Below are 92,185 nucleotides of genomic sequence, written 5' to 3' on the forward strand. Positions count from 1 at the left end.
GCAAAAGGAAGCAGGCATGCGAAACAGGTAAGCAGGACACGGAGAGATCTCATTGAAGGCACCTATATGCTTGGGCGAACCGCGATTGCCCGCGTTGTATAGCCGACAATGGTCCTCTCATACCTGATAGTACAATCAGTTCAAAGGAGCGCTGAAATGATTGTGAATTCGACCATGTTCGAAGTCATATTCGAGTAAACCATTTAGCAAAGTGACGTATAATATGGCAAAATGACGGAAAATTATCTCATTTCGTCAAGATACGATCTGCAATCCGAACAAGTCGCCCTTCATAATCAAAAGAAACACAGAATGGAGGCGCGTTTTGAGCTGGAATATTTGCGTAGTCGGGGCGGGGAAGATCGGTCAGATGATCGCGACTTTGCTGAAAACCTCGGCACATTACACGGTGACTGTTGCCGATCACGATCTTGCGGCCCTGTCAGCATTCAAGAAGCGGGGCATTTCTACGCGGCAGATTGATGCCAGCGATAGCGCGGGCTTGGAGAAAGGCCTTAAAGGGTTTGATGCGGTGATCTCTGCCGCGCCGTTCTTTCTGACACCGGCGATTGCGAGCGCGGCCAAAACTGTTGGGGCGCATTACTTTGACCTGACCGAAGATGTCGCCGCCACCAACGCGGTGCGCGAGCTGGCGCAAAAAAGCGAGACAGCATTCATGCCGCAATGCGGGTTGGCCCCCGGGTTTGTCGGGATTGCGGGCGCTGCGCTGGCGGCGGAGTTCGATGAAATCGACAGCCTGCATATGCGGGTCGGGGCGTTACCGCTCTATCCGACCAACGCGTTGAAATATAACCTGACTTGGTCAACCGATGGGCTAATCAACGAATACTGCAACCCCTGCGATGCTATTGTGAATGGCGAGAGGGTCAAGACCGCCCCCCTCGAAGATTATGAGCTGATCGGCCATGACGGTGTCGAGTACGAATGCTTTAATACATCCGGCGGACTGGGCACCTTGCCCGAGACGCTAGACGGTAAGGCGAAGGCGGTATCCTATCGCTCGATCCGCTATCCGGGTCATCGGGACATTCTGCGCTTGTTGCTCAGTGACCTGGGACTGGAGCGTCGCCGCGATCTGCTGAAAGAGATTTTTGAAACGGCCTTGCCGCGTACGGATCAAGACGTCGTGTTGGTCTACTGCACGGCAAAGGGTATCGTTGACGGCACGTTGCGTGAGAAATCCCTGATCAACAAATCCTTTGCGCGCACCATCGATGGACAAGTCTGGAGTGCGATCCAAGTAACCACTGCGGCAGGCGTATTGGGTGTCGTCGATCTGATGCGGACAGGGGTTCTGCCCTCGAAAGGCTTTGTTCGGCAAGAGCAGGTAAAGCTTGCCGATTTCCTGAACACCGAATTTGGCCGGCTTTATCGCGCCGGTGACGTTACCGAACAAAACAAGGCGGCCTGAGATATGAAAGACATTGTAATGACTGCTGAAACCACGCTTGCGAATTTGGACCTGACTGCAGCGGAGCTTAGCGGCGGGTCGCTGCGGGTGACCTCTCCGATAGATGGCAGCCTGTTGGCCGAGGTTCACGAAACTCCGGTTTCCGAGATGGGGGCCATCTTTGCCCGCTCGAAAGCGGCGTTCAAGGAATGGCGCGTTGTGCCGGCTCCGCGCCGGGGTGAGTTGATCCGCCTGCTGGGCGAAGAGCTTCGGGCCGCCAAGGACGACCTTGGCGCGCTTGTCAGTTGGGAGGCGGGCAAGATCACCTCGGAAGGTCTGGGCGAAGTGCAGGAGATGATCGACATCTGCGATTTTGCTGTTGGTCTGTCGCGGCAGCTTTATGGTCTGACCATTGCTTCGGAACGTCCGGGTCACCGGATGATGGAAACGTGGCATCCGGCGGGGCCGGTCGGAGTGATCTCGGCCTTTAATTTCCCCGTGGCGGTATGGTCGTGGAATGCTGCGCTGGCGCTGGTTTGCGGCGATCCGGTGATCTGGAAACCGTCCGAGAAAACGCCTCTGACCGCGTTGGCTTGCCAGAAAATCTTTGAGCGGGCATTGGCCCGGTTTGGTGACGCCCCCGAGGGGCTTTTGCAGACCCTGATAGGTGGTGCCGATCTGGGTGAGGCGCTGGTTGCCAGCGAGGATGTGCCGATCATTTCAGCCACCGGCTCGACCCGGATGGGCCGGGCGGTGGCGCCGATTGTGGCGCAGCGCTTTGGCAAGTGTATTCTGGAACTCGGCGGCAATAACGCGATGATCGTTGGACCGTCGGCGGATCTGGAAATGGCGGTGCGCGCGATTGTATTCTCGGCTGTGGGAACGGCAGGGCAGCGCTGTACGACACTGCGGCGGTTGATTGTACACAACTCGATCCGCGAGGAACTGGTTGGGCGTCTGAAGAAAGCCTATGCAGGTCTGCCCATCGGTAATCCGTTGACCGAGGGTACGTTGATTGGGCCGTTGGTGGATGAAGCTTCGGGCAATGCGATGACCGCAGCGCTTGAATCAGCAAAGGCCGAGGGTGGTGCCGTGTTCGGAGGTCAGCGCGTGACCGAAGGTGTGCCGGGCGGTGTTTATATGCAACCGGCCATCGTTGAGATGCCTGGCCAGACCGCGACTGTGAAGGCCGAGACCTTTGCTCCGATCCTTTACGTCATGGGCTATGACGATTTTGCCGAGGCGATCGAGATCCAGAACGACGTGCCACAGGGTTTGTCGTCCTGCGTTTTTACACTGAACATGCGCGAAGCCGAGCAATTCCTGACAGCGGCCGGGTCGGATTGCGGGATTGCCAATGTGAACATCGGCCCGTCCGGGGCCGAGATCGGTGGCGCATTTGGTGGCGAGAAGGAAACCGGAGGCGGGCGCGAAAGCGGATCAGATGCCTGGAAAGCCTACATGCGCCGTCAGACCAACACGGTAAACTATTCGGCCGAGTTGCCATTGGCGCAAGGTGTCAAATTCGACATCTGAACTCGAATGTCCGGCGGCACCTGATCGTGCCGCCGGATTCAATCAGCGAACAGGTAATCCAGTTGCATGATCGCTTTGGCCTTATCGGCACTGATCCCCAGAAATTCCGCGATAATCACCTCATTCTCCGAACGTTCCGCCGCCTCACGCAAATGGAACAGCCCATCATTCTGGGTACTGCGGATCAATTCGGATTCGTAAGCCAGCGCATTGCGAAGGGTCGGTAGCAGACGTGCAAGAGAATCCTGTGAGCTGTTCTGGCCCGCAAGACCGACGCGATAGGCATGGCCGGTCAGATATTCATCTGAATAAGTACATTCGATTTCCAGAACTCGTGTTTGGGCCTGATCTGCACAGAAATCCTGAATGACGTCCAGATTGGCCGGATCTATGCAGAGTACCAGCCTGTCGCTTTGGAAATAATCGAACAACATACGTGCAACCGCCCGCCGATGGCGCGACCGCTTAATCAGGGTCGTCTCGATTCCACCCAAATCGGGCAATGGCGTATCCTGCTCATCATAGATGTATTCGATGCAGGGAATGGGGGTTTCGGATGTGATCTGGTCAACAAGCCGTTTGGCGACATGCCACTTCTTGCAAACAATCAAAAACGCCTGACGCTCGGGGCCTAACGTATTGCCGACCTCCCAAAAGCGCTGAGCGAAACGTCGTCCTACCCGACCGCGACCGGCAAGGAAGTGATACAGATTACGCCCTTCGTCCGAGATGTGGAACGTGACCCCTTCGCTGGCATAAAGCTGACCCAACCGTTCCTTCAACTCATGGGCCTCGGGGCTGATCTTGCGAGCGAACAGGTAGTTCTGCCCCAACAGCATGTCATAGTGATCATTGTAGAAGGTGACAGGCATGCCATAGTCGGAAAACATCAAAAATGTCAGTGTACGGTTTTCGATTTCCTGCTTCGGGACGAGGTGGCGAACAAGCGTCTGAAAGAACGTCTCGTCCGGAATCCAGGTGGTCGAGAAAAACCGGACCACATCGCGGCGTTGGCGCAGGAAGTCCAGAATCATCTCGACTGTGCGACGGCGCAGGCACCACCACTGGCTACCGATCTTGACCTGCAGGTCTGCAGGTATGCCGCGGGTCAGACCGAAACGCTTTTGCATTTCGTATGCGGCATAGAACAGGCGCGGCTGATTGCGTTCGTTGAAATAGTGACGATAGATCAGCCGGTCTTCTTTCATTCCGGTCTTAATCCAATTGCTTTCGAAGAAGTCATGGCTTTCGATGAAATCCATGTCGCGTTCATCAAGGAAGCTGTGCACATACTCGGCGGTTTTAATTGCCATGCAATCGCCGGACAGCATGTAAAAATGGGTGACCCTCGGGAACTGATCCACCGCCGCCTGTAATGCATGGAGCGTGGCCTGAACCAGTGACCATTCGCCCCATCCGCATTTGATCCGCTTCGTTGCAAATGCGACGTTGCGGTTATCTTTCAGGGCGTCGCGTATCTGCGTATAATCCGTATCGTTGGCGCGAGCGTCAAAATGGATCGCCATACAATCGCCGGCAGCCGTTAGCTGACTGGCCTGCGCAATGATCGCGTCAGGATCTTTGTGGCACAGCAAGATATAGGCAATCTTTGCCATTTGCGTCTCGTAATTCCCCGTTTCTGCCCAATTGCAACCGTGATACTGAGGATGAGCGATTGAATAAACAGAATATTTTTGGTTCTTTGGGTCAAAATGCCGGAGTATCAATGCGATAACTGGCTAAGGAGGCGCAGTAGATGGGTTTTCCAGGAACATGGATGACCGAAAGTCAAAGCATGGTCTACCGTGTTGTGCCGAAATGCGCCTGCTCGACGATCGGGCAAATCATGTATTTCTCGGATCATGGCCGCTTCTTTGATGGAGACATTCACGACGCCAAGGACGGAATGCACAAGTGGGCCTTTGGTGCCAGTCAGGATCCGATTGCCAGAAATGTTCAATCGCACCAGTCCTATACGTTTACCTGCGTGCGTAATCCCTACACACGCATTCTCAGTTCCTTTTTTGACAAGATCTGTGGCATTCAGCGCAACGGCAAACGCTATCGCGGCAATCTGGTGCCAACGCTGATCTACAATTATGGGATCGAGGTTGGCGGTGACGATGGCAAAGGCGAGTTCGATCAGATCGCCAGTTTCCGCCGGTTTCTGTTATTTGCACGTGACACGATCCGTTGGCGGCGTCCGATGGACCCCGACATTCACTGGTCGGCCATGTCTGGCCATGTCTCGACGCTGATCGCTAATGGCGGGCGATATGATCGGATTTTTTGGACCGAGAAGTTCAACGATGGGATGCAGGGGGTGTTGGACAATCTTGAAACTTCGCATCCCGTGACTCTGTCCGAAATCCCGCGCTTCAACGAATCCGAAGGCCATGGGCCAAAACGCGTGCATCCGGTCGAGGATTACTTTGACGATTTGTCGATGCATCTGGTCTACGAGATCTACAAACAGGATTTTGAACTGTTCAAGTATGATTTCGAAAATCCCGCCAACAAAATGCCGACGGGTGAGATCGATCTAGATGAGATTCACGCCAAGCTGGGTGATTAAGACGCTCGAAGTGTGAGGCTCCCGCCCATCGTCAATGTCTCTTGTGAGACATCTCCTCTGGTTGGGCCCGGCGCCGCGCAAAGCGCGGCGCCGGGCCCAAATTCCGAAAGTGGAATCGGCGCAGCCGATTCCATGTATCGGGTGCGGGAGTATTCGCTCACCCGCAGTGCTTAGACCTGACGGACGGCCCCTTTTGCGGCACTGGTCGTCAATTTGGCATAGGCTTTTAGCGCGGTGGACACTTTACGCTTACGTGGTGCAACGGGCTGCCAGCCCTTCTCGTCCTGCTCTTCGCGCCGCGCTGCCAGGTCTTCGTCGGAGACCGCCAGATGGATGCTGCGGTTGGGAATGTCGATTTCGATCGTGTCGCCGGTTTTCACCAAACCGATCTCACCACCTTCCGCTGCTTCGGGCGAGACGTGGCCGATTGATAAGCCCGAGGTGCCACCCGAGAAACGACCGTCAGTCAGCAGCGCGCAGGCTTTGCCCAGCCCCTTGGATTTCAGATACGAAGTCGGATACAGCATTTCTTGCATTCCCGGCCCACCACGCGGGCCTTCGTATCGGATCACCACCACGTCACCTTCCTTGACCTTGCCGGTCAGGATGTCATTGACAGCCTGGTCCTGGCTTTCGCAGACATAAGCTGAGCCCGTGAATTTCAGGATGTTCTCATCCACACCCGCAGTTTTCACGATACAGCCGTCGCGCGCAATGTTGCCGAATAATACCGCCAGACCGCCATCCTGGCTGAATGCATGCTCTTTCGAACGGATCACGCCGCCTTCGCGGTCAGTGTCCAGCTCCTTGTAGCGGTTCGACTGGCTGAAGGCTTGTGTAGTACGCACGCCGCCGGGCGCCGCTTTGAATAGGTCCTGAGCCTTCGGGTTGTTGGCGACTTTGATGTCCCAGTTGGCAATCGCTTCGCCCATGGTTCCGGAATGCACCGTGTGACAATCCTCGTGCAGCAAGCCCGCGCGGCTGAGTTCACCAAGGATCGAGAAAATGCCACCAGCGCGATGGACGTCTTCCATGTGCACGTTTTCGATGTTGGGCGCGACTTTGCACAAACAGGGCACTTGGCGGCTCAGGCGGTCCATGTCGGACATGGTGAAATGCACTTCACCTTCGTGCGCGATGGCCAGCAAATGAAGCACCGTATTGGTCGATCCACCCATTGCGATATCCAAGCTCATGGCATTTTCGAACGCGTCGAACGTGGCGATTTCACGCGGCAGGAAGCCTTTCTCGTCCAGATCATAGTGGCGCTTGGTGATCTCGACGATGCGGCGACCAGCTTCCAAGAACAACTCTTTACGGTCGGCATGTGTGGCCAGGGTCGAGCCATTGCCCGGCAGCGCCAGACCCAGTGCCTCGGCCAGACAATTCATCGAGTTCGCGGTGAACATGCCCGAGCATGAACCACAGGTTGGACAGGCGTTTTCTTCAATGTGTTGCACCTGCTCATCGGTAAATCGATCATCCGCTGCGGCAACCATCGCGTCGACAAGGTCGATCTTCTTGGCGTCCAGATCGGCGATGTCGATCTTGCCCGCCTCCATAGGTCCACCCGAGACAAAGATCGCAGGGATGTTCAGACGCATGGCCGCCATCAACATGCCGGGCGTGATCTTGTCGCAGTTCGAGATACAGACCATAGCGTCCGCGCAGTGGGCGTTAACCATGTATTCAACAGAATCCGCAATCACCTCACGCGAGGGCAGCGAATACAGCATCCCGTCATGGCCCATGGCGATGCCATCATCGACCGCGATGGTGTTGAACTCTTTAGCGACACCGCCAGCGGCCTCAACCTCACGCGCAACCATCTGTCCCAGGTCCTTCAGGTGGACGTGACCGGGTACAAACTGGGTGAACGAGTTGACGATGGCGATGATCGGTTTGCCGAAATCGTCGTCTCCCATACCGGTGGCGCGCCACAGGCCGCGGGCACCGGCCATGTTACGGCCATGGGTGGAGGTTCTGGATCGGTACATTGGCATGATGCTGTATCCCTATTGCCCAAACTGCGATATTGGGTGTGTACGTTATAGCGCACGTATCATATGTACGTTATAACGCACAAGACAAATCGCAGGGCGCGGGTATGGAATCGGACGAACTAACGCTAAAACTAAGGGATGTGCGGGCGGCATCCGGGCTGAGCCTGTCAAAAGTCGCGGAACTCACCGGGGTCAGCAAAGCCATGCTGGGCCAGATCGAGCGTGGCGAATCAAGCCCGACCATCGCGACCCTGTGGAAGATCGCGAAGGGTTTCCAGCTCCCGCTGAGTGCATTGATTGGTACTGCTGCAATGCGTGACACGGCAGATGCTGATGTGTTCAGTACCGTGAGATTTCCGGGAAGTATCGAAGTCAAAATTGTCTTTCCTTTTGATCCCGCATTGGGGGCCGAAACATTTCATGTCGAGTTGTCACCCAATCAAAGCCACGAATCTCCGGCCCATGCAGCAGGCGTAACCGAAGAGGTTTTTGTTCTGAGCGGAGCTTTGGACGTGCTGCGAAATGGAAACTGGGTTCCGCTGCAATCCGGTCAAGGGTTGCGATTTTCTGCGGATGTGCCGCATGGATACCGCGCTGGTGATCAGGGAGCTGCTTTTCTAAATATGCACCACTATTCGCAACCAGCGGAAGTTTCAGAATAGGAAAGCCCCATACAATGACTGCACTACTGGACAGTTTGACCGTCGTCGATGCCATCGGCTCATTCGGGGCTTTGATCGTTGTTGCGGCATATTTTGCGACCCAGATGCGAGTGATGAACTCGGAGGATCTGGCCTTTCCGCTGGTGAATCTTATCGGTTCGGTGCTGATCGTGTTCTCACTGCTGCAGAACTTCAATCTTGCGTCCATGCTGATCGAAGGCTTCTGGATCATCATCAGCGTTATTGGGATCATCCAGTATTATCGCCTGCGTCGTTTGCGATAAATCCAGTGTGGTCGGGACGCTAGCGCTATCCAGCCTTGAACCTGCATCCTGCCAAGTATAGGGAAAACCCAAGCTTGCTTAGGGGAGGCATAGATGCAGGACGATCCAAAAACCCTCGTTTCTACCGAATGGCTTGCCGCACATCTCAAGGATCCGGATCTAAGGATTCTGGATGGGTCGTGGTACCTGCCGCAGCAAGCGCGAGACGCCAAGGCAGAGTATGTCGCTGCCCACATCCCTGGTGCGCGGTTCTTTGATATTGATGAGATATCCGACCATCGTTCCGACCTGCCGCATATGGCACCTCCGGTCGAGAAGTTCATGTCGCGCCTGCGCGCGATGGGCGTTGGCGATGGCCATCAGGTCGTGGTCTATGACGGTGCGGGGCTGATGTCGGCGGCGCGGGTCTGGTGGTTGTTCCGTCTGATGGGACAGGACAATGTAGCCGTTCTGGATGGTGGACTGCCCAAATGGCAGTCCGAAGGGCGCGAGATCGAAGACCTGCCCCCCATTATTCGCGACCGTCATATGACGGTGCGGGTTCAGAACCACCTTGTCCGCGATGTGACGCAAGTTTCATCAGCCGCGAAGCTTGCGGATCACGAGATCATCGATGCCCGCTCGGCGGCCCGTTTCTTCGGGACCGAAGCCGAACCGCGCGAGGGGTTGCGCTCAGGTCATATCCCAGGCTCGCGCAACGTGCCTTTTGGAATGCTGTTGAACAAGAATGGCACGATGAAGTCGCCCGAAGACTGCCGCGCGGTTTTCGAAGATGCCGGCGTCGACTTATCGAAACCCGCGATCACATCCTGTGGCTCTGGTGTGACTGCCGCAATTCTCAGCCTTGCATTGGAACGCATGGGCAAGAAAGACCACGCGCTATATGACGGCTCCTGGGCTGAATGGGGTGCCTTCCCAACCCTGCCCGTCGCAACCGGAGAGAACTGATGTTCGAGAACCTTAAACCGCAGCCAGCAGACAAGATTCTGGCGTTGATGCAGATGTACCGCGACGACCCACGTGATCAGAAGATCGATCTGGGCGTTGGCGTCTACAAGAACGCCGAGGGGGTCACTCCGGTGATGCGCGCGGTGAAAGCAGCTGAAAAGCGTATTCTCGAAGAGCAGGAGAGCAAGGCTTATACCGGTCTGGCTGGTGATCCAGCCTTTGCGGACGCGATGATCGACTTGATCCTCGGAAATTCTGTCCCGCGTGGCAACATTGCAGCCGTAGCCACCCCCGGTGGTACCGGAGCCTGTCGTCAGGCGTTTGAGATGATCCGTATGGCCAACCCCACCGCGCGTGTTTTCGTGTCGAACCCCACATGGCCAAACCATTTGTCGATCCTGAACTATCTAGGGATCGAGACAGCCCAATACCGTTATTTCGACGGAGAATCGCGTGGCGTCGATTTCGACGGTATGATCGAGGACCTGAAAACTGCCAATGCAGGCGACGTGGTTCTTCTGCACGGCTGTTGCCACAACCCAACGGGTGCCAACTTAAATATGGTGCAATGGCAAGAGGTCGTGAACCTGATCAACGCGCGTGGCCTCGTCGCAATGATCGACATCGCCTATCAGGGCTTTGGCGACGGTCTGGAAGAAGATGCGCAGGCAACCCGTCTGGTAGCATCGTCAGTGAAGCGCTGCCTGATCGCGGCGTCTTGTTCGAAGAACTTCGGCGTCTACCGTGAACGCACCGGCCTGCTGATGGCGATCAGTGACGATCCGGCACAGACTGAACTGAACCAGTCTACGCTGGCATTTCTGAACCGCCAGAACTACTCGTTCCCGCCTGATCACGGTGCGCGGGTGGTGACGACGATCCTGAATGACGATGCTCTGCGGGCAGATTGGGCGACCGAATTGGAAGATGTCCGCCTTTCCATGCTGGGCCTGCGTCAGCAACTGGCTGATGAGCTGCAGAGCCTTAGTGGATCGGATCGATTTGGATTTATCGCCCAGCATCGCGGCATGTTCTCGCGACTGGGGGCCGCGCCAGAACTGGTTGAAAAGCTGCGTGCCGATCACGGCATTTACATGGTCGGTGACAGCCGTCTGAACATCGCTGGTTTGAACGCCAATACTGTGCCCATTTTGGCGCAGGCGATTGTCGATGTCGGCGTCTGAGCGATATCTTTGAATGAAGGAAAACCCGGGCGCGAACGCCCGGGTTTTTTTGTTTTTACTTGGTTGGCTATTAGCCTTTGGAGAATTCCGGATACGCTTCCATACCCAGTTCAGCCATGTCGAGGCCGTTGATCTCGTCCTCTTCGCTAACACGGATACCTACGGTGGCCTTCAGGATCGACCAAAGGATAAGAGCAGCACCAAAGGTGAAGACACCATAAGCAATGATTCCGGTCAGCTGAGTGATCAGGCTGGCTTCGCCATAGAAGATCACGGCAATGGTGCCCCAGATACCGGCGAACAGGTGAACCGGGATGGCGCCGACTACGTCGTCGATCTTGAACTTGTCCAGCATCGGAACCGCGAAGACCACAATGATGCCGCCCACAGCACCGATCCACAGAGCGCCGAACAGGGTTGGGGCCAGCGGCTCAGCAGTGATCGACACCAGTCCCGCCAGCGCGCCGTTCAGCACCATGGTCAGGTCGGGCTTTTTGTACAGCAGTTGTGTCATGATAAGGGCGGCAACGGCTCCAGATGCAGCAGCCATGTTAGTGTTGGCAAAGATGCGCGATACGTCCGAGACATCTCCTACAGTGCCCATCGCCAGCTGCGAACCACCGTTGAAGCCGAACCAACCCAGCCACAGGATAAAGGTACCCAGAGTGGCTAGAGCCAGGTTCGAACCAGGCATCGGGTGCACTTTACCGTCCTTGTACTTACCGATGCGCGGCCCAAGGATGAGGGCACCTGCCAGAGCCGCCCAGCCACCGACCGAGTGCACGATGGTCGAACCAGCGAAGTCCGAGAAGCCTGCTTCGGACAGCCAACCACCACCCCACTGCCACGAGCCCGAGATCGGGTACATGATGCCGGTTAGGACAACAACGAAGGCAAGAAAGGGCCACAATTTGATCCGTTCAGCCACCGCACCGGACACGATCGAGGCGGTCGCTGCGACAAAGACCAGTTGGAAGAAGAAATCCGAACCGATTGAGGCGTAGTCAAGCGCCGCAGCATCTGCACCGACACCCACTGGGTCAAGCACGGTGGTCGAGAAGAACGGGCCCAGCCAGCCAGAAATGGTCCAACCATCACCGGGGTACATCAGGTTGAAGCCGATCAGCCAGTACATGATCGCGGCGATCGAAAACAGCGCGATGTTTTTGGTCATCTGCATCGCGACGTTCTTTGAGCGCACCAGCCCGCCTTCGAGCATGGCAAAGCCTGCAGCCATGAAGAACACCAGGAAACCGCCCATCAGGAACAGCAGCGTGGTGAAGATATATTGGGTGTGTTGCGCGGGCTCTCCGGTAGCGGCCTCTTGCGCAAGACCCATCTGCGGCAGTGCGACGATCGCAGCGGCAGGGATGAGAGATTTCATCAGGTTCATTGTTAGTCCTCGAGTGATTATGAGTAAGCGCGCTTAAAGCGCCTCTTCGTTGGTTTCCCCGGTCCGCACGCGCAGGGCTTGCTCGACATCGAGGACGAAAATCTTGCCGTCACCGATCTTGCCGGTCTTGGCGGTTGTGGTGATGGTTTCGACGATCTGGTCGGCCATGGTGGCGGGCACCACGATCTCAAGCTTGATCTTGGGAACGAAATTCACGGCGTATTCGGCACCGCGATAAATCTCGGTGTGACCCGATTGCGAGCCAAACCCTTTGATCTCAGTCACCATCATGCCGCGCACGCCTGCATTGGTCAGTGCTTCGCGCACCTCCTCAAGCTTGAACGGTTTGATTGTCGCAATGATCAGTTTCACGTCTTTCCCCTCTACTACTCCGGGCGGCCCGGCATTTTGCACCTGCAGAAAAATGCGCGACAGAGGTTCAGATGGAACGTTTTCGGAGGGTAAATGAGGGTAAAAAATCAGCAATTATGCACAATTTTTGCACAAAACACGCTATTTGGTGAAAATATAGGCAAACTTGTGAGGGGAAATACGGATATTTCACACCTCTACATGGCCGTTCCGGCGGGGTATGGTGCCTCAAAAGCATAACCGGGCAGAGTTTGAGCATGACTGAGTCCAACCGTCGCAAATCGCGCCTTGTCGCGGATAAAAGGTACCCGACCAAAGGCCGAAAGCCTGCGGCGACCAAGCGGGCTGCAAAACCCGCTGGTAAGAAGTCGACGGCCCGAAAAGCCGCTCCGCGCAAAACGGCGCGGAAGAAAACGCGGCGCAGTTCTGGTGGGAAGGGCGGTGGCATTTTCCGCCGGCTGTTCCGCTGGCTCTGGCGCATAATTTGGGGGATCACTTGGAGGGTCGGCGCAGTGGCGGGGTTGCTGTTGGCGCTGGCGGTGGGTGTTGTTTACACCTCATTGCCGGATGTCGATGCCCTACTTGATGGGCGGGCACGTGGTTCGGTGACCTTGCTGGATCGCGACGGCAAGGTCTTTGCCTGGCGTGGCGATCAGTTTGGCGGCGTGATTACGGCGGATACAGTTTCGCCGCATCTCAAGAACGCCGTGATTGCAACCGAGGATAAACGGTTCTACCGCCATTTCGGCGTCAGCCCGCGCGGTGTCGCCAGCGCGGTACGCATCAACCTGAGCGAAGGACGTGGACCGCTGTCTGGTCACGGTGGTTCAACGATCACCCAGCAAACCGCGAAACTTCTATGCCTGGGTGTGCCTTATGAGCCCAGCGAATGGGAGTCTGAGGCTGCATATGAAGCCGATTGCCGTCAGGGTTCGCTATGGCGCAAGGCGAAAGAGGCAGTTTATGCCATTGCGATGGAGGTCAAATACTCCAAGGATGAAATTCTGACGATCTATCTGAACCGCGCCTTCCTCGGTGCGGGAGCCCGCGGCTTCGAGGCCGCCAGCCAGCGGTATTTCGGTATTTCGGCAGCCGAAGTGTCTCCGGCCGAGGCAGCAATGCTGGCAGGTCTATTGGTGGCCCCGACACGCTATGCGCCAACGAACAACCTGCAACGTTCACAAGATCGGGCACGTTTGGTGGTTGGGCTGATGGAGGCTCAGGGCTATCTGAGCAGCGCGCAGGCCAGCGAGGCCCGCAGCCGTCCGGCGCAGTTGTCCGAGGCCGCTGCCGCGCGTGCTGGTGGTTACTTTGCCGATTGGGTCATGGCCAGCGGGCCTGAGTTTTTCACACGTAACACAACCGAGGACGTGGTGATCCGAACCACACTGGACCAGCGCATTCAAACGTCAGCGGAAGAGGCGCTTAAATTCATCTTCCAGGAGAAAGTGCGCGAAGGCTCCAAAGCACAGGCCGCTATTGTGGTGATGTCAGCGGATGGCGCGGTTCGAGGTATGGTCGGTGGGCGCAAGACCCGTGTTTCGGGGGCGTTCAACCGGGCTACGCAGGCTCTGCGTCAAACGGGTTCGTCGTTCAAACCGTTTGTCTATGCGACGGCCTTGGAGTTGGGATATTCACCGCTGGACACGGTGATGGATGAACCAACTTGCTGGAACATCGCAGGTTCAGGTCAGTGGTGCCCGAAGAACTACACCAATAAGTTCTATGGCCGGGTGACATTAGCAGATGCGTTGAAGAATTCGTTGAATATTCCCGCAGTGAAAGTGGCGGATATCTCGGGGCTGGACAACGTGCGCACGGTTGCCAGTGGTTTCGGCCTTTCAAGTGATCTGGCCGAGGGACTCGCGCTGGCGCTCGGCGCATCGGAAAGCACGCTGATAGAGATGACGGGCGCTTACGCCGGTATCTTGAACGGCGGTTCAGCGGTGGAACCCTATGGTCTGACCGAGTTGAAGCTGCTTGGTGAGACCGATCCAGTTATGATCACGACAACCGGTATTGGTGAACGCGTCATCAACGACAAGGCCGCCAAACAACTGACCTGGATGATGGAGCGTGTGGTCTCTGAAGGTACAGGCGGACGGGCAAAGCTGCCGGGCTGGCAGGTGGCGGGCAAGACCGGCACGACCCAGGCCGCACGCGATGCGTGGTTTATCGGATTTACTGCGGACTACGTTACGGGCGTTTGGATGGGGTATGATGACAATACGCCGTTGTCAGGTGTCACAGGTGGAGGCTTGCCGGCGGAGATATGGAAAGAGACCATGCTGCGCGTAACAGAAGGGATGACGCCCACGCCGTTGCCCATGTTGGTGCCGGACCCACCGGTTAGAACCGCGCAGCCGCAGCAACAGCGCCGTAAGAATCAAACCGGTTTGGACCGTGCGATCAACAACCTGCTGAACAACATCTTCGGAAACTGACCAACAAAAAAAGGCGGTGCGCTGGGCACCGCCTTTGATGTCTGAATGATCGTAAGATCAGACGCTTTCGTCTAGCGCTGCCAGAATTGCATCACCCATTTCGCTGGTCGAAACCGGCTCAACCCCTTCTTCGGCCAGCAGGTCAGCTGTGCGAACGCCGTCGGCCAGAACCTTCTCGATCGCGGTTTCCAGACGATCCGCTTCGTCGCCCTGGTCAAAGCTGTAGCGCAGTGCCATGGCGAAGCTGAGGATACACGCAATTGGGTTGGCCTTGCCTTGACCTGTAATGTCCGGGGCCGAGCCATGAACGGGTTCATACATGGCCTTAGGGCGGCCATTCGCCATCGGTGCGCCCAGCGAGGCAGACGGCAGCATGCCCAAAGATCCGGTCAGCATCGCTGCGCAATCGGATAGTACATCGCCAAAGAGGTTGTCGGTGACGATCACGTCAAACTGTTTGGGCGCGCGCACAAGCTGCATCGCGCCGTTGTCTGCATACATGTGTGACAGCTCGACCTCGGGATATTCCTGGCCGACGCGGGTCACGACTTCGCGCCAAAGAATACCCGATTCCATCACATTGGCTTTTTCCATCGAGCACAGTTTCTTGTTCCGGCGCATCGCCAGCTCGAATGCCGAACGTGCGGCGCGTTCGATCTCGGATTCAGTGTAGCGCTGGGTGTTGATGCCAACGCGTTCATTGCCTTCCTCGAAAATACCGCGCGGCTCACCGAAATAGACGCCCGAAGTCAGCTCGCGCACGATCATGATGTCGAGGCCAGCGACCACATCCTTCTTCAGCGACGAGAAATCCGCCAGCGCGTCGAAGCACTGAGCTGGGCGCAGGTTGGAGTACAGGTCCATTTCCTTGCGCAAACGCAACAGGCCACGTTCGGGCTTCAGGCTGAAGTCCAGATCGTCATACTTAGGGCCGCCAACCGCACCCAGAAGAACCGCATCAACCTCTTGTGCTTTGGCCATGGTTTCGTCCGACAGGGGCTTCCCGTGCGCGTCATAGGCAGCGCCGCCGACCAGATCCTCGCTCACGTCAAATTGAAGACCGCGATTGGCGCCGAACCAATCGATGATTTTGCGCACTTCGGCCATAACTTCCGGGCCAATTCCGTCTCCGGGCAGGATGAGGAGCGAGGGGTTGGACATCGACAGTCTCCTTGCGTTTTGTCGCACAGGCCCTAGCGTTTGCGGCGCATCGGGTCAATGAGACGAACCCATCAAATCACGAGGAAACCACATGCTGACACCCGGAAATCCGGCCCCATCGCTAAAAATCGAAACAGTAAGCCATGGCACCTTTGATCTTGAGCGCGACACTGGTGAAAACGGAACGCTGGTGATTCAGTATCGTGGTCTGCATTGCCCGATCTGCGTTCGCCAAATGGGTGAGGTCGAGGCTGCGCTGGATGAATTCGCCGAGCTGGGGATTGAGGTGATCATGATCACCACGGATACCGACGAACGTGCGGCCGAGACGGTTGAGAAGGCCGGAGTGTCGAAGCTGCGCGTAGGATACGGCCTGTCCATGGCCGACGCGCGGGATGTCTGGGGTCTGAACATCTCGGTGGCTCGTGAAGGTAGCGCCGAGCCAGCGATGTTCGCTGAGCCGGGACATTTCTATATCAAACCTGATCAGACCCTCTATTACGTCTGGCAGCAGACAACGCCTTTTGCGCGACCGCCGATGTCGGACATCGTCGGCGGTTTGAAATTCACCTTGGCCAATAACTATCCTGCGCGCGGCACCTATACCGGCGCGCTGTAGGCGATTTTAAAGCCGGGCCTTCAACCCGTCGGCCAGCAAATCCCAGACTCTGCGAATGCGCGGGGTCTGTCGCATCGCCTGAGGGGCAGCCAGCCAGACCGGCAGCACCGGTATCTCGACATCAATATCTAGCACTTCGACCAGAGGATCGGACTGCGCGATGCTGAGTTGGCTGAAGCCCACCCCACACCCTGCGCGGATCAATTCCCAATAGGCAGTCTGGTTGTCGCATCGCGTGGCAAAGCTGTCCCGGCTGGCAGGCCAGCCCTTGTTCCGCATAGCGGTGATAATGTCTTCATTGGTGTCAAATCCCACAAGGTCGTGCTGCATCAGCTCTGTCGGCGTTGTTGGTCGCCCCGCACGATCCAGATAGCTTTGGGCGGCGCAGAAACACAGCGGAACCTCACCGATATGCTTTGCCACGATGTCGACCTGTTCGGGGCGATACATGCGCACGGCAATATCGGCTTCGCGGAACAGCAAGTTTTCGCTGGCATCCGAGGCGACCAGATCAAGCTGAATCGCCGGTTCTGCCTCACGGATTGCGGCAAGTATCGGCGGCAACAGGTGATGCGATACAAATACCGAAGCGGTGATCCTGACCGACCCTTCCAGCTGTTGCGCCTGACCCGCTGCCGTCAGCCCCAGGGCATTGACTGCGCTGTACATCTGCTGCGCCATTGGCAGCACTTGCTGCCCCACCTCGCTGAGCGTCAGTCCACGCGCGTGACGATCAAACAGCGAGACCCCCAATTCTTCTTCCAGCGCATGCACCTGACGACCAAGCGTCGGCTGGCTGCGACCCAGTTGCTTTGCGGCTGCGGACAGTGAGCCGGTTTCGGCAACCGCCAGAAAGCTTTGAACTAAGGACCAGTCGGATAGTTGGAGTGTTTTAGCCATTCAAAAACGAATACATAATCTGCGATTTTTCGCAATTTCCAAAACATCGTGATTGAATAGATTGATCCGGAACGGAGGGATCAATGCCACAAACGGTACTTATTCTCGGGGCCACCGGTCGATTTGGACGCAACGCTGCAAGAGCTTTTTCGGATGCGGGATGGATTGTGCAAAAGTTTGATCGACGCAGGGAGGAATTGCGCACGGCGGTACATGGAGTAGACGTCATCGTGAACGCCTGGAACCCGCTTTACCCCGACTGGGCGGAGCAGGTGCCAGAGTTGCATCGTCAGGTAATCGCCGCTGCATCAGAGCGTGACTTGACGGTCATTGTCCCGGGGAACGTTTATGTTTTCGGTGCGGATACGCCCGGCCCCTGGTCGACCAGGACACCGCATCTTGCGCGAAATCCGTTGGGACGCATTCGGATCGAGATGGAAGAGGCTTATCGTGCCTCGTCGGTTCGGACCATCATGTTGCGGGCAGGTGATTTCATAGACACCACGGCCTCTGGCAATTGGTTCGATCAGATTCTCATCAAACACTTGCGGCGCGGGCGCTTTGCGTATCCCGGCAATCCGGATATCGAGCATGCTTGGGCCTATCTGCCCGATTTAACTCGCGCTGCTGTGGAGTTGGCAGAAATGCGCAGCCTGCTACCGCGTTTCTGCGATGTCCCCTATGCTGGATACACCTTGACCGGCAATGAAATGGCATTGGCGCTTTCGCAGGTTGCGGGGCGTGAACTCACCCTTAAACAGATGGCATGGTGGCCTTTGCATCTGGCCCGCCCGTTCTGGCGTATGGCGCCTCATTTGCTTGAGATGAGGTATCTATGGAATACTTCTCACCGGCTGGACACACGCCTCTTTGATGCTCTGCTCCCGGAATTCGCGCAGACCGACCTAAATGACGCGTTGAGGAACGCCGTGTCTGAACCTGTGCAATATGAATCCCGCCAGCGATTCGGCACAGTCATACGGTCATGATCGAAGCCTATTCGTCGAATAGATCGACCCAGACAAGCCGGTGACGGCTTGCGGCGACGGCCGCGTCACGGGATGTGGGTTCCGGCCAGTAAATGCCCGCATCGTGCACACGCCAATCCGCCGAAGGTAGGACATAATCCACTCTCATCTCGCCAACGCCCTTCCACAAAACTGTTGAAGTTGACCCCGCAGGGTCAACAGGCATCGGATCCTGCAGTTGCGGATTGGCCAGAAGATCACGGATTGCCGATTTGCGACCCTCGCCTTTGTAAGGATCCTGGTTCGCATCACCTGCGATGACAAAACGCCCCGTAGGTTTCTCACCCAGATCACCGTTCAGCAAAAGCGACCAGAGCCGAATTTCATCCCTGTTGCGCAGTCCGTTCCGATCTTCAGGTCCATCAAAGACAGGCGGGCTGGCGTGAAACGTCATCAGGTCTAGGCGACCACCCGGGGAGTCGACCGGAACGACCCAATGCGATGTAGAAGACAGCCGCTGAACAGCCTGCGCTTGTGGTGATGGGAAGGGCTCTCCATCCTCGGCTGGCAGCTGGGCATTCGGCAAATCGCGCCACCGCAACTGGGTGAATGACCGCACTTGATCGGTAGCGATAGGATAGCGGGACAGCACTGCCAGCCCATTCTGGCCGGTGAACCGCCCCCAGCCTTGTGCATCGCCCGGACCGCCCGTCTCGCCGTCCCCATCCAGATCCAACGCGGTTTCGATCCCGGAATTGGGTTGCTCGGCGTAACTGTATCGATAATCCAAGCCGTTGCTTTTCAGCGCCTCGACCAGCGCAGCAAGGGCAAGCCCGTCTAAATCCCAATCGATGCCTTGCAGCGCGACGATATCGGGACGGGTTGTCATCAGCACCTCGATCACCGCAGCGACCTGAGGGTCGTTCCGCCGAATATCACGCAGCAACAGGCCGGGACCTTCGCGACTGAGTTCTGTATTGAAACTTGCGATGCGCAATGTCTCTGCCTGTGCCGTAAACGGCAACAGCAACAGAACCAGCAGTCGGATCATGCGATCTGAGTTGACTCGGAGGTTGAGTATGCGCGGCGCTTCTCAACGATCAGGCCGGCAATGCGCAGTGTCGCCATGCCTCGCATGATCATGCTGGCAGGCAGGAATGCCCATGCGCAAAGGGTCCAGATCAATGTCTGCGGATTGCTGAGCGCGATCGGCGTGATGAAAGCAGCCATCAGTTTGATCAGGGCGGGAATCAGGAAAGGCAGCAAAGCCCCAATTGCGATGTTGAGCCGCCCGTCACGCTGCAGACGGGTGACCACATCACCACCCTTGGTTGGGTCAAACAGCGGTAGATTGGTCCAGACGTTGAACGCGCCGTTGCCTGTTGGCCATCCCCGAAGCTTCACTGCATAGGCAAAGCTGGCGATGGTAACCAAGGCCGCGACATAAGCGACGCTGGCGGAGATACGCACCAAATCTACGAGGGGCTGGCTGGCGTCGGCGGGCAGCATCAAAACCACAAGACGAACGGGGGAGTAGGGGAAATCCACCACATTCGCGACCATCAGGCCAACTGAATAAAACAGGCCAGTAAGTTCCGAGGGGGCATAGGCGTTTTTGCAGATCAGCGTCAGGAAGGTAACCATCGACATCAAACCGACAAAGCGCAGCCTGTTCACAGGTGGTGCGTCACGAAATTCGATAAAGCTTGGAAAGGCCGAGTTGTATTCCGAGAAAGTCAGGATAAACGCAAGGATCGCCAGAAAGACGACAATCTCAGTCCCATTCGACGTCGATGTAGGCAGGTACAACGCAGGGGTAAGCACCATAAGTGCTACCAATAATCCACGTATCGCCGCCCCCGTTGTGCGTGCAATCACAATCCGAACCCTTTTTCAAACCGGCGTAGTCGATTCTGTGCCGACTTATCGTCCAACTTGTGCTCACCGCTCGTTCGTTGGCGGCTACCTCATGGGTGCCAACTTTGCCGATAAGCGGTATTTCGCTCAAGCCAATGAGCAAATAACACGCAATTTCGGGCAAAATGATGGCGCAACTGGTGCGGGATTGCATCAATTTCGACGCAAATCCGACGTGTATCTCAAATTGATACCTACATGTTGTGGTGCACTGGGTTTTTGCCCCAAGAATGCGAACAGGGCCGCGCTTGCGACCCTGTTAGGTTGAGTATCAACAGATTCGTCCCCAGAATCATACCCAGGGGCGGGCCTGACTCGCATGATCTTCGAACTTGTCGATGTGATGGTCTTTTTCCATCGTCAGGCCAATATCGTCCAGACCGTTCAGCAGACAGTGCTTGCGGTGTGGGTCAATGTCGAACTCGATGACCATACCATCCGAAGTGGTAATCTGCTGATCTTCCAGATGCACGGTCATGCGGGCGTTTTCACCCTTGTGCGCGTCATCCATGAGAATCGCGTGATGCTCTTCTTCGACTACGATTGGCAGGATGCCGTTCTTGAAGCAGTTGTTGAAAAAGATGTCGGCGAAGCTGGTCGAGATCACCACCTTGATACCGAAATCCTTGATCGCCCATGGCGCATGTTCCCGCGACGAGCCGCAACCGAAATTGTCGCCGGCCACCAGAATCTCGGTGTTGCGATAAGCGGGTTTGTTCAGAACGAAATCTTCGTTCTCGCCACCATGATCGTGATAGCGCATCTCATCAAACAGCACGACACCCAGGCCAGAGCGTTTGATGGTTTTCAGGTGCACTTTGGGAATGATCATATCGGTGTCGATATTGATCAGTGGCATTGGGGCGGCCACCCCGTGGACTTTTTCGAACTTTTCCATTTCTACACTCCTGCGGGGTAGGGCCGCGCCCGTGCTCCGCGTTTAAGCTTCTTTCGCTTCTGTTGTTTCGTCCTTGGGTGCGTTCTTGACGAAGAACGCCATGAAGACCAATCCGAACCCGTTGAACAGCATCTCAATGCCCAGGAAGATCCCCAGTATGCTCAGCAGAGCAGCCGGTTCCTTGCCTACATAGGTCCAGATGATGCCGGCGAGGATGATCGACAAGATGCCCGAGATCATCGTGGGCCAGAAAAACTGCGTTCCTTTCATCTGGAACGACAGAATGACCCGCGCGATGCCGCCTGCCATGAACAGGATGAGCATCACAGTTGCCAGCGTCAGCGTGCCCTGCAGCGGGTGATCCAGAAAGGACCAGCCCAGAAACAGCATGACCGCACCCATGATGAGTGACAGGATCTTGTTGCCAGTGCCTTCAACCGTGAAGCCACCAACGATCTGCATTCCGCCCGCAATCAACAGCAACACACCGGTTACTACTGTTACGGCAACGGATGCCACGACCGGCGCGCCCAATACGAACACCCCGAATGCTATGGACAAAAGTCCAAGCAGTAGCCATTTGACCCAATCACTCATGTTAGTCTCTCCATCAAATATCTAGATATGAGAGACTCTTACATCAATTCACGGACGTCTGTCAGCCGTCCTGTGATTGCCGCAGCGGCAGCCATTGCGGGGCTCAGCAGATGGGTACGCCCACCTCGACCCTGACGGCCTTCGAAGTTGCGGTTCGAAGTCGCGGCACAGCGCTCGCCCGGTTGCAGCTGGTCGGGGTTCATCGCCAGACACATTGAACAGCCCGCGAGACGCCACTCGAAACCGGCATCTTTGAAGATCTCGGCCAAACCTTCTTCTTCGGCCTGTGCACGCACCAAACCCGAACCCGGTACGACCATGGCGCGCATGCCGTCCTTGATCTTCTTGCCTTTCAGGATTTCCGCCGCAGCGCGCAGGTCTTCGATCCGACCGTTGGTGCAAGAGCCGATGAAAACGGTGTCGATTTCAACATCGCTCAGCTTTTGACCGGCTTCCAAGCCCATATACTCGATCGAACGGCGGGCCGCGTCGACTTTACCGCCTTCGAAATCTTCGGGATGTGGTACGGATGCGGTGATCGGCAGCACATCTTCGGGACTGGTGCCCCAAGTGACGACTGGCGCGATATCTTCACCACGCAGCGTGATGACTTTATCGAAATGCGCATCTTCGTCGGTGTAAAGCGTCTTCCACCAGTCCATCGCGGCTTCCCACTGCGCGCCTTTGGGGGCATGCGGGCGGCCTTTGACATATTCAAAGGTGGTCTCATCCGGTGCGATCAGGCCAGCGCGGGCACCGCCTTCGATGGCCATGTTACAGACGGTCATGCGCCCTTCCATCGAAAGATCGCGGATCGCTTCGCCGCAATACTCGATGACATAACCTGTGCCGCCAGCAGTACCGGTCTCGCCGATCACAGCCAGAGTGATATCTTTGGCGGTCACACCCGGCTGCAGTTTGCCGGTGATTTCGACCTTCATATTCTTGGACTTCTTCTGGATCAGAGTCTGGGTGGCCAGAACGTGTTCAACCTCGGACGTGCCGATGCCGTGGGCCAGAGCGCCGAATGCACCATGAGTCGCCGTGTGGCTGTCGCCGCAAACAACGGTCATGCCGGGCAGGGTCCAGCCCTGTTCGGGGCCGACGATATGCACAATGCCCTGACGGACGTCGTGCACAGGGTAATAGTGAATGCCGAAATCCTTGGCGTTCTTGTCCAGTGCCTCGACCTGAATGCGTGATTCCGGGTTTTCGATACCATTCACACGGTCCGGCGTGGTCGGAACGTTGTGATCCGGCACGGCGATGGTTTTTTCTGGCGCGCGCACCTTGCGGCCCGCCATGCGCAGGCCTTCGAACGCCTGTGGGCTGGTCACTTCGTGAACCAGATGGCGGTCGATATACAGCAGGCAGGTGCCATCATCGGCCTCGTGGGCGACATGGGCATCCCAGATCTTGTCATAGAGTGTTTTGGGGGACATCGGTCCTCTCCCGTATGAAATGAGAAATAGCTGGCGAGTTGGCTTAGGCCGCCGATAGGCGGGCCAAGACCGTGCGGGCAGCCCCAAAGAACCGTTCACGCAGACGCGCGCGATCTTCCAGATTCTGTTCTTGGGCCACATTGAGTCTCATACGCACCAGATATAACGGGCATTCGTGTCAATCAAGGTTCAATCCCAACCGTCTCACTGCGGGCTTGCATCATCCAGCATCGCTGTCCAAGCTGACCTGCAGGAGAGGTGAATGAACCAGGATTTACTACCGGAGACGCTCTCGGAGCTTTACGCCAACATGACGGCGGCGTTTTCCTCGCAAATTGAAGGTCTGGTCGAGTTGATCGTCACCCCGGGATGGCGGCAGTATCAACTCATCATCATCCTATTCCTCTGGGCAATTTCATTTTTACTGAAACTGCTGACGCAGGGCCGATGGGAAACCTGGGCGAGGGCCCGGGTGGGATGGCCGAAATGGCGCTTGCGGATATTGATACAACTGATGCGCCGTCTGACATTGGTGTATTTTGTGTTGCTGTCTGGTGGGCTTTATCTGGTGATGCAACAGGTCACATGGCCGTCGCGGAGCTATATACTTGGTGTCTTCGCAACACTGGCTGTTGCATGGCTGGCCATCGCGTTGGTTTCGCGATTGGTGAGAAACCGAACGCTGCGACAAATATTTAAATGGTCTATGTGGGTCTATGCTACGCTGATTGCGTTGAACCTGACGGATGATGTAGCCGGTTTCCTAGACGGCGTCGCCATTTCTATCGGTGATCTTCATATCTCGGCGCTGGGCATCATCAAGGCTGTACTGCTGATTGGCGTCCTGCTGACTTTGGCGCGTGTCGGCACACGTGCGGCTGAGCGCGGCCTTACGAACAATCAAGACATAACCCCATCGATGCAGGTTCTTCTGGCCAAGGGTATTCAGGTGCTGCTCTACGGGGCGGTGTTCATGGCGGCGATCCGCACCCTCGGGTTTGATCTGACTGGCATAGCGTTGCTGTCCGGGGCCATTGGCGTCGGGATCGGGTTTGGCCTGCAAAAAGTGGTTTCGAACCTGATCTCGGGCATTATCATCCTGATGGACCGGTCGATCAAACCGGGCGACGTGATTTCACTGGGCGACACATTTGGTTGGATTAACGCGCTGGGCGCGCGCTATGTCTCGGTGGTTACGCGGGATGGTCGGGAATATCTGATTCCAAACGAAGATCTGATTACCAATCAGGTTGTAAACTGGTCGCATTCCGACCGTTTCGTGCGGTTGGATCTTGATTTCGGCACCAGCTACGACGACGACCCGCACAAAGTCCGCGCGACAGCGATCCGTGCCGTCAAGACGGTCGGTCGAGTGCTGAGTGGAGGCAAACATGAACCTGTCTGCCATATCACTGGTTTCGGTGACAGCAGCGTGGACTATGTGTTGCGCTTCTGGATCAGTGATCCGAACAAGGGTCTGACAAACATTCGAGGCAATGTCTTCCTGGCGCTGTGGGATGCGTTCAAGGTCGAAGACATCTCGCTTCCGTTCCCGCAGCGTGAAATCCGCGTATTGGGCGGCCTGGAGGCCGACGCCGAGGTGCAACATCTCGCCAAAGAGTGACTGGATGTGGGGCGCAGCGTCGGCCCTTTCATTGAAATGTTGCAATCCCCTTGTTACCTTATTAGTACCCCGGCGCCGGGGTTTGGCGGCGCGCAGCAAAGGAGGACTATGTCCTGTCTCTACATACACAGGCGGGTTTGCCCGCCGATGATGGGGCCGGTGTAATGGCCCACTCTCAGTCAATCAGCGACAAGCTGCTTGAACGTATCCTTTCCTCACTTTCCGATGACAAGGCCGAAGACGTCGTGCAGATCAACCTGCAAGGTAAGTCTTCTGTTGCGGATCACATGGTGATTGCCTCAGGTCGGTCGACCCGCCAGGTCTCGGCCATGGCGGAAAAGCTGACGGATCGCATCAAGCAGGAATTCGGTTTCACCTCGAAGGTCGAAGGCAAGGATGCCGGCGACTGGGTGCTGATCGATACGGGCGACGTGGTCGTTCATATCTTCCGCCCCGAAGTGCGTGAATTCTATCAGCTGGAAAAGATGTGGCTGCCTCAGGGCGGCAGCGCCTCGGCGAATTGAGGCGCTATCCCGGCCTGTATTGAGGGGTCGGAGGCGAGAGAGACATGCGTATCAGCATCGTTGCGGTCGGGCGATTGCGCGCCGGACCGGAGAAATCCCTGCTTGACGACTACCTGACCCGATTTGACAGGACCGGCCGCGCGCTGGGCCTTGGTCCTGCGAAGGTGATCGAGGTCGAAGACAAGAAAAACGCAGGCATGGGGGCCGAGGCGGCCCTGCTGCGCAAGGCGCTGCCCAAGGGTGTGGTGATCTGTACGCTAGATGAGCGCGGACGGGTGTTGTCCTCGCCTGAATTTGCAAAAAAGCTGGGTGGATGGCGCGACGCGGGCCGACAGGATCTGGCGCTGATCATCGGCGGAGCGGACGGAATAGACCCAAATCTGCGGGCGGAGGCTGATTTTTCCCTATCCTTTGGGTCAATGGTCTGGCCCCATATGTTGGTCCGTGTGATGCTGGCCGAGCAACTTTACCGGGCCGCGACCATCCTTTCAGGCGGCCCTTATCACCGGGTCTGACATGGCGCAGCTATTGATCGTCTACCATTCGCGCACCGGCGGCACCCGGCAAATGGCTGAAGCCGCAGCCGAAGCGGCGCGGGATGAAGCGAACACCATCCTGAAAGCCGCCGATCAGGCCGGGCCGAACGACTTGCTGGCCTCCGATGGCTATATCTTCTGCGCGCCCGAGAACCTGGCCGCGATTTCGGGTCTGATGAAAGAGTTTTTCGACCGCTGTTATTATCCTGTGCTGGGGAGGATCGAAGGTCGACCCTATGCGCAGATGGTCTGCGCCGGATCAGATGGCGAAAATGCCGCGCGCCAGATGGCTCGGATCGCAACGGGGTGGCGGTTGAAAGAGGTGCAACCGCCCCTGATCATCTGCACTCATGCGCAAACACCCAAAGCGATCTTGGCCGAAAAGATCATTCCTGAAGAACAACTTGAAAACTGTCGTGAGGTTGGAGCGGCCTTGGCCGCAGGTCTCAGCCTCGGGGTGTTCTGAGGGTCAGTTCAGATCGACCACGGTCGTGTCTTCGCTCCAACCACCGACATTGTCGCGCGCCTGAATTTGCACCTGCGTGGTCCCGTCCGGAATCACCACCCCGCCAAGTGAACGTGTAAAGGGCTGCTCATCGACATGAGGGTGATGCAGCACACGCATCCCCAGCTCGTTCCCCTGCATATCCAGAACACGCCAGCCATCGGCATAGTCATCCCATCCGGTGTCGGAGTGGCGGATCGTGACGTCGAACCGCCAGGTATCCCCATTTGATTGGGCTGAAACCTGTTCGACCATCGGAGGGTCGGCGAATGCGGGGCTGGCCAGTAAGGCGCTGAGAATCAGATATCGCATGGGGTCAAACTATGCGCTCGCGCATCGCATCGCGATCACGACTCTGTGTTTGGTGGCGCAGTCATGATTACGGTGCGTGAATGCGAGGCGAATTCGCGACGATAGAGCACACCGAATGTGGCGATTGAGCTTAGGATCAGGGCTACCGGTCCAAGTATCCGTGCGATTGAAGCCAACGCAAAATATGTCGCCCGCAACGCGCGATTGAAACTACGAGCCGCCGTGATGCAGATATCAGCAGATTGTGTGGCGCGTGGATAGGCCTGTGGATCATCGGGATCATTTGGAACAGCGGCCATCAGAATTGCGCAATACCCAAACAGGCGATGCGACCAGACAAATTTCAGAAAAGCGTTCGACAGAAAAAGCAGAATAATCAGTATCTTGATTTCCCAAACCATGGCAGGCGCACGGCCGATGGCAAGATCTTCAGCAACCCCAGCAAGGCGTTCGGTATTGCCAAGCAATGCCAAGCCGCCGCCTATTGCAATCATGATTGTCGAAGCGAAGAACGTGCTGCCCTGGCGCATGGCCGAGATCACTTGTGCATCGAACACACGCGGCTGGCGCGTCACCATTTCACGCATCCAGACCTTGCGGAAATCATCCATCATCAATGAAACCGACGGTTTCTGAGAGGACGGATTTTCGATCCTCCATCCAATCCCTAGCCATGTCGCGAACAACAGCAAAACGGCAGCATAGTCCAGCGAGGAAAACAGTAATGTGCGGTCGATCCAGGTCATGCCGCGACACTATTGTTGGATTCGGTAACTTGCCAGTCGATAAAATTGGTAATATAATTTTACCAAATGGAGGATCAGCGATGGAAATGCCCAAGCCAAATCCGGATGTCTTAGCACGCAAGGAGGCATTGGTTGCGCGACTACAGCAAGTGCTGCCGAAGGATGCTGTTATCCATGAAGAGGCCGAGACCAGGGCTTATGAATGTGATGCGCTGACCGCCTATAAATGCCCGCCAATGCTGGCTGTACTGCCTTCGACCACGCAGCAGGTTTCCGATGTCTTGCGCATTTGCCATAAACTGGGTGTGCCGGTTGTACCGCGCGGCGCGGGCACGTCATTGGCGGGTGGTGCCCTGCCGACGGCAGATTGTGTGATTCTAGGCGTTGCACGGATGAACGAAGTTCTGGAAATCGATTACGACAACAGGTTTATCAAAGTGCAATCCGGCCGAACCAACCTGAGTGTAACCGGTGCCGTTGAAGAAGAGGATTTCTTTTACGCCCCCGATCCCTCATCCCAGCTTGCCTGCGCCATTGCCGGGAATATCGCGATGAATTCCGGCGGCGCGCATTGCCTGAAATACGGGGTGACGACCAACAATCTGATGGGTGTGACTATGGTCATGATGGATGGCAGCGTGGTCGAAATTGGAGGTGCCTATCTGGATGCAGGCGGGTTGGACCTGTTGGGTGTTATCTGCGGATCCGAAGGGCAATTGGGTGTCGTAACTGAAGCAACGTTGCGCATCCTGCGCAAACCTGAGGGCGCGCGTCCCGTTCTGATGGGCTTTGACGATAATGAAGTAGCCGGTCAATGCGTCTCTGACATAATCAAATCGGGCATATTGCCTGTCGCGATCGAGTTCATGGACCGCCTTTGTATTCGAGCCTGCGAGAATTTCGCCCAAGCGGGTTATCCTGATTGCGAGGCGTTGCTGATCGTCGAAGTTGAAGGATCAGAGGCAGAGATCGATAGCCAGTTGTCGAAGATTATCGAGATCGCCAAGCGGCATAATCCGGTTGAGCTGCGAGAAAGCCAATCGGCTGATGAAAGCGCCCGTATCTGGCTGGGGCGGAAATCGGCCTTCGGCGCGATGGGGCAAATCAACGATTATATGTGTCTGGATGGGACGATCCCGGTCTCATCGCTACCCTTCGTCCTGCGCCGGATCGGGGAGCTGAGCAAAGATTATGGCCTGCCAGTCGGCAATGTGTTCCATGCCGGTGACGGCAACATGCACCCCTTGATCCTGTTTGACGCCAACAAACCCGGCGATCTTGAGAAATGTGAAGCGTTCGGGGCGGACATCCTGAAGCTTTGCGTTGATGCGGGGGGCTGCCTGACTGGTGAGCATGGGGTCGGCATCGAAAAGCGTGATCTGATGACACACCAATATGAACCACAGGATCTTGAGGCGCAGATGGCGGTGAAAGATGTGTTTGACCCGAATTGGCTGTTGAACCCAGCCAAGGTGTTTCCGCTAAAGGCGTCTGCCACGCGCAGGATGGCCGCGGAATAGATGAGCCTTCCCCATCAATACCCAGAGTATTTGCGAAAAGATGAAGTGCCATGACACCTGAAACCGAGGCTGAACTTGCGGACATCGTTGCCGGCCTGGATGGCCCAGTGCGTATTGCCGGAGGCGGCACGCGCGGCCTTGATGGGCCCGAGCCTGTGCTGAACCTATCGGGACTGCACGGAATTACACAGTATGAGCCGGGCGCATTGACTCTGGTCGCGCATGCCGGGACTCCAGTGACTGAGATCGAAGCGGCTTTGGAGGCCGAGGGCCAGCAACTGGCGTTCGAGCCGATGGATCATCGCGGTTTGCTGGGCACCACGGGGGAACCGACAATCGGCGGTGTTGTCGCGGCCAACATCTCGGGGCCGCGTCGAATTCAGGCTGGCGCGTGCCGGGATTTCCTGTTGGGCGTACGTTATGTCGACGGGTTGGGGCAGGTAATCAAGAATGGCGGGCGGGTGATGAAGAATGTCACCGGTTACGATCTGGTCAAGCTCATGGCAGGTTCCTGGGGCACGCTAGGGGTGCTGTCAGAGGTCTCGCTGAAAGTGCTGCCTAGACCTGAGATCGAGACCACTCTGGCAGTCGGGGCCGCTGATGTAGGAACCGCAGTTGATCTCATGTCCACTGCCCTGAAATCCCCCTTCGAGGTGAGCAGCGCAGCCTATGATCCACTGGATGGGCAGGCGCTGTTGCGGATCGAAGGATTTGCCGACTCTGTTGCCTATAGGGTAGGTCGATTGCGCGAAATCCTTGGGGGCGAATGCACCGAGTTAGAGAATTCGAGGAACCGCTGGGTCGATCTGCGTGATCTGCGTGCATATCAGGATCTGGAAGGTGATGTCTGGCGCTTATCGGTGAAACCCGGCGATGCAGCCAGCCTTGCAGAACGGATCGACGCGGATCGAACCCTATTTGACTGGGGTGGGGGCTTGATCTGGGTATTGGTGCCAAAGGGCACCAATCTGCGTGCACGACTGGGTCACTTTGAAGGACATGCAACGCTGGTACGTGCAGAGGCTGACACCATCGTTGAATTTGGGCGATTCCAACCAGAGAGCACGCAGATTCAGGCTCTAACAAAGGCAATTCGGAAGAGATTTGACCCTCGGAACGTGTTCAATCCGGGTCTGATGGGGTAGGCGATGCAGACGAAATTTACCGAAAAGCAGTTGCAAGACCCAGCGATTCAGCGATCCAACGAGATACTCCGAAATTGTGTTCACTGTGGTTTCTGTACAGCAACCTGCCCGACTTATCAGGTGCTAGGCGATGAGTTGGACAGCCCTCGCGGGCGCATCTATCTGATCAAGGACATGTTGGAGAATGAGCGTGTTCCGGACGAAAAGACTGTCAAGCATATCGATCGCTGCCTATCCTGCCTCGCCTGCATGACCACGTGCCCCTCGGGCGTGCATTACATGCACCTCGTGGACCACGCACGGGAATATATCGAAGACAACTACAAGCGCCCGTTCTCGGATCAGGCTCTGCGCTGGATATTGGCCAGAATTCTGCCCTATCCGACACGCTTTCGCTGGGCTCTGATCGGGGCAAAGCTGGGTCGTCCGTTCCGGTTTCTGATGCCGGATGCCCGGCTGAAGGCGATGCTGGACATGGCGCCGAGATATATTCCGCCAGTTAGTCGCAATGATGACCCTCAGAGCTTTGCAGCAAAAGGCGCTAAGAAAAAGCGCGTCGCCCTGATGACGGGCTGTGCGCAAAAAGCGCTCAACACTGACATCAACGACGCGACGATTCGCCTGCTGACCCGATTGGGCTGCGAGGTCGTTGTCGCCGAAGGTGCCAGCTGTTGTGGCGCATTAACCCATCACATGGGTAAAACCGGTGAAAGCCATGCGTCTGCTGCAGCCAATATCCGGGCCTGGACACGCGAAATGGATGGTGATGGTCTGGATGCGATCGTGATCAACACCTCGGGGTGTGGTACCACGGTCAAAGATTATGGGCACATGTTCCGCAGTGATCCGCTGGCGGTGGATGCGGGGCGTGTATCCGCCATGGCGATGGATATCAGTGAGCTTTTGGTGCAGCTGGAGATGCCGGACAGCGACAAGAAAGAACTGGTTGTTGCCTACCACGCGGCGTGTTCATTGCAACATGGGCAAAAGGTTACCTCATATCCCAAGAACCTGCTGAAATCTGCTGGATTCACAGTGTTAGAGCCTAAAGATAGTCATTTGTGCTGTGGCAGTGCAGGAACCTACAACCTGATGCAGCCTGAGATTTCGGGTCAGTTGAAACAACGAAAAGTGCGCACGCTTGAGGCTAGGAACCCTGATGTTATCGCGGCAGGTAACATCGGATGCATGATGCAGATCGGCTCTGGGACTGACACGCCCGTTGTCCACACAGTCGAGCTGCTGGACTGGGCCACCGGAGGGCCGGAACCGCGCGCATTGCGCGACGGCATGGCTGGGGTACCCCATCTGCGCTGATCGATTGCTGCACCCGCGCATCAGGTCCGGTTGAATTTCATCCAAGGGGCAATTGCCCTATTTTCGCCGCACCAACGGCATACGAATCTTGGTCGGACCTCATGACCGGAGACCCGCGTGCGCAACTGGATCACGGCTATTGTCTTCAGCTTGCTGCCCTTGGCAGGACAGGCGCAGGATACTGGGCTTAGGAGCCTGGAAACCACCGATGCTGGGCGCGAGTGGATGGCAGTTGGTCGGCTGGATATCGACGGCACCGGGTTTTGTACCGGATCGCTGATATCTCCGACTCTGGTACTGACGGCTGCGCATTGTCTGTACGACAAAACCACGAAACAGCGAATTAATCCGGCCCGGATCGAGTTTCTGGCCGGTTGGCGCCTCGGTTCCGCCTCGGCTTATCGCCCGGCGCGTCGAACAGTGGTTCACCCCGACTATGTGTATGAAGGCAATGTTTCTGCAACGCGGGTGCGTCATGATATTGCGCTGATCGAGCTGTGGCAGCCGATCCGCAACACCTCGGTCATTCCTTTCGAAACCGGACGTCGTCCTGCCCGCGGTCAAGAGGTGGGGGTTGTCTCGTACGCGCATGACCGCGCCGAAGCGCCAGCACTGCAGGAAGTCTGTTCCGTCATTGGGCGACAGGCTGGAATTCTGGTTATGTCCTGCAACGTGGATTTTGGGGCATCCGGCGCGCCGATCTTTTCGTTTGACGGCGAGCGGCCACGCATTGTGTCGGTCGTTGCAGCGAAGGCCGAATTGCAGGGTCAACGCGTTGCGCTGGGCACCGCCTTGGATGAATCGCTGGAATTGTTGCGGGCCGAGCTTTCGCAGGGGCGGGGTATGAACGCCACATTGGACAACAACACCAAAAACCTCGGAGCAAAGTTCCTTAAGCCATGATGCGTGTTTTTCTAAGTATCACCTTGCTTGTTTCTATTCTCGTAACTGCCGCGCAGGCCCAGACCAGCAGCAAGCGCCGACTGACGGATCGCGATGATCTGTATGGGTGGGAGGCGGTCGGACGTCTGGATATCGGCGAACAGGGCTTTTGCACCGGTACTTTGATCGCAAAGGACATCGTGCTGACAGCGGCGCATTGCGCTGTGAGCAAGGCCACCGGAAAACCCTATGCCCCCGGTGAATTGACCTTTCGCGCCGGTTTGAGCGACGGTCAGGCGCTTGCGGATCGCGAGGTCATCCAGATTGCGACCCATCCCGATTTTGTTGCCAATGCGCCGGTATCGGCGTCACGTGTTCGAATTGATGTGGCTCTAATGCGGCTGGAAGAGCCGATTCCCTATTCGATTGCTGATCCGTTCGCCCTGCACAGCGGCCGCGTCAGCGACAGCGAAATCAGCGTCGCCTCGTATGGTCGCGGTCGGGCCGAGGCGATCACGCGCCAACGCTCTTGCCGCATCCTGCAACGCGGGCAGGGGCTGATCAGCTTTGATTGCGATATTACATTCGGTTCGTCGGGCTCCGCTATTTTAGCAAAAAAAGGCCCGCGTTGGCAGATCCTGTCAGTTGTTTCGGCGGGCGCATCGGATGGTCAACGCAAGATCGGCTACGGGATGGAGCTGTCGGGGATTGTCTCGGAACTCAAGGCGATATTGCGTCGTGACGCGCCCCGACCCACGGCAACAATCCGCAGATTGCAGCCGGGTTCAGCCAAGTCCAGTTCGGGTGCTAAATTCCTCAGCGCGGGCGGGTCTTGAACCCAGTCCTTTTACTTCCCATCTGAGTTTTACTGGATCGCCAAAGCTGGGGTCCGGCATAAATCACCGCCCGTCCATTTCGGAGGGCAATTTCGTGAATCGCTCAAAGATGAGGATACGACATGCGTACATTTGACTTCGCACCACTTCACCGCGCAACCATCGGTTTCGACCAGATTGCAGACATGATGGACCGGGTTTTGACCAATGACGTGGCTCAGCCCAGCTATCCCCCTTACAACATCGAAAAGACCGATGCTGATACCTACCGCATTTCGGTCGCTGTTGCAGGGTTTTCCGAGGCCGATCTGTCGGTTGAGGTAAAGGAAAATTCTCTGGTGGTTTCCGGCAAGAAAGCTTCGGACGAAAAAGAGCGCAGCTACCTGCACCGTGGCATCGCCACCCGCGCGTTCGAGCGCCGCTTTGCTCTGGCCGACCACGTTCGCGTTACCGGCGCGAGCCATGAGAACGGCATGCTGAACATCGATCTGAAGCGCGAAGTGCCAGAAGCCCTGAAGCCGCGCCGGATCGAAATTTCGTCTGGCAAGGCCATTGAAAAGGACGTGGTTGACGCCAAAGCCGTGAACTGAGGCTGTTGATCACTTAGCGACAGTCCCGCCTCTCTGGATTGTCGCACCACACGCCCCGCGTTCCTCCAGGCGCGGGGCGAAGTTGTATCCATCGCAACACGGACATGGTGGGCAACACGTTTTCACGAAAATCTGGCAATAGTTTAGGTCGTCAGGCTAGTCTCTTCTGGAACACTTCAATGAACTGAATTTTGTTCACTGCCTTCAGAGGGAGACGAAATAGATGCGAATGAAATCCGTTATTGCCGCTATAGTCTGTGCCGTTGTTGCATCGACCACACTGACCGCGACACCAACCCGTGCCAACGATACAGGAGCGCTTATCGCTGGGGTCGCGTTGGGTGTGCTGGGAGCGTCGATCGCCAAACACCATCACAAGCACGGATCAAAATACCAGAAGCACCCGCATGTTTCGCCGGAGGAGAATGCGATCGGGCTCTGTATGCATCGGACCCACACCGCCATGAGCAATCAAGGCTACTATGCCGTCGATTTTGAGCGGACGCTTTCCTATACGACGAATTCTGATGGCATCGATCTGATTGATTTGGAGGTCGCGCGCTCAAAGGACAGCAATGACGCGCGGAGCCACATAAAAGCCCATTGCGCTATTCAAGATGATGCTGTGGTCAATTTCCGGTATTCGAACTACTGAGCTTGCCATCGGCAGCTTCAACTTAAGAAATCCAAGAGCTTCTATTTTCCCTTCTGAAAACCAGCGGGCAATGTGTCTCGGCCTTGTCTCTGCGTCTATCTTTTTAGCGTCGAGTTTGTCACAGTCTTGGTGATTTGGAGACCCAAGGGGATGTAAATTGCCATAACATTCCCTATGTCATTGGATGATAAGAAGAATAGGGATAGCAGATGTCGAACCAGCAATTCGAAGCATTGATTCAAGAGACGCAACAGAAAGTCCGCGAAAGCCAGTCGCAGATTGAAGGCTTGACCTCACGGATCGAAGCGGCGCGTGCCAAGATCGGAACCGCAGAGGCAGATATCGACATTGAAAATGCCACTTTGGAAGATGTGCACGCCCATACCGAGGTGATGAACGCCAACATCGCTGAGCTGATCATGGGGCTCGACGACGTGACCAACGCGTTTTCTAAGGATTTCGACGAAATGCGTTCGAAAACCGGGTGGGAGTCGTTCGTCGGCATCTTCGCCAAGGCCAAATCCGAGTCCATGCGGCAGGAACGCATGCGCACCGCCAATATCGACGACAAGCTACAGGACCTGATCGCTAAATCGGATGTGATCGTCAAACTGCTTGAAGGGCAGTTGGCCGTGCTGGAAGAACAGCGCGTCAAGGTCGAGGACAACCTGACCGTCACGCTGGACGACCGCGAGGCGACCGTGGCCGAACTGGAGGCTTTGCGGGCAGAGATTCAGGGCATGGACCCGGCGATCATCACGCTGGAAAACAAGATCAGCGTCGAACAGGATGCCGCCGCGCGGACTCAGCTGGAAACTGAACTGGCCGAGCTGAACAAGCAATACAACGCCAAGGTTCAGGAAGAGCAGGTCAAGCTGGCCAAGTCTCAGACGTTGGAGCGGTACATCGAAAAGGGTAAAACTTGGGTCGATTCACTCCAGAACCAGGCAGCGACGCAGATGGTGCTGATCAACAAGCTGCAGACAGACACGCAACAACGCGTGGTGCTGTATGACGCCCTGACCAAATCGCTGAAAACTGCACAGCAGCAGGACGTGGCCCACCGCATCAACGAGATCGGTGTGCAGACGGACCAAGAGGCGCAGACCGCCATGGCCGCCATCGGCACCGCGACCAATCAGAAAATGGCCGACATGCTTGAGGCGCATGAGGACCACATGGTCTTTGCCCGCGACGTGCTGGAGAAAAAGGCCAAGGCAGATGAACGCTTTGCCCGCCGGTTCGCGTCGATTGTCGAGAAGCATGATAAGAATTTGTATGGTGGTTAAGTGCGTTTCGCTCACCAACAATTTCTATTACTAGCAGTTAGTCTTGGTCCCTTGGAGGTGCCGAGATTCTTGGAAAAATTTGGTTTCATAGATCAGAAGCCGACTTATCCTGAAGTGCTACAGGTATTGCTTATGGCAGTAATTGCGGCTTGCTTAATGCGACTTCTGTGTTGGTTGAGTTGGGGCAGCGAAAGGGGGCGGCGTTTTCAGCACTCGGTTGGGATCAACCCTCAAGTAGTACTGCATAGTGTCGGTTCGCCTCTCTTTAGATGGTGGTTTCATATCGACAAAAACGGGAAGGACTTGGACGCCCCAAGATGACCGATACCAACCCCACCCAAGACCATGTCGGCCTGACCGACACCTTCGCCTCACGCCGCTATTTCCGCAAATTCGAAGTCATCACCGTCCACCTCCTGCGCGTGGCCGCGACGATGGAGGCGGAGGGCGCAATCAGCAAGCAAGAGGTGCGGATCGTGTCGCGCTACCTCTCGGGGCTGCTCTACACCTTCCGCGCGCTTTCCATGAAGTATCTGCTGGTCGGTCGCGATACGGGACGGTTTTTTGGCAGCCTTGCGATGGACAAGCGTGACAGCGGTTTTCCGGTGGCGGCTGAGCTGCTGACCATGGCCAATGACGCGCAGCAGGCGCAGGTGCATCTGGCGAATATGCCATCCGAGGATGATCTGAAAACCGATATGGTGCGAACGATCATCGGCGATCAGGAAATCCCCACCAAGCTGCAATTCGCATTGTCCCAAAGGCTCTATTACGAGGAGTTGTTGAAGGGAGAGCTGTTCTGGGCCCGCAACGATCCCGAGTGCCACTGGATCGGGAATGAGGGCGATCGGCGGAAGTTCATGATCCACTGGGCGGTCTATGACAGCCAGATCAACCTGCCAGTGATCTACCTGATGCAACTGGAGGACAGCGGCAAAACCGCCCTTCCCAAAGACCAACGCCGCTGGCCCGAAGTGCAGGCGCATCTGATGGCGCAGTCTCTGGGCGGGTTGAAACTGGTGACCATTGCCAATGGCTTCGATCAGGATTTCGACGACCTGCACCCCAAACACCTGCGCCGCATTCATGTGGGGCCAATGTATTCCTCGGCCTATACCGAACAATCCGGCCCCCTGCGGCAGGTGCTGGAGGATGCGCAATCTCCGCAAGGTCAGGATTGGGCGCTGGCCTGGACCACGGAAGAGCTGGAAAGCGAAGATGTGATCGAAGAACGCGCCGGTTGGTTTTCCACCGTCGAACGTGAGGTCTTTGCTCTCGACCCATTCGGCGCGCAAGGGGCCGAAACCGGGGCCACACGCACCCAACGGTCGATCATCTTGCCCCAGCGTCCGTTTCAGGTGCTGGCCGAGCGTAACCCTCCAGGGTTTGCCGATGTGCGCAAGTTCGTGGTCAGCAAGTCAGGGCAGGTGTTGAGGTATTAGTTTCGCCTTCGGCGAGAGTATTTTTGAAAAAGATGAATCAAGGGCGGTTTTTAAGATGAGTTTGACGTCAGATCAGATGGAATTGCGCGAGGCGGATATTCGCAAGCATTACCCGGCAGCGACCGCCTTGCTGAATGGGTTCGAACACGCGCCGCGGATTGCCAAGGCGGTGGAGACGTCGACGGAACGGTCGCCGGGGGTGTCGACCGGACGGAGGTTTCGGTCCACCACGCCGGGTTTGGTGACACGGCGCACAGTGCGCGCAGACGGGGTGCATTTGGTCGAACGGATCGAGGCCTCGGATGATGGCGATGCGCTGGTCTCGCCACCGCAGGCCACAACGCAGCAGGCAATCCGCCGTGCGGTTGCCATCGCTCTGGCGGTGAGCGAGGCCTACGCCGAACAGACACCGTTGGCAGACTTGAAACGCGCGAACCTTGCGGGCGATTTGCCCGCCGCGCGGAAGACCGAATTCTCGGAACTGCTGACTGCCGAGGCTCTGATCACCTCGCACACCTTCGGCAATGCGCTGGCGTACTTGATGTCCTCGCATCTGGGAGAGACCACTGTCGATATCGGTGAGATCGAAGAGGTCCTGACCGACAACGGCCAACTCGCCTTGCACGGCGCGCTGTGGGAGTTGGACCAGACCCTTGCCAAACACGCCCCCGATGATGCCCACCTGATCGCAGCCACCAGCGCCTATGCCGAGCAATTGATGGAAAAGGTCGCTCTACGCGCCCAGTCCGCAGGCCATCTGGCACCGTTCCAGAATGCCGCCTGGCATATCGAAGCGGATGACCTGACAATCCGGGGGTTCGAACCTGCGTCCAAAGCCAAATCCACCACGCTAACCATGACGTTCAAGAAACCGAACGAGGTGGTGGGCAACCATATCGCCAAGTATCAGGCGATGAAACTGGCCAAGATGGTGATGGCCTACGACTTCGACCGACGCCTGAACCCGTTTGCTGAGCTTGGCGGGTTCATCTTTACCTTCATGGGCGACGGCAAACCGGGCACCGGTAAAACCACTCTGATCCAGATGATGGCCGGGCTGATCAACGACTATTGCCAGAACGCGGCTTATCCCTTCCGCTATCAGAACCTGAGCACCGACAATATCGACAGCTATCAGGGCAAGTCGGGCCAGAACGCCAAGGCTTTTATCAACACGATCATTGACCCCTCAGTCATAGGTTTCGGCACCATCGACGATATCGACCAACTGGCGGGCAAACGCGGCGACCGGCAGTCGTCAGCCGGGCAGTTGGAAATCACCGCCGTGCTGATGGAGAGCTTTGCGGGCGCCAACACCGTCGTGCGCGGCAACTGCACCTTTGGCATGTTCTCGAACTACCCCGAGAATGTGGACGACGCCCTGCGCCAACGGGCAGGCGCGCGGTTCCTGGTGGACGGGCCGCAAACGCGCGAGGATTACATCGACATCCTGCACCTGCTGATGGGCCGCAATCACGACATTCCGCTGGGCGAACACGAAGCCTATGCCGCGCAGGAAATCAAAAAGGCCGTCGCGGCCAGCTTCGAAAGCCATTCCCGACCGCATGAGGATGCGCTGCTGCAAGTCTATGATCGGGTCTCCGGCGATATCGGCCAGATGGACACGATTGCCAAACTGGGCACCTACCTCAAGGCGATCCAACAGGCCGATGAGCGCTTTACCGGCCGCGCGATCAAGAACATCACCGACGCGGTCAAGGTGCGTGCGATGGATTTCGAACTGCCCGACGAATGGATGGAAAACCCCGACCTGTTCCTGTTCCGCGACTACGACACCAAGAAGTCGATGATCGAGGACCTGCGCCAGCCGATCACGGTCGAGATGGTGATGCAAGAGATCAACCGCTACGCCGACAGCGAGTTCCGCTATGCCGACAAGAGCGACGAGATCGCCATCGAAAACGCCGTCCGCGAGATGGGCCGGATGGAAGAGGCGAAGCGGCGGTATTTAGAAGGAAAGAACATTGACTAGAAGATTTGTAATTGAAGCGGAAGGCTTTCCGGATTTGCCGGGTATGATGCTGGTTACACTAGAGGCTTTGCGCGCTATGGGTGGTTCTGGAACCATTCAAGAAATGGATGAAAAGGTTGCAGAGCTTGAGGGTGTAACAGAAGAAGAGCAAGCATTTCAGATGTCTGGTGATGATCCTCGTCCCAGATTGAACTACTATCTAGCTTGGTCGCGAACTTATCTAAAGCGTGGTGGAGCAATTGAGAACTCTGCTCGTGGAGTCTGGGCCATAACCGAATCCGGGGCACGAATAACCGAATATAAACAAACAAAAGAAATTAGCGATCAAGTTAATGCGGAAGAGCGCGAAAAAGCGCGGTTAAAACGCCTTGAAAAGAAAGCGAAAGAAGAAAAAGTACAACAAAGCCCTGAATTCATAACCGGCTCAATGGCAGCGGTTGAGGGACCTGACAGTAGCGTTCGGGATTGGCGTAATGAGCTCTTGGACGTTCTAAAATCGATGGACCCATCAGCGTTTGAAAGACTTGCCCAACGACTACTGAGAGAAAGTGGTTTCACTAAGGTGGAGGTCAGAGGAAAGTCGGGCGATGGAGGGATAGACGGGGTCGGTGTTCTCAGAGTCAACCTTGTTTCGTTCCAAGTCTTTTTTCAATGCAAACGGTATAAAGGTAGCGTTGGATCCTCTGATATTCGCGACTTTAGAGGCGCGATGATGGGACGTGCAGACAAAGGTCTGTTCATAACAACCGGAAGTTTTACGGCCCAAGCATCGGATGAAGCGACCCGCGACGGCGCGACAGCGATAGATCTGATTGATGGGGAACGGCTGTGTGATTTGCTAAAAGACAATGAACTTGGTGTCTCAAAAAGGATGATTGAAGAAGTTCATGTTGATGAAAACTGGTTCATGAGCATATGATCCGCCTCATCGAAAAAGGCTTGATGTTCGGCAACCTCGTCCACATCTCCAGCCCGGCTCTGGTCGAGCGGTATAACCGCGCGCTGCAGCATCTGGCGGGCAAGACCACGGCGCTGACCGATTTCCATGTCGATATCTCGGGTTATTCTCCGGAGGTGGGGATTGAGCTGGAGGATGAGCTTTACCTCAATCCCAACGGGGTCAACCGGCAGTTCATCCTGCTGACGACCGAGCAGAAACGCGCGCCTTTGCTGAACGTCAAATTTTCTACCTCGCGCGATATCCTGCGCGAATTCATCGAGATGAACGAGGCGCAGCTTTTTGCTCTGACCGCCACCGATGCGGTGGCCGGAGAGCTGGTGAACTCAGTCATCAAACTCAGCACGCCGCGCGACCTGTTGAACCTGAGCAAGATCGAGATCGAGGCCGACACCGCAGGCGGCACCCTACGCAAGGCCCAGCAGCTAGCGGGCATGGTCGAACGTTTCAAAACCGAAGAGGATGCATGGTTCGACGATGTGCTGATCGCCAAGATGATCGAAACCGCCAAAGAAACTGGCGACGTAACGCGCAATCCGGTGCGCCTGCGCCATACCGCTTTCGAGCAGTGCAACTTCTGGACGGCACACTTTGGCGGGCTCTACCTGTTCCCGGATATGGATCACCCGGCGGCGATTTGCATGGGCGAAAAGCCTGACGATATGCCGATCAAATATATTTTTGACCCGTCGCAGCGGAACCAGATTGCCAAGTTTCTCGACTACAACGATCTGGTTGAACCTATCGTTAAGGCGCGCGGCGTGGATGCCGCAGCGATCTTACAACAGAAGATGGACTTTCTGACCATTGCTGCGGCTGCTGACGCAGATGTTGATCTGAGCGGGCTGGATCGCAGCGATATGCGACGACTGGCCCGCAATCACGCCGATCGCCTACCCGAGGCGTATCACGGCCTCGCACAACTGTTGCGCTGGGCGACGGATGGCGGGCGCTGGCCACGCATCACCTCGGATCATCCCGCTTATTTCTACACATTGCGCGCAGCCGATACGCCGAACCGCGATCTGGTGAATATGCTGTTGACCGAATTGGCTCCGCTGGATCCGCGGCAGATGTTCATCTGCCACAAGGAATTGTTTTATAGTACTTACAGGACCTGGCCCGAGACCAAGAAAGCCTATGTTGCCGACTTCCTTGCCCGCGAGTATCAGGTGGACAAGGCTGGTGCGCGGGCGGCTTTATTTGGTCATGAACCTGATATGTTAGGCAATGACCGGGTCAGCGAAACAGTGATCGCACGGGTCGGCCCTTGGGGCGCGGTCAGGAGAGATTAAGATGTTCGGAGCGTTGCGCCTGTTTCTGATCCTGCTGGTGATCCAGACGATTGCCTATTTCGCGCTGTCCTTTTATTCGCGAGGAGTTAGGCGGCGAAAGTTGGAGACGTGGTGGGACGAAAAGGGCAAAACCGGTAACAAAGAAGCGTTTGTTGCGCGAGGTTTGCACGTCTACGACAACTCATTCCGGCGCAAACTGATTTTGGGTGTCTATATTGTACCTTGGGTGGCGATTGGCGCGCTGATCTACATCGTGAATTACATGTGAGGGTTAAGGCATGGCCTATGTGAAATGGGCGTTCATTATCATCTTCTGGGGCACGATCGCCGTGATCTTGCAGTATTCCCTACCGCAGCACGATGTGGTGCGGATCGTCAACACCTACGAGGAACGTCAGGACCTGACGGACTGGACGCGAATCTTCTGGTCCGAGCCTGAAGATCAATCCACCAGCCTGTCAAACCGCGATGTACAGTTCATTCAGGCCGTACGCGCCAACGGGAAGCCGATTGTCTATCGCAACGAAGACACCGGTTGGGGCTGGCCGCCTTATTTCAAGTTCGACACTGCGAACCTTTACACCGAGGCCAACGATGCCAAGTCGACCAAAGATAACCCCGATTGGGTGGTCGTAACGCACTACGGCTGGCGGAATGAATTCATGTCGATTTTTCCCAACGCAATTTTCATCCGGCATGTCGAGGGGCCGGATGTCCGCATCATCCCGTGGTTCAATATCGTCTTCCTGACTGTGTTTGCTGCGCTGGTTTGGGCCATCTGGGTTCGATGGCGGCGGTTTCGGCAAAAGAAGATCGATCCTGTTTTGGAGAACATGGAAGATGGTCTTTACGCCGCTGGTGATGCAATAGATGAAAAGCGCAAGGGCTTTCGCCGCTGGCTGGACAGTTGGAAATCCAAGTAAAACCGTACACCAAAAGGCGCACGCTGTGGTCTGACTGCTCATCTCACGATGAACTCAGCATGAAGCGCCCCGGCAGCCTTGATGGTTTTCAGGATGTCGATCATATCGCGTGGCGACACGCCCAAGGCGTTCAACCCGGCGACCACTTCGGACAAGGTGGTTGCCTCGGGGATTTCTGCAAGCCCCGTTCCTTCTTCCTCTTCGATCCCAGCGTTGGTGCGCGGAACAACGACTGTTTCGCCTCGCGCAAACGGATTTGGCTGAACAGCAATCGGGGCTTCCTCGACCGTGAGGGTCAAGTTGCCCTGCGATACCGCCACGCGTGAAATCCTGACGTCCCGACCCATGACAATTGTGCCCGATCTTTGATCCACCACGACGCGGGCTTTGCTTTCGGGTTCGACCAGAATGTTTTCAATACGTCCAATGGCGTGCGCGGTTGATACGGCCCGCGTCGCCTCAATGCTCAACTCCACAGTGCCGGAATCGCGCATGAGTGCGACCGCTCGGTTGAATTCCTTATTGATGGCGGCCTCTATGCGGCTTGCAGTCGTGAAATCCGGTTCTCTCAACGCCAGTCTGAATTGAGTCAAATCAGCAAGCTGAAAATCGATCTCGCGCTCCACACGCGCGCCCGAGGGTATGACGCCCGATGTCGGCACCCCGCTTACAACCGACGCTGCTTCGCCTTCAACCGCAGCGCCTCCGGCTAGCACTGTCCCTTGCGCCACGGCATAAATCTGACCATCTGCTGCATTCAGGGGTGTCATGATCAATGTCCCCCCAAGAAGTCCTTTGGAATCTCCGATGGCAGAGACGGTGACGTCAATCTGACCGCCGACGCGCGCGAAGGGTGGTAGGGTGGCGGTGACCAATACGGCGGCGACGTTTTTGGGGCGAAAATCTTCGCCATTCACGTTTACGCCCAGCCGTTCGAGAATGTTGGACATAATCTCTTCGGTGAACGGAGAATTGCGCAAGCCGTCGCCGGTGCCATTCAGGCCAACCACAAGGCCGTAGCCAACCAGATCATTGCCGCGGACACCGTCGAAATCCACCAGATCTTTCAGGCGTATGGCCCCCGCATTGGCAATGCAGGGTAAGGTTATCAAAAGGAATACGAGTATCTTCATCTCAGGAAATTCACCAGTGACAGGTTGGCGTTGCGAACGGTCACGGAATACAGACTCTCCAGTTGGAACTGCACGGTTTGCAACTGTGCCGCAGTCTCATAGGGATCTGCAGCGATCAACGCATTGCGCGCATGCTCAGCGCTGGTCTTTGCGGCGGCGTTGCGCGTTGCGGCTTGCTCCACACGCGCCTCAGCCGCGCCGACCTGGGCGCGCAAATTGACCGTCGCATCCTGTGTATTGGCCAACTCAACACCAAGTTGCGTGAACAATGCGGTTCGTAGATCAGGTGTCCATCCAAGCGCATCATCTGTGGCCAGAGCCGCAACCGCAACATCGCGCAAAGCGTCCTTGAGCGCGGGGTCTGTCGCAGTGATCGGAAGAGTGATCCGCTCGTTCTCGGAAATCTGCATCGGAGCCAAGGTGTCTGTGCCACCTTGATACATCACCGCATCAAATCCGGCGGGGTCGTTGAACCAATCCTCAGCGGCCTGTTGGATATCTGTTAGGGAGGTCAGCCCTGTCAATTCGGCCTGCAGCGCTGTCAATAATGTTTCAGCGGAGGGCAGAGGTGAGACGTCAGTCGACGTTCCGGAATACAGGCTGCGCCCTCCCGCCCGCGTATTCAGGGCTGAGATCATTGTGTCGAGCTCATTTCGTGCCTGAACCGATGCTTGTTCATGTGTCACGGTCTGGTTCGCCGTACCGAATGATAGCAGCGACGCTGACATCTCGGCTACCGAGCCGCTTAGCGTTGTCAGGCTCAATTGCATTGCGTCCGTGAATAGCCGCGCCTCGGCGGTGGCGATGGAAAGCGCGTCCAACCGTTCCAGGCTGCGATCTAGATCCAGTAGGTGCGAGTAATCACCACCCAGACGACCCGAGATATCCTGCACCTTGCCGGTGGACATCTCATACGACAGTGTTTCGATTTGTGATTTGATCTCGGCGCTGCGAGTTCTGAGGGTAAGGCCGCGGGCCAGATCCCCGATCGAATTCAGTGTCATGTTCATAACCTCAACAGGGTATCCATCAGTTCATCCACGACAGCGACGATGCGTGCGTTTGCGGCATAGGCTTGCTCGATCTGCATCAAGCGCTGCAGTTCCGCGTCACTGTCAACACCTTGCTCCGCGACGACTTTTTGCATCTCCAGCTGCGCGTTTGCTGCAAAACTGCTGCGCTGGTCAGCTGTGTGTGCGTTTGCCCCGGCTTTGGAAAGCAACGCCTCGGCGATCTCGGCCGCGCGCATCGTGCCTGTCCCAAACCCCACGCTGGGGGCCGGGCGCGAGTCGGTCAGAACGGCCCCAAAAGCTTGCAACTGGCTGGCATCACCCGGCGCACCGGGGATCAATGCCCCCAGACCCGCGCGTAATCTCCAGCTGTCACCCCCTGCATCCGGGTCGACCACAACATTTAGTGAGATGCGCGACGCAAGACCGGTTTCAGAAACCGGATCAAAGCGGCTGCCGTCATCCGTGAAGACGCCCGGATCGGTCGCGGCAGCGGTCGGGTCCAACCCGGTGGTTTCAAAGCGCTCGATCAGGTCGCGGGCGACGGCGTCCAGATCGGCTTGCGCTTCGACGGTCAGTTCGTCGCGGACCGAGAACTGGGCCATCAATGCGCCGCCTCGGATTTGGGCGAACTCTCCGCTCACGCGAACGGGTCGGCCGTTGATCTCGAGCCCGGACAACAACCCGTTGCCAACGGTCATATGCGGCATGGTATCGCCTGTGGTCGAGAACGAAAACTCGGCCGCGGTTCCTTCCAGCAGGATCAACCCGCCATCGGAATAAAGGGAAATCTGATCATTATCGCGCGCGATCGCGTTGACAGGCACCAACTCGTTGACTTGATCGACCAGAATCTGACGATGATCCAACAGCGCGCCAATATCACCGCCCGAATTGCGGACAGCGGGGATACGAGCATTCAGTTTCTCGATGTCTTTCAGAGTCTGATTCAGCGTATCGACCTGTTTGCCTATCGTGCGATCCGCATCGGATCGCATTTGCCGCACCCCTTCGGACGCTGTATTGAGCGCTGTGCTCAATGTACCGCCTGCACGGGCGGCCTGATCCAGCCGTTGGGCTGAGCCGGGCAGGCTTGCAGCTGTAATCAGGCTGCTTTCGAATTGGGCCAGTCTGGCCGAGATCGAAGTGGCATCGTCGGCTGCCCCCAACAGTTTCTCGTAACTTGAATGAAATTGCGCCACGGTTTTGGCTGCCATCAGGTCTGCATCGGTCGCACGGCGGTTTGCGATCAGTACCGGATCCTGGTGCCGAGTGATACCAACGACACGAACGCCATTACCAGAAACTGCGCTGGTCGCCAGTTCAAGCGATCTGCGAGCATATCCCGGGGTCAAGGCGTTGGCGATGTTTCCTGAAACCACCGCCGCACCACGGCTGGCTGCGCTCAGCCCGCCCAGAGCGTTGTTCAGTGCTGTCGACATATTCATCGGACGCATCCCTTTCGTTGATCAATCATCAGATCAGCGTTTGATATTGGTGGTTTCCTGCAGCATCTCATCCACAGTCTGAATGACCTTGGCGCTTGAGGAATAGGCCCGCTGGGTCTGGATCATTGAGGTCAACTCGGTGGCGACATCGGTGGTCGATTCCTCGCGTGCGAAAGACACGAGATCGCCTGTTGGACCTTCACCCGCGTTCCATAAGAAAAAGGTGCCGCTGTCGCGCGAGGGGGCATAGGTCTGACTGTCCAACGCCGTCAGACCGTTTGGATTCGGCACATCGGCCAGCGGAATCTGGAACATCCGGCGGCTGACCCCAGTATCATAGAAAGCATAGACATAGCCGTTCTCATCAACCTGTACGCTTGTCATCGTGCCAACGGCCGAACCATCGCGTGTGATCGAAACCGGAGCAAAGGTATCGGAAAGCTGTGTAATGCCGTCCGCATCGCCGATCTGGCCGATGTTGATCTCCATCGGTCCGCCGGCGACGTTGACGACAACGCTGCCGTTTGCCGGGTCATAGGCACCGCCGGTCACGGCGGTGACGCTGGCTAGTGTACCACCGGCTGTACGGCTATCGGTGAAGGTCAGGGTATATTCTCCGATGACAGCACCGCCCGAGGCTGAATCGCGCAATGTCATGGTCCATTCATTGCTGCTGCCGGTTGCAGGAACGGTGGGGACCAATTCGATATCGACGCTTTCAGACTTGCCCAAATTGTCAAAATACTCGACCGACAAGGGCTGCGTGTCACCCGGAGCACCGGCGTCGGTCGCTGTTGCAGGCAGGTTCATCCGCAGGTTCATGGATGTTGTGGGGGCGCCCGAAAGTTGATTAACGCTTAGCTGAATGGGTTCCAGAGCGGCGGGCGTATCCCTCGGGACGCTGGGGATCGAGCCATCTGGATTGGCACGCCAGCCAAGAAGTACAAGGCCGGATTGTGTGACCAGATATCCCTCCTCATTGGTGCGGAATGAGCCTGTCGTGGTCAGCAGCATCTCATTTGAACCTGACGCGATCTGCGAACTGGGACGGACAGGCAGCATGCCTCTACCGCGCACGGCCAGATCGGTTGAATTGTTGGTGGTTACCAGCGATCCGCGCTGATCTATCAGGCGTTGGCTGGTGGTTCTGACCCCGCCTGCCGAATAGCTGCCGCCCTGACCAGACGTGACCATGGAGTGAAAGTCGGTCTCGACTCTTTTATAGCCAAATGTCGATGAATTGGCGATGTTGTCAGAGATCGTGGCCAGCCTGTTGGCGTTGGCCTTCAACGCTGCCACACCGGCATTCAGCGAAGAGGATATGGTCATCGGTACGCCCTTTTGTTGCGTCATTCGTTGATGCAACACGTACCGCACTGGCCCTTAACAGCCGGCTAACAGCTAAAATGCTGTCTATCCTTTACCCCTTAAGGGTTGCGTAAAAAGATGATCTCAATCCGATTATTGCGTATCGCCATGGGGTTTTTATCCGAAAGCTCTCGGTCCGCGTGCCCAGTCACGCGGTCCAACCGCTGTGGCTGGATGCCTTTGTTCTGCAGCAGTTGGCGGGTGCTTTGCGCCCGCGCGGTCGACAGATCCCAGACCGGGTTATTCGCCAACACGACGGGCGCAGACCGCACATGCCCTTCGACCGCGATTGCGTTTGTCACCAGATCAGAAGACCGCGCTACCAAAAGTGTCAGCGCGCGCATCATTTGGGTTGGCGTGTCTGTCCCCGATTCGAACAACGGTTGATCCTCAGTGGCGAACAGCTCGACCACCAGCCCTTCGTCGGTGACGCGGGTCACGATGTGCTTGCGCATCTTATCGGACACCAGGCTTTCCCCAGCGCGCCCCAGCAACTGCGCCTCGAGCGACGAGAAATCTTCGAACGCACCCTTACCGCCGCCTTTCGCATCCACGCCGGTTGATCCGCGCGCCTGTTTCGCCTCGGTGGGGTTCCGATTGCTGGCACCTGATCCATCCATAACCATGGTTTTTTCCGAAAACATGTTGTCACCGCCGAAGGCACCATCGCCACCGCCCGAGACCGGATTGACCGGTATCGTGGGCGAAAAATAATCCGCCAGACCCTTGCGTTGCGTCTCGGTCGTTGCATTCAGCAGCCACATCAACATGAAGAACGCCATCATGGCAGTGACAAAGTCCGCATACGCGACCTTCCACGCACCACCGTGGTGAGAATCGCCACCCGATACACGTTTCTTCTTGATGATGATTGGCGCCGCATTGGATTGCGCACCCATCTCCACCACCTTCTATTCACCCGCTTACTGGCCTAGCAGGGCAGGTGTTAAGGTGGGCTTAACACTTAAAACTGTTCTGAATTCTAAGACTGCGACACCGGGTTTACACCAGCGCGCCTTAAAACCAGAGATAATCGATTAAAGCTGTTTTCGATACCATCGGGATCGGCCTTCGCAAAAAAGCTATCTAGCTCTTCGTGGACCCGGACGGCGCGATCCAACAAAGCATCTGTTCCTTCGGCATAGAGACCGGCTTTGATCATCACCTCAGATTGCTCATAACTGCCGACCAGCTTGCGGGTTTCTGTAATCAACTGGTTCTCATCTGCGGTCGCCGCACCTGGTAGGCTGCGTGATACGGATCGGCTGAGGTCAATCGCTGGGAAGCGCCCGCGTTCGGCGATGTCTCGGCTCAGCACGACATGTCCGTCCAAGACGCCGCGCAGAATGTCCGCAATGGGCTCGTCCATGTCAGAACCCGCGACAAGAACACTGAAGACTGCGGTGATGTCACCTTGATCGGCAGTTCCGGGACCCGCCCGTTCGCACAGGTTTGCAATCAGCGGCGTGACCGATGGCGGGTAGCCACGTAGCGATGGGGCCTCACCCATTGCGGCGGCAATCTCGCGATGCGCTTCGGCAAAACGAGTAACTGAATCGGCCAGAAACAGAACGTTTAACCCTTGATCCCGCAGGTATTCCGCCACCGACATGGCCGACCATGCGCACCGTCTGCGTATCAGGGCCGATTGATCCGAGGTTGCGGCCACGACGACGGATCGTTTCAGACCTTCGGCACCCAGGGCGTTCTCGACAAACTCATTCACTTCGCGCCCGCGTTCGCCCACCAATGCAACGACCACAGCATCCGCCTGGACTGAGCGGGCAAGCGTCGCCAGAAGTGTCGATTTGCCAACGCCTGAACCAGCGAACAGGCCGATTCGCTGACCCTGGACAATGGGCAGCATCGTGTTGAGGATGGCCAACCCGGTTTCCATACGACCGCCCAGCGGCTTGCGCGATACCGCAGTTGGCGGGGCCTGCATAAGGTCACGTTTAAGCGTGCCAGGCAGCAGGGGCTTGCCGTCCAGAGGTTTGCCAAACGGATCGATCACCCGCCCAAGCCAATGCATTCCGGGCGCAAAGGCAGGCATCTGGTCGAGAGAGACCTGATCCCCCAGGCTTACGCCATCGGGTGCGGAGGCTGGCAGCATATGGATCGCGCCTGATTCGACATGCAGGACCTCGCCCGGCAGGTCCGGGCCTTTTTGTCGGCGCAGCGTCAGATGATCCCCGATCCGGGCTTGGGCGGTCAGACCATCGATTTCAACCACGCCGCGCGCAACACCGGTCACACGCCCGATATGGTGTACCGCCGACATCCTATCGAATTCGCATTTCAGACGCATCGGATCGAGATCGGCCATCGCAGGTCCTCCAAATAGATTTGTTGAAAACGGTTTCTAAAGGAATCGGGGTTAAGCCTTGATTGAAATTGATCGAGGGAGAAGCCCCGATGTTCAATGACCTGAACGTCTTTAAGACTGCGTACGCAATGGCAACCCATGCCGGACAACGGCAAGCGGTTGTTGCGCGCAACATGGCCAACGCGGATACGCCGGGATACAAGCCCCGCGATATTGAAGCCTTCCAGACAGCGTTTGAAAACACGAGCCGAGAGGTCGCGATGACCGCGACTCGGACGGGTCATCTGAATGGTGATGTGCGCGCTCAGCTTTGGGCTGAATTCACGGTCGCGGCTTCGAGCGATCCGAATGGCAATGGTGTTTCATTGGAAGAAGAGATGCTGAAAGCTGTCGAGGTCAAGCGACAACATGACCGGGCATTAGCGATCTACAAGTCTTCAATCGGTGTGCTGCGCACGAGTCTGGGCCGGGCATAGGGGGTTTCACGATGAGCGATTTTTCCTACTCGTTGGACGCGTCGGCTAGCGCACTGCGTGCGCAAGCAGCGCGGTTGCGTCATGTGTCCGAGAACATCTCGAACGCCGATACGCCCGGATACCGGCGTAAGACAGTCCCGTTTGAGACAGTCGAACGGGACGGAAAAGAGATGGTCCAGGCGGGGCGCGTCAAACTCGATCGTCGCGACCTGAGCCGAATTTATGATCCTGGCCACCCTATGGCTGATGAGACTGGCCATTACAGAGGATCAAACGTCGATCTGATGATCGAAATCGCAGACGCCCGAGAGGCGCAGCGCAGCTATGAAGCCAACCTCAAGATGTTCGACCAGACCCGGCAGATGTCATCGAGTCTGATGGATCTACTCCGTAAATAAAGGAATACCAGAATGGATGTTCGCTCACTTACCGCCGCGCAGAATTATACGGGGGCGCGCCCTGCAACGCAGGCCGCCCCCGAACATCAGGGGACAGCGCAAGGGCTGCGATCCTCGTTTCAGGATTTCGTGGCGACGCTGAAACAAAGCGAGCAAGTCACGCAATCTTCGATGGTTGGGCAGGCCGACCCGCACGCTTTGGTTCAGGCGCTGGCGCAGACAGAGCTGGCAGTGGAAACGGCTGTGATTGTTCGGAACAAAGTCGTTGAAGCCTATCAGGAAATCTTGCGGATGCCGGTCTGAACGATGCTGAGCGAAGGTCTGTTCTACGACATCGTGCGCCAGGCACTTTGGGTTGCAGTCATCACGTCGGTTCCGATCCTGGCGGTGGCGCTGATCTCGGGCCTTACAGTTGGTTTGTTTCAGGCCTTGACCTCGGTTCAGGAGATGACCCTGACCTTCGTGCCTAAGCTGATTGCAATCGTGGTCGTGTTCTGGATGTCGATGGGTTTCATGACCCAGACCCTTGTTACGTTTTTTACCGGGACATTGGTCCCGCTTATTGCCGGAGGTCGCTAATGGACACCGCTTATGTCACCTTGTCCCGTCAATCCGGTCTCATGGATGAGATGCGAATGGTGGCCAACAATATCGCCAATGCCAACACGACCGGGTATCGTCAGCAGGGGCTGGTGTTCTCCGAATTCGTCCGGGATATGCCGGGCAATCCTTCACTATCGCTCAGCCGTGCGCAGGTTCGAAACACTTCTCTGCAACAAGGTGTGCTGACCGAGACAGGCGGGTCCTTCGACTTTGCCATCGAAGGGGACGGGTTCTTTATGATCGAAACGTCCGCTGGGAACCGCCTGACGCGTTCCGGCAGTTTCTCACCCAATGCTGAGGGCGATCTGGTGACGATGGACGGGCACCGGGTTTTGGACAGCAATGGCGCGCCGGTCTTTGTCCCGCCCGACGCCGCAACGATCGATGTTGGCAGCGACGGCACGATGAGCGTCGATGGACAATTTCTGAGCCAGATCGGTGTCTACAACGTCGCTGATCCCGAAAACCTGGTGCGCGAAGGAAGCACACATTTTCGTGCAGGCGGGCAGGTGGAACCGGTGGGCGAGCCGGTCGTGCTGCATCGGTTCCTCGAAGGATCGAATGTCAATGCCATTGGTCAGGTGACCCGGATGATTGAAATTCAGCGGGCCTACGAGCTCGGGCAGAGTTTTCTTGAGGCCGAAGACGAACGGGTTCGCGGGGCGCTTAAGGCATTGATGCGCTGATTACCGGAAGGAGAATACGACATGCGAGCATTGAAGATCGCGGCTACGGGCATGACCGCACAGCAGATGCGGGTTGAGACAATTTCAAACAACCTCGCGAATATGAATACAACCGGCTACAACACCCGCCGGGCCGAGTTTGCCGATCTGCACTATCAACAGATGGCGCGCGCCGGGGCGGTCAATGCCTCGGATGGAACGGTCCTTCCGACAGGTATTCAGCTGGGGTTGGGCGTGCGCCCTGCCGCCGTCACCGTACAGCTGCAACAGGGTGGGCTCTCGGCAACGGGCAGTGATCTGGATATCGCCATCGAAGGGCGAGGTTACCTTGAAGTCACCATGCCGAATGGCCAATCCGCCTTTACCCGAGACGGAAGCCTGAAACGTTCGGCCGAAGGTCTGATCGTAACTTCTGATGGCTTTGCCGTTGCCCCTGAAATTACCATTCCAGACGATGCCAGATCGATCTCGATCAATGCGGCGGGTGAGGTCTATGCCTATTTCGATGATACGGCCGAGGGGCAGTTGCTGGGCGAGTTTACGCTGGCCAGCTTCTCGAACGCCAAGGGTCTTGAGGCCATTGGTAGCAACCTCTTCAAGGAAACCGAAGCCTCGGGTGCACCGGTGGTCGGCACCCCGGGCGAAGATGGGCTGGGAACATTGCGGCAGGGCTATCTTGAGGACAGCTCTGTCGATGCGGTGCGCGAGGTCACGGAACTGATCGAAGCGCAGCGTGGCTATGAAATGAACGCCAAAGTTATTTCCGCCGTCGACCAGATGATGGGCGCGACCACGCAGGTGCGGTGATGCGCCTGTTAACCTTCATACTATGCATGATGCCGATGCCAAGCTTGGCCGAGATCGTTGTGCCGACCCGCACGATCCGCGCCAAAGAGGTCATTGTCTCATCCGACCTCGAAATCAAAACCACTGAGGTCAATGGGGCGGTTCGTAGGCCAGAGGATCTTATCGGTCAGGAGGCACGTGTTGCGCTTTATCCAGGTCGGCCAATCCGCCCTGCCGATGTCGGTCCGCCTGCGATTGTGGACCGAAACGATCTGGTGACGCTGGTGTTCGATCACGTCGCGCTATCGATCACTGCCGAAGGCCGCGCGTTGGGTCGGGGCGCAGCAGGCGAGCGTATCCGTGTCATGAATCTGGCGTCTCGCACGACAGTAACGGGCGTAATCCGTCCCGATGGACAAATTGAGGTTAAATGATGCCGAGCCTTTCGAAACCCTTGCTATTTGTCGTTCTGAGTGTTGCGGCGTGTGGACGATTGGACCACCTTGGCAAGCCGCCCAGCCTGACACCAAACACGGAATCGCCTGAGCATGTAGCGATGCTGTGGCCCGGACTACCTTTGCACAGCCAGCCTCAGCGAACCGTTGATCAGTCATCTTTGTGGAGTGGCGGTCAGCATTCCTTGCTTGGGGATCAGCGCGCGATGAAAAAAGGGGACATTCTAACGGTCGTGATCGAGCTGGATGAAAAGGCCGAAATTTCCAACGATACCAATCGATCGCGCGCGGGGTCGGAAAGCCTTGCAGTGCCGGAACTCTTCGGCCTGCCGCAGCGTGCAGGTGAACGACTACCTGAAGGGGCCTCACTTGATGATGCCGTTTCAATTGACTCCGCTTCGGTCAGCAAAGGGAAGGGATCGGTCAAACGCAAAGAGAAACTGACCTTGCGCGTGGCGGCAACGGTCGTCGACGTGCTGCCTAACGGTGTGCTTTCGATTTCTGGATCGCAAGAACTGCGGGTGAATTTCGAACTTCGGGAACTGCTGGTCTCGGGCTATGTCCGCCCCGAAGATATCTCGCGCCAGAATGAAATCACCTATGACAAGATCGCGTCAGCGCGGGTGTCTTATGGTGGCCGCGGGCAGATCACGGATGTGCAGCAACCACGCTATGGACAACAGATACTTGATACCTTGCTACCGTTCTGAGGGCCGTTCTGATGGGAAAACTACTACCGATCGTTTTTCTGGTTTTCGGCCTGGCTGCCGGTGCGGGCGCCCGGATCCTATTGTCCCCTTCCGGGGAAGCTGAAGATCTTGCGGAGGTTGGGCAAAAACCCAATGAAGACAAGAAAAACAAAACTAAACCCGGCAAAGATGATCAATCAGAAACATATGAGTATCTGAAACTCACCAAACAGTTCGTGGTCCCCGTGGTTTCTGAGGACGAGATATCGGCGCTCGTCACCATGTCCCTCAGCCTTGAGGTGAGGCCGGGGATTGCCGAAGCGTTTTATGAGATCGAGCCAAAATTAAGGGACCGGTTTCTGCAAGTTCTGTTTGATCACGCCAATATCGGCGGGTTTGACGGCGCATTCACGCGGTCAGACAACCTGACGGCTTTGCGCAATGCGTTGCTGGAGGTTGCGAGAAAGGATCTGGGCGAAGATGTCTCGCAAGTTCTGATCATGAGTGTCAGCCGACAGGATACCTGAACGGGTTGGGGTTACGATTCCTGAGCTTTAGATTGTCGCACGCGTCGCTTGTGTTCCTGCAGGCGGCGCGACAGATCGGCAACGGCCAGTTTGCGCCCAAATGCCCCACGCAATTCTTCCATTGCCGCAAGCTTTTGTGATCGCAGGCGCGCCAACTCGGTGTTCAGGTTGCGCCGTGTCAAAGATTCCCAGCCGTGCCACAACAGGTCTGCGCCGGTGACCTGATAGCCATCCGACTGTGAACTCGTCGATTTTACTTCGGCTAATTGAGAATCCAGACGCGTCAATTGCTGAAGCAACTGGGCTTCGCGCTGCAACAAAGGGTGCAATTTTTGGTGTTCCCGTTGATAAACAGCTTCGGCGACGGTCAAAAGGTTGCCCATGCGATCTTGCGTCATCCGACCTGACCCTTCGCTCGTTTGCGCATGGCTTCGGCAAACCGAATAGCAGCTGCAACGGGTCGGTAGTATTCTTCGGTAATTTCCTGTCCGATCCCGACGGTCGCGTGCAATGCGCGTGCTGTTGGTGGATCGGAATGAATAGGAATGCCTGCGTCTCCGGCCGTGGCCCTGATTGTTGCCGCGATTTCATCTACCCCTTTGGCGACGCAAACCGGAGCGCTGCCACTTGCTCGCGACCATTTCAGCGCCACCGCATAATGCGTCGGGTTGACGATCACCACATCGGCCTTGGGCACATCCGCCATCATCTGATTGGTTGCTATGTCCTGCGCGCGTTGGCGACGCTGCTGTTTGACGTGCGGATCACCCTCGGAATCCTTGGTTTCATCCTGAATTTCTTTGCGTGACATTCTGTTTTTGCGAAGGTGTTCGGCATGTTGCCACAGATAGTCGATCACGCCGATCGCCAGCGCGATCATTATGACGATAAACAGAAATTGGCTGAGTAAGTTCATCATCAACAGAATTGAGGATCTCGGGGCGGCTGCACTGGCTGTCAGAATCTCGGGCAGGTGGGCGTGCAAAAATAGGGTCAGGCATGTTCCATAGATCAACAATTTAACAAAGCTCTTGGCGAATTCGAACAACCCGCCCCGGCCAAACTTGTTCTTTGCGTTTGAGACGATCGAGATGCGTGAACCGCGTAGTTTCAGCTTTTCCGGCGCGAAGATCAGTGCGCGCTGGGCGATCAGGCTGAGCAACACCGCGACTGCCGGAACGATAAACAACGCGGCGATTGGTGCCAGAGTTGATCTCAGAATCCCAGCGACGGTAGATGTCGCGGGTCCGACGGTCAGCAAGCTTGCGAATTGATCTGATTGGTCGATCAAGACCACGAACAGAGTCCCCAGATGCTCTGCCGTGAATTGCCCCGTGAGCAAAAGTGCGACGAGCAGTCCCATGTATGCAGCCACCACCGACAGATCATTGGACTTCGCCACCTCGCCTTTTTTGCGGGCTTTTTCTAGCTTTTGCGGGGTCGCCTCAAATGACTTATCACTGTCGTCTGATGCGCTCATCTCAGCCCTCCAAGCGGGTTTTGGAGAAAGGCGAACAAAGCGTCAGACCAGGTTGCCAGGATCAATGGTGCCCCGGCGAAAAGCAGGAAAAGGCCTGCGAAAGTGATTGCTGGGGCACCGACAAAAGCGACCATGAGCTGCGGCATGGCGCGGTTAATTACGCCCAGTGCGAGGTTGTAGATCAGCGATGCGATGACAAAGGGCGTCGCCAGCGCAAAGGCCAGTCCAAAGCTGCGGGCGACTTGCGCAACGCCCCATTGCGACAGATCAGGCGCAGTTGGAAGCGCGCCCATCGGAAACAGCATATAGCTGTGGATCATGAACTGCGCTGCACGGATATGAAGGCCAAGCAATACCGCCAGCGCCAAGCCGGCCAGCGTCAGCAGATACCCCATCGCCGGGACAGGTTCTGCGGCCGCTCCGCCCAGGATCTGAGACAAAGATGTCGCTTGCGCCGCGATTGAACCTGCAGTTTGTAATGCAAGGACAAAAAGGCGCAACCCGATGCCGAGCATAAGACCGATCAAGACTTCGATGGTGATTAATCCAATCATTTTGTGAAAGCCCGGCATAACACCCGATGCGGGTATGGCGGGAATGACAATCATTGTGAAAGCAACTGCCACGCCCAGTTTGACCCGCACAGGGACGCTGCGTTCACCAAAGGCCGGTAGCAGCGAAACCAATGCGGACACACGAAGAAATACGGCGAACAGATGCCACAGGTTTTGCCCCAGATGTGGCAAAAGCTCTGACGGGACTGAGATCACGCGGGCACCGTTCCGACCAAGGCGGGGCGCGCCTCAAGCCCGATCTCTTCAAAAGACAGGACGGGGTTGGCGACGCCGCGCGCGTGCATAATGGTCCTGAGCAATCTGCGTCGGCGGGTCGTGGTTACGACCGCCGGGAACAACCCGTGATCTGCTGATTTTGCGACGCTATCGACAACTCCATCGGCCAGCTTATTGAACAGGTTGGGCGGTAGTGCCACGTCGATACCTGCGTTCGCGGCGTCGATCTGGTAGGTGGCAAATGTGTCCTCCCATTCCGGCGCGAGTTGGATCAGAGGGATCGAGCCGTCCTCGCGCTTCATGTCGGCAACCAGTTGAAAGCCCAGCCGCTGGCGGACCAGTTCGCAGATCCCTTCGGGCTGGGTGGTGGTCAATCGTGCTTCGGCAACGCTTTCAAGGATCAGCGCCATGTTCCGGATCGAGACCCGCTCGTCTAGCAACAGCCGCAGAACAGCATGCAGTGTGTCGATCGGCACCTTGTCTGGGATCAATTCGTCCAGCATTTTGCGGTTGGCTTCAGCTCGGGTCGGATCGCTGAGCCGCGTCATCTCGGACAGCAGGCGGCGAAGGGATTTCAGGGTCAAAAGGCGCGAGAAATTCTGTTTGATGATCTCAAGCAGATGGGTCGCCAGAATTTCAGGAGGGGTGACGATGGTGGCCCCATTCAGTGCGGCGACCTCCTGGTCCTTGGGCAATATCCAGCGCGCCGGGGCACCGTAGACGGGTTCGGTCACATCGGTGCCATCAGGTAGAAAGTCGTGCCCGTCCTGTACCAGTGCGAGCACGAGTTCAGAATTCAGAACACCACGCGCCTGTTCGACCCCTTGTACTTTGATCACATAAGTTCCGGTCGGAAGATCGGCGCGGTCAGTCAATCGAATTTCGGGCAGGATAAGCCCAAAGCTTGAGGCGACATAGGTCCGCATGTTGGCGATCCGCGCGTCAAGGCCGGTACCGGGATTCAGCACCATGCTGACTAGATCGGGGGCGAATTCTAAGTGAACGTCGTCGAGGTCAAGGATATCACCGATGGCCTGTGAAACCGGAGTGTCAGACTCGGCCTCGGGCGTCTGTGCCTCTGCCTCGCTGGCGTTGCGTTTTCTGAGGCCTGAATAAGCCGCATAGCCCAGTACCCCGGCCCCAAGAATGAACGGTAAGAACGGCAATCCAGGCACCAGGGCGAACAGCACCATCAGAACCGCTACGGTGCCCAACGCCGCCGGGTGGCGTCCAAGCTGCGAGAAGATCGCATTGTCGGTTGCACCCTGCGTACCGCCACGCGCCAACAGCAAGGCGGACGCAATCGAGATGATCACTGCTGGTATCTGCGACACCAACCCGTCCCCAACGGTCAGGATTGCATAGGTTTCGAAGGCGGACGATACCGGCATCCCATGCACGATGACCCCCATGACCAATCCCATCACAAGGTTGAGAAGTGTGATCAGCAACCCGGCAATCGCATCGCCTTTGACGAATTTCGACGCGCCGTCGAGCGAACCGAAAAAGGTGGTCTCCTGCTGCTCGCGCTCGCGTCGTTCTTTGGCTTGCTGGTGATCGATGGCTCCAGCCGACATGTCACTGTCGATGGCCAACTGTTTGCCTGGCATCCCGTCCAGCGCGAACCGGGCACCCACTTCGGCCATGCGGGCCGCACCCTTTGTGATGACCATGAAGTTCACGATCAGCAGAACGCCAAACACCACAAGGCCCAGAAAGATGCTGCCGCCCATGACAAACTGGGCGAAACCTTCGATCACGTCACCAGCGGCGTTGGTGCCGGTGTGCCCCTGACCGATGATCAGCTTGGTTGAGGACACGTTCAGCGACAAGCGCAACATCAGTGAGGCCAGCAAGATCGTCGGGAAGGATGAGAAATCCAGTGGCCGTTCGATGAACAGCGTCAATGTGAAGATCAGTATCGCCAGCGCAAAGGATGCCGCCAGCCCCACGTCCAGTACCCAGGCTGGCATGGGCAGGATCATCATCACGATGACCGCCATCAGCGCCAGCGCCAGCAATATGGTCGGAGAGAACAAGGTGCGGGGATCGATACGGGGCACTATCTGCTCCTAATTGAAAGCGATAAAGGCGGTGGCTGTAGAGGTTTCGGGAACCAGTGATCCCAGCGCGTTCTGGCCGACCGGATGAGCGTTCAGCGGGATGAGCGGACTGGCAGATGCTGTGAATGGATCGCGTTCGTGGGCTGTGCCCGAGCCATCCAGCTGCGCCAGGACGGTCTGAAAACGATCAGAATATGAGGCCGCAAGGTGCTGCGTGCGCGAGTGGTAGGCGCCGGCAGCGGCAGGCCATGATCCAAGCTCCGCATAAAGCTGGGCCAGAAACCGCGCCGCATAGGTTGCGTTTTCATCCGGATCGAACATCGCGTCGATCGAGCGAAAAGCCTTGCCGTGCCAGCGATAGTTGATCTGAAAGCAACCGACGTCAAAGCTGCGTACACCGGATTTGAAGATGTCGAACACGTAGGACTTTGCCTCAACCTCGGAGGCAAACCAATATCCCTGTCCTTCACGATTGACGGTCCATGGCCAGGGTTCCAGTGCTCCGTTTTGCGTGCGGCCTGTTTCTACGCGGGCAATTGCCTTTAGAACATCGAGCGGAACGTCTTCGGCCAGCGCAGCCCGTTGCGCTGCGCGGTCACAAAGAGCTGCCGTTGTCGCCGCGTCTGCGGCCTGCGCCAAAAACATAAGCGCCGCAATCAGGAGGTTTTGAATTGGCATTCTGCCGGTCCGGGATTCTGATCAGTCCGGGCCAAGCTATCCAGTTACCTGTTTACAGAGAGTTAGCGTGCCTTAGTTCCGATCAATCTTTCGACCGAAGACCACGCTGGTGTTGGTGCGCGACACGCCAGGGATGCGCGCAAGTTCATCGACCAGAATGTCGAGGTCTTCGATCCGTGGCGCTTCGGCGGAAAGCAGCAGGTCAAATTCGCCATTGATCGACAAACACAGTTTGACCTCGGGATAAGCTTCAAGCCGCTTGATGATACGTGTGGTCTCTTTCTGCTGCACTTCAAGCAGGACGATGATCTGAACGCGTGGCGTATCTTCGGTTTCGCGCAGGACGACCGAGTAACCAGCGATGACGCCCCGCTCTTCCATTCGATTGATGCGTTCATGCACCGTTGTTCGGGCGACGCCAAGCTTAGAGGCGATGAGGGTCGTCGAATCGCGTGCATTGTGTTGCAAAGCGGCGATGATGCGTCGGTCAAGCTGGTCCATTGCGGCTCCGGGTTCAGGCAACTTCGCCTCGGTTTAGGGTAGTTTGGTGTTCGGGCTCAAGGTTGGTGCGGATAACGGGGATGCAGTTCATCAATGATGATCGGATGCGCATGAGGTTTTGGCCCAGACAGGTGGGGGTGATCCTGTGGAAGGTCAGGATGATTATGGACCACCGCATTGTCTTCGCGCCGTGGCCAGGCAATGAGCACAAGAACCAGACCCAGAATCGCGGCAGTTACCATTCCGGCCATGGCCACAGTTACGCCAAAGCGGGTCATCAGCCACCCGGCCAGGGGATAAAGCACCATCCAGCAAGCATGAGACAGAGTGAACTGTGCGGCAAACACAGCGGGTCGATCTTCGGGGTGGGCGGATCGGGTCAGCAGGCGGCCCGAGGGCGTCAACGTGCTGGAGTATCCAAAGCCGACCAATAGCCAGGTCGTTGTCAGTAAGCCCAGCGTCATCGGTAGGGTGGCAGATAGCAGCGCCGCTGCTGCCATGGTGCCCGTCGCCAATGATGCACCACCCAGCATGACGCGACGCTCTGGAATGTGATCCAGAAGGCGTGGCAGTGCAAATGCCGCGAGCATCGAACCGCCACCGAACCCGGCCAGCGCGATGGCAACGGCGCTTTCAGAAAGACCAAGATCGCCGCGCACGATCACGACCGTGTTGACGATGACCATCGAACTGAGCGCGGCCGCGCTCCAACTCAGCGCCAGCAGGCCCCGCAGGCGCGGGGTTTTAAGGTAAATTCGAATGCCGCGCGTTGTGCGGTCATAGATGCCACGCGGCTGGGATGGTTTGGGTGAGGGCAAAGTTGCAGACACCACAAGCAGGGCCGAGGCGACAAAACCGATACAGGTGCCCAGAAACAGGCTGTCGAAACTGACGAACAGCAGCAAGGTGGCGGCCAGCATCGGGCTCAGCAGGCTTTCCAGATCGTAAGCCAGCCGCGACAGGGACAAGGCTTTGGTATAGTCCTGTTCGTTGGTCAGCACATCCGGGATGGTGGCCTGAAACGCGGGTGTAAATCCGGCTGAGGCGGATTGCAGCACAAAGATCAGCACGTAGACCTGCCAGATTTCGGACACGAAAGGCAGGCAGAGCGCAACCACAGCGCGCACCAGATCCAGTGCAACCAGCATCCGGCGACGATCCAGCCGCTCGGCAAAGGCAGCAGCAAGCGGGGCAACGGTGACATAGGCGATCATTTTGATCGTCAGGGCGGTGCCAAGGACCATCCCGGCGGCCTCTCCGGCCAGATCAAAGGCTAACAGCCCCAAGGCAACCGTCGCCAACCCGGTTCCGGTCAGTGCCACGACCTGCGCGGCCAACAGGTGTCTGTAGGTACGGTTTCTCAGGATGCTGAGCATTGTCGGAATTTCTCAATCGCGGTGTCGCCGATCCATAGTTCAAGTGTTGGCCACAAGGTCAAGTGGACGCTTTTCCAAGGACGGCGTTGAGTTTGCGGGCCAAACCGCCTATCTCGGGGCCGAAAGCGCACAAAGGACAATTCCGTGGCGAACCATCTGTATAAAAATGACCTGCCGGACGGGTTGGATTTGGGCCCCATCGTGGCCATCGACTGTGAAACTATGGGGCTGAATCCGCATCGGGATCGCCTGTGCGTAGTCCAGATGTCCGGAGGGGATGGCAACAGCCATATCGTTCAGGTCGAGAATGGGCAGACGCAGGCACCGAACCTTTGCGCGATGCTGGAGAACCCGAATGTTTTGAAGCTGTTCCACTTTGGTCGCTTTGATATCGCTGCGATGTATCACACCTTTGGCGCTTTGGCCGCTCCGGTCTATTGCACCAAGATCGCCAGCCGGTTGGTGCGCACCTATACTGATCGTCATGGTCTTAAGAATCTGTGTCAGGAACTGATTGGCGTCGATATCTCGAAGCAGCAGCAGATGAGCGATTGGGGCGCTGAAACGCTGACGGATGCCCAGTTGGACTATGCGGCATCGGATGTTTTGTACCTGCACCAACTGCGGGATGCACTGGACGGACGTCTGGCCCGCGAAGGCCGCACCGAAATGGCGCAGGCGTGTTTTGACTTCCTGCCAATGCGTGCGAAGCTTGACCTCGCAGGCTGGCCCGAAACCGATATTTTTGCGCACTCATGACTGACACCGAAGCATTCCTCAGAACCGCCCGGCAGGTCGTTACCGACGAAGCCCGCGCATTGGAGGTCCTTGCCGAAAGCTTGGACGAGCATTTCGCCGAAGCCGTGCAACTGATCCTGCAGGCCACTGGCCGCATCATTATCAGTGGTATCGGCAAATCCGGCCATATTGGCCACAAGATCGCGGCGACTCTGGCCAGCACTGGTACACCCGCCTATTTTGTCCATCCCGCCGAAGCCAGCCATGGTGATTTGGGCATGGTCTCGAAAGGCGATGTGGTCCTTGCGATCTCGAACTCAGGTGAAGCGCCGGAACTGGCGAACTTGCTGGCCTTTACGCGTCGCTTTGGAATTCCGCTGATCGGGTTGTCGAGCAAGCCGGAAAGCACCTTGATGAAACAGGCGGATGTGCATCTGCTTATCCCGTCACTGGGAGAGGCCTGTGGTTTTGGGATGGTGCCTTCAATCTCGACGACGCTGACCCTTGCGATGGGCGACGCGCTGGCGATTGCGCTGATGAAGTACCGGGATTTCAAACCCGAAGATTTCCGCGCTTACCACCCCGGTGGAAAGTTGGGGGCGCAACTGTCTACTGTGCGTGATCTGATGCATGAAGATTTGCCCTTGGTGACCGCTGGCACCCCGATGAGCGAGGCGCTGCTGGTCATGAGTCAGAAGAGCTTTGGTGTTGTGGGAGTCACTGATCAGGCAGGTCGTTTGCTGGGTATTGTGACCGATGGCGACCTGCGCAGGAACATGGACGGACTATTGAGCAAAAACACCGAAGAGGTGATGACCGAAAACCCAATGACCATTGCGCCAAGTGCCATGGCGGAGGAGGCGGTTGCAGTCATGAACGATCGCAAGATCACGTCACTCTTTGTGGTTGATCCTGACACAAATGGCCCAGCCTTGGGTCTGCTGCACATACATGACTGTCTGCGTGTAGGATTGGGTTAGGAAGATGGCTGAAGTTGATCGCCATTCCCGATGGGTGCAGTTCCTGAAGGTACTGCTACCGCTTGTGGCGATTTTGTTGCTGTCTTCTGTCTTTCTTCTTTCTCGCAGCGTCGACACCAATGTCTCGGTGCCGTTCAGTGATCAGGATATTGACGACCGGCTGACAGATCAGGTGGTCACGCGACCCGACTACAAAGGTGTCACCCGCAAGGGCGAGGAAATCCGCGTCGAAGCCCGAAGGGCCAGTCAGGGTGGCGATGGCGACACACCGACGGCAGCCGAAGTGCAGGGCCGCTTTGGACTAAGCAATGGGGGCGAGATCACACTCGAATCCAACACAGGCATCATCAGGCCAGACAAGGGTACTGCAACGTTTGCAGGGGATGTGGTCATCACCACCAGAGACGGCATCCAGGTCACCACCGACCTGTTGAATACGTCGCTGGATGAAATACGTGGTGATAGCCCTGGACAGATTGACGGGACCGGTCCGATTGGCGACTTTACTGCCGGAAGAATGGTGTTTGGGACCGAAAAAAAGGACGGTCCGGTTCATATTCTTTTTACAGGCGGCGTGAAGTTGATATATGAGCCGCAAAAAGCAGAAAGATAACTTGTGTTCGATTTACGTGTCGCCTTTTTGTGTCTAGCCGTGGCTGTCGGAGCCACACCTGTTTCTGCACAAGAGGCTCAGGTGGCGTTCGGCTCGGTCAATGCCGACCCGACGCTGCCGGTCGAGGTGACGTCCGAGACATTGAACGTGAATCAGGAAGATGGATCGGCCGAGTTTATCGGCAACGTCATTGTCATCCAGGGTGAGATGCGCCTGACGGCAGACCGGGTTCTTGTCATCTATAACGAAGAACGCTCGGCCATCGAACGGATGGAGGCCACCGAAAACGTGGTTCTGGTCAGTCCGCCCGACGCAGCCGAGGGCGATTGGGCAGAATACACCATCGACTCCGGCGTGATTGAGATGAAGGGCAACGTGTTGCTGACGCAGGGCCCAAGTATCATCAGCGGCGACGAGATGATTGCAAATCTGACGACGGGAACTGCGACGATGTCAGGGCGTGTCAAAACCATTCTGCAACAAGGTGGCAACTGATGAACCGGCCCGAACTCTCCATCGCTGAAGGTTCTTCCGGTCTGAAGATCGAAAAGCTACGAAAGTCTTATCGCAAGAAGACCGTCATTCGCGATGTGTCCATGGAATTGAACCGCTCCGAGGTCGTGGCGTTGCTAGGCCCGAACGGATCGGGCAAGACCACCACTTTTTATTCTGTCGCCGGTCTGGTTTTCCCCGAAGCGGGCACGGTCACGATTGATGGGCAGAGCGTCACGACCCTGCCGATGTATCGTCGTGCACGGATGGGGATCGGATATCTGCCGCAGGAGATGTCGATTTTCCGCGGGATGAGCGTTGAAGACAACATCGCTTCGGTTCTAGATATCACGGTTAAACATGCCCATCGCCGCAAGGAGCGGCTGGAAGAGCTGCTATCGGACTTTTCCATCGAACACCTGCGCCGAGCGCCTGCATTGGCATTGTCCGGCGGGGAACGCCGCCGGGTCGAAATTGCGCGCTGTCTGGCCGCCGATCCGAAATATCTGCTGTTGGACGAACCATTTGCGGGTGTCGACCCGATCAGTGTCGGTGATATCCGGCATCTGGTGGCCGATCTGAAAAAGCGTGGCATCGGAGTGCTGATCACGGATCATAACGTCCGGGAAACGCTGGAGATTGTGGATCGGGCCTATATCTTGCATGACGGCCAGGTTTTGATGTCAGGCACGCCCGATGAAGTTGTCGAAAACGAAAATGTTCGCCGGGTCTATCTGGGTGAAAACTTCCGTATTTCATAAGGTTGTGCGGAGATGCGCCTGATGCATGACGGAAATCACGTATATACACACCTGTTTTGATTGACTCTTCCCTCACCTCTTGGCTCAATTGGCATATGGCATTTCTTCGGTTCCAAACTGGATCTCGATCTCCCTTCGTTGAAGGGCCGGGCCAACGGCAACCGCAGACCATGCCGATACCCCCCACCCGATAAAAACAAGTCAGTCGCGTTACGCGACGTCAGAATGGGTGTGAATTGTGAAGGAGATCACATGCGTTACCAAATCAGCGGAAAACAGATCGACATCGGTGCGGCCCTGCAGACCCATGTGCAGACCGAACTGGGCGAGGTCGTGGGCAAATATGCCCAGCGGCCTACAGACGCCAACGTCGTCTTTTCCCGTTCGGCGCATGAATATGTATGCGAAACCACCGTGCATCTGTCGACCGGCCTGACCGCACAGGCCAAGGCGCACGCGACCGAGATTTACGCGGCATTCGAAGGCTGCTGCGACAAGATGGAGACACAACTGCGACGCTATAAGCGCCGCCTGAAAGACCACCACAAGGATCGGTCCGAGCCGGTTGAACTCTTTGGCGCGTCCTCTTATATCCTCGCCTCTGACGAATCGGAGACGGCAGACGAACCCGAATCGCTGCAGCCTATGATCGTGGCTGAGATGGAAACCAAGATCCCATCGCTCAGTGTTGGTGAAGCCGTCATGCAGATGGAACTCGCTGGTGCTCCGGTACTGGTTTTCCGAAATGAGAACAAGGACGGATTGAATGTCGTTTATCGCCGCGAGGACGGCAATATCGGTTGGATCGATCCGTAACAGGCAAGACTAATCGGCCTGCCCCCGAATAGCCGGGGGCACGGCTTAGGAGCAAAATGATGGAGCTTTCGAGCATTCTAAAGCCAGAAGCGGTGCGTGTACTGTCCGCTGCTTCCAGCAAGAAGCGTTTGTTTCAGGAAATTGGCGATGTCGGCGCCGCGACGCTTGGGCTGGATGCTCAGACGATCGTAGACAGCCTGCTTGAGAGGGAGAGCCTTGGCCCAACTGGTGTTGGACATGGTGTTGCACTTCCGCACGCACGGCTTTCCGAACTAGAATCGGTTTCGGGTGTGTTTGTCATGCTGGAAAAGCCCATCGACTTCGGTTCGGTCGACCGTCAGCCGGTCGATTTGGCGTTTTCCCTGTTTGCGCCAGAAGAGGCGGGGGTTGAACACCTTAAGGCGCTGGCGTTGGTCTCGCGCACGCTGCGCGAGCAATCGGTCTGCGCCAAGCTGCGGGCCAACCCTGACCCGGTAAAGCTGTATGCCATTCTGACTGAAGCGCAATCGATGCAAGCTGCCTGATTGGCCCACTTATCAACAAAAAAAGCCCCCGATTTGTCGGGGGCTTATTTTGTTTCTTTAGCTGGCGTGATCAGCCGCCGGATCCCATTTCCAGCGTCCACCAGATCTTGCCACCGCCTTCTTGGTGCCAGGCGAATCCCATCTGGGTGGCGCGCGGGTCCATGATCACAGCACGAGGACCGGGTTCCTGCATCCATGCGGCCAGCGTTTCGGTCTCGGTCTCAAAGGTTTCCGAGATCGCTTCACCCAGGAATGTACCGAAGTAACCGGCGCGCGCCGCGCGATCCAACGGAGACGAACCGTCCGAACCGAAATGCCATGGCCGATTCTGTCGCGCCATGTCTTTCGCATGAGTGGCGGCAGCTGCATTCAGTTGCGAGTTCAATTGGACCTGTTGCAGGCCAGATGCTTGCCGCAAGGCATTCACCGAATCCAGCATTCTGAACTGCAGCTTTTCAGGGTTGCCACGAATTTTGTACACAGATGGCAGCGGCCTGCCATCGGCGCCAATAGCGGATGTGCCCGAATCGGTACATGCCGCAAGTGCGACAAAACAAATCGCTAGTAGAGAAAGAATACGTGTCATGATCGGCCTAAATATTGTGTCGAGAAGGGAAATAGCCTGCTTGACCGCCCGGAGCAAACCTACAATGCCCCAACCTTGCGTGATTCTGCCGGTTTGATTTGCGACTGAAGCATTCTGGCCATAAAATGCCTTAGATTTTGCATTTGCTGTTAGCAGAGGACCGATCTCCATGGTCAAGAAACATATTCTTACATCGACGCGCCGGGGATTCCTGGCCGGTGCAACCGCTAGCTTGGCCTCGCCTGCGTTGGCTCAGTATATTCCGGGCGACCCGCTACGCCCTGCCCCGGAACCGGAAGCTCCGGTACGCCGCAATGTGTCGGGATTCCGTGCGCTGGACTGGCAGCCCTATTTTTCGAACACAAGAAACGGTGCCATTCTGGTGGATACCGTATCCAGAGCGCTGCATTATTGGTCAGATGATCAATCCGTATACAAACTGTACCCCTCTTCGGTGCCTCTGACCGAGGAATTGACCCGTCGCGGACGCACCAGTGTCATTCGCAAGGTGGAAGGCCCAAGCTGGTCACCGACGCCATCGATGAAGAAGCGCAACCCTGAATGGCCGGATTATATTCCGCCGGGTCCTGATAACCCGCTGGGAACACACGCTTTATATCTGAGCTGGAAGTATTATCGCATCCATGGCACCCACGATACGCGTAAAATTGGACGCCGGTCGTCGAACGGGTGCATTGGCTTGTTCAACGATGACATCGCCGAACTGTTTTCTATGGCCAAGGTCGGCACGCAAGTGTTGCTAATTTGACGACATTTTCGCGCACGAACCCGCTTGCGGGACAAGTTGCAATTGCAATCCGCCTGCATTGCTGATTAGAAAAACTCACGAGGTAAGTCTTAGATGCGTGGTTTCGCTATTGGGAATCGCGCAAATTCTGGAGGTTAATATGAAGAAACTCGTTCTCGCTGCTGCTCTGACTGCTGCTGCTTCGACCGCATATGCTGGCAACCTGGAAGAGCCGGTTGTTGAAGCACCTGTTGTTGTCGAAGAGACCCAAGGTTCGTCGCAGGGCATCATCCTGCCGCTGATCCTGCTGGTTGTTGTTGCCGCAGCTGTTGCAGCAAGCTAAGTCGACGAGACTTTATGCACTTAAAAGGCGGTGGTGCAAACCACCGCCTTTTTTCGTGTCTGGTGAAAGCGCGCGACTAGTCTAACCAACCACGCAGATTGTCTTCGATCACTTTACTCAGCGCGGCGATATGCGAATCATCGTCGTTAAGGCAAGGGATATAGGTGAACGATTCACCACCCGCCTCTTCGAAGCTCTCTTTGATCTCTTCGTTGATCTCTTCCAGCGTCTCAATGCAATCGGCAGAGAAGGCAGGTGCGATGACGGCGATGTTCTTCTTACCCTGACGCGCCAGATCAGCCACGTGATCGACGGTGTAGGGCTTCAGCCATTCTTCAGGTCCAAAGCGCGATTGAAAGGTCGAGATCAGCTGATCATCCGTCCATCCCAGACGCTCTTTCAGTAGCCTTGATGTTTTCACGCATTGGCAGTGGTAGGGGTCCCCTTGCTGCAAATAGCGCTGGGGCATACCGTGATACGAGCAGACCAGGACATCCGGTTTTGTCTCCATATTTGCATAGGCGCGCTCGACAGAGCTCGCCAAGGCATCGATATAGGCAGGTTCGTCGAAATAGGCCGGAACAGTTCGGCTGGCAGGCTGCCATGTCTCTTTCATCAACGCGCGGAAGAACTGATCATTTGCTGTAGCAGTCGTGGCACCGGCATATTGCGGGTAGAGCGGGAAGAACAGGATGCGATCACAGCCTTCTTCTACCATCTCCCGGACCTTCGACGGAGTTGAAGGATTGCCGTAACGCATGCAAAAATCCAGCATCACCCGATCGCCATACCGCTGCTGCATCGCTGCGCGCAGCTTGGCAGTCTGATCTTTGGTGATCGTCATCAACGGGCTTTCGCCCTTATCGTGATTCCAGATTGACTTGTACGCCTCACCCGAACTGAAAGGCCGCTTGGTCAGAATGATGCTTTGCAGAATCGGCTGCCACTTCCACGCCGGGTAGTCGATCACGCGCTTGTCCGACAGGAACTCGTTCAGATACCGCCGCATAGGCCAATAACTGTAGTCATCTGGAGTTCCCAGATTAGCCAGCAGGATGCCGACGCGGCCCATCTTGACCTTGGGATGGTCTGCAGGGGCATGGGTTGGACGAGTGGCATCAAACATTGAAAGCTTCCTGATTTGTGGTGTCTGGCCTGAGATATAGGGAAAAGGCCGGTCGTCAATCGGGCAGTTTGCCCTCATCCGTACCTAGCGCATCAGCCAGCCGCATCTTGGCGGATCCCGGACGCAAAGGTTTGGGTTGGCTGTCATCGGGGGCCCAGCCCGTCAGACAGATCAATTCAAATGTTGCCGCCAGGCGGCCCTGTGGCGATTTGTAATGTCCGGCATAGATGTCTTGCGCTTTGTCAAAAACAGCACGTCGGGTCGCGTGTTTCAGGCGATCGGCCAATGCGTTGGTTTCTCCCATTGCACGCAGGTCACGCATCAGATGCAGCAGATCGCGGTATTCCGCAGACAGTGTCGCCTTGTCGGCGACGGGCAAAGCCAGCCCGGCCCGCTGCAGCAGCCCCCCCAGATCACGAAGCTCGGCCATGGGAGCAATACGGGGGCTGAGACCGCCAGTCACCTCGATCTCGGCTTGACCCAAGGCCGCGCGTAATTCCTGAAGGGTGTCGCCCCCTAAACATACCGCTAACAGCAATCCGTCGGATTTTAGGGCGCGATGGCATTGGATCAGTTGGCCGACCGGGTCGTTTGCCCAATGCAGTGCCATCGCATGTATCAAGAGATCATGCTCTCCTGGAGTTAGGTCGAGAACATCTTCATCCCTGATCACCCGAGCCTCGGGCCACAACCCCTCCCAGATATGGGGGAAGGGGGTCACGACGGCGGGCGCCTTAAAGGTTTTGTTAACCATGGACAGACGATCCTGCACTTCGTCAACGGCGGCACGGTGCAGGAAAAGCGCCTCGTCCCGCACGCGGCTGCGGTGAAGCGCAAGGACGGCGCGGTCAAACAGAGAGGGTGCAGTGTCGGACGGAAGCTTCATAAGCCGCAAGTATCGCATTCGTCAGGGGATTCAAACAGCTGTCGAGATGATCTACCCACCGCGTTGCTTGTCCTGCGGAGCACTGACCGAATCCGATTTTGGCCTCTGCGGTGCATGCTGGCGCGACACGCCGTTCATCGGTGGCACCGTCTGCGAAAGCTGCGGCATGCCACTTCCCGGCGCGCAGGACGGACACCGGATTGAATGTGATGACTGCCTCAGGGCACCGCGCGCGTGGCAGCATGGTCGGGCAGCGTTGCAGTATCAGGGGGGCGCGAAGGCACTTATACTTGCCTTTAAGCACGGGGATCGGCCTGAGCTGGCCCGCCCTGCCGCCCGCTGGATGGCCCAAGCCGGGCAAGAGCTGTTGCACCCGAACATGCTGATCGCACCGGTTCCGCTGCACTGGACCCGGCTGATCAAGCGTCGCTACAATCAATCGGCGCTGCTGGCGGGGCATCTGGGCCGGGAAGCGGAGTTGAGTGTCTGCCCCGATCTTCTGGTACGCACGGTACGCACCCCTGTTCTGGATGGAAAAACTGCAGTTGAGCGATCCCTTGCGTTGTCCAACGCCATATCCCTGCACCGAAAACGTGCTCCCATGATCAGAGGCCGGGATATTCTTCTGGTCGATGATGTTATGACCTCGGGTGCGACGTTGGACGCCTGCGCGCGTGTCTGTCGCGCGTCAGGGGCAAATCATATTTTCGTGTTGGTACTGGCGCGCGTTGCCAAGGATGCCTAATTCGCCCAAGAATGTGCGAAACCCAAAGGGACGGAATATGAAGCCGGTAGAAATCTACACCTCGCCGCTGTGCGGCTTTTGTCATGCGGCCAAGCGGTTGTTGAAACAGAAAGGCGTCGAATTCAAGGAAATCGACGTGCTGATGCATCCGAAACGCAAACCTGAAATGATCCAGCGCGCGTCAGGAAAACGCACTGTGCCGCAGATTTTTGTGGGTACCACCCATGTTGGTGGGTGCGACGATCTTTATGAGCTTGAACGTCAGGGCAAGCTGGATCGCCTGCTGGCGGCTTGATGAAAACCGCTTTGCTGCAGATCACCGCGTCGGATGATCCGACCGAGAATCTGGACATGGTGCGAACCATGATGGCCGATGCGGCTGCGCAAGGTGCGCAGTTCATTCTGACGCCTGAGGTCACGAATTGCGTCTCAACCAGCACCACTCGGCAGCGCGAGGTTTTGCAGCATGAAGAAGACGATATCACTCTGGCGGGCCTTGGCGAACAGGCCGCCAATTTGGGTGTGTGGCTGCTGATCGGGTCACTAGCGATCAAAACGCATGATGCCGATCGCCGCTTTGCCAACCGTAGCTTCATGATCGACCCGCAGGGGCAGATCGTGGCGCGGTATGACAAGATTCACATGTTCGACGTGCAGGTCACGGAATCCGAGACCTTCCGCGAATCGAAGAACTACCGCCCCGGTCAGAAAGCGGTGATTGCCGACACCGATTTCGGTAAAGTCGGCCTGACCATCTGCTATGATATTCGATTTCCCCACCTGTATGCCGCTTTGGCGCAGGCAGGCGCGCGGATTCTCACCGTCCCGGCGGCGTTTTCGCCGGTCACCGGTGCGGCCCATTGGGAAGCACTGCTGCGCGCGCGGGCCATTGAGACAGGCTGCTGGGTGTTGGCCCCGGCCCAGACGGGCGAACATCCGAAGACACGCGGAAAGATCCGTTATACCCACGGCCACAGCATGGTTGTCGCCCCGTGGGGAGAGGTTCTGATCGACGCAGGCACCGATCCGGGCATTCACTTTTTTGATTTGGATGATAGGTCTGTTACAGAGGCGCGACGACGCGTGCCTTCACTAACACATGTCCGCCCCTTTGACGGACCCTGATCCAGAACCGGACCATGACTGACGAAAAAAATGCCCTTGCGGTCACGCTGTTCAGCGAGATCCTGACCGCCGATCAGCTATTGCGCAACCGGCTGAGCCGGGTGCTGCCCAAAGGCATGGAAATCTCGCATTTCTCGGTGCTGAACCATCTGGTGTTTGTCGGCGACGAGCGAACCCCCGCGCAATTGGCCAACACCTTCCACGTGACCCGAGGCGCAATGACCAACACTTTGGCCAAGCTAGAATGGGCCGGTTATATCCACATCCGCCCCGACTGGGACGACGCCCGCCGCAAGATGGTCGCCATCAGCCCCGCAGGCCGACGCGCACGCGATCAGGCGATTTCCTCGATTGCCCCGCTGATCAACCGCGTGGTCGGAGAGCTGGGGCTGGAGCGGGTGCGCAGCACGCTGCCCGTGCTACGGGATTTGCGGTTGCAGTTGGAGGGGGAGTAGGGGCTTTACGCCAACTGCGCCAAAGGATCGTAAAAGATGACGGATGAAATTTGGGTTTCAGACATTACCGTCGGGATGGACCTGCAGAGGCCATTCCGGGCGCTTGTCCCCGATGATTTTCCTGAAGAACCAAGTGAACGCTTCAAGGCCTTCAGGTGGCAACCCGGATCAGGATATCATGCGAATCTGTATCGTTGGCAGCGCCACGGGGAGCCGCTGGAGCAGCAGGATATCTTGCCGGATTTCTTTCAAGAGGTTGCTCCTGAAGATCATGATTTTGAGCCTCACTACGGGGAGTATTCTCCTGTAATCACTTTGTTTGGAATTCTGGCGATCCGATCAGATGTGGCTGATATCCTCAAAAATCTCGAATTAGGGCAAGGGGGGCTTTATCCCGTCAACCTGTTCGAAAGAGACAAGATCACACCGATTGAGCAGGACTACTCGATCCTGTGGATCGCAAACAAATCCGGCACGCTGAACATTGCTGAGTCAAAAAGTCTTCGACGAGCCCGACCCGACCGGGATGACCTTTTTCGACTTCCTGAATGGAAGGATGCCAAGCCCGGGGACGTTGTCTGCAATGCAGATGCGGCGTCCGGGATCGACATTTGGCGCGACCCGGGCGTACCACATCGCGTTTTTCTAAATGGGCGTCTCAAACACTCGTTGGACGAAGCTGGTTTTGCCTCAGCGTTTTACCTTCACCGTTTAGCCGTAAAATAATCAAGCGTAGGATGGGTTTTAACCCATCGCTTAAGATCGAAAACGCTTGCAAGATGGGTTGAAAACCCATCCTACCTAGGCTTCACACTCGCCGTCACGTAATTCACGCTCAAATCCCGGTCCGAGATCGACCAGCTCCACAGGATCGGGTTGAAGACGAACCCCTTGCGGTCCACCGGATCCAGCCCGGCCTGGCGCAGCAGGTCGAACAGCTCATCCGGGGTGATGAACTTGTTCCACTCGTGCGTGCCGCGCGGCAGCCAACGCATGACGACCTCGGCCCCGATGATGGCCATCGCGTAGGATTTTGGGTTGCGATTGATGGTTGAGCAGATCAGTAACCCGCCCGGTTTCAGCAATTGCTGCGATGCGGTCAGGAAACCCAACGGATCAGCGACGTGTTCGACCACTTCCATATTCAGCACCACATCGAACTGTTCGCCTGCGGCGGCCATGTCTTCGGCGGTAGTGTGGCGGTAGTCGATCTGCAGCCCCGATTGCTCGGCATGGATGCGAGCGACAGGCAGGTTGCCTTCGGCGGCGTCGGCGCCCACGACCGTGGCGCCCAAACGCGCCATCGGTTCGCTCAATAACCCGCCGCCGCAGCCGATATCCAGCAGGCGCAAGCCTTCGAAGGGACGCGGAGCTTTCAGATCACGGTCGAACTCGCCTGCGATCTGCTGTGTGATATAATCCAGGCGACACGGATTCAGCATGTGCAGAGGTTTGAATTTCCCATGCGGGTCCCACCATTCCGCAGCCATCGCCTCGAATTTTGCGATCTCGGACGGGTCAACCGTGTTCGGATGCGCTTGCATTCCTGTCTCCGTGTGCTCTTTTACGCTTAAGGACTATATAGGGCCGTAATGGATAAGTACCCGGACCAAAAGCGCGCAGTTCAATATCTTTACCCGCCGATCGATCCGTTCGATCAGCGCGTGGTCGATATGGGCGATGGGCACCGTATTTATGTGGAACAATGCGGTAATCCCAATGGGATACCAGTGGTGATCCTGCATGGCGGGCCGGGCGGCGGCTGCAGTCCGGCGATGCGACGGTATTTCAACCCGGATGCCTATCGGGTGATTCTCTTTGATCAGCGCGGATGTGGCCGGTCGCGGCCAACCGCGTCGGTCGAAAACAACACGACATGGCATCTGGTGGCGGATATCGAGCGTCTGCGCAAATTGTTCGACATCGAAGATTGGATCGTCTTTGGCGGCAGCTGGGGCGCGACACTGGCGTTGATCTATGCCCAAACACATCCAGATCGGGTAAATCGGCTGGTATTGCGCGGCGTGTTTCTGGCCACACAGGCCGAGCTGGACTGGTTTTATGGCGGTGGTGCGGGCAAATTCTGGCCTGAACAATGGGCCAAGTTCACCTCTCTCTTGCCCGAACATGAAGTAAATGACGCAATTTCGGCCTACAACAAGCGCCTGTTTTCGGGCGACCGCGCGACCGAGATCCTCTATGCCCGCGCGTGGTCACATTGGGAAAACGCTTTGGCTTCGATCCACACCAACGGATCGGTCGGGGAAAGCCCCGGCGAATACGCGCGAACTTTTGCGCGGCTTGAGAATCACTATTTCACGAACAAGGCGTTTCTTGAGTATGACGGGCAAATTCTGGATCAGATGGACCGGATTGCCCATATTCCCGGTCATATCGTTCAGGGACGCTATGACATGATCTGCCCACCGCAGGCTGCATGGAACCTGTCCGAGCGCTGGCCCAATGTCGAACTGAAGATGGTGCGGCAGGCCGGTCACGCCCTGTCAGAACCGGGCATCAGCGCGGAACTGGTTCGGATCATGGATCGCGTGTCGGAGGAAACGGTATGACTCGCATCGACCGTCGCGCATTATTTGCCTCGGGCGCCGCCGCCGCTTTGCTGGCGGCGACAGGAGCGTCTCTGGCCGATACGCCGAAACAGGGCGGCACCTTGCGGCTGGCGGTGCCACGCGACAACAGTCTGGAACAGGTGGCTCGGGGCGCAGTCTTTGACAGCCTGACCGAGATCGCGCCTGATGGTACCCTGCGCGGAGAGCTGGCTACAAATTGGCAGACCGATGCTGATGCGCGGGTCTGGAACTTTGATTTGCGCGACGATGCTGTGTTCCACGATGGCACCAAGCTGGACGTGAACGATGTTCTAGCTGTTCTGGAAGATATTGGTCAGGCCGAGGCCATTGCACCTGATCGTGTGCAGCTGCAATTGGCCGAGGGCAACCCGGGACTACCATTCTTGCTGGCTGGGTCACGGTTTGTCATTGCGCGAGGGGGCGTGACGCCACTGGCTCAGGCCAACGGCACAGGATGCTACCGGGTTGAGCGGGCCGAGGATGAACGTCATTTCCGCGCACGGAGGGTGTCCAATCACTACAAAAGCGGAACGGCAGGATGGGTTGATACGCTTGAGATTATCGTGATCCCGGACGCCGGGGTGCGGGCCGAAGCATTGCGCGATGGATATGTAGATATCGCAGCGCTCCCGGCTGGTGAGGAGCTGACCGCGCAACGCGGGCTGCGATATCATCCGTCTGAGGCCGAGATGGCGTTGGCAATGGCCTCTCATGTCGGTATGCCGCGCCAGATCAGCCGGGCTGCGCTGGATGATGGGCGCATCGCCGAACGGTGGTGGCTGGCGTAAATTTGATCACGATTTGCGCCGGGGGTTGCAGACTCAGGAACTCCTGCGTATATGCAGTTGCAACAGCGGCGCGTCGGACTTCTGGTCCGGGGCTCCACCGGAAAATTCGACGGGCCGCGCGCCCGTTTTTTTGTGCCCGATAGCAGGGTAGAGAACCTGAATGACAAACGACCTGATAGCCAAAGCTGCCATCGACCGGCGACTGGCCGAGATCATCACCCCTGTGATCGAGGATCTGGGGTATGAGCTTGTCCGCATTCGGCTGATGAGCGGCAAGACCACCACGATGCAGATTATGGCAGACAAGCCCGATGGCGGCATCGAAGTGGATGACTGCGCCGAGATTTCCAATGCGGTCAGCGCCACGCTGGATGTCGAAGACCCCATTTTGGACGCCTACACGCTTGAAGTTTCCAGCCCTGGAATTGACCGTCCTCTGACCCGTCTCAAAGATTTTGAGACGTTCGAAGGGTATGAGGCCAAGATCGAAACCGCAGAACTGATCGACGGTCGCCGCCGCTTCAAGGGCGAATTGGCCGGGATCGAAGGGGATGAGGTTCTGATCAACATCCCTGAGGGGGATGAGACGATCACTATCGGTTTGCAGTTTGACTGGCTGAGCGATGCCAAGCTGGTCCTGACCGATGACCTGATCAAGGAAATGCTGCGCCAGCGCAAAGATGCTGGTGCCCTGAACGAGAACGCTTTCGACGAGATTGAGACCGAAGGGTCCGAAGAGGAGACGAACTGATGGCAATCACCTCAGCCAACCAGCTGGAGCTGCTGCAGACCGCCGAGGCCGTGGCCCGCGAAAAGATGATCGACCCCGGTCTGGTTGTCGAAGCGATGGAGGAATCGCTCGCCCGTGCCGCCAAAAGCCGCTACGGCGCGGAAATGGACATCCGTGTGTCCATCGATCGCAAAACCGGCAAGGCGACCTTTACCCGTGTCCGTACCGTGGTCGAGGATGAAGAGCTTGAGAACTATCAGGCCGAGTTCACCGTCGAGCAGGCCAAGCAGTACATGGAAAACCCCGAGGTCGGCGATGTCTTCGTGGAAGAAGTGCCGCCGGTTGAAATGGGCCGGATTGCTGCTCAGTCCGCTAAGCAGGTCATCCTGCAGAAGGTTCGCGAAGCTGAACGTGATCGTCAGTACGAAGAATTCAAGGATCGTGCAGGCACCATCATCAACGGTGCGGTCAAGCGTGAAGAGTTCGGCAATGTGATCGTCGATCTGGGCGGTGCCGAGGCCGTTCTGCGCCGCAATGACAAGATCGGTCGCGAAAGCTATCGCCCGAACGACCGTGTGCGCGCCTATATCAAAGAGGTTCGCCGCGAGGTTCGTGGCCACCAGATATTCCTGTCGCGCACTGCGCCGGAATTCATGGCCGAGCTGTTCAAGATGGAAGTGCCGGAAATCTATGACGGCATCATCGAGGTTAAGGCCGTGGCCCGTGACCCCGGCTCGCGCGCCAAGATCGCTGTGATCTCGTATGACGGCTCGATCGATCCCGTCGGGGCCTGCGTAGGTATGCGCGGCAGCCGTGTGCAGGCCGTTGTGAACGAACTGCAGGGTGAGAAAATCGACATCATCCCGTGGAACGAAGATCAGCCGACTTTCCTGGTGAACGCGCTGCAGCCCGCTGAGGTTTCCAAGGTGGTTCTGGACGAAGAAGCCGGCAAGATCGAAGTTGTGGTTCCCGAGGAGCAACTGAGCCTCGCCATTGGCCGTCGTGGTCAGAACGTGCGTCTGGCCAGCCAGCTGACCAATCTGGACATCGACATCATGACCGAAGCCGAAGAATCGGCGCGCCGTCAGAAAGAATTCGAGGCCCGTACCCAGTTGTTCATGGAAACGCTGGATCTGGACGAATTCTTCGCTCAGCTGCTGGTTTCTGAAGGCTTCACCAACCTCGAAGAAGTGGCATACGTTGAAATCGACGAACTGCTGGTCATCGACGGTGTGGATGAAGGCACCGCGCAAGAACTTCAGACACGTGCACGCGAATTCCTGGAAGCTCAGGCCAAGGCGGCGCTGGATGCAGCCCGTGCGCTGGGTGCCGAGGACAGTCTTATTGAATTCGAGGGCCTGACACCCCAGATGGTAGAGGCGCTGGCCAAGGATGATGTGAAGACTCTGGAAGACTTCGCAACCTGCGCCGACTGGGAACTGGCCGGTGGCTGGACCACGGTCGATGGCGAACGCATCAAGGATGATGGTGTACTGGAGCCCTTCGGCGTGACGCTGGAAGAAGCGCAGGATCTGGTCATGACCGCGCGCATCATGCTGGGCTGGGTTGATCCGGCCGAGCTGGAGCAGGCCGAAGAAGACGGCGAAGCAACCGATGAGGAGGTCGAGGCCTGATCTCAGGCCTCGGGTGGCTGACATGGGTCGCGGTGGCGTCCATAAGGATCGGTCGGAAGGCCCTGAACGCAAGTGCATCGCCACGGGCGAGGTTCAGCCCAAATATGGCTTGATCCGCTTTGTGACGGGGCCGGATGGTCAGGTCTTTCCCGATGTCGCGGCGAAATTGCCGGGGCGTGGGGTTTACGTGGCGGCGGATCGTGCGGCGCTGGACAAGGCGGTGAACAAGAAACTGTTCTCGCGCGGGTTTAAGGCACAGGTGAGTGCCGCCAAGGACCTGACCGATGAGGTCGAGAAACAGGTGGCGCGTCGTGTGATCGAGCTGATCAGTCTGGCGCGCAAGTCCGGTGACGCGGTCGCCGGGTATGAAAAGGTCAAGTCGTGGCTGGACCGGGAAGAGGCCCAGGTGCTGATTCAGGCCTCAGATGGATCGGGGCGCGGCAAGTCGAAACTCAGCACGCCGCACTTCGGGAAATACATCGGCTGGCTGACCGCAGACGAGCTTGGGGCGGCATTTGGGCGCCAAACCGTGATTCATGCGGCCTTGGCCTCTGGCGGACTCGCCAAACGTGTTGTAGAGGAAGCGCAGCGCCTGCGTGGCTTGCGCGAAAAGGATGACGGCGGCAAGGGCCGCTCGGAAGGGTAAGAAGCTTTATGAGCGATAGTGACGGCAAAAAGACATTGGGTCTTCGTGGCGGGGCACGCCCCGGAAATGTGAAACAGAGTTTCAGCCACGGACGCACCAAGAATGTCGTGGTGGAGACCAAACGCAAACGCGTGGTCGTACCCAAGCCGGGCGCGACCAAACCAAGTGGTGGTGCGACACCTTCGGGTGATCCTTCGCGTCGCCCAGCGGGTATTTCCGATGCGGAAATGGCGCGTCGTATGAAGGCGTTGCAAGCCGCCAAAGCGCGCGAGGCTGAAGAGGCCGCTGCCCGTGAGGCGCAGGAAAAGGCGCGCGAAGAAGAACGCGCACGCCGCCGGGCCGAACAAGAGGCCAAGGAACGCGAACAGCGTGAAGCTGAAGAGCGTGCCCGTGCCAAGGCCGAAGAGGAAGAACGCAAGCGTAAAGAGGCCGAGGAAGCAGCCCAGCGTGCTGCCGCAGCCCCGGCACCCGCCGAGCCCAAGGCCGCACGCAGCCCATCCAGCAAGCCTGCACCTGCTGCGGCACCGCGCAAGCAGGATCGCGAGCGTGAGCAGCGTGGCCGTGGCAAGGGCCGTGACGACAACCGCCGCTCGGGCAAGCTGACACTGGGTCAGGCCACCGGTGGCGAAGGCAACCGCCAACGCTCGATGGCTGCGATGAAGCGCAAGCAAGAGCGGGCGCGCCAGAAGGCCATGGGCGGCACGGTCGAGCGGGAAAAGGTGATCCGCGACGTTCAGCTGCCCGAGGCGATCATGGTCTCGGAATTGGCCAACCGTATGGCCGAGCGTGTCGCTGACGTTGTCAAATCGCTGATGCAGATGGGCATGATGGTCACGCAGAATCAGACCATCGACGCTGACACCGCTGAACTGATCATCGAAGAATTTGGCCACAAGGTCACGCGTGTCTCTGATTCGGATGTTGAAGACGTCATCAAAGAGGTCGAAGACAGCGATGATGATTTGCAACCGCGTCCGCCGGTTATCACCATCATGGGTCACGTTGACCACGGTAAGACCTCGCTGCTGGATGCGATCCGCGACGCGCGTGTTGTTGCCGGCGAAGCTGGTGGCATCACCCAGCATATCGGCGCCTATCAGGTGAAAACCGATGGTGGCACCACGCTGACCTTCTTGGATACACCGGGCCACGCGGCCTTTACCTCAATGCGCTCGCGCGGGGCTCAGGTCACGGATATCGTGGTTCTGGTTGTCGCCGCTGATGACGCGGTGATGCCGCAGACAATTGAGGCGATCAACCACGCCAAAGCGGCCGAAGTGCCGATGATCGTGGCGATCAACAAGATCGACAAGCCCGACGCGAATCCCGACAAAGTCCGCACTGACTTGCTGCAGCACGAAGTGATCGTCGAGAAGATGTCGGGTGAGGTTCAGGACGTTGAGGTCTCGGCCATGACTGGTCAGGGTCTGGACGAATTGCTGGAAGCCATTGCACTGCAGGCCGAGATTCTGGAACTAAAAGCCAACCCAGATCGCGCCGCCCAAGGTGCCGTGATCGAGGCGCAGCTGGATGTGGGCCGTGGTCCCGTCGCCACCGTTCTGGTTCAGAACGGCACGCTGCGTCAGGGCGATATCTTCGTTGTGGGTGAGCAGTACGGTAAGGTCCGTGCGCTGATCAACGACAAGGGCGACCGCGTCAAAGAAGCTGGCCCCTCAGTTCCGGTCGAGGTTCTGGGTCTCAACGGTACGCCCGAAGCAGGTGACGTTCTGAACGTGACCGAGACCGAAGCGCAGGCCCGTGAGATCGCTGCTTATCGTGAGCAAGCCGCCAAGGACAAACGCGCTGCTGCTGGTGCCGCGACCACCCTTGAACAGCTGATGCAGAAGGCGAAGGAAGACGAAAACGTCACCGAGCTGCCTATTCTGATGAAAGCGGATGTGCAGGGCTCTGCCGAAGCCATCGTTCAGGCGATGGAGAAGATCGGCAACGACGAAGTGCGCGTACGCGTTCTTCACTCGGGTGTTGGTGCGATCACCGAGACGGATGTCGGCCTGGCCGAAGCCTCCGGTGCACCGATCTTTGGCTTCAACGTGCGTGCGAACGCATCGGCGCGGAACACCGCCAACCAGAAAGGCGTCGAGATTCGCTACTATTCGGTGATCTACGATCTGGTGGATGACGTGAAAGCGGCAGCATCTGGCCTGCTGAGCGCCGAGATTCGCGAGAAGTTCATCGGTTACGCCGAGATCAAAGAGGTCTTCAAGGTTACCGGCGTCGGCAAAGTTGCTGGCTGTCTGGTCACCGAAGGTGTTGCCCGCCGCTCGGCTGGCGTACGCCTGCTGCGCGACAACGTGGTGATCCACGAAGGCACGCTGAAGACCCTCAAGCGCTTCAAGGATGAAGTGGCCGAGGTACAGTCGGGTCAGGAATGCGGTATGGCGTTCGAGAACTACGACGATATCCGCGCTGGCGACGTGATCGAAATCTTCGAGCGCGAAGAGGTCACGCGTACGCTGGACTGATCCGGATCTAGAAAAAACTTGAAACAGCGGCCCCACTAGGCCGCTGTTTTCATTTAGGTTAGTCCGTGCGCGACGACAGAAACGTGCCCGAAGGCATGATGATGTCAAAATGATGCTTGCCCTTCTGCAGATCGAAACTGACCGAATGTCCGGCCTTGCGCAGTAGTTCAGCATAGTCACGGCTTTGGCGGATAAACTCGGGCGTATCCCGCTCGGCGACTGTCACCCTGTAACGGGGTCCCGGCGCGGGCAGGTTGAGGCAGGGTGAGAAATCGTGAATCTCGACTTTGGTCAGTTGCAACGGATCATTCACCGAGGTCAGGCAGATCGGAACAAGGTCATAGATCCCGCTAATCAGGATCACATTGCGCACCCGCAGGCCAGCCTGCGCAAATGCCTTCGAAGATGTCGCCATCACCATCGCAACCAGATGGGCACCTGCACTATGACCCGATAGCGTGATGTTTGATGGATCAAAACCCAGTGTTTCGGCCTGTGACGCAAGCCACAACAAGGCGGTACGGCATTCGTCGACCATCTGCCCCAATCTGGCATCGGGTGCGAGCGTATAATTCAGCGTGGCAAAGGCTTGCCCGTTCTCGTGCAATACCGGTGCCATAGGGGCCGACTCACGCTGGCTAAGCGCCTGCCAATAGCCACCATGAATAAAGACATGCAAAGGCGCGTTGGCGCCAGGTGCGGGGAAGAAATCCAGAACTTGCGTCGGGCTGTCGCCATAGGAACGGTTTTCCTGCATCCTAATTTCAGACCGTGCCTGTGCGCTGAGGGCAGAATAGCTGGCTAGATATGGCGTCAGATCACCGCCAATCATTGAGCTAGGGGAATACTCCTGCTCAAGCTCTTCTTGGGTGAATCCGCGATACAGCATGGCCTATTCCCCAGTATACATCAGTTCGGTTCGCACGTCGTAGAGGTCGTGGAAAAACCGCAACTCCAGCGCTTTGCGCAGGAAGGCCACGCCGCTAGATCCACCCGTTCCGGGCTGCATTCCGATCACGCGCTCAACCGCGGTTGCATGATCGAATCGCCACCTCTGGAACAGAGATTCCACATCCATCAGTTTTTCGGCCAGCGCGTAAAGATCCCAGTATTGTTCCGTGTTGCGGAACACTTCGACCCAGATTTTGACGATACGCGGATCGCCGGAATAGGGCTTTGCGTAATCCCGCTCGATCAGCTCCTGCGGCACGTCAAACCCTTGCCGGGCCAGCAACCGCAGCACTTCGTCATAGAGCGAGGGTTTGGTAAGAGCCGCGTTCAGCATCTCCATCACTTCTGGGTCATGCGCATGCACTTTCAGGGTCGCGGGATCTTTGTTGCCCAGAATAAACTCGATTTGGCGATAGCCATAGCTTTGAAAGCCTGACGAACTGCCTAATGCGTCCCGAAACGTCATGTAGTCCGCGGGGGTCATAGTCAGTAGCGTCTCCCACGCGGCGATCAACTGCCGTTGGATCGCCTTGATCCGGTCGAGGTTCTTCATCGCGGGACCGAAATCGTCCTGCTGCAAGAACCGGCGGACTTCGACAAGTTGATGGTGCATCAGTTTCAGCCACAGTTCGCTGACCTGATGAATGATGATGAACAACATCTCATCAGGTTGGGCCGGGTCCTGAAAGGTCTTTTGCAGGTTCAGCAGAGTCTTAAGTTGCAGAAAATCCCCATAGCTTTTGCGGTGAGTTTCTGTGAAATCGGTGACCAGAGACTCTTCGATTCCCCGTTCTGTATACCTGTCTTTGTCGCCCATGTGCTCCTCCAGACGCGCGGGTTTATCCCTGTTTAGGGACAAAACCCGCACGGTTCCAGAGCGTTAGGTCCAGTCCAGAACCACCTTGCCTGATTGACCGGATTTCATGGCCTTGAATCCCTGGGCAAAGTCATCGACCGCGAACTGGTGGGTGATTACGCGGCTGACATCCAGCCCGTTCTGCAACATGGCGATCATCTTGTACCAGGTTTCGAACATCTCGCGCCCATAGACACCCTTGATGGTGATAGCTTTGAACACGATGCGCGACCAGTCCACCGGAGATTTTCCGGGCGGAATCCCCAACAGTGCGATCTTGCCGCCCATAACCAGCGCTTCGACCATCTGGTCCAGCGCGGCTTGCGAGCCCGACATTTCAAGCCCGACATCAAAGCCCTGAGTCATGCCCAGTTCCGCGATGACATCCTGCAGATCCTCTTTGGACACATCAACGGTGCGTACCGTTGGTACCACGTGTTCGGCCAGTTTCAGGCGGTCGGGGTTGATATCGGTGATCACTACATGCCGGGCACCGGCATGACGGGCAACGGCGGCGGCCATGATGCCGATGGGGCCTGCGCCAGTAATCAATACGTCCTCGCCCAGCAGATCGAAGCTGAGTGCAGTGTGCACGGCATTGCCCAGCGGGTCGAGGATCGCCCCGATCTCATCCGGTACGTCGTCAGGCAGGGGCACAACGTTAAAGGCAGGCAGTTTAAGGTATTGCGCAAAGGCTCCCTGTTCATTCACACCGATACCGCGCGTGCCGGGATCAAGGTGGAACTTGCCCGCACGGCTCTGGCGGCTGTCAGGGGTGATCAGATGCCCCTCGCCTGAACAGCGCTGGCCGACCGTCATCCCTGTCACGTTGCGACCCAATTCAACAATTTCACCCGCGAACTCGTGGCCGGTGATCATCGGGATCGGCACGGTGGCCGCAGCCCATTCATCCCAGTTCCAGATATGAATATCCGTGCCGCAAATCCCGGTCTTGTTGATGCGGATCAGAACCTCGTCTGGGCCGATCTCGGGTACCGGGGCCTGCACCATCCACAGGCCTTCCTCGGGCTTGGATTTCTCAAGGGCTTTCATCGTGTTGGGCCGCATCAGATTATCCCCAATTCTTTGCCGACCCTGCCAAATGCCGCGAGCGCCCGGTCTAATTCGTCGCGTGTTAGAGCCGCATTCATCTGCGTTCTGATTCGGGCCTGACCACGCGGCACGACAGGGAAGAAAAAGCCCGAAACATAGACGCCTTCGTCAAACAATCGCGATGCCATATCCTGCGCCAGGGTCGCTTCACCCAGCATGACCGGGATGATCGGGTGTTCGCCCGGAAGTAGGTCGAAGCCGAGATTCTCTAACCCGGCGCGCCAGTACTTGGCATTGCCGAACAATTGGGCGCGCAGCATGTCACCTTCTTCAACCAGACGGATTGCCTCAAGCCCTGCGGCAACGATGGACGGCGGCAGCGAGTTTGAGAACAGATAGGGCCGCGCCCGCTGCCGCAGCAGGTCGATCACTGGCTGCGGCCCGGCGATATAACCGCCGATTGCCCCCCCAAGTGCCTTGCCCAAAGTTCCCGTCAGAATATCCACGTCGACGCCGAAGTGGTCCGGCGTGCCCGCTCCGTTTGGCCCCATAAAGCCGGTGGCGTGGCAGTCATCGACCATCACGATGGCGTCGTATTTGTCGGCCAGCTCGCGAATCTTCGGCAGATTGGCCAGATAGCCATCCATTGAGAACACGCCATCGGTTGCGATCATGATATGCCGCGCCCCGTCCTCGCGCGCTTGTTTCAGCCACGCTTCGAGGTCATTCATGTCGTTGTTCATGTAGCGATAGCGTTTTGCCTTGCACAGCCGTACCCCGTCGATGATCGAGGCATGATTTAGACTGTCAGAGATGATGGCGTCTTCGGGCCCTAACAAAGGCTCAAACAACCCGCCATTGGCGTCGAAGCAGGCAGCGAACAGAATTGAATCGTCCTTGTTCAGGAACTTTGCCAGCTTCTGCTCAAGTTCGCGATGAATGTCCTGCGTACCGCAGATGAACCGGACCGAGGCCATGCCGAACCCCTTGGGCTCCATGACGCCTTTGGCGGCGTTGATCAGCGCGGGGTGATCGGCCAAACCCAGATAGTTGTTGGCGCACAAGTTGATCACCTGCTTGTCGCCCACCGTAATCTCACCGCCCTGAGGCGAGGTGATCATCCGTTCGCGCTTGTACAGACCCTCTGCCTCAATCTGCGCGAGTGTATCCGAAATATGGGACAGGAATGCATCAGCCATGGCGACCTCCGTTAATCTGAGTCGCACGTCTAACATAGCGGATGAAATTCCCAAATAGGAGAATTACAGTATTTGGGAAAAATATCCGTGAAGGCGGAATCTTGCCCGTTCAGGCGTTTTTTACGATCAGGAAAACGCGGGCCGGGTTTTCAGCGCTTATCGAATGCGTAATATCGGCGGCATACCGGGCGGTATCCCCTTGTTTCAGATCGCTGGATGCCGTTCCCGAAGTGACACGGACGGCGCCTTCCAGCACAGTCAGTTGCTCTCGTGCGCCGCGCGCATGAGGCTGGCTGTTCAGGCTCCCATTGGCCTGAAACTGAATATCATAGACCTCGTGTCCTCCGGCCTCTTCGGGGGGAGAGAGGATGCGAATCCGGCATTTCTCGCCCATATTGTCGATACTGGGCACTTCTGCTTGACGCAGCACTTCGATCTGGTCGGTCGTTTTGGCGTCTTCCAAAAGTCCGGCGAAATCCACCTGCAGAGCGCGTGTCAGGTTCCACAGGGTAGAAATTGTGGGGCTGCTTTCGCCACGCTCGATCTGGCTGACCATGGAACGCGAGACGCCGCTGAGGTTGGCGACCGCCTCAAGCGACAGGCCTTTGGCGCGGCGCGCCTCTTTCAATCGGGCGGGCAGGCGCGTCAGAATATCGTCTGTGTTTTCCGTCATGACGGAATCCATGGGTGTTGCGCAACGTAATGTCAATTCCGGCGTGACAGTGAGTCTAATATGAAGATCATGCTGCAGGTGCATAATGGGCGCGAGACTTGGAGGAGAAAACATGACGGACATAGTAATACTGGACGGTGCGCGCACAGCCATCGGGACCTTTGGCGGTGCGTTGGCCTCGACCGCTCCGATCGATCTGGCGACCGTGGCGACCGAGGCGGCAATGGAGCGTTCGGGCGTTGAAGGCGCGCAGATTGATCATGTTGTCTTTGGTCATGTGATCAACACCGAACCGCGCGACATGTATCTATCGCGTGTCGCCGCAATGCAGGCGGGTATTCCGAACGGGACTCCGGCGATGAACGTGAACCGGCTGTGCGGTTCGGGGGCGCAGGCAGTAGTGTCGGCGGTGCAGGCGCTGATGCTAGGCGATGCCGAGTTTGCCGTGGCGGGCGGTGCGGAAAGCATGTCGCGCAGCCCTTATGTCGTACCGCAGGCCCGTTGGGGGGCGAAGATGGGCGATGTCAAATCGCTCGACATGATGCTAGGTGCGCTGAACTGCCCATTCGGCACCGGGCATATGGGGGTGACCGCCGAGAATGTGGCAGATGAACACCAAATCAGCCGCGAACAGATGGACGCGTTTGCGCTGACCAGCCAGACCCGTGCGGCTGCGGCGATTGAGGCCGGGTATTTCGACAGCCAGATCGCGCCGGTGCAGGTCAAGGTCAAGCGCGACATGGTCGACTTCAAGGTCGATGAACATCCCAAGGCCACCACTGCCGAGGCGTTGGCCGGATTGCGCCCGGTATTCCAGAAAGATGGGCGGGTGACGGCGGGCAACGCCTCGGGCATCAATGACGGCGCGGCGGCGATGGTTTTGGCGACAGCAGATGCTGCAGAAAAGGCGGGCTTGAAACCTAAAGCGCGCGTGATTGGCTATGCCCATGCCGGCGTGCGACCCGAGGTGATGGGCATCGGCCCGGTTCCAGCTGTGCAGAACCTGTTCGCAAAGACGGGTCTGTCTTCGGATGATTTCGACGTGATCGAAAGCAACGAGGCGTTTGCGGCGCAAGCTCTGGCCGTCAATCAGGAATTGGGTCTGGACGCTGCAAAGGTGAATCCGAACGGTGGGGCTATTGCGCTGGGCCATCCGGTGGGCGCCACAGGGGCGATTATCACGCTTAAGGCATTGTATGAGTTGGAGCGTATTGGCGGATCGAAAGGTCTGATCACCATGTGCATCGGCGGAGGTCAGGGGATTGCCCTCGCCATCGAGCGGCTCTGAGTTGGACCGGGGCAAGGGGGGGCTGTCTGCCCCCCATCGCGCCGGGGCGCGATTCCCCCCGAAGGTATTTTTGGCCAGATGAAGCGGTCGGGTTGGTTTAGCTGAGTGCGAAGATGACAAGCGTCGCGGCTATGCCTGCGGCCGCGCCGATCGCTGCTGGCAGAAGGTTTGCGATGAAACCAGGGGTCTTTGGGTCGTCTTTTTGGGTCTGGGCAATCAGGGCATTTTCCACCAGACCGGGCAAGCGGGGGCCGAAACGGGCAAGCACCAGGGCGGTTTTACCAAAATCGCGCAGGGCGGCGCGGGGGCCGATGGATTGTTTGATGTAATCCTCGACCACCGGTCGGGCGACTTCCCAGATGTTCATGTGATCATCAAGCGAGCGGGCGACGCCTTCGACCACCACCATGGTGCGTTGCAGCAGGATCAGCTCGGTGCGGGTTTCCATGCCAAAGCGTTCAGTGACTTCGAACAGGTAGCTTAGCAGCCGACCCATCGAGATATGGGTGGCGTCCATGCCGAAGATTGGCTCACCTACCGCGCGCAAGGCGCGGGCGAATTCGTCGACGTCCTGATTGGCAGGCACATAGCCTGCTTCGAAATGGACTTCAGCCACGCGTTTATAGTCGCGGCGGATGAAACCAAAGAGAATCTCGGCATATACCCGGCGAGTATATTCATCGATATGACCCATGATGCCGTAGTCATAGGCGATAATGTCCCCGTTCGCAGCGACCTTGAGGTTGCCTTGGTGCATGTCGGCGTGAAAATAGCCGTCGCGTAGCGCGTGCAATAGGAACAGGCGGAGCACGCGCTCAGCCAGATCGCGGCGATTATGTCCGGCAGCGTCCAGCGCGTTGTTATCTCCCAAGGGAATGCCATCAGCCCAGCTGAGCGTCATGACGCGGCGTGCGGATAGCGACCAGACCACCGGAGGCAGCCAGAATCCGGCATCATCCTTGGTATTGGCAGCGTATTCCGAGGCGGCGGCACTTTCCAGACGCAGGTCCAACTCGCCGCGTACTACGCCGTCGAAATGCTCGATCACTTCCATCGGGCGTAGTCGGCGCGCTCCGGGGGCGCAAAGTTGCACCATACGCGCAGCGAAATAGAACGCGTCTACATCCTTGCGGAAGGCGCGCTCGATACCCGGTCTCAGGACTTTGACAGCAACGTCTTCGCCTGTGCTGGTCAGCTTGGCCTTGTGAACCTGAGCAATCGAGGCAGCGGCGATGGGTTCACTGAACTCACTGAATATCTCTGACGTCGGTTGGCCTAACTCTTTCTCGACCTCTGCCATTGCTTCAGCTTTGGAAAAGGGCGGCAGCTTGTCTTGCAGAACACGCAGTTGCTCGGCCAGTTCATTTCCCACTACGTCGGGGCGGGTCGAAAGCACCTGCCCGAATTTGATGTAAGCCGGACCCAATGCGGTCAGGGCACGGGTGGCGGGCGGCATCTCGGGGTCGCCCTTGTAGCCCAGCCATTGGAACGGTTTGCCCAGCGTATGCGCCAGAATACGTACGGCGCGCGGCGCTTCAAACGCGTCCAGCACCACATTCATGGCACCGGTGCGTTCCAGCGTGGCGCCCGTCCGGACCAGGCGAATGATGTTGTGGGGGCCGCGCATCTAGATCTTCCAGCCAGAATGCAGTGCGGCAATGCCCATGCTCAGGTTGCGGTATTTGGCGTTTTCGAACCCGGCGGTGCGGACCATGTTCAGGAATGTCTCCTGATCTGGGAACTTGCGGATCGATTCCACAAGGTACTGATAGCTGTCGTAGTCGTTGGCGATCAGCTTGCCCATACGCGGGATGACATTGAAACTGTAGAGGTCGTAAAGCTTCTGCAGCCCGTCATTGGGTAACTGGCTGAACTCAAGCACCATCAGACGACCACCGGGCTTCAGAACGCGATAGGCCTCGTTAAGCGCCTCTTGCGGGCGGGTGACGTTCCGGATGCCGAAGGAGATGGTGTAGACGTCGAAGGTGTTATCCTCAAAGGGCAGCGCCATCGCATCGCCCACCACCCAACTCAGGCTGTCGGACATCTGGTCGGCCTCGGCGCGCTGGCGGCCTTCGACCAGCATCGGCTCGGTCAGGTCCAGCACGGTAGCATGGCCGTGGCCTGCGCGCTTCAGAAAGCGGAACGAGATATCGCCGGTGCCGCCCGCCACATCCAGAAGCCGCTGACCGGCGCGCGGGGCAAGCCAGTCCATCATCGCGTCTTTCCAGACCCGGTGGATGCCCATCGACATCACGTCGTTCATCACGTCGTATTTCGAGGCGACCGAATTGAACACGCCCTGCACGCGGCCGGCTTTTTCAGCCTCGCGCACGGTTTCGAACCCGAAATGGGTGGTCTTGTCGTTGGTGTCGGACATTTGCCTTGCCGTTTGTCGAATTTCGCCTCTGTTATAGGGCGATAAGAGGCGGGCACAATGCGGCCCTTTGGAATAGGAGCCCTGTAATGCCCGAATTGCCCGAGGTCGAGACAGTAAGACGCGGCCTGAGCCCCGCAATGGAGGGCGCAGTGATCGAAAGGGCGGATGTGAATCGCCCCGATTTGCGTTGGCCTTTCCCGGCTCGGATGGCCGAGCGGCTGACGGGGCAACGGGTGGATCGGCTGCGGCGACGATCGAAGTACATTCTGGCGGATCTCAGCAGTGGCGAGACGTTGTTGATCCATCTGGGCATGTCGGGGCGGATGACGGTCTCTGGCGATCCGCTCGGACAGTATGCGCATGAGCATCCGATGGCGCAGAAACATGATCACGTGGTGTTTCATATGGCTAATGGCGCACGCATCATCTTCAACGATCCGCGCCGGTTCGGGGCAATGGACCTGCTGCCGACGGCAACGGCGGAGCAGCACAAGCTGCTATCGGTTCTGGGACCTGAACCGTTGGGTAATGATTTTCACGAACAGCACCTGATAGACGCCTTCAAAGGCAAGAACAGCCCGGTCAAATCGGCGTTGTTGGATCAGGGAATCGTTGCCGGTTTGGGTAATATTTACGTCTGCGAAGCGCTTTATCGCGGCAAGGTGTCGCCACGTCGCAAAGCGGGACAGATTTCTGCGCCACGCGTTGCGGCCCTTGTGCCGATCATCAGAAAAGTGTTGCAGGACGCGATTGAAGCGGGTGGGTCATCGCTGCGCGATTTCCGCCAAGCCGATGGAGAACTTGGATATTTTCAACACAGTTTCGACGTTTACGGCCGCGAAGGAGAGCCTTGTCGAACTGAGGGTTGTGGCGCTGAAATCAAGAGAATCACCCAGTCCGGTCGCTCATCCTTCTATTGCGCGCAATGCCAAAGATAACTTGATCCAGCGAAATCGCGTGATAAGGAATCGTACCTGAACGGAACAACCGGAAGCTTACACCTCATGGCTTTTGAGACGATCATCGTCGAAATCGAAGACCACGTCGCCCTTATCAAGCTCAACCGCCCCGATGCGATGAACGCGCTGAACACCCAGTTGCTGGGTGAGCTGTGCGAGGCGCTGGAAGATGCGGATAGCAATGACAAGGTGCGCTGCATCGTCATCACCGGCTCGGACAAGGCCTTTGCCGCCGGTGCGGACATTAAGGAAATGTCCGAGATGAGTTTTGTCGATGTATTCGACGTCAATCTGTTTGCAGACGCCAACGATAGGGTTTCCGCGATCCGTAAACCTATCATCGCTGCCGTTGCTGGTTACGCGCTGGGCGGCGGGTGTGAACTGGCGATGCTGTGCGATTTCATCATCGCTGCCGACACCGCCAAGTTCGGCCAGCCCGAGATCAATCTGGGCGTCATCGCGGGGCTTGGTGGCAGTCAGCGTCTGACCCGCTTCGTTGGTAAGTCCAAATCGATGGATATGAACCTGACAGGCCGCTTCATGGACGCGGAAGAGGCCGAGCGCGCGGGATTGGTCAGTCGTGTCGTGCCCGCCAAAAAGCTGATCGAAGAGGCAACCGGTGCGGCGCAGAAGATTGCAGAGAAATCGCAGATCACGGCCATCGCGGCCAAAGAGGCTGTGAACCGCAGCTATGAGCTGCCGCTGAGCGAAGGCATGCTGTTTGAGCGTCGGGTGTTCCATTCGATGTTCGCGACAGAGGACCAGAAAGAAGGCATGGCCGCGTTTCTGGAAAAACGTGCGGCTCAGTTCCGCGACAAGTGATCATAATCGTCGCTTAGTGATATTAGGCGGGCAGACCCCGCCTTTTTCCCTCATCACATACTGGAAGAATCAGCTTGGCAAACCTGCCAAACTTGGTTAGAGACCGCCGTCATACATGCGCGTGCGGCCCGCTTGGCCCGACTCACACTCGTGATTTCTGATCCGGTGCGGATATGTCCGTGGCGCGCAACCCAAGATAACCGTACCGAACAAAAGGTCAGAGACACATGGCAAATTCGCCCCAGGCAAAGAAACGCGCCCGTCAGAACGAAAAGCGCTTCGCCGTCAACAAAGCGCGTCGTTCGCGCATCCGTACCCACCTGCGCAAGGTTGAAGAAGCGATCGCATCCGGCGACAAGGACGCAGCTACCGCAGCCCTGCGCGCCGCTCAGCCTGAGTTGATGCGTGGCGTCACCAAAGGCGTCTTCCACAAGAACACCGCAGCCCGCAAAATGTCGCGCCTGTCGGCGCGCGTCAAAGCGCTGGGCTGATTCTTTGGGAAAACGCGTCAAGCGTTGATTTGCGAAAAAGGCGTCGCTGATTGCGACGCCTTTTTCATTGTTGCCGGAAAGCCGCGTCTTCACGAAGCCGAGAGATTCTTTCGCCCAGAACCCCGAGTCAATATCAGAGTTTCGTTGCCCGGACCCTTGGGCTCTTGCTACGACTTAATCAGCGATTCACTCGCTTGGGGGGACAGGCTGTTCCAAAGATCTGACCGACGGGCATCGGAAAGATTTAGGAACGAATGTTCGAAAGCTGGCTTCGGTCAGTTGGACGATCTGCTCTGGGTCTCGGGTTAGCCGAAGATCCTGGCCCTGTCGATAAATTGGAATATCATGCGCATCCCGGATTCCGGGTGTGCCCCCATTTTGGGGCCGTGCTGTATTGGACTGCGATGATATTCGAGCGTACCCGCCAGACCATCAGGTTTGGCGTAACGTTCCCTTGTGTGTGAGCGCCATAAAGGCCCGTAATTCGGGACACATTAAAAAAG

At 57.1% G+C, this 92,185-nt stretch carries 100 protein-coding genes (1 of these 100 only partly in view); 61 read left to right on the forward strand and 39 right to left on the reverse strand.

Annotated elements, in window-relative coordinates; translation table 11 throughout:
- A protein-coding gene (locus tag I5192_RS17670) for a hypothetical protein (RefSeq protein WP_170395121.1) crosses the window boundary here: on the reverse strand, positions 1-53 show its 5' portion. It extends 379 nt beyond the left edge of the window; 53 of the gene's 432 nt are visible here — the first part of the coding sequence; it begins with the start codon at positions 51-53; its stop codon lies off the left edge, out of view.
- Positions 54-325: 272 nt separating this feature from the next.
- On the opposite strand from I5192_RS17670, the gene I5192_RS17675 reads away from it, so the two are divergent.
- The gene (locus tag I5192_RS17675; RefSeq protein WP_223117423.1) at positions 326-1,432 is read left to right on the forward strand and encodes a saccharopine dehydrogenase family protein; all 1,107 of its coding nucleotides are present in this window, start codon (positions 326-328) and stop codon (positions 1,430-1,432) included.
- A 3-nt stretch (positions 1,433-1,435) separates the two neighbouring features.
- A complete protein-coding gene (locus I5192_RS17680) occupies positions 1,436-2,947 on the forward strand; it encodes an aldehyde dehydrogenase family protein (protein ID WP_370644337.1) in 1,512 nt (503 codons plus the stop codon).
- 38 nt (positions 2,948-2,985) lie between these two features.
- Here I5192_RS17680 and I5192_RS17685 read toward each other — a convergent pair whose 3' ends face one another.
- Positions 2,986-4,563 (reverse strand): DUF5928 domain-containing protein, encoded by a 1,578-nt coding sequence (locus tag I5192_RS17685; RefSeq protein ID WP_223117424.1) that lies wholly within the window; start codon positions 4,561-4,563, stop codon positions 2,986-2,988.
- 140 nt (positions 4,564-4,703) lie between these two features.
- On the opposite strand from I5192_RS17685, the gene I5192_RS17690 reads away from it, so the two are divergent.
- Positions 4,704-5,522 (forward strand): sulfotransferase family protein, encoded by an 819-nt coding sequence (locus I5192_RS17690; RefSeq protein WP_170515515.1) that lies wholly within the window; start codon positions 4,704-4,706, stop codon positions 5,520-5,522.
- 170 nt (positions 5,523-5,692) lie between these two features.
- Here I5192_RS17690 and ilvD read toward each other — a convergent pair whose 3' ends face one another.
- Positions 5,693-7,525: a dihydroxy-acid dehydratase gene (gene ilvD, locus I5192_RS17695; protein WP_170395133.1), complete on the reverse strand. Its 1,833-nt coding sequence runs from the start codon at positions 7,523-7,525 to the stop codon at positions 5,693-5,695.
- Positions 7,526-7,629: 104 nt separating this feature from the next.
- Between ilvD and I5192_RS17700 the strand changes: the two genes are divergently transcribed.
- The 4 genes from I5192_RS17700 (at position 7,630) to I5192_RS17715 (ending at position 10,603) form a co-directional block, all read left to right on the forward strand.
- Positions 7,630-8,187, forward strand: a complete 558-nt coding sequence (locus tag I5192_RS17700; protein ID WP_223117425.1) for a helix-turn-helix domain-containing protein — start codon at positions 7,630-7,632, stop codon at positions 8,185-8,187.
- 14 nt (positions 8,188-8,201) lie between these two features.
- On the forward strand, positions 8,202-8,471 hold the full coding sequence (locus tag I5192_RS17705; RefSeq protein ID WP_170395139.1) for a hypothetical protein: 270 nt from the start codon (positions 8,202-8,204) through the stop codon (positions 8,469-8,471).
- Positions 8,472-8,564: 93 nt separating this feature from the next.
- Complete coding sequence (gene sseA / locus I5192_RS17710; RefSeq protein WP_170818470.1) at positions 8,565-9,419, forward strand: 3-mercaptopyruvate sulfurtransferase; 855 nt, start codon at positions 8,565-8,567, stop codon at positions 9,417-9,419.
- The gene (locus I5192_RS17715; protein WP_223117426.1) at positions 9,419-10,603 is read left to right on the forward strand and encodes an amino acid aminotransferase; all 1,185 of its coding nucleotides are present in this window, start codon (positions 9,419-9,421) and stop codon (positions 10,601-10,603) included. Before sseA ends, I5192_RS17715 begins: the two co-directional genes overlap by 1 nt.
- A gap of 70 nt (positions 10,604-10,673) precedes the next feature.
- On the opposite strand, the gene I5192_RS17720 is transcribed toward I5192_RS17715, so the two are convergent.
- Both I5192_RS17720 and I5192_RS17725 read right to left on the reverse strand, forming a co-directional pair.
- Positions 10,674-11,996 (reverse strand): ammonium transporter, encoded by a 1,323-nt coding sequence (locus tag I5192_RS17720; protein ID WP_170395150.1) that lies wholly within the window; start codon positions 11,994-11,996, stop codon positions 10,674-10,676.
- A 33-nt stretch (positions 11,997-12,029) separates the two neighbouring features.
- Positions 12,030-12,368 carry a P-II family nitrogen regulator gene (locus I5192_RS17725; RefSeq protein ID WP_039541190.1) on the reverse strand — a complete coding sequence of 113 codons (339 nt, stop codon included), beginning with the start codon at positions 12,366-12,368 and terminating at the stop codon, positions 12,030-12,032.
- Between the two features lie 257 nt (positions 12,369-12,625).
- Between I5192_RS17725 and I5192_RS17730 the strand changes: the two genes are divergently transcribed.
- The gene (locus I5192_RS17730) at positions 12,626-14,812 is read left to right on the forward strand and encodes a transglycosylase domain-containing protein (protein WP_223117427.1); all 2,187 of its coding nucleotides are present in this window, start codon (positions 12,626-12,628) and stop codon (positions 14,810-14,812) included.
- Positions 14,813-14,869: 57 nt separating this feature from the next.
- On the opposite strand, the gene leuB is transcribed toward I5192_RS17730, so the two are convergent.
- Positions 14,870-15,973, reverse strand: coding sequence for a 3-isopropylmalate dehydrogenase (gene leuB / locus I5192_RS17735; protein ID WP_170515495.1), 1,104 nt, complete (start codon positions 15,971-15,973; stop codon positions 14,870-14,872).
- Between the two features lie 91 nt (positions 15,974-16,064).
- Here leuB and I5192_RS17740 point away from each other — a divergent pair, with 91 nt between their 5' ends.
- A complete protein-coding gene (locus I5192_RS17740) occupies positions 16,065-16,592 on the forward strand; it encodes a redoxin domain-containing protein (RefSeq protein WP_223117428.1) in 528 nt (175 codons plus the stop codon).
- 6 nt (positions 16,593-16,598) lie between these two features.
- Here the strand turns inward: I5192_RS17740 and I5192_RS17745 are convergent, their stop codons facing one another.
- Positions 16,599-17,492 (reverse strand): LysR family transcriptional regulator, encoded by an 894-nt coding sequence (locus I5192_RS17745; RefSeq protein WP_170395159.1) that lies wholly within the window; start codon positions 17,490-17,492, stop codon positions 16,599-16,601.
- 83 nt (positions 17,493-17,575) lie between these two features.
- On the opposite strand from I5192_RS17745, the gene I5192_RS17750 reads away from it, so the two are divergent.
- Positions 17,576-18,481, forward strand: a complete 906-nt coding sequence (locus tag I5192_RS17750; protein WP_223117429.1) for a sugar nucleotide-binding protein — start codon at positions 17,576-17,578, stop codon at positions 18,479-18,481.
- A gap of 7 nt (positions 18,482-18,488) precedes the next feature.
- On the opposite strand, the gene I5192_RS17755 is transcribed toward I5192_RS17750, so the two are convergent.
- The 6 genes from I5192_RS17755 to I5192_RS17780 form a co-directional block, all read right to left on the reverse strand.
- Positions 18,489-19,511 carry an endonuclease/exonuclease/phosphatase family protein gene (locus tag I5192_RS17755; protein ID WP_223117430.1) on the reverse strand — a complete coding sequence of 341 codons (1,023 nt, stop codon included), beginning with the start codon at positions 19,509-19,511 and terminating at the stop codon, positions 18,489-18,491.
- Positions 19,508-20,338 carry a hypothetical protein gene (locus I5192_RS17760; protein ID WP_170395166.1) on the reverse strand — a complete coding sequence of 277 codons (831 nt, stop codon included), beginning with the start codon at positions 20,336-20,338 and terminating at the stop codon, positions 19,508-19,510. Before I5192_RS17760 ends, I5192_RS17755 begins: the two co-directional genes overlap by 4 nt.
- A 331-nt stretch (positions 20,339-20,669) precedes the next feature.
- A complete protein-coding gene (leuD, locus tag I5192_RS17765; RefSeq protein WP_170395169.1) occupies positions 20,670-21,275 on the reverse strand; it encodes a 3-isopropylmalate dehydratase small subunit in 606 nt (201 codons plus the stop codon).
- Positions 21,276-21,317: 42 nt separating this feature from the next.
- Positions 21,318-21,872, reverse strand: a complete 555-nt coding sequence (locus I5192_RS17770; protein WP_170395171.1) for an HdeD family acid-resistance protein — start codon at positions 21,870-21,872, stop codon at positions 21,318-21,320.
- A gap of 38 nt (positions 21,873-21,910) precedes the next feature.
- Positions 21,911-23,314, reverse strand: coding sequence for a 3-isopropylmalate dehydratase large subunit (gene leuC / locus I5192_RS17775; protein ID WP_170395174.1), 1,404 nt, complete (start codon positions 23,312-23,314; stop codon positions 21,911-21,913).
- A gap of 43 nt (positions 23,315-23,357) precedes the next feature.
- Complete coding sequence (locus I5192_RS17780) at positions 23,358-23,465, reverse strand: isopropylmalate isomerase (protein WP_082025160.1); 108 nt, start codon at positions 23,463-23,465, stop codon at positions 23,358-23,360.
- A gap of 111 nt (positions 23,466-23,576) precedes the next feature.
- Between I5192_RS17780 and I5192_RS17785 the strand changes: the two genes are divergently transcribed.
- The 4 genes from I5192_RS17785 (at position 23,577) to I5192_RS17800 (ending at position 26,464) form a co-directional block, all read left to right on the forward strand.
- Complete coding sequence (locus I5192_RS17785) at positions 23,577-24,938, forward strand: mechanosensitive ion channel family protein (RefSeq protein ID WP_170395177.1); 1,362 nt, start codon at positions 23,577-23,579, stop codon at positions 24,936-24,938.
- 164 nt (positions 24,939-25,102) lie between these two features.
- Positions 25,103-25,462: a ribosome silencing factor gene (gene rsfS / locus I5192_RS17790; protein WP_039541351.1), complete on the forward strand. Its 360-nt coding sequence runs from the start codon at positions 25,103-25,105 to the stop codon at positions 25,460-25,462.
- Positions 25,463-25,506: 44 nt separating this feature from the next.
- A complete protein-coding gene (gene rlmH, locus I5192_RS17795; protein WP_170515789.1) occupies positions 25,507-25,977 on the forward strand; it encodes a 23S rRNA (pseudouridine(1915)-N(3))-methyltransferase RlmH in 471 nt (156 codons plus the stop codon).
- A gap of 1 nt (position 25,978) precedes the next feature.
- Positions 25,979-26,464, forward strand: coding sequence for a flavodoxin family protein (locus I5192_RS17800; RefSeq protein WP_223117431.1), 486 nt, complete (start codon positions 25,979-25,981; stop codon positions 26,462-26,464).
- Between the two features lie 3 nt (positions 26,465-26,467).
- Here I5192_RS17800 and I5192_RS17805 read toward each other — a convergent pair whose 3' ends face one another.
- Together I5192_RS17805 and I5192_RS17810 are read right to left on the reverse strand one after the other, a co-directional pair.
- Positions 26,468-26,815: a hypothetical protein gene (locus I5192_RS17805; protein ID WP_223117432.1), complete on the reverse strand. Its 348-nt coding sequence runs from the start codon at positions 26,813-26,815 to the stop codon at positions 26,468-26,470.
- A gap of 35 nt (positions 26,816-26,850) precedes the next feature.
- The gene (locus I5192_RS17810) at positions 26,851-27,561 is read right to left on the reverse strand and encodes a DUF599 domain-containing protein (protein WP_223117433.1); all 711 of its coding nucleotides are present in this window, start codon (positions 27,559-27,561) and stop codon (positions 26,851-26,853) included.
- 80 nt (positions 27,562-27,641) lie between these two features.
- Here I5192_RS17810 and I5192_RS17815 point away from each other — a divergent pair, with 80 nt between their 5' ends.
- From I5192_RS17815 to I5192_RS17880, 14 genes are all read left to right on the forward strand, one after another.
- Positions 27,642-29,081, forward strand: coding sequence for an FAD-linked oxidase C-terminal domain-containing protein (locus I5192_RS17815; protein ID WP_223117434.1), 1,440 nt, complete (start codon positions 27,642-27,644; stop codon positions 29,079-29,081).
- Positions 29,082-29,131: 50 nt separating this feature from the next.
- Positions 29,132-30,226: an FAD-binding protein gene (locus tag I5192_RS17820; protein ID WP_223117435.1), complete on the forward strand. Its 1,095-nt coding sequence runs from the start codon at positions 29,132-29,134 to the stop codon at positions 30,224-30,226.
- 3 nt (positions 30,227-30,229) lie between these two features.
- On the forward strand, positions 30,230-31,543 hold the full coding sequence (gene glcF / locus I5192_RS17825; RefSeq protein WP_223117436.1) for a glycolate oxidase subunit GlcF: 1,314 nt from the start codon (positions 30,230-30,232) through the stop codon (positions 31,541-31,543).
- A 117-nt stretch (positions 31,544-31,660) separates the two neighbouring features.
- Entirely contained in the window at positions 31,661-32,446 is a 786-nt protein-coding gene (locus tag I5192_RS17830) for a serine protease (protein ID WP_170423291.1), read from the forward strand.
- On the forward strand, positions 32,443-33,261 hold the full coding sequence (locus tag I5192_RS17835; protein WP_255611993.1) for a serine protease: 819 nt from the start codon (positions 32,443-32,445) through the stop codon (positions 33,259-33,261). Before I5192_RS17830 ends, I5192_RS17835 begins: the two co-directional genes overlap by 4 nt.
- A 122-nt stretch (positions 33,262-33,383) precedes the next feature.
- Positions 33,384-33,851, forward strand: a complete 468-nt coding sequence (locus I5192_RS17840) for an Hsp20 family protein (protein ID WP_170395206.1) — start codon at positions 33,384-33,386, stop codon at positions 33,849-33,851.
- A gap of 223 nt (positions 33,852-34,074) precedes the next feature.
- Positions 34,075-34,506 (forward strand): hypothetical protein, encoded by a 432-nt coding sequence (locus I5192_RS17845; protein WP_170423293.1) that lies wholly within the window; start codon positions 34,075-34,077, stop codon positions 34,504-34,506.
- A 209-nt stretch (positions 34,507-34,715) separates the two neighbouring features.
- Entirely contained in the window at positions 34,716-35,795 is a 1,080-nt protein-coding gene (locus I5192_RS17850) for a hypothetical protein (protein ID WP_223117437.1), read from the forward strand.
- 317 nt (positions 35,796-36,112) lie between these two features.
- Positions 36,113-37,237 carry a hypothetical protein gene (locus I5192_RS17855; RefSeq protein ID WP_223117438.1) on the forward strand — a complete coding sequence of 375 codons (1,125 nt, stop codon included), beginning with the start codon at positions 36,113-36,115 and terminating at the stop codon, positions 37,235-37,237.
- Positions 37,238-37,292: 55 nt separating this feature from the next.
- Positions 37,293-39,230: an ATP-binding protein gene (locus I5192_RS17860; RefSeq protein ID WP_223117439.1), complete on the forward strand. Its 1,938-nt coding sequence runs from the start codon at positions 37,293-37,295 to the stop codon at positions 39,228-39,230.
- A complete protein-coding gene (locus I5192_RS17865) occupies positions 39,223-40,149 on the forward strand; it encodes a restriction endonuclease (protein WP_223117440.1) in 927 nt (308 codons plus the stop codon). Before I5192_RS17860 ends, I5192_RS17865 begins: the two co-directional genes overlap by 8 nt.
- On the forward strand, positions 40,146-41,483 hold the full coding sequence (locus I5192_RS17870; protein ID WP_223117441.1) for a DUF6638 family protein: 1,338 nt from the start codon (positions 40,146-40,148) through the stop codon (positions 41,481-41,483). Before I5192_RS17865 ends, I5192_RS17870 begins: the two co-directional genes overlap by 4 nt.
- A 1-nt stretch (position 41,484) precedes the next feature.
- Positions 41,485-41,751, forward strand: coding sequence for a hypothetical protein (locus tag I5192_RS17875; protein ID WP_223117442.1), 267 nt, complete (start codon positions 41,485-41,487; stop codon positions 41,749-41,751).
- A 10-nt stretch (positions 41,752-41,761) separates the two neighbouring features.
- Positions 41,762-42,406 (forward strand): DUF1523 family protein, encoded by a 645-nt coding sequence (locus tag I5192_RS17880; protein WP_170395244.1) that lies wholly within the window; start codon positions 41,762-41,764, stop codon positions 42,404-42,406.
- Between the two features lie 38 nt (positions 42,407-42,444).
- Here the strand turns inward: I5192_RS17880 and I5192_RS17885 are convergent, their stop codons facing one another.
- The 6 genes from I5192_RS17885 to I5192_RS17910 all read right to left on the reverse strand — a co-directional run bounded on the left by I5192_RS17885 (position 42,445) and on the right by I5192_RS17910 (position 49,673).
- A complete protein-coding gene (locus I5192_RS17885) occupies positions 42,445-43,539 on the reverse strand; it encodes a flagellar basal body P-ring protein FlgI (protein ID WP_223117443.1) in 1,095 nt (364 codons plus the stop codon).
- Complete coding sequence (locus tag I5192_RS17890) at positions 43,536-44,543, reverse strand: flagellin (protein ID WP_170647284.1); 1,008 nt, start codon at positions 44,541-44,543, stop codon at positions 43,536-43,538. The genes I5192_RS17885 and I5192_RS17890 overlap by 4 nt, the downstream gene beginning before the upstream one ends.
- 2 nt (positions 44,544-44,545) lie before the next feature.
- Positions 44,546-45,997 carry a flagellar hook-associated protein FlgK gene (gene flgK / locus I5192_RS17895; protein WP_170395253.1) on the reverse strand — a complete coding sequence of 484 codons (1,452 nt, stop codon included), beginning with the start codon at positions 45,995-45,997 and terminating at the stop codon, positions 44,546-44,548.
- A gap of 33 nt (positions 45,998-46,030) precedes the next feature.
- Complete coding sequence (locus I5192_RS17900) at positions 46,031-47,326, reverse strand: flagellar hook protein FlgE (RefSeq protein ID WP_255611994.1); 1,296 nt, start codon at positions 47,324-47,326, stop codon at positions 46,031-46,033.
- A gap of 98 nt (positions 47,327-47,424) precedes the next feature.
- Positions 47,425-48,264, reverse strand: a complete 840-nt coding sequence (locus I5192_RS17905) for a flagellar motor protein MotB (protein WP_223117444.1) — start codon at positions 48,262-48,264, stop codon at positions 47,425-47,427.
- An 83-nt stretch (positions 48,265-48,347) separates the two neighbouring features.
- On the reverse strand, positions 48,348-49,673 hold the full coding sequence (locus I5192_RS17910) for a FliI/YscN family ATPase (protein WP_370644459.1): 1,326 nt from the start codon (positions 49,671-49,673) through the stop codon (positions 48,348-48,350).
- Positions 49,674-49,780: 107 nt separating this feature from the next.
- On the opposite strand from I5192_RS17910, the gene I5192_RS17915 reads away from it, so the two are divergent.
- Genes I5192_RS17915 through I5192_RS17955 form a run of 9 tightly spaced genes read left to right on the forward strand, consistent with a single transcriptional unit; the run spans position 49,781 to position 54,311 of the window.
- Positions 49,781-50,167, forward strand: a complete 387-nt coding sequence (locus I5192_RS17915) for a FlgB family protein (protein WP_223117446.1) — start codon at positions 49,781-49,783, stop codon at positions 50,165-50,167.
- 11 nt (positions 50,168-50,178) lie between these two features.
- Positions 50,179-50,565 (forward strand): flagellar basal body rod protein FlgC, encoded by a 387-nt coding sequence (gene flgC, locus I5192_RS17920; RefSeq protein ID WP_170395265.1) that lies wholly within the window; start codon positions 50,179-50,181, stop codon positions 50,563-50,565.
- Between the two features lie 12 nt (positions 50,566-50,577).
- Positions 50,578-50,868 carry a flagellar hook-basal body complex protein FliE gene (gene fliE / locus I5192_RS17925; RefSeq protein ID WP_170408685.1) on the forward strand — a complete coding sequence of 97 codons (291 nt, stop codon included), beginning with the start codon at positions 50,578-50,580 and terminating at the stop codon, positions 50,866-50,868.
- Between the two features lie 3 nt (positions 50,869-50,871).
- Positions 50,872-51,144: a flagellar biosynthetic protein FliQ gene (locus tag I5192_RS17930; RefSeq protein ID WP_170395271.1), complete on the forward strand. Its 273-nt coding sequence runs from the start codon at positions 50,872-50,874 to the stop codon at positions 51,142-51,144.
- Positions 51,144-51,854: a flagellar hook-basal body complex protein gene (locus I5192_RS17935; protein ID WP_223117447.1), complete on the forward strand. Its 711-nt coding sequence runs from the start codon at positions 51,144-51,146 to the stop codon at positions 51,852-51,854. Before I5192_RS17930 ends, I5192_RS17935 begins: the two co-directional genes overlap by 1 nt.
- Before the next feature lie 21 nt (positions 51,855-51,875).
- Complete coding sequence (gene flgG, locus I5192_RS17940) at positions 51,876-52,661, forward strand: flagellar basal-body rod protein FlgG (RefSeq protein WP_170408683.1); 786 nt, start codon at positions 51,876-51,878, stop codon at positions 52,659-52,661.
- On the forward strand, positions 52,661-53,074 hold the full coding sequence (flgA, locus tag I5192_RS17945; RefSeq protein ID WP_170395279.1) for a flagellar basal body P-ring formation chaperone FlgA: 414 nt from the start codon (positions 52,661-52,663) through the stop codon (positions 53,072-53,074). Before flgG ends, flgA begins: the two co-directional genes overlap by 1 nt.
- Positions 53,074-53,805 (forward strand): flagellar basal body L-ring protein FlgH, encoded by a 732-nt coding sequence (gene flgH, locus I5192_RS17950; RefSeq protein WP_170395282.1) that lies wholly within the window; start codon positions 53,074-53,076, stop codon positions 53,803-53,805. The genes flgA and flgH overlap by 1 nt, the downstream gene beginning before the upstream one ends.
- A gap of 11 nt (positions 53,806-53,816) precedes the next feature.
- Positions 53,817-54,311, forward strand: coding sequence for a flagellar basal body-associated FliL family protein (locus I5192_RS17955; RefSeq protein ID WP_223117448.1), 495 nt, complete (start codon positions 53,817-53,819; stop codon positions 54,309-54,311).
- 11 nt (positions 54,312-54,322) lie between these two features.
- Here the strand turns inward: I5192_RS17955 and I5192_RS17960 are convergent, their stop codons facing one another.
- The 7 genes from I5192_RS17960 to I5192_RS17990 all read right to left on the reverse strand — a co-directional run bounded on the left by I5192_RS17960 (position 54,323) and on the right by I5192_RS17990 (position 61,200).
- On the reverse strand, positions 54,323-54,694 hold the full coding sequence (locus tag I5192_RS17960) for a hypothetical protein (protein WP_255611995.1): 372 nt from the start codon (positions 54,692-54,694) through the stop codon (positions 54,323-54,325).
- An 11-nt stretch (positions 54,695-54,705) separates the two neighbouring features.
- Positions 54,706-55,791 carry a flagellar type III secretion system protein FlhB gene (gene flhB / locus I5192_RS17965; protein ID WP_223117449.1) on the reverse strand — a complete coding sequence of 362 codons (1,086 nt, stop codon included), beginning with the start codon at positions 55,789-55,791 and terminating at the stop codon, positions 54,706-54,708.
- Positions 55,788-56,561: a flagellar biosynthetic protein FliR gene (locus I5192_RS17970; protein ID WP_170395294.1), complete on the reverse strand. Its 774-nt coding sequence runs from the start codon at positions 56,559-56,561 to the stop codon at positions 55,788-55,790. The genes flhB and I5192_RS17970 overlap by 4 nt, the downstream gene beginning before the upstream one ends.
- Positions 56,558-58,645 (reverse strand): flagellar biosynthesis protein FlhA, encoded by a 2,088-nt coding sequence (gene flhA, locus I5192_RS17975; RefSeq protein WP_170515397.1) that lies wholly within the window; start codon positions 58,643-58,645, stop codon positions 56,558-56,560. Before flhA ends, I5192_RS17970 begins: the two co-directional genes overlap by 4 nt.
- Positions 58,646-58,654: 9 nt before the next feature.
- The gene (locus I5192_RS17980) at positions 58,655-59,323 is read right to left on the reverse strand and encodes a transglycosylase SLT domain-containing protein (protein ID WP_223117450.1); all 669 of its coding nucleotides are present in this window, start codon (positions 59,321-59,323) and stop codon (positions 58,655-58,657) included.
- A 72-nt stretch (positions 59,324-59,395) separates the two neighbouring features.
- Positions 59,396-59,824, reverse strand: coding sequence for an Lrp/AsnC family transcriptional regulator (locus tag I5192_RS17985; protein ID WP_170613652.1), 429 nt, complete (start codon positions 59,822-59,824; stop codon positions 59,396-59,398).
- Between the two features lie 56 nt (positions 59,825-59,880).
- Positions 59,881-61,200, reverse strand: coding sequence for an MFS transporter (locus I5192_RS17990; RefSeq protein ID WP_223117451.1), 1,320 nt, complete (start codon positions 61,198-61,200; stop codon positions 59,881-59,883).
- Between the two features lie 144 nt (positions 61,201-61,344).
- On the opposite strand from I5192_RS17990, the gene I5192_RS17995 reads away from it, so the two are divergent.
- The 7 genes from I5192_RS17995 (at position 61,345) to I5192_RS18025 (ending at position 66,124) form a co-directional block, all read left to right on the forward strand.
- Positions 61,345-61,959 (forward strand): ribonuclease D, encoded by a 615-nt coding sequence (locus I5192_RS17995; RefSeq protein ID WP_223117452.1) that lies wholly within the window; start codon positions 61,345-61,347, stop codon positions 61,957-61,959.
- The gene (locus tag I5192_RS18000) at positions 61,956-62,918 is read left to right on the forward strand and encodes an SIS domain-containing protein (protein WP_223117453.1); all 963 of its coding nucleotides are present in this window, start codon (positions 61,956-61,958) and stop codon (positions 62,916-62,918) included. The genes I5192_RS17995 and I5192_RS18000 overlap by 4 nt, the downstream gene beginning before the upstream one ends.
- A 4-nt stretch (positions 62,919-62,922) precedes the next feature.
- The gene (locus I5192_RS18005) at positions 62,923-63,531 is read left to right on the forward strand and encodes a hypothetical protein (RefSeq protein WP_170408672.1); all 609 of its coding nucleotides are present in this window, start codon (positions 62,923-62,925) and stop codon (positions 63,529-63,531) included.
- 3 nt (positions 63,532-63,534) lie between these two features.
- Positions 63,535-64,026 (forward strand): LptA/OstA family protein, encoded by a 492-nt coding sequence (locus I5192_RS18010; RefSeq protein WP_255611996.1) that lies wholly within the window; start codon positions 63,535-63,537, stop codon positions 64,024-64,026.
- Positions 64,026-64,784: an LPS export ABC transporter ATP-binding protein gene (gene lptB, locus I5192_RS18015; RefSeq protein ID WP_170395315.1), complete on the forward strand. Its 759-nt coding sequence runs from the start codon at positions 64,026-64,028 to the stop codon at positions 64,782-64,784. Before I5192_RS18010 ends, lptB begins: the two co-directional genes overlap by 1 nt.
- Positions 64,785-65,036: 252 nt before the next feature.
- Positions 65,037-65,600 carry a ribosome hibernation-promoting factor, HPF/YfiA family gene (hpf, locus tag I5192_RS18020; RefSeq protein ID WP_039541074.1) on the forward strand — a complete coding sequence of 188 codons (564 nt, stop codon included), beginning with the start codon at positions 65,037-65,039 and terminating at the stop codon, positions 65,598-65,600.
- A gap of 59 nt (positions 65,601-65,659) precedes the next feature.
- Positions 65,660-66,124, forward strand: a complete 465-nt coding sequence (locus tag I5192_RS18025; protein ID WP_170395318.1) for a PTS sugar transporter subunit IIA — start codon at positions 65,660-65,662, stop codon at positions 66,122-66,124.
- Between the two features lie 70 nt (positions 66,125-66,194).
- Here the strand turns inward: I5192_RS18025 and I5192_RS18030 are convergent, their stop codons facing one another.
- Entirely contained in the window at positions 66,195-66,710 is a 516-nt protein-coding gene (locus I5192_RS18030; protein WP_255611997.1) for a CAP domain-containing protein, read from the reverse strand.
- Between the two features lie 169 nt (positions 66,711-66,879).
- Here I5192_RS18030 and I5192_RS18035 point away from each other — a divergent pair, with 169 nt between their 5' ends.
- Both I5192_RS18035 and I5192_RS18040 read left to right on the forward strand, forming a co-directional pair.
- Positions 66,880-67,479, forward strand: coding sequence for a L,D-transpeptidase (locus I5192_RS18035; RefSeq protein WP_170395325.1), 600 nt, complete (start codon positions 66,880-66,882; stop codon positions 67,477-67,479).
- A gap of 139 nt (positions 67,480-67,618) precedes the next feature.
- A complete protein-coding gene (locus I5192_RS18040; protein WP_010442520.1) occupies positions 67,619-67,801 on the forward strand; it encodes a hypothetical protein in 183 nt (60 codons plus the stop codon).
- A 76-nt stretch (positions 67,802-67,877) separates the two neighbouring features.
- On the opposite strand, the gene hemH is transcribed toward I5192_RS18040, so the two are convergent.
- Both hemH and I5192_RS18050 read right to left on the reverse strand, forming a co-directional pair.
- A complete protein-coding gene (gene hemH, locus I5192_RS18045) occupies positions 67,878-68,927 on the reverse strand; it encodes a ferrochelatase (RefSeq protein WP_170515693.1) in 1,050 nt (349 codons plus the stop codon).
- A 55-nt stretch (positions 68,928-68,982) separates the two neighbouring features.
- Positions 68,983-69,813, reverse strand: coding sequence for an SAM-dependent methyltransferase (locus tag I5192_RS18050; RefSeq protein ID WP_223117454.1), 831 nt, complete (start codon positions 69,811-69,813; stop codon positions 68,983-68,985).
- Between the two features lie 46 nt (positions 69,814-69,859).
- On the opposite strand from I5192_RS18050, the gene I5192_RS18055 reads away from it, so the two are divergent.
- The 5 genes from I5192_RS18055 to I5192_RS18075 are packed head-to-tail and all read left to right on the forward strand — an operon-like array spanning position 69,860 to position 72,864.
- Positions 69,860-70,558: a ComF family protein gene (locus I5192_RS18055; protein WP_223117455.1), complete on the forward strand. Its 699-nt coding sequence runs from the start codon at positions 69,860-69,862 to the stop codon at positions 70,556-70,558.
- A 37-nt stretch (positions 70,559-70,595) separates the two neighbouring features.
- Positions 70,596-70,853 (forward strand): glutaredoxin 3, encoded by a 258-nt coding sequence (gene grxC / locus I5192_RS18060; RefSeq protein WP_223117456.1) that lies wholly within the window; start codon positions 70,596-70,598, stop codon positions 70,851-70,853.
- On the forward strand, positions 70,853-71,683 hold the full coding sequence (locus I5192_RS18065) for a carbon-nitrogen hydrolase family protein (RefSeq protein ID WP_223117457.1): 831 nt from the start codon (positions 70,853-70,855) through the stop codon (positions 71,681-71,683). Before grxC ends, I5192_RS18065 begins: the two co-directional genes overlap by 1 nt.
- A 14-nt stretch (positions 71,684-71,697) precedes the next feature.
- The gene (locus I5192_RS18070) at positions 71,698-72,138 is read left to right on the forward strand and encodes a MarR family winged helix-turn-helix transcriptional regulator (protein ID WP_170395340.1); all 441 of its coding nucleotides are present in this window, start codon (positions 71,698-71,700) and stop codon (positions 72,136-72,138) included.
- A 36-nt stretch (positions 72,139-72,174) separates the two neighbouring features.
- A complete protein-coding gene (locus tag I5192_RS18075; RefSeq protein ID WP_223117458.1) occupies positions 72,175-72,864 on the forward strand; it encodes a hypothetical protein in 690 nt (229 codons plus the stop codon).
- A 71-nt stretch (positions 72,865-72,935) separates the two neighbouring features.
- Here I5192_RS18075 and ubiG read toward each other — a convergent pair whose 3' ends face one another.
- A complete protein-coding gene (gene ubiG / locus I5192_RS18080) occupies positions 72,936-73,682 on the reverse strand; it encodes a bifunctional 2-polyprenyl-6-hydroxyphenol methylase/3-demethylubiquinol 3-O-methyltransferase UbiG (protein WP_170664356.1) in 747 nt (248 codons plus the stop codon).
- Between the two features lie 48 nt (positions 73,683-73,730).
- On the opposite strand from ubiG, the gene pip reads away from it, so the two are divergent.
- The 6 genes from pip (at position 73,731) to infB (ending at position 81,010) form a co-directional block, all read left to right on the forward strand.
- Positions 73,731-74,708: a prolyl aminopeptidase gene (gene pip / locus I5192_RS18085; protein ID WP_170636522.1), complete on the forward strand. Its 978-nt coding sequence runs from the start codon at positions 73,731-73,733 to the stop codon at positions 74,706-74,708.
- Complete coding sequence (locus I5192_RS18090) at positions 74,705-75,517, forward strand: ABC transporter substrate-binding protein (protein ID WP_170408665.1); 813 nt, start codon at positions 74,705-74,707, stop codon at positions 75,515-75,517. The genes pip and I5192_RS18090 overlap by 4 nt, the downstream gene beginning before the upstream one ends.
- 160 nt (positions 75,518-75,677) lie before the next feature.
- Positions 75,678-76,268, forward strand: a complete 591-nt coding sequence (rimP, locus tag I5192_RS18095; protein ID WP_010442531.1) for a ribosome maturation factor RimP — start codon at positions 75,678-75,680, stop codon at positions 76,266-76,268.
- On the forward strand, positions 76,268-77,881 hold the full coding sequence (nusA, locus tag I5192_RS18100) for a transcription termination factor NusA (RefSeq protein ID WP_223117459.1): 1,614 nt from the start codon (positions 76,268-76,270) through the stop codon (positions 77,879-77,881). The genes rimP and nusA overlap by 1 nt, the downstream gene beginning before the upstream one ends.
- A 22-nt stretch (positions 77,882-77,903) precedes the next feature.
- Positions 77,904-78,527, forward strand: coding sequence for an RNA-binding protein (locus I5192_RS18105; protein ID WP_170395356.1), 624 nt, complete (start codon positions 77,904-77,906; stop codon positions 78,525-78,527).
- Positions 78,528-78,535: 8 nt separating this feature from the next.
- Positions 78,536-81,010, forward strand: coding sequence for a translation initiation factor IF-2 (infB, locus tag I5192_RS18110; RefSeq protein WP_170395359.1), 2,475 nt, complete (start codon positions 78,536-78,538; stop codon positions 81,008-81,010).
- A 58-nt stretch (positions 81,011-81,068) separates the two neighbouring features.
- Here infB and I5192_RS18115 read toward each other — a convergent pair whose 3' ends face one another.
- From I5192_RS18115 to I5192_RS18135, 5 genes are all read right to left on the reverse strand, one after another.
- Positions 81,069-81,899, reverse strand: coding sequence for an alpha/beta hydrolase (locus tag I5192_RS18115; RefSeq protein WP_223117460.1), 831 nt, complete (start codon positions 81,897-81,899; stop codon positions 81,069-81,071).
- A 3-nt stretch (positions 81,900-81,902) separates the two neighbouring features.
- Positions 81,903-82,778, reverse strand: a complete 876-nt coding sequence (locus I5192_RS18120) for a tryptophan 2,3-dioxygenase (protein WP_223117461.1) — start codon at positions 82,776-82,778, stop codon at positions 81,903-81,905.
- Between the two features lie 63 nt (positions 82,779-82,841).
- Positions 82,842-83,870 carry an L-threonine 3-dehydrogenase gene (gene tdh, locus I5192_RS18125; RefSeq protein ID WP_170818669.1) on the reverse strand — a complete coding sequence of 343 codons (1,029 nt, stop codon included), beginning with the start codon at positions 83,868-83,870 and terminating at the stop codon, positions 82,842-82,844.
- Positions 83,871-83,884: 14 nt separating this feature from the next.
- Entirely contained in the window at positions 83,885-85,069 is a 1,185-nt protein-coding gene (locus tag I5192_RS18130; protein WP_170395363.1) for a glycine C-acetyltransferase, read from the reverse strand.
- Positions 85,070-85,178: 109 nt separating this feature from the next.
- Positions 85,179-85,742, reverse strand: coding sequence for a helix-turn-helix domain-containing protein (locus I5192_RS18135; RefSeq protein ID WP_170395365.1), 564 nt, complete (start codon positions 85,740-85,742; stop codon positions 85,179-85,181).
- A gap of 112 nt (positions 85,743-85,854) precedes the next feature.
- Here I5192_RS18135 and I5192_RS18140 point away from each other — a divergent pair, with 112 nt between their 5' ends.
- Positions 85,855-87,030 (forward strand): acetyl-CoA C-acyltransferase family protein, encoded by a 1,176-nt coding sequence (locus tag I5192_RS18140; protein ID WP_170647239.1) that lies wholly within the window; start codon positions 85,855-85,857, stop codon positions 87,028-87,030.
- 97 nt (positions 87,031-87,127) lie between these two features.
- Here I5192_RS18140 and ubiB read toward each other — a convergent pair whose 3' ends face one another.
- Together ubiB and ubiE are read right to left on the reverse strand one after the other, a co-directional pair.
- Entirely contained in the window at positions 87,128-88,657 is a 1,530-nt protein-coding gene (gene ubiB, locus I5192_RS18145) for a 2-polyprenylphenol 6-hydroxylase (protein ID WP_170408659.1), read from the reverse strand.
- On the reverse strand, positions 88,658-89,410 hold the full coding sequence (ubiE, locus tag I5192_RS18150) for a bifunctional demethylmenaquinone methyltransferase/2-methoxy-6-polyprenyl-1,4-benzoquinol methylase UbiE (protein WP_223117462.1): 753 nt from the start codon (positions 89,408-89,410) through the stop codon (positions 88,658-88,660).
- A gap of 86 nt (positions 89,411-89,496) precedes the next feature.
- Here ubiE and mutM point away from each other — a divergent pair, with 86 nt between their 5' ends.
- From mutM to rpsT, 3 genes are all read left to right on the forward strand, one after another.
- Entirely contained in the window at positions 89,497-90,348 is an 852-nt protein-coding gene (gene mutM / locus I5192_RS18155; protein WP_170567539.1) for a bifunctional DNA-formamidopyrimidine glycosylase/DNA-(apurinic or apyrimidinic site) lyase, read from the forward strand.
- 66 nt (positions 90,349-90,414) lie between these two features.
- Positions 90,415-91,191, forward strand: coding sequence for an enoyl-CoA hydratase (locus I5192_RS18160; protein ID WP_170395375.1), 777 nt, complete (start codon positions 90,415-90,417; stop codon positions 91,189-91,191).
- A 227-nt stretch (positions 91,192-91,418) separates the two neighbouring features.
- The gene (rpsT, locus tag I5192_RS18165; protein WP_010442545.1) at positions 91,419-91,682 is read left to right on the forward strand and encodes a 30S ribosomal protein S20; all 264 of its coding nucleotides are present in this window, start codon (positions 91,419-91,421) and stop codon (positions 91,680-91,682) included.
- Positions 91,683-92,185: the final 503 nt, after the last annotated feature.

Origin of the sequence: Ruegeria sp. SCSIO 43209 (assembly GCF_019904295.1) — a bacterium.
In the GTDB taxonomy this organism is placed as follows: domain Bacteria; phylum Pseudomonadota; class Alphaproteobacteria; order Rhodobacterales; family Rhodobacteraceae; genus Ruegeria.

Coding starts and splice junctions, on each gene's coding strand:
- I5192_RS18105 (WP_170395356.1), top strand. CDS start 77,904: ATGGGTCGCGGTGGCGTCCATAAGGATCGGTCGGAAGGCCCTGAACGC.
- I5192_RS17875 (WP_223117442.1), top strand. CDS start 41,485: ATGTTCGGAGCGTTGCGCCTGTTTCTGATCCTGCTGGTGATCCAGACG.
- I5192_RS18040 (WP_010442520.1), top strand. CDS start 67,619: ATGAAGAAACTCGTTCTCGCTGCTGCTCTGACTGCTGCTGCTTCGACC.
- grxC (WP_223117456.1), top strand. CDS start 70,596: ATGAAGCCGGTAGAAATCTACACCTCGCCGCTGTGCGGCTTTTGTCAT.
- flhB (WP_223117449.1), bottom strand. CDS start 55,791: ATGAGCGCATCAGACGACAGTGATAAGTCATTTGAGGCGACCCCGCAA.
- I5192_RS17900 (WP_255611994.1), bottom strand. CDS start 47,326: ATGACCATATCCTCTTCGCTGAATGCCGGTGTGGCAGCGTTGAAGGCC.
- ubiG (WP_170664356.1), bottom strand. CDS start 73,682: ATGCAAGCGCATCCGAACACGGTTGACCCGTCCGAGATCGCAAAATTC.
- I5192_RS17870 (WP_223117441.1), top strand. CDS start 40,146: ATGATCCGCCTCATCGAAAAAGGCTTGATGTTCGGCAACCTCGTCCAC.
- I5192_RS17840 (WP_170395206.1), top strand. CDS start 33,384: ATGCGTACATTTGACTTCGCACCACTTCACCGCGCAACCATCGGTTTC.
- hemH (WP_170515693.1), bottom strand. CDS start 68,927: ATGTTTGATGCCACTCGTCCAACCCATGCCCCTGCAGACCATCCCAAG.
- I5192_RS17835 (WP_255611993.1), top strand. CDS start 32,443: ATGATGCGTGTTTTTCTAAGTATCACCTTGCTTGTTTCTATTCTCGTA.
- I5192_RS18120 (WP_223117461.1), bottom strand. CDS start 82,778: ATGGGCGACAAAGACAGGTATACAGAACGGGGAATCGAAGAGTCTCTG.
- I5192_RS17915 (WP_223117446.1), top strand. CDS start 49,781: ATGTTCAATGACCTGAACGTCTTTAAGACTGCGTACGCAATGGCAACC.
- I5192_RS18065 (WP_223117457.1), top strand. CDS start 70,853: ATGAAAACCGCTTTGCTGCAGATCACCGCGTCGGATGATCCGACCGAG.
- I5192_RS17805 (WP_223117432.1), bottom strand. CDS start 26,815: ATGCGATATCTGATTCTCAGCGCCTTACTGGCCAGCCCCGCATTCGCC.
- I5192_RS17740 (WP_223117428.1), top strand. CDS start 16,065: ATGCTGACACCCGGAAATCCGGCCCCATCGCTAAAAATCGAAACAGTA.
- rsfS (WP_039541351.1), top strand. CDS start 25,103: ATGGCCCACTCTCAGTCAATCAGCGACAAGCTGCTTGAACGTATCCTT.
- hpf (WP_039541074.1), top strand. CDS start 65,037: ATGCGTTACCAAATCAGCGGAAAACAGATCGACATCGGTGCGGCCCTG.
- infB (WP_170395359.1), top strand. CDS start 78,536: ATGAGCGATAGTGACGGCAAAAAGACATTGGGTCTTCGTGGCGGGGCA.
- I5192_RS17690 (WP_170515515.1), top strand. CDS start 4,704: ATGGGTTTTCCAGGAACATGGATGACCGAAAGTCAAAGCATGGTCTAC.
- ubiB (WP_170408659.1), bottom strand. CDS start 88,657: ATGCGCGGCCCCCACAACATCATTCGCCTGGTCCGGACGGGCGCCACG.
- flgC (WP_170395265.1), top strand. CDS start 50,179: ATGAGCGATTTTTCCTACTCGTTGGACGCGTCGGCTAGCGCACTGCGT.
- I5192_RS17680 (WP_370644337.1), top strand. CDS start 1,436: ATGAAAGACATTGTAATGACTGCTGAAACCACGCTTGCGAATTTGGAC.
- flgH (WP_170395282.1), top strand. CDS start 53,074: ATGCCGAGCCTTTCGAAACCCTTGCTATTTGTCGTTCTGAGTGTTGCG.
- I5192_RS18090 (WP_170408665.1), top strand. CDS start 74,705: ATGACTCGCATCGACCGTCGCGCATTATTTGCCTCGGGCGCCGCCGCC.
- rimP (WP_010442531.1), top strand. CDS start 75,678: ATGACAAACGACCTGATAGCCAAAGCTGCCATCGACCGGCGACTGGCC.
- I5192_RS17745 (WP_170395159.1), bottom strand. CDS start 17,492: ATGGCTAAAACACTCCAACTATCCGACTGGTCCTTAGTTCAAAGCTTT.
- I5192_RS17720 (WP_170395150.1), bottom strand. CDS start 11,996: ATGAACCTGATGAAATCTCTCATCCCTGCCGCTGCGATCGTCGCACTG.
- I5192_RS17800 (WP_223117431.1), top strand. CDS start 25,979: ATGGCGCAGCTATTGATCGTCTACCATTCGCGCACCGGCGGCACCCGG.
- I5192_RS17930 (WP_170395271.1), top strand. CDS start 50,872: ATGCTGAGCGAAGGTCTGTTCTACGACATCGTGCGCCAGGCACTTTGG.
- I5192_RS17990 (WP_223117451.1), bottom strand. CDS start 61,200: ATGCTCAGCATCCTGAGAAACCGTACCTACAGACACCTGTTGGCCGCG.
- pip (WP_170636522.1), top strand. CDS start 73,731: ATGGATAAGTACCCGGACCAAAAGCGCGCAGTTCAATATCTTTACCCG.
- leuB (WP_170515495.1), bottom strand. CDS start 15,973: ATGTCCAACCCCTCGCTCCTCATCCTGCCCGGAGACGGAATTGGCCCG.
- I5192_RS17780 (WP_082025160.1), bottom strand. CDS start 23,465: ATGAGACTCAATGTGGCCCAAGAACAGAATCTGGAAGATCGCGCGCGT.
- rpsT (WP_010442545.1), top strand. CDS start 91,419: ATGGCAAATTCGCCCCAGGCAAAGAAACGCGCCCGTCAGAACGAAAAG.
- I5192_RS17960 (WP_255611995.1), bottom strand. CDS start 54,694: ATGGGCAACCTTTTGACCGTCGCCGAAGCTGTTTATCAACGGGAACAC.
- ilvD (WP_170395133.1), bottom strand. CDS start 7,525: ATGCCAATGTACCGATCCAGAACCTCCACCCATGGCCGTAACATGGCC.
- I5192_RS18075 (WP_223117458.1), top strand. CDS start 72,175: ATGACGGATGAAATTTGGGTTTCAGACATTACCGTCGGGATGGACCTG.
- I5192_RS17755 (WP_223117430.1), bottom strand. CDS start 19,511: ATGATCCGACTGCTGGTTCTGTTGCTGTTGCCGTTTACGGCACAGGCA.
- I5192_RS17860 (WP_223117439.1), top strand. CDS start 37,293: ATGAGTTTGACGTCAGATCAGATGGAATTGCGCGAGGCGGATATTCGC.
- leuD (WP_170395169.1), bottom strand. CDS start 21,275: ATGGAAAAGTTCGAAAAAGTCCACGGGGTGGCCGCCCCAATGCCACTG.
- flgG (WP_170408683.1), top strand. CDS start 51,876: ATGCGAGCATTGAAGATCGCGGCTACGGGCATGACCGCACAGCAGATG.
- I5192_RS17770 (WP_170395171.1), bottom strand. CDS start 21,872: ATGAGTGATTGGGTCAAATGGCTACTGCTTGGACTTTTGTCCATAGCA.
- I5192_RS18135 (WP_170395365.1), bottom strand. CDS start 85,742: ATGACGGAAAACACAGACGATATTCTGACGCGCCTGCCCGCCCGATTG.
- glcF (WP_223117436.1), top strand. CDS start 30,230: ATGCAGACGAAATTTACCGAAAAGCAGTTGCAAGACCCAGCGATTCAG.
- I5192_RS17810 (WP_223117433.1), bottom strand. CDS start 27,561: ATGACCTGGATCGACCGCACATTACTGTTTTCCTCGCTGGACTATGCT.
- I5192_RS18035 (WP_170395325.1), top strand. CDS start 66,880: ATGGTCAAGAAACATATTCTTACATCGACGCGCCGGGGATTCCTGGCC.
- I5192_RS18130 (WP_170395363.1), bottom strand. CDS start 85,069: ATGGCTGATGCATTCCTGTCCCATATTTCGGATACACTCGCGCAGATT.
- I5192_RS17985 (WP_170613652.1), bottom strand. CDS start 59,824: ATGGACCAGCTTGACCGACGCATCATCGCCGCTTTGCAACACAATGCA.
- I5192_RS18000 (WP_223117453.1), top strand. CDS start 61,956: ATGACTGACACCGAAGCATTCCTCAGAACCGCCCGGCAGGTCGTTACC.
- fliE (WP_170408685.1), top strand. CDS start 50,578: ATGGATGTTCGCTCACTTACCGCCGCGCAGAATTATACGGGGGCGCGC.
- lptB (WP_170395315.1), top strand. CDS start 64,026: ATGAACCGGCCCGAACTCTCCATCGCTGAAGGTTCTTCCGGTCTGAAG.
- I5192_RS17685 (WP_223117424.1), bottom strand. CDS start 4,563: ATGGCAAAGATTGCCTATATCTTGCTGTGCCACAAAGATCCTGACGCG.
- leuC (WP_170395174.1), bottom strand. CDS start 23,314: ATGTCCCCCAAAACACTCTATGACAAGATCTGGGATGCCCATGTCGCC.
- tdh (WP_170818669.1), bottom strand. CDS start 83,870: ATGAAAGCCCTTGAGAAATCCAAGCCCGAGGAAGGCCTGTGGATGGTG.
- flgK (WP_170395253.1), bottom strand. CDS start 45,997: ATGAATATGTCGACAGCACTGAACAACGCTCTGGGCGGGCTGAGCGCA.
- I5192_RS17885 (WP_223117443.1), bottom strand. CDS start 43,539: ATGAAGATACTCGTATTCCTTTTGATAACCTTACCCTGCATTGCCAAT.
- I5192_RS18025 (WP_170395318.1), top strand. CDS start 65,660: ATGGAGCTTTCGAGCATTCTAAAGCCAGAAGCGGTGCGTGTACTGTCC.
- I5192_RS17815 (WP_223117434.1), top strand. CDS start 27,642: ATGGAAATGCCCAAGCCAAATCCGGATGTCTTAGCACGCAAGGAGGCA.
- I5192_RS17905 (WP_223117444.1), bottom strand. CDS start 48,264: ATGGGTGCGCAATCCAATGCGGCGCCAATCATCATCAAGAAGAAACGT.
- I5192_RS17715 (WP_223117426.1), top strand. CDS start 9,419: ATGTTCGAGAACCTTAAACCGCAGCCAGCAGACAAGATTCTGGCGTTG.
- I5192_RS17785 (WP_170395177.1), top strand. CDS start 23,577: ATGAACCAGGATTTACTACCGGAGACGCTCTCGGAGCTTTACGCCAAC.
- I5192_RS18070 (WP_170395340.1), top strand. CDS start 71,698: ATGACTGACGAAAAAAATGCCCTTGCGGTCACGCTGTTCAGCGAGATC.
- I5192_RS17955 (WP_223117448.1), top strand. CDS start 53,817: ATGGGAAAACTACTACCGATCGTTTTTCTGGTTTTCGGCCTGGCTGCC.
- I5192_RS17845 (WP_170423293.1), top strand. CDS start 34,075: ATGCGAATGAAATCCGTTATTGCCGCTATAGTCTGTGCCGTTGTTGCA.
- I5192_RS17910 (WP_370644459.1), bottom strand. CDS start 49,673: ATGCGTCTGAAATGCGAATTCGATAGGATGTCGGCGGTACACCATATC.
- I5192_RS18140 (WP_170647239.1), top strand. CDS start 85,855: ATGACGGACATAGTAATACTGGACGGTGCGCGCACAGCCATCGGGACC.
- I5192_RS17980 (WP_223117450.1), bottom strand. CDS start 59,323: ATGCCAATTCAAAACCTCCTGATTGCGGCGCTTATGTTTTTGGCGCAG.
- I5192_RS17855 (WP_223117438.1), top strand. CDS start 36,113: ATGACCGATACCAACCCCACCCAAGACCATGTCGGCCTGACCGACACC.
- I5192_RS17850 (WP_223117437.1), top strand. CDS start 34,716: ATGTCGAACCAGCAATTCGAAGCATTGATTCAAGAGACGCAACAGAAA.
- I5192_RS17705 (WP_170395139.1), top strand. CDS start 8,202: ATGACTGCACTACTGGACAGTTTGACCGTCGTCGATGCCATCGGCTCA.
- I5192_RS17820 (WP_223117435.1), top strand. CDS start 29,132: ATGACACCTGAAACCGAGGCTGAACTTGCGGACATCGTTGCCGGCCTG.
- I5192_RS18005 (WP_170408672.1), top strand. CDS start 62,923: ATGGCTGAAGTTGATCGCCATTCCCGATGGGTGCAGTTCCTGAAGGTA.
- I5192_RS17730 (WP_223117427.1), top strand. CDS start 12,626: ATGACTGAGTCCAACCGTCGCAAATCGCGCCTTGTCGCGGATAAAAGG.
- I5192_RS17750 (WP_223117429.1), top strand. CDS start 17,576: ATGCCACAAACGGTACTTATTCTCGGGGCCACCGGTCGATTTGGACGC.
- nusA (WP_223117459.1), top strand. CDS start 76,268: ATGGCAATCACCTCAGCCAACCAGCTGGAGCTGCTGCAGACCGCCGAG.
- I5192_RS18030 (WP_255611997.1), bottom strand. CDS start 66,710: ATGACACGTATTCTTTCTCTACTAGCGATTTGTTTTGTCGCACTTGCG.
- I5192_RS18115 (WP_223117460.1), bottom strand. CDS start 81,899: ATGCTGTATCGCGGATTCACCCAAGAAGAGCTTGAGCAGGAGTATTCC.
- flgA (WP_170395279.1), top strand. CDS start 52,661: ATGCGCCTGTTAACCTTCATACTATGCATGATGCCGATGCCAAGCTTG.
- I5192_RS18050 (WP_223117454.1), bottom strand. CDS start 69,813: ATGAAGCTTCCGTCCGACACTGCACCCTCTCTGTTTGACCGCGCCGTC.
- I5192_RS17700 (WP_223117425.1), top strand. CDS start 7,630: ATGGAATCGGACGAACTAACGCTAAAACTAAGGGATGTGCGGGCGGCA.
- I5192_RS17935 (WP_223117447.1), top strand. CDS start 51,144: ATGGACACCGCTTATGTCACCTTGTCCCGTCAATCCGGTCTCATGGAT.
- I5192_RS18160 (WP_170395375.1), top strand. CDS start 90,415: ATGGCTTTTGAGACGATCATCGTCGAAATCGAAGACCACGTCGCCCTT.
- I5192_RS17880 (WP_170395244.1), top strand. CDS start 41,762: ATGGCCTATGTGAAATGGGCGTTCATTATCATCTTCTGGGGCACGATC.
- I5192_RS18055 (WP_223117455.1), top strand. CDS start 69,860: ATGATCTACCCACCGCGTTGCTTGTCCTGCGGAGCACTGACCGAATCC.
- mutM (WP_170567539.1), top strand. CDS start 89,497: ATGCCCGAATTGCCCGAGGTCGAGACAGTAAGACGCGGCCTGAGCCCC.
- ubiE (WP_223117462.1), bottom strand. CDS start 89,410: ATGTCCGACACCAACGACAAGACCACCCATTTCGGGTTCGAAACCGTG.
- sseA (WP_170818470.1), top strand. CDS start 8,565: ATGCAGGACGATCCAAAAACCCTCGTTTCTACCGAATGGCTTGCCGCA.
- I5192_RS17890 (WP_170647284.1), bottom strand. CDS start 44,543: ATGACACTGAATTCGATCGGGGATCTGGCCCGCGGCCTTACCCTCAGA.
- rlmH (WP_170515789.1), top strand. CDS start 25,507: ATGCGTATCAGCATCGTTGCGGTCGGGCGATTGCGCGCCGGACCGGAG.